Origin of the sequence: Pseudomonas syringae pv. cilantro (assembly GCF_001293775.1) — a bacterium.
GTDB classification, from domain to species: Bacteria; Pseudomonadota; Gammaproteobacteria; order Pseudomonadales; family Pseudomonadaceae; genus Aquipseudomonas; species Aquipseudomonas syringae_P.
In genome coordinates, this window is the sequence record NZ_LGLN01000064.1 from 56,184 (window position 1) to 170,034 (window position 113,851).

106 protein-coding genes, 2 tRNA genes, 6 pseudogenes and 1 riboswitch (2 of these 115 only partly in view) are annotated in these 113,851 nt (G+C 57.3%); of the genes and pseudogenes, 41 read left to right on the forward strand and 73 right to left on the reverse strand.

The features are described from left to right. A protein-coding gene (locus tag ABJ99_RS14850; protein ID WP_054086439.1) for a putative toxin-antitoxin system toxin component, PIN family crosses the window boundary here: on the reverse strand, positions 1-250 show its 5' portion. It extends 161 nt beyond the left edge of the window; the window shows 250 of its 411 coding nt (coding positions 1-250); the start codon lies at positions 248-250; its stop codon lies off the left edge, out of view. Further along, positions 250-489 (reverse strand): ribbon-helix-helix domain-containing protein, encoded by a 240-nt coding sequence (locus tag ABJ99_RS14855; RefSeq protein WP_054086440.1) that lies wholly within the window; start codon positions 487-489, stop codon positions 250-252. The genes ABJ99_RS14850 and ABJ99_RS14855 overlap by 1 nt, the downstream gene beginning before the upstream one ends. Positions 490-907: 418 nt before the next feature. On the opposite strand from ABJ99_RS14855, the gene ABJ99_RS14860 reads away from it, so the two are divergent. Beyond that, positions 908-1,432, forward strand: coding sequence for a hypothetical protein (locus tag ABJ99_RS14860; RefSeq protein ID WP_230081036.1), 525 nt, complete (start codon positions 908-910; stop codon positions 1,430-1,432). A gap of 68 nt (positions 1,433-1,500) precedes the next feature. Here the strand turns inward: ABJ99_RS14860 and ABJ99_RS29885 are convergent, their stop codons facing one another. Beyond that, positions 1,501-2,364, reverse strand: coding sequence for a methyl-accepting chemotaxis protein (locus ABJ99_RS29885; RefSeq protein ID WP_412032784.1), 864 nt, complete (start codon positions 2,362-2,364; stop codon positions 1,501-1,503). Positions 2,365-2,403: 39 nt separating this feature from the next. After that, a pseudogene (locus ABJ99_RS29890) lies at positions 2,404-3,444 on the reverse strand (methyl-accepting chemotaxis protein); the annotation flags it as partial. Between the two features lie 347 nt (positions 3,445-3,791). Between ABJ99_RS29890 and ABJ99_RS29895 the strand changes: the two are divergent. Beyond that, positions 3,792-4,766, forward strand: a pseudogene (locus tag ABJ99_RS29895) (cache domain-containing protein); the annotation flags it as partial. A gap of 117 nt (positions 4,767-4,883) precedes the next feature. After that, positions 4,884-5,672, forward strand: a complete 789-nt coding sequence (locus ABJ99_RS29900; RefSeq protein WP_412032785.1) for a methyl-accepting chemotaxis protein — start codon at positions 4,884-4,886, stop codon at positions 5,670-5,672. A gap of 255 nt (positions 5,673-5,927) precedes the next feature. Here the strand turns inward: ABJ99_RS29900 and ABJ99_RS14875 are convergent. Both ABJ99_RS14875 and ABJ99_RS14880 read right to left on the reverse strand, forming a co-directional pair. Next, positions 5,928-6,004 (reverse strand) — tRNA-Met (locus ABJ99_RS14875). A gap of 115 nt (positions 6,005-6,119) precedes the next feature. Next, complete coding sequence (locus ABJ99_RS14880) at positions 6,120-7,241, reverse strand: J domain-containing protein (protein ID WP_054086443.1); 1,122 nt, start codon at positions 7,239-7,241, stop codon at positions 6,120-6,122. 1,672 nt (positions 7,242-8,913) lie between these two features. Here ABJ99_RS14880 and ABJ99_RS30050 point away from each other — a divergent pair. Further along, a complete protein-coding gene (locus ABJ99_RS30050; protein WP_459426206.1) occupies positions 8,914-9,633 on the forward strand; it encodes a methyl-accepting chemotaxis protein in 720 nt (239 codons plus the stop codon). A gap of 289 nt (positions 9,634-9,922) precedes the next feature. Beyond that, entirely contained in the window at positions 9,923-10,822 is a 900-nt protein-coding gene (locus ABJ99_RS14890) for a glycosyltransferase family 2 protein (RefSeq protein WP_054086549.1), read from the forward strand. Between the two features lie 184 nt (positions 10,823-11,006). Here the strand turns inward: ABJ99_RS14890 and ABJ99_RS27215 are convergent. The 4 genes and pseudogenes from ABJ99_RS27215 to ABJ99_RS28310 form a co-directional block, all read right to left on the reverse strand. Beyond that, positions 11,007-11,333 (reverse strand): annotated as a pseudogene (locus tag ABJ99_RS27215) (transposase domain-containing protein); the annotation flags it as partial. 130 nt (positions 11,334-11,463) lie between these two features. Further along, positions 11,464-11,625 carry a transposase gene (locus tag ABJ99_RS29220; RefSeq protein WP_054086550.1) on the reverse strand — a complete coding sequence of 54 codons (162 nt, stop codon included), beginning with the start codon at positions 11,623-11,625 and terminating at the stop codon, positions 11,464-11,466. Between the two features lie 70 nt (positions 11,626-11,695). After that, on the reverse strand, positions 11,696-13,552 hold the full coding sequence (locus ABJ99_RS14900) for a hypothetical protein (protein ID WP_054086444.1): 1,857 nt from the start codon (positions 13,550-13,552) through the stop codon (positions 11,696-11,698). After that, entirely contained in the window at positions 13,518-13,748 is a 231-nt protein-coding gene (locus ABJ99_RS28310; RefSeq protein WP_147461930.1) for a hypothetical protein, read from the reverse strand. The genes ABJ99_RS14900 and ABJ99_RS28310 overlap by 35 nt, the downstream gene beginning before the upstream one ends. 622 nt (positions 13,749-14,370) lie before the next feature. Between ABJ99_RS28310 and ABJ99_RS14905 the strand changes: the two genes are divergently transcribed. Continuing rightward, positions 14,371-16,458, forward strand: a complete 2,088-nt coding sequence (locus tag ABJ99_RS14905; protein WP_054086551.1) for a glycosyltransferase — start codon at positions 14,371-14,373, stop codon at positions 16,456-16,458. Between the two features lie 95 nt (positions 16,459-16,553). On the opposite strand, the gene ABJ99_RS14910 is transcribed toward ABJ99_RS14905, so the two are convergent. The 21 genes from ABJ99_RS14910 to ABJ99_RS15010 all read right to left on the reverse strand — a co-directional run bounded on the left by ABJ99_RS14910 (position 16,554) and on the right by ABJ99_RS15010 (position 41,119). Beyond that, a complete protein-coding gene (locus ABJ99_RS14910) occupies positions 16,554-16,964 on the reverse strand; it encodes a GtrA family protein (protein WP_054086445.1) in 411 nt (136 codons plus the stop codon). Positions 16,965-16,971: 7 nt separating this feature from the next. Further along, positions 16,972-17,922 (reverse strand): WxcM-like domain-containing protein, encoded by a 951-nt coding sequence (locus ABJ99_RS29625; RefSeq protein WP_054086446.1) that lies wholly within the window; start codon positions 17,920-17,922, stop codon positions 16,972-16,974. Then, on the reverse strand, positions 17,909-18,859 hold the full coding sequence (locus tag ABJ99_RS14920; RefSeq protein WP_054086447.1) for a glycosyltransferase family 2 protein: 951 nt from the start codon (positions 18,857-18,859) through the stop codon (positions 17,909-17,911). Before ABJ99_RS14920 ends, ABJ99_RS29625 begins: the two co-directional genes overlap by 14 nt. Next, positions 18,856-19,965 (reverse strand): DegT/DnrJ/EryC1/StrS family aminotransferase, encoded by a 1,110-nt coding sequence (locus ABJ99_RS14925; protein WP_054086448.1) that lies wholly within the window; start codon positions 19,963-19,965, stop codon positions 18,856-18,858. The genes ABJ99_RS14920 and ABJ99_RS14925 overlap by 4 nt, the downstream gene beginning before the upstream one ends. A 16-nt stretch (positions 19,966-19,981) precedes the next feature. After that, complete coding sequence (locus ABJ99_RS14930) at positions 19,982-21,844, reverse strand: hypothetical protein (RefSeq protein ID WP_054086449.1); 1,863 nt, start codon at positions 21,842-21,844, stop codon at positions 19,982-19,984. Positions 21,845-21,900: 56 nt separating this feature from the next. Then, positions 21,901-26,670 carry a glycosyltransferase gene (locus ABJ99_RS14935; RefSeq protein WP_054086450.1) on the reverse strand — a complete coding sequence of 1,590 codons (4,770 nt, stop codon included), beginning with the start codon at positions 26,668-26,670 and terminating at the stop codon, positions 21,901-21,903. Next, entirely contained in the window at positions 26,663-28,030 is a 1,368-nt protein-coding gene (locus ABJ99_RS14940) for an ABC transporter ATP-binding protein (RefSeq protein ID WP_054086451.1), read from the reverse strand. Before ABJ99_RS14940 ends, ABJ99_RS14935 begins: the two co-directional genes overlap by 8 nt. Continuing rightward, positions 28,020-28,847 (reverse strand): ABC transporter permease, encoded by an 828-nt coding sequence (locus ABJ99_RS14945; protein ID WP_054086452.1) that lies wholly within the window; start codon positions 28,845-28,847, stop codon positions 28,020-28,022. The genes ABJ99_RS14940 and ABJ99_RS14945 overlap by 11 nt, the downstream gene beginning before the upstream one ends. Continuing rightward, on the reverse strand, positions 28,847-29,392 hold the full coding sequence (gene rfbC, locus ABJ99_RS14950) for a dTDP-4-dehydrorhamnose 3,5-epimerase (RefSeq protein ID WP_054086453.1): 546 nt from the start codon (positions 29,390-29,392) through the stop codon (positions 28,847-28,849). Before rfbC ends, ABJ99_RS14945 begins: the two co-directional genes overlap by 1 nt. 660 nt (positions 29,393-30,052) lie before the next feature. Continuing rightward, positions 30,053-30,982 carry a glycosyltransferase family 2 protein gene (locus ABJ99_RS14955; RefSeq protein WP_054086454.1) on the reverse strand — a complete coding sequence of 310 codons (930 nt, stop codon included), beginning with the start codon at positions 30,980-30,982 and terminating at the stop codon, positions 30,053-30,055. Between the two features lie 42 nt (positions 30,983-31,024). After that, positions 31,025-31,915, reverse strand: a complete 891-nt coding sequence (gene rfbA / locus ABJ99_RS14960) for a glucose-1-phosphate thymidylyltransferase RfbA (protein WP_054086455.1) — start codon at positions 31,913-31,915, stop codon at positions 31,025-31,027. After that, entirely contained in the window at positions 31,912-32,817 is a 906-nt protein-coding gene (gene rfbD / locus ABJ99_RS14965; protein WP_054086456.1) for a dTDP-4-dehydrorhamnose reductase, read from the reverse strand. The genes rfbA and rfbD overlap by 4 nt, the downstream gene beginning before the upstream one ends. Then, complete coding sequence (gene rfbB / locus ABJ99_RS14970) at positions 32,817-33,890, reverse strand: dTDP-glucose 4,6-dehydratase (protein WP_054086457.1); 1,074 nt, start codon at positions 33,888-33,890, stop codon at positions 32,817-32,819. The genes rfbD and rfbB overlap by 1 nt, the downstream gene beginning before the upstream one ends. Positions 33,891-34,198: 308 nt before the next feature. Next, positions 34,199-35,299, reverse strand: a complete 1,101-nt coding sequence (ychF, locus tag ABJ99_RS14975) for a redox-regulated ATPase YchF (RefSeq protein WP_007252561.1) — start codon at positions 35,297-35,299, stop codon at positions 34,199-34,201. A gap of 21 nt (positions 35,300-35,320) precedes the next feature. Continuing rightward, positions 35,321-35,905, reverse strand: coding sequence for an aminoacyl-tRNA hydrolase (pth, locus tag ABJ99_RS14980; RefSeq protein ID WP_007252562.1), 585 nt, complete (start codon positions 35,903-35,905; stop codon positions 35,321-35,323). A 163-nt stretch (positions 35,906-36,068) separates the two neighbouring features. After that, a complete protein-coding gene (locus ABJ99_RS14985) occupies positions 36,069-36,680 on the reverse strand; it encodes a 50S ribosomal protein L25/general stress protein Ctc (protein ID WP_054086458.1) in 612 nt (203 codons plus the stop codon). Between the two features lie 138 nt (positions 36,681-36,818). Then, the gene (locus ABJ99_RS14990) at positions 36,819-37,760 is read right to left on the reverse strand and encodes a ribose-phosphate pyrophosphokinase (RefSeq protein ID WP_003317125.1); all 942 of its coding nucleotides are present in this window, start codon (positions 37,758-37,760) and stop codon (positions 36,819-36,821) included. A gap of 45 nt (positions 37,761-37,805) precedes the next feature. Beyond that, positions 37,806-37,880: transfer RNA gene (locus ABJ99_RS14995), tRNA-Gln, on the reverse strand. Positions 37,881-37,918: 38 nt separating this feature from the next. Then, a complete protein-coding gene (ispE, locus tag ABJ99_RS15000; protein ID WP_054086459.1) occupies positions 37,919-38,767 on the reverse strand; it encodes a 4-(cytidine 5'-diphospho)-2-C-methyl-D-erythritol kinase in 849 nt (282 codons plus the stop codon). 2 nt (positions 38,768-38,769) lie between these two features. Continuing rightward, positions 38,770-39,387: a lipoprotein insertase outer membrane protein LolB gene (gene lolB, locus ABJ99_RS15005; protein ID WP_054086460.1), complete on the reverse strand. Its 618-nt coding sequence runs from the start codon at positions 39,385-39,387 to the stop codon at positions 38,770-38,772. 4 nt (positions 39,388-39,391) lie between these two features. Beyond that, positions 39,392-41,119, reverse strand: a complete 1,728-nt coding sequence (locus tag ABJ99_RS15010; RefSeq protein WP_080378169.1) for a tetratricopeptide repeat protein — start codon at positions 41,117-41,119, stop codon at positions 39,392-39,394. Between the two features lie 226 nt (positions 41,120-41,345). Between ABJ99_RS15010 and hemA the strand changes: the two genes are divergently transcribed. From hemA to ABJ99_RS15040, 6 genes are all read left to right on the forward strand, one after another. After that, entirely contained in the window at positions 41,346-42,623 is a 1,278-nt protein-coding gene (gene hemA / locus ABJ99_RS15015) for a glutamyl-tRNA reductase (RefSeq protein WP_054079617.1), read from the forward strand. Further along, a complete protein-coding gene (gene prfA, locus ABJ99_RS15020; RefSeq protein WP_054086461.1) occupies positions 42,620-43,702 on the forward strand; it encodes a peptide chain release factor 1 in 1,083 nt (360 codons plus the stop codon). Before hemA ends, prfA begins: the two co-directional genes overlap by 4 nt. Continuing rightward, positions 43,703-44,536 carry a peptide chain release factor N(5)-glutamine methyltransferase gene (gene prmC / locus ABJ99_RS15025; RefSeq protein WP_054086462.1) on the forward strand — a complete coding sequence of 278 codons (834 nt, stop codon included), beginning with the start codon at positions 43,703-43,705 and terminating at the stop codon, positions 44,534-44,536. Then, positions 44,530-45,300, forward strand: coding sequence for a molybdopterin-synthase adenylyltransferase MoeB (locus ABJ99_RS15030; RefSeq protein ID WP_162491541.1), 771 nt, complete (start codon positions 44,530-44,532; stop codon positions 45,298-45,300). Before prmC ends, ABJ99_RS15030 begins: the two co-directional genes overlap by 7 nt. Then, a complete protein-coding gene (gene murI, locus ABJ99_RS15035; RefSeq protein WP_054086464.1) occupies positions 45,293-46,108 on the forward strand; it encodes a glutamate racemase in 816 nt (271 codons plus the stop codon). Before ABJ99_RS15030 ends, murI begins: the two co-directional genes overlap by 8 nt. A 117-nt stretch (positions 46,109-46,225) precedes the next feature. Then, complete coding sequence (locus ABJ99_RS15040) at positions 46,226-46,744, forward strand: acyloxyacyl hydrolase (protein WP_054086465.1); 519 nt, start codon at positions 46,226-46,228, stop codon at positions 46,742-46,744. Between the two features lie 276 nt (positions 46,745-47,020). Here ABJ99_RS15040 and ABJ99_RS15045 read toward each other — a convergent pair whose 3' ends face one another. The 12 genes from ABJ99_RS15045 to ABJ99_RS15100 form a co-directional block, all read right to left on the reverse strand. Further along, positions 47,021-47,335 (reverse strand): YkgJ family cysteine cluster protein, encoded by a 315-nt coding sequence (locus tag ABJ99_RS15045; RefSeq protein WP_054086553.1) that lies wholly within the window; start codon positions 47,333-47,335, stop codon positions 47,021-47,023. 16 nt (positions 47,336-47,351) lie between these two features. Next, a complete protein-coding gene (locus ABJ99_RS15050; protein ID WP_054086466.1) occupies positions 47,352-47,852 on the reverse strand; it encodes a DUF2878 domain-containing protein in 501 nt (166 codons plus the stop codon). Further along, a complete protein-coding gene (locus ABJ99_RS15055; protein ID WP_054086467.1) occupies positions 47,845-49,113 on the reverse strand; it encodes an SAM-dependent methyltransferase in 1,269 nt (422 codons plus the stop codon). Before ABJ99_RS15055 ends, ABJ99_RS15050 begins: the two co-directional genes overlap by 8 nt. Further along, complete coding sequence (locus ABJ99_RS15060) at positions 49,100-49,900, reverse strand: DUF1365 domain-containing protein (protein WP_054086468.1); 801 nt, start codon at positions 49,898-49,900, stop codon at positions 49,100-49,102. The genes ABJ99_RS15055 and ABJ99_RS15060 overlap by 14 nt, the downstream gene beginning before the upstream one ends. Further along, positions 49,897-51,144, reverse strand: a complete 1,248-nt coding sequence (locus ABJ99_RS15065) for an NAD(P)/FAD-dependent oxidoreductase (protein ID WP_054086469.1) — start codon at positions 51,142-51,144, stop codon at positions 49,897-49,899. The genes ABJ99_RS15060 and ABJ99_RS15065 overlap by 4 nt, the downstream gene beginning before the upstream one ends. Then, on the reverse strand, positions 51,141-51,929 hold the full coding sequence (locus ABJ99_RS15070) for an SDR family NAD(P)-dependent oxidoreductase (protein WP_054086470.1): 789 nt from the start codon (positions 51,927-51,929) through the stop codon (positions 51,141-51,143). The genes ABJ99_RS15065 and ABJ99_RS15070 overlap by 4 nt, the downstream gene beginning before the upstream one ends. Then, entirely contained in the window at positions 51,926-52,348 is a 423-nt protein-coding gene (locus ABJ99_RS15075; RefSeq protein ID WP_054086471.1) for a nuclear transport factor 2 family protein, read from the reverse strand. The genes ABJ99_RS15070 and ABJ99_RS15075 overlap by 4 nt, the downstream gene beginning before the upstream one ends. Continuing rightward, on the reverse strand, positions 52,341-53,789 hold the full coding sequence (gene phrB, locus ABJ99_RS15080) for a deoxyribodipyrimidine photo-lyase (RefSeq protein WP_054086472.1): 1,449 nt from the start codon (positions 53,787-53,789) through the stop codon (positions 52,341-52,343). Before phrB ends, ABJ99_RS15075 begins: the two co-directional genes overlap by 8 nt. Before the next feature lie 9 nt (positions 53,790-53,798). Continuing rightward, positions 53,799-54,713: a MerR family transcriptional regulator gene (locus ABJ99_RS15085; RefSeq protein WP_054086473.1), complete on the reverse strand. Its 915-nt coding sequence runs from the start codon at positions 54,711-54,713 to the stop codon at positions 53,799-53,801. A 5-nt stretch (positions 54,714-54,718) separates the two neighbouring features. Continuing rightward, a complete protein-coding gene (locus tag ABJ99_RS15090) occupies positions 54,719-55,675 on the reverse strand; it encodes a YbgA family protein (protein ID WP_054086474.1) in 957 nt (318 codons plus the stop codon). Positions 55,676-56,027: 352 nt separating this feature from the next. Continuing rightward, positions 56,028-56,243, reverse strand: coding sequence for a TIGR02450 family Trp-rich protein (locus ABJ99_RS15095; RefSeq protein WP_054086475.1), 216 nt, complete (start codon positions 56,241-56,243; stop codon positions 56,028-56,030). Next, positions 56,240-57,226 (reverse strand): NAD(P)/FAD-dependent oxidoreductase, encoded by a 987-nt coding sequence (locus tag ABJ99_RS15100; protein WP_054086476.1) that lies wholly within the window; start codon positions 57,224-57,226, stop codon positions 56,240-56,242. The genes ABJ99_RS15095 and ABJ99_RS15100 overlap by 4 nt, the downstream gene beginning before the upstream one ends. 277 nt (positions 57,227-57,503) lie before the next feature. Between ABJ99_RS15100 and ABJ99_RS15105 the strand changes: the two genes are divergently transcribed. Then, positions 57,504-58,406, forward strand: coding sequence for a TIGR01777 family oxidoreductase (locus ABJ99_RS15105; RefSeq protein ID WP_054086477.1), 903 nt, complete (start codon positions 57,504-57,506; stop codon positions 58,404-58,406). A gap of 23 nt (positions 58,407-58,429) precedes the next feature. Further along, positions 58,430-59,452 carry a ferrochelatase gene (hemH, locus tag ABJ99_RS15110; RefSeq protein ID WP_054086478.1) on the forward strand — a complete coding sequence of 341 codons (1,023 nt, stop codon included), beginning with the start codon at positions 58,430-58,432 and terminating at the stop codon, positions 59,450-59,452. A 271-nt stretch (positions 59,453-59,723) separates the two neighbouring features. Here hemH and ABJ99_RS15115 read toward each other — a convergent pair whose 3' ends face one another. Both ABJ99_RS15115 and upp read right to left on the reverse strand, forming a co-directional pair. Beyond that, the gene (locus ABJ99_RS15115) at positions 59,724-61,001 is read right to left on the reverse strand and encodes a uracil-xanthine permease family protein (protein ID WP_054086479.1); all 1,278 of its coding nucleotides are present in this window, start codon (positions 60,999-61,001) and stop codon (positions 59,724-59,726) included. A gap of 4 nt (positions 61,002-61,005) precedes the next feature. Further along, positions 61,006-61,644, reverse strand: coding sequence for a uracil phosphoribosyltransferase (gene upp, locus ABJ99_RS15120; RefSeq protein WP_024682690.1), 639 nt, complete (start codon positions 61,642-61,644; stop codon positions 61,006-61,008). Positions 61,645-61,851: 207 nt separating this feature from the next. On the opposite strand from upp, the gene ABJ99_RS15125 reads away from it, so the two are divergent. The 3 genes from ABJ99_RS15125 (at position 61,852) to ABJ99_RS15135 (ending at position 63,333) form a co-directional block, all read left to right on the forward strand. Further along, complete coding sequence (locus ABJ99_RS15125; protein ID WP_054079620.1) at positions 61,852-62,409, forward strand: hypoxanthine-guanine phosphoribosyltransferase; 558 nt, start codon at positions 61,852-61,854, stop codon at positions 62,407-62,409. 66 nt (positions 62,410-62,475) lie between these two features. Next, a complete protein-coding gene (locus ABJ99_RS15130; protein WP_054086480.1) occupies positions 62,476-62,979 on the forward strand; it encodes a hypothetical protein in 504 nt (167 codons plus the stop codon). A gap of 66 nt (positions 62,980-63,045) precedes the next feature. Further along, positions 63,046-63,333: a PA4642 family protein gene (locus tag ABJ99_RS15135; RefSeq protein WP_004419120.1), complete on the forward strand. Its 288-nt coding sequence runs from the start codon at positions 63,046-63,048 to the stop codon at positions 63,331-63,333. Positions 63,334-63,559: 226 nt separating this feature from the next. Here ABJ99_RS15135 and ABJ99_RS15140 read toward each other — a convergent pair whose 3' ends face one another. After that, positions 63,560-64,393 (reverse strand): amino acid ABC transporter permease, encoded by an 834-nt coding sequence (locus ABJ99_RS15140; RefSeq protein WP_054086481.1) that lies wholly within the window; start codon positions 64,391-64,393, stop codon positions 63,560-63,562. Next, positions 64,390-65,211, reverse strand: coding sequence for an ABC transporter substrate-binding protein (locus tag ABJ99_RS15145; protein WP_054086482.1), 822 nt, complete (start codon positions 65,209-65,211; stop codon positions 64,390-64,392). The genes ABJ99_RS15140 and ABJ99_RS15145 overlap by 4 nt, the downstream gene beginning before the upstream one ends. 110 nt (positions 65,212-65,321) lie before the next feature. Between ABJ99_RS15145 and ABJ99_RS15150 the strand changes: the two genes are divergently transcribed. After that, positions 65,322-66,218 carry a homocysteine S-methyltransferase family protein gene (locus ABJ99_RS15150; protein WP_054086483.1) on the forward strand — a complete coding sequence of 299 codons (897 nt, stop codon included), beginning with the start codon at positions 65,322-65,324 and terminating at the stop codon, positions 66,216-66,218. An 83-nt stretch (positions 66,219-66,301) separates the two neighbouring features. Here the strand turns inward: ABJ99_RS15150 and mqo are convergent, their stop codons facing one another. Further along, complete coding sequence (gene mqo / locus ABJ99_RS15155) at positions 66,302-67,810, reverse strand: malate dehydrogenase (quinone) (RefSeq protein WP_054086484.1); 1,509 nt, start codon at positions 67,808-67,810, stop codon at positions 66,302-66,304. Between the two features lie 719 nt (positions 67,811-68,529). Next, a complete protein-coding gene (locus tag ABJ99_RS15160; RefSeq protein WP_054086485.1) occupies positions 68,530-68,763 on the reverse strand; it encodes a hypothetical protein in 234 nt (77 codons plus the stop codon). A gap of 205 nt (positions 68,764-68,968) precedes the next feature. On the opposite strand from ABJ99_RS15160, the gene ABJ99_RS15165 reads away from it, so the two are divergent. The 3 genes from ABJ99_RS15165 to ABJ99_RS15175 all read left to right on the forward strand — a co-directional run bounded on the left by ABJ99_RS15165 (position 68,969) and on the right by ABJ99_RS15175 (position 71,884). After that, positions 68,969-69,550 (forward strand): YajG family lipoprotein, encoded by a 582-nt coding sequence (locus ABJ99_RS15165; protein ID WP_054086486.1) that lies wholly within the window; start codon positions 68,969-68,971, stop codon positions 69,548-69,550. Positions 69,551-69,809: 259 nt separating this feature from the next. Next, complete coding sequence (locus tag ABJ99_RS15170) at positions 69,810-71,165, forward strand: AAA family ATPase (protein WP_054086487.1); 1,356 nt, start codon at positions 69,810-69,812, stop codon at positions 71,163-71,165. 35 nt (positions 71,166-71,200) lie between these two features. Beyond that, positions 71,201-71,884, forward strand: coding sequence for a retron system putative HNH endonuclease (locus ABJ99_RS15175; protein WP_259469607.1), 684 nt, complete (start codon positions 71,201-71,203; stop codon positions 71,882-71,884). Positions 71,885-71,994: 110 nt separating this feature from the next. Here the strand turns inward: ABJ99_RS15175 and ABJ99_RS15180 are convergent, their stop codons facing one another. Further along, complete coding sequence (locus ABJ99_RS15180) at positions 71,995-72,201, reverse strand: hypothetical protein (RefSeq protein WP_007247878.1); 207 nt, start codon at positions 72,199-72,201, stop codon at positions 71,995-71,997. Positions 72,202-72,395: 194 nt separating this feature from the next. Next, positions 72,396-73,559 (reverse strand): 1-acyl-sn-glycerol-3-phosphate acyltransferase, encoded by a 1,164-nt coding sequence (locus ABJ99_RS15185; protein ID WP_054086488.1) that lies wholly within the window; start codon positions 73,557-73,559, stop codon positions 72,396-72,398. 106 nt (positions 73,560-73,665) lie between these two features. Here ABJ99_RS15185 and ABJ99_RS15190 point away from each other — a divergent pair, with 106 nt between their 5' ends. The 4 genes from ABJ99_RS15190 (at position 73,666) to ABJ99_RS15205 (ending at position 75,778) form a co-directional block, all read left to right on the forward strand. Further along, positions 73,666-73,848 (forward strand): CPXCG motif-containing cysteine-rich protein, encoded by a 183-nt coding sequence (locus ABJ99_RS15190; protein WP_054086489.1) that lies wholly within the window; start codon positions 73,666-73,668, stop codon positions 73,846-73,848. Then, positions 73,848-74,108 carry a putative signal transducing protein gene (locus tag ABJ99_RS15195; RefSeq protein ID WP_007252602.1) on the forward strand — a complete coding sequence of 87 codons (261 nt, stop codon included), beginning with the start codon at positions 73,848-73,850 and terminating at the stop codon, positions 74,106-74,108. Before ABJ99_RS15190 ends, ABJ99_RS15195 begins: the two co-directional genes overlap by 1 nt. Before the next feature lie 34 nt (positions 74,109-74,142). Continuing rightward, the gene (locus ABJ99_RS15200) at positions 74,143-74,772 is read left to right on the forward strand and encodes an SOS response-associated peptidase (protein ID WP_054086490.1); all 630 of its coding nucleotides are present in this window, start codon (positions 74,143-74,145) and stop codon (positions 74,770-74,772) included. 187 nt (positions 74,773-74,959) lie between these two features. Further along, positions 74,960-75,778: a M48 family metallopeptidase gene (locus tag ABJ99_RS15205; RefSeq protein WP_054086491.1), complete on the forward strand. Its 819-nt coding sequence runs from the start codon at positions 74,960-74,962 to the stop codon at positions 75,776-75,778. Between the two features lie 55 nt (positions 75,779-75,833). Here ABJ99_RS15205 and ABJ99_RS15210 read toward each other — a convergent pair whose 3' ends face one another. Then, a complete protein-coding gene (locus ABJ99_RS15210) occupies positions 75,834-76,418 on the reverse strand; it encodes a TMEM165/GDT1 family protein (RefSeq protein ID WP_007252605.1) in 585 nt (194 codons plus the stop codon). 69 nt (positions 76,419-76,487) lie between these two features. After that, a riboswitch (yybP-ykoY riboswitch) is annotated at positions 76,488-76,626 on the reverse strand. A gap of 39 nt (positions 76,627-76,665) precedes the next feature. Further along, entirely contained in the window at positions 76,666-77,664 is a 999-nt protein-coding gene (locus ABJ99_RS15215) for a class I SAM-dependent methyltransferase (protein WP_054086492.1), read from the reverse strand. A gap of 296 nt (positions 77,665-77,960) precedes the next feature. On the opposite strand from ABJ99_RS15215, the gene ABJ99_RS15220 reads away from it, so the two are divergent. From ABJ99_RS15220 to ABJ99_RS15240, 5 genes and pseudogenes are all read left to right on the forward strand, one after another. Continuing rightward, positions 77,961-78,593 (forward strand): LysE family translocator, encoded by a 633-nt coding sequence (locus tag ABJ99_RS15220; RefSeq protein WP_054086493.1) that lies wholly within the window; start codon positions 77,961-77,963, stop codon positions 78,591-78,593. Between the two features lie 158 nt (positions 78,594-78,751). After that, the gene (locus tag ABJ99_RS15225) at positions 78,752-80,434 is read left to right on the forward strand and encodes a fatty acid--CoA ligase (protein ID WP_054086494.1); all 1,683 of its coding nucleotides are present in this window, start codon (positions 78,752-78,754) and stop codon (positions 80,432-80,434) included. Positions 80,435-80,744: 310 nt separating this feature from the next. Further along, a complete protein-coding gene (locus tag ABJ99_RS15230; protein ID WP_054086495.1) occupies positions 80,745-82,682 on the forward strand; it encodes a DUF1302 domain-containing protein in 1,938 nt (645 codons plus the stop codon). 28 nt (positions 82,683-82,710) lie between these two features. After that, on the forward strand, positions 82,711-84,075 hold the full coding sequence (locus ABJ99_RS15235; RefSeq protein ID WP_054086555.1) for a DUF1329 domain-containing protein: 1,365 nt from the start codon (positions 82,711-82,713) through the stop codon (positions 84,073-84,075). A gap of 228 nt (positions 84,076-84,303) precedes the next feature. Then, positions 84,304-87,004: pseudogene (locus tag ABJ99_RS15240) on the forward strand (LuxR C-terminal-related transcriptional regulator). Positions 87,005-87,018: 14 nt separating this feature from the next. Here ABJ99_RS15240 and ABJ99_RS15245 read toward each other — a convergent pair. From ABJ99_RS15245 to rutA, 6 genes are all read right to left on the reverse strand, one after another. Then, positions 87,019-88,206 (reverse strand): HD-GYP domain-containing protein, encoded by a 1,188-nt coding sequence (locus ABJ99_RS15245; RefSeq protein WP_007252614.1) that lies wholly within the window; start codon positions 88,204-88,206, stop codon positions 87,019-87,021. Between the two features lie 290 nt (positions 88,207-88,496). Continuing rightward, positions 88,497-89,051 carry an NADH-dependent FMN reductase RutF gene (gene rutF / locus ABJ99_RS15250; protein WP_054086496.1) on the reverse strand — a complete coding sequence of 185 codons (555 nt, stop codon included), beginning with the start codon at positions 89,049-89,051 and terminating at the stop codon, positions 88,497-88,499. Positions 89,052-89,078: 27 nt separating this feature from the next. After that, positions 89,079-89,858: a pyrimidine utilization protein D gene (gene rutD / locus ABJ99_RS15255; RefSeq protein ID WP_054086497.1), complete on the reverse strand. Its 780-nt coding sequence runs from the start codon at positions 89,856-89,858 to the stop codon at positions 89,079-89,081. A 32-nt stretch (positions 89,859-89,890) separates the two neighbouring features. Beyond that, on the reverse strand, positions 89,891-90,274 hold the full coding sequence (gene rutC, locus ABJ99_RS15260; RefSeq protein WP_005615273.1) for a pyrimidine utilization protein C: 384 nt from the start codon (positions 90,272-90,274) through the stop codon (positions 89,891-89,893). Positions 90,275-90,284: 10 nt separating this feature from the next. After that, positions 90,285-91,025, reverse strand: a complete 741-nt coding sequence (rutB, locus tag ABJ99_RS15265; protein ID WP_054086498.1) for a pyrimidine utilization protein B — start codon at positions 91,023-91,025, stop codon at positions 90,285-90,287. Further along, positions 91,025-92,107, reverse strand: coding sequence for a pyrimidine utilization protein A (gene rutA, locus ABJ99_RS15270; RefSeq protein ID WP_054086499.1), 1,083 nt, complete (start codon positions 92,105-92,107; stop codon positions 91,025-91,027). Before rutA ends, rutB begins: the two co-directional genes overlap by 1 nt. A 283-nt stretch (positions 92,108-92,390) precedes the next feature. On the opposite strand from rutA, the gene rutR reads away from it, so the two are divergent. From rutR to ABJ99_RS15300, 6 genes are all read left to right on the forward strand, one after another. Further along, positions 92,391-93,119 (forward strand): pyrimidine utilization regulatory protein R, encoded by a 729-nt coding sequence (rutR, locus tag ABJ99_RS15275; RefSeq protein ID WP_054086500.1) that lies wholly within the window; start codon positions 92,391-92,393, stop codon positions 93,117-93,119. A 223-nt stretch (positions 93,120-93,342) separates the two neighbouring features. After that, complete coding sequence (locus ABJ99_RS15280) at positions 93,343-94,434, forward strand: BMP family ABC transporter substrate-binding protein (protein ID WP_054086501.1); 1,092 nt, start codon at positions 93,343-93,345, stop codon at positions 94,432-94,434. Next, complete coding sequence (locus tag ABJ99_RS15285; RefSeq protein WP_054086502.1) at positions 94,431-95,945, forward strand: ABC transporter ATP-binding protein; 1,515 nt, start codon at positions 94,431-94,433, stop codon at positions 95,943-95,945. The genes ABJ99_RS15280 and ABJ99_RS15285 overlap by 4 nt, the downstream gene beginning before the upstream one ends. Beyond that, positions 95,938-97,047, forward strand: a complete 1,110-nt coding sequence (locus ABJ99_RS15290; protein ID WP_054086503.1) for an ABC transporter permease — start codon at positions 95,938-95,940, stop codon at positions 97,045-97,047. Before ABJ99_RS15285 ends, ABJ99_RS15290 begins: the two co-directional genes overlap by 8 nt. Continuing rightward, on the forward strand, positions 97,047-97,973 hold the full coding sequence (locus tag ABJ99_RS15295; RefSeq protein WP_054086504.1) for an ABC transporter permease: 927 nt from the start codon (positions 97,047-97,049) through the stop codon (positions 97,971-97,973). Before ABJ99_RS15290 ends, ABJ99_RS15295 begins: the two co-directional genes overlap by 1 nt. A 122-nt stretch (positions 97,974-98,095) precedes the next feature. Next, on the forward strand, positions 98,096-98,785 hold the full coding sequence (locus tag ABJ99_RS15300) for an OmpA family protein (RefSeq protein WP_007252625.1): 690 nt from the start codon (positions 98,096-98,098) through the stop codon (positions 98,783-98,785). 266 nt (positions 98,786-99,051) lie between these two features. On the opposite strand, the pseudogene ABJ99_RS15305 reads toward ABJ99_RS15300, so the two are convergent. The 3 genes and pseudogenes from ABJ99_RS15305 to ABJ99_RS15315 all read right to left on the reverse strand — a co-directional run bounded on the left by ABJ99_RS15305 (position 99,052) and on the right by ABJ99_RS15315 (position 102,491). Further along, positions 99,052-99,938: pseudogene (locus ABJ99_RS15305) on the reverse strand (acyltransferase). A 79-nt stretch (positions 99,939-100,017) separates the two neighbouring features. Further along, on the reverse strand, positions 100,018-102,108 hold the full coding sequence (gene pta / locus ABJ99_RS15310) for a phosphate acetyltransferase (RefSeq protein WP_054086505.1): 2,091 nt from the start codon (positions 102,106-102,108) through the stop codon (positions 100,018-100,020). A 77-nt stretch (positions 102,109-102,185) separates the two neighbouring features. Further along, positions 102,186-102,491, reverse strand: a pseudogene (locus tag ABJ99_RS15315) (DUF3565 domain-containing protein). A 13-nt stretch (positions 102,492-102,504) separates the two neighbouring features. Here ABJ99_RS15315 and ABJ99_RS15320 point away from each other — a divergent pair. The 3 genes from ABJ99_RS15320 to ABJ99_RS15330 all read left to right on the forward strand — a co-directional run bounded on the left by ABJ99_RS15320 (position 102,505) and on the right by ABJ99_RS15330 (position 104,876). After that, positions 102,505-102,990 carry an FKBP-type peptidyl-prolyl cis-trans isomerase gene (locus tag ABJ99_RS15320; RefSeq protein ID WP_054086506.1) on the forward strand — a complete coding sequence of 162 codons (486 nt, stop codon included), beginning with the start codon at positions 102,505-102,507 and terminating at the stop codon, positions 102,988-102,990. Positions 102,991-103,121: 131 nt separating this feature from the next. Continuing rightward, a complete protein-coding gene (locus ABJ99_RS15325; protein WP_054086507.1) occupies positions 103,122-103,610 on the forward strand; it encodes a glutathione peroxidase in 489 nt (162 codons plus the stop codon). A gap of 162 nt (positions 103,611-103,772) precedes the next feature. Further along, positions 103,773-104,876 carry an NADH:flavin oxidoreductase gene (locus ABJ99_RS15330; protein WP_054086508.1) on the forward strand — a complete coding sequence of 368 codons (1,104 nt, stop codon included), beginning with the start codon at positions 103,773-103,775 and terminating at the stop codon, positions 104,874-104,876. On the opposite strand, the gene ABJ99_RS15335 is transcribed toward ABJ99_RS15330, so the two are convergent. Further along, positions 104,845-106,056 carry a glycosyltransferase family 4 protein gene (locus ABJ99_RS15335; RefSeq protein WP_054086509.1) on the reverse strand — a complete coding sequence of 404 codons (1,212 nt, stop codon included), beginning with the start codon at positions 106,054-106,056 and terminating at the stop codon, positions 104,845-104,847. The two genes, ABJ99_RS15330 and ABJ99_RS15335, sit on opposite strands and share 32 nt — an antisense overlap. A 309-nt stretch (positions 106,057-106,365) precedes the next feature. Between ABJ99_RS15335 and ABJ99_RS15340 the strand changes: the two genes are divergently transcribed. Continuing rightward, complete coding sequence (locus tag ABJ99_RS15340; protein WP_230081037.1) at positions 106,366-106,824, forward strand: flagellar protein FlhE; 459 nt, start codon at positions 106,366-106,368, stop codon at positions 106,822-106,824. Positions 106,825-106,865: 41 nt separating this feature from the next. Here the strand turns inward: ABJ99_RS15340 and ABJ99_RS28785 are convergent, their stop codons facing one another. The 4 genes from ABJ99_RS28785 to cysZ form a co-directional block, all read right to left on the reverse strand. Continuing rightward, positions 106,866-107,363 carry a hypothetical protein gene (locus tag ABJ99_RS28785; RefSeq protein WP_080378173.1) on the reverse strand — a complete coding sequence of 166 codons (498 nt, stop codon included), beginning with the start codon at positions 107,361-107,363 and terminating at the stop codon, positions 106,866-106,868. Continuing rightward, positions 107,360-107,650: a hypothetical protein gene (locus ABJ99_RS15345; protein ID WP_054086510.1), complete on the reverse strand. Its 291-nt coding sequence runs from the start codon at positions 107,648-107,650 to the stop codon at positions 107,360-107,362. The genes ABJ99_RS28785 and ABJ99_RS15345 overlap by 4 nt, the downstream gene beginning before the upstream one ends. Positions 107,651-107,984: 334 nt before the next feature. Beyond that, a complete protein-coding gene (locus tag ABJ99_RS15350) occupies positions 107,985-108,335 on the reverse strand; it encodes a hypothetical protein (RefSeq protein ID WP_054086511.1) in 351 nt (116 codons plus the stop codon). 196 nt (positions 108,336-108,531) lie between these two features. Continuing rightward, positions 108,532-109,293 carry a sulfate transporter CysZ gene (cysZ, locus tag ABJ99_RS15355; RefSeq protein WP_007252638.1) on the reverse strand — a complete coding sequence of 254 codons (762 nt, stop codon included), beginning with the start codon at positions 109,291-109,293 and terminating at the stop codon, positions 108,532-108,534. A gap of 380 nt (positions 109,294-109,673) precedes the next feature. Here cysZ and trxB point away from each other — a divergent pair, with 380 nt between their 5' ends. Then, complete coding sequence (trxB, locus tag ABJ99_RS15360; RefSeq protein WP_007252640.1) at positions 109,674-110,636, forward strand: thioredoxin-disulfide reductase; 963 nt, start codon at positions 109,674-109,676, stop codon at positions 110,634-110,636. A gap of 267 nt (positions 110,637-110,903) precedes the next feature. Here the strand turns inward: trxB and ABJ99_RS15365 are convergent, their stop codons facing one another. From ABJ99_RS15365 to ABJ99_RS15390, 6 genes are all read right to left on the reverse strand, one after another. Next, positions 110,904-111,245, reverse strand: a complete 342-nt coding sequence (locus tag ABJ99_RS15365; protein ID WP_054086512.1) for a HopJ type III effector protein — start codon at positions 111,243-111,245, stop codon at positions 110,904-110,906. Then, positions 111,238-111,534 carry a DUF1244 domain-containing protein gene (locus ABJ99_RS15370; RefSeq protein ID WP_007252642.1) on the reverse strand — a complete coding sequence of 99 codons (297 nt, stop codon included), beginning with the start codon at positions 111,532-111,534 and terminating at the stop codon, positions 111,238-111,240. Before ABJ99_RS15370 ends, ABJ99_RS15365 begins: the two co-directional genes overlap by 8 nt. A 43-nt stretch (positions 111,535-111,577) precedes the next feature. Next, entirely contained in the window at positions 111,578-111,949 is a 372-nt protein-coding gene (folX, locus tag ABJ99_RS15375; RefSeq protein WP_054086513.1) for a dihydroneopterin triphosphate 2'-epimerase, read from the reverse strand. After that, positions 111,949-112,512, reverse strand: a complete 564-nt coding sequence (gene folE, locus ABJ99_RS15380; RefSeq protein WP_054086514.1) for a GTP cyclohydrolase I FolE — start codon at positions 112,510-112,512, stop codon at positions 111,949-111,951. Before folE ends, folX begins: the two co-directional genes overlap by 1 nt. 21 nt (positions 112,513-112,533) lie before the next feature. Next, entirely contained in the window at positions 112,534-113,244 is a 711-nt protein-coding gene (folM, locus tag ABJ99_RS15385; RefSeq protein ID WP_054086515.1) for a dihydromonapterin reductase, read from the reverse strand. Positions 113,245-113,486: 242 nt separating this feature from the next. Continuing rightward, positions 113,487-113,851, reverse strand: partial view of an antibiotic biosynthesis monooxygenase gene (locus ABJ99_RS15390; protein WP_054086516.1) — the 3' portion only. The gene runs 205 nt beyond the window's last position; 365 of the gene's 570 nt are visible here — the last part of the coding sequence; the start codon falls outside the window, past its right edge — the gene reads right to left on this strand; it ends in the stop codon at positions 113,487-113,489.

A 113,851-nucleotide genomic window follows, 5' to 3' on the forward strand; every position in this document is an offset into this window, starting at 1 on the left:
CGTCCTCAATGGTCAGGCGCTCTAATACCAAAGCGCGCTGCGGGTTGTTGATCATGGCACCCACTTTGGCGGGTTTGAGGATTGCCTGTAGCTTGGGGTAGCGGCTCGCACGTCGAATTTCCTCAAGTTGCATTCGCGACGTTACGACTTCGAAGCGAGCGCTGCGCCAGGCACGGTAGATGGTATCGGGTGCACCGTGTGGGGAGATCAGTGCGCTGAACAAGATATTGGTATCCAACACGACCCGCATCAGCGCTTGTTTGTCCAGTCGAGCGCTTCATCAATCGCTCCAGCAATTTCCGCTTCACTTAGATTGGCGTTGGCGGTTTTCGCCTGTTCAGCACTGAGTTCCAGGATGTGGGCTCGCACTGCTTCTTCTATGAAGCGCGAAAGGTCACCTTTGCGGCCACCCCCCTGACTGGCCAGAAACATGCGGAGTGATTGGTCCGTGTCTGTGGAGACCGCGATATTCCATCGAGTGGTGTTCATTATCTTTGCCTGCGGATAGGTGTATGTGTGTTTATACACCTGTTTTTATCGCGTGGTAAATGCCCTGCGGAGACGGTGTGATGCTTGGCTACAGCTTCTGAAACTCACGCCCTCGTGTATCTGAGGACTTCAACCACCTGTCGCTCCGACCGGCCCGATCACTCACCTGCTGCCACACTGTCCTCCTATGGACCCGGCATCAGGCCTGATTCAAGTGCATCACCCTTCACGACAACGCAGATAAAGCCGTTGGCAGCCGTATTGCCTTGTTGCGTTAAGCCCTTAACGTTTCAGCATCGAACAGCCCCATGAACCCATCGTCTGAAATCGATATTTCAGGCCTGAGGTGTTACGACAAAGTCGTCGATGATGTCACCTACAGTGTTCCGCGCGGTATTACCCGTGAGGCCCGGGGCGCGTGTGGATTGTGCGTGTCCGCAAGGAAGAGAGCTGGAAGGTCAATGCGCGCTTCACGGATCTGCGTTTTGGCGGTACGCGGCGTGCACTGGATGCCGCCATCATTCATCTGCTTTACAGCGGCCATGCATGGCGACGTGAAGATGTTCTGCAACTGGGCAACAACACCGTTGTGCACTGGCGCAAGCGTAGCGGGGTGGGGTTGTGTGCGGTGGCGTATGTGTCCCGCAATGAGCCGGGGCGTGGTGAGACGTTCTTTCTGGCAACCTACAAGCGGATAGCCAGCGGACGAGGGCTTGAGAAACTCCATGGCCGACTGGTTCAGGTGCTGGAAAGCGCCCATGAGATTCAGCACGGCAAGGCAGGCATCTCTGATTCCGCACAGAACAGGATTCGCGAGGATATCCATCAGGTGCTCGGCAGTGAGGTGTTCCGGGCATTTCTACTGGCGGGCAAGCGCAAGGCTGATGAGATTGCCGTGGCTGATTATATCGAGCGGCTTCGCACACCCAGCGATCAACACTAAGCCTGTGGTGTGACCCTCTGAAACAATCAAGCCCGGTAAAAACCGGGCTTGAAAGTATTGGCCGCCGATCAGATTTTGAAGCGACTGACCAGTGTCTGCAAATGACCACCCAGGCGCGCCAGCTCAACGCTGGACGCAGCGGTTTCTTCGCTGGCCGACGCGGTTTGCTCGGACACATCGCGCACATTGACGATGCTGCGACTGATTTCCTCGGCCACTGCACTCTGCTGCTCGGCAGCAGCAGCGATCTGCTGGTTCATGGCCTGAATGCTGGAGACCGTCTGGGTGATGCTGCCCAGCGATGTACCGGCCTTGCGGCTGAGTTGTACGCTGCTGACCGTCAGCTCGCGGCTGTTGAGCATGATGCTGGACACCTGACGGGTCCCGCTTTGCAGAGCCGCAACCAGTGTTTCGATCTCGACCGTCGACTGTTGGGTACGCTGCGCCAGACCGCGCACTTCATCGGCAACCACGGCAAAACCACGTCCGGCTTCCCCGGCCCGTGCAGCTTCGATCGCGGCGTTGAGGGCCAGAAGATTGGTCTGCTCGGCCACGGCCTTGATCACGTCCATGACCTTGACGATCTTGTCGCTTTCCTGCTCCAGCTGATTCATCGCGTCGGCAGAACGACCCACTTCAGTCGCCAGACGCTCGATCTGGGCGATGGCCTCACCGACCACCTTGTCGCCGTCACGTGCTTCGCGGTCAGCGTTGGAAGCGGCATGCGACGCTTGTTCGGCGTTGCGCGCCACTTCGGCTACAGTCGCCGACATTTCATGCATGGCAGTGGCCACCTGATCGGTTTCCACTTTCTGGCTGTTGACGCCTGCGCTGGTCTGTTCGGTAACAGCTGACAGCTCTTCGGCGGCGCTGGCGATTTGCACGACGCTGTCGCGAATCCCGCCGATCAAGTCGCGCAACGTGCTGCCCATGCGCTGAATGCCCTGCTGCAGCACACCCAGTTCGTCGCGACGGGTGATTGCCAGGGTCTGGGTCAGGTCGCCGGATGCAATGCGGTCGACCACGGCCATGGTTTCTTTCAACGGGCGGGTGATCTGCCGAGTGATGATCACGGCGGCGATAACGCCGAGGATCATGGCCAGCAGCGTACAGATGATCTGTGTGGTACGGGCCTGTGCGCTTTCCTGGTCGCGACGATCCAGTTGCAGTTGATACATGGCCTCACTGATCTTGACGATGTCCTGGCCTTGCGTGGTCATTTCCTTGCGGGCCTGGGCGATCGTTGCATTGGCAACCTTGAAGTTCTGCAGGGTCGCGCGGTAGGCCTGCAACGAGGTGTCCAGCTGTTTCAACTGCTCGGCCTGAGGACCACTGAAGGTCGCTTTGAGCGTGTCCAGATCCTTGATGGCCGCATCCAGTTTCGCGACTGCCATCTGTTCTGTTTCGGGCGTGACATTGGTGGTGTAGCCACGCACTTCATAGCGCGCGAGCCGCAGGTCGTCTTTGGCCCGGGTGACGATCTCGAACTGCTCGAATCGATTGGCATCGGCCGGGTCCATGTTCTGCACGTCAGCCTGAAGCTGGTCGAACACCGCGAGGCTTTTCACCGCATGCGTGGTCAGCTCGTCGCGTGCCAGGTTGCTGGCCTTGTATCCACTGCGCATGTTGTTCAGCGATTGCTGATAATCAGCGATCACAGCAGACAGCTGCTCGAGCATTTTCACGTTCTCGGGGCTCTTGAACGAGCTCAGCAGCTTTTGCTGGTAAGCCTTGAAGCCATCCAGCGAAACCTGAACGGTTTCTGCGACTTTCTCGTCGCCGTCCGCCACCATGTATTGCAGGCGGGTGACCCGCAGTTTGGTCAACTGTGCATTGAGCGAGGTAATGTCGCTCATCCAGTTACTGCGTTTGATCAAACCACCCATGCTGGTCCAGCCAGTGAGCGCAAGAATGGCAGTAAATACAAGTACCAGACCGAACCCGACGGCCAGCTTCATATTGACGCTGATGTTTGCAAACCAGCTATTCATAAAATTCTCCGGGACAGCCATTTAAAAAGTAAAGCGTTGACAGGCATGGCGTTAAAACCATTGTCAGGGCAGGGGATACAGACGCTATCGGCTGGCACCCACGAAGCTGAAATGAAAAAGCAGATAAATTTTTAAAACGGCTGAAACGGTTGTGCGGACCTATCATTCATTGCAGGTCACCGCTATAAAGAGCTGCCGGATGCATTTGAACAGGCCATCGTTTCATGTGTATGAATCCCGATTGCCGGTTGTGCGATGCAGTAAAAGCCTTACTTCAGAATGAGGTCATTGCCGATAGAGAATGGCGTGCTTGTTTCGTAAGTTGCTTTGGCGTGTGATCTCCTCCATTCCTATTGAGATGTTCCGTAATGACCTTGAAGTTTCGGCATAAAATTCTTCTGGCTGCGTCCGGTGTCGTGGTATTGGCGTTTACGCTGTTCACGCTCTACAACGACTATCTGCAACGCACGACCATTACCCAGAATCTCGAGTCCTCCGTGGCACAAGCGGGCCAGTTGACGGCGAGCAGTGTGCAGAACTGGCTGAGCGGGCGCATTCTGGTGCTGGAAAACCTGGCTCAGGACGTGGCTTATCAGGGTGTCAGCTCCGACCTCGGCGGTCTGGTGTCGCAATCCTCGCTGGTTTCCACGTTCCAGTTCACCTACGTCGGTGACAACAAAGGCGCGTTCACACAACGCCCCGACGTGGCGATGCCGGCGGGCTACGACCCACGTCAGCGGCCCTGGTACAAGTCGACGGTCGAGGCTGGCAAGACCATTTTGAGCGCACCTTATCTGGCGTCCGTCGGGGGGCTGGTGGTGACCATTGCCAGCCCGGTCAAGACCGATGGCCAAGTGTCCGGTGTGGCAGGTGGCGACCTGAGTCTCGACACGCTGGTCAAAATCATCAACTCCGTCGAATTCGGCGGCCTTGGCTATGCGTTTCTGGTCAGTGGTGACGGGCAGATCATCGTCAGCCCTGACAAGGACCAGGTCATGAAAAACCTCAAGGACATCTACCCCGGCCAGATCATCCGCCTGGACGCGCGTTTGCGAGAGGTCACGCTGAACGGTCAGCAACGACTGCTATCGTTTACCCCGATCACGGGCTTGCCATCGGCCGACTGGTACATCGGTCTGTCGATCGACAAAGACAAGGCGTATGCGCCGTTGAGCCAGTTCCGCAGCTCGGCGATCGTGGCTGTGCTGATCGCGGTGGCGGTCATCGCCTTGCTGTTGAGCGTGCTGATTCGCGCGTTGATGCGGCCGCTGACCGACATGGGCCGGGCAATGCGCGACATCGCCCAAGGTGAAGGTGATTTGACCCGTCGCCTGAGCATTCAGGGCAAGGACGAATTCGCTGAGCTGGGTGGCTCATTCAACCAGTTTGTAGAGCGCGTGCATGCGTCCATCGCTGAGGTGTCGTCTGCCACCTTGCAAGTGCATGACCTGTCGCAGCGCGTGGTTAATTCCTCCAATTCCTCGATCGTCGGATTTGACGAGCAGAGCGCGCGCACCAACAGCGTTGCTGCAGCCATCAACGAACTGGGTGCAGCAACGCAGGAGATCGCCCGCAACGCGTCCGACGCTTCGATCCAGGCCAGCGAAGCCCGGACTCAGGCGGAAGATGGCCAGGTTGTGGTCGAGAAAACCATCCGCGCCATGAGCGAGCTTTCAGCCAAGATCAGCGACTCTTGCACGCAAGTCGAACAGCTCAATGCCAGTACCGATAACATCGGGCACATTCTCGACGTCATCAAAAGTATTTCCCAACAAACCAACCTGCTGGCGCTTAACGCAGCAATCGAAGCCGCACGTGCCGGTGAAGCAGGGCGCGGTTTTGCCGTAGTGGCCGATGAAGTACGCAACCTCGCGCACCGTACTCAAGTGTCGGCCGACGAGATTTACCAGATGATCGGCGGTCTGCAAACCGGCTCTCAACATGCTGTGTTGAACATGAACGAAAGTCAGGCGTCTAGCCAGGAAAGTGTCGAAGTTGCCAATCAGGCCGGCAGCCGCTTGCGTGATGTGACGCGCCGGATTGGTGAAATAGATGGCATGAACCAGTCAGTAGCGGCTGCCACCGAAGAGCAAACGGCTGTTGTTGAAACACTCAACATCGATATCAACCAGATCAACACGCTCAACCAGCAGGGCGTGGCCAACCTGAATGAAACACTCAAGGACTGCGCCGCACTCTCACGACAGGCAGGACGTTTGAAACAGCTGGTGGACAGCTTCAAGATCTGACCGTACATCCAGTGACAGAGCCGGATCACGTGCGCTGTGATCCGGTGTTTGCTTCGAGGATGTCAGCCACCAAGGGCGAAGCTATTGCGCTTACAGCACTGTACTTTTGAATGCGTCGGCGGAAGACAAGGCGTTGGCTCGACTCTTTGGAAGCAAGCGCAGTGCGAAAACAGGAAGGCCAGAAACAAGAAAGCCCGCACGAGGCGGGCTTCTTGTTTGATTCAAAACCTTCGTGGAAGGCTCTGAACCGGTACTTGGTGGCTACACAGGGACTTGAACCCCGGACCCCAGCATTATGAATGCTATGCTCTAACCAACTGAGCTATGTAGCCAAGTGGCGCGCATTATTCGCGCTAAGCGGATATGTGTCAAGCGTTGCTGTGAAAAATAATTGCGTGGGATCAACCGGTTAGGCGGAGGCTTTCCTGAAGTCGTCTTTTTCGGGCTTTATCGGAACAGGGCGTTCAGCAGCTCCTCGTCATCGAAGTCGTCTACCATGTCCAGCATATGGTCCATCTCTCGCTGATCTCTGAGCCAGGCTTTCAGGCTTTTCGGGTGGGTGAGCGCCTGCAGTTCATCCTGTGTTTCATGAAGGTGTTCTCGGATGACCTTAAGCTGCCTGGCACATTTTGCGTTGACTGTTTTGGGCCTGATGTCTTCGTAGGGATCCATCAGAAAGCGTTCCCGGATCATCATTTTTCGATCATGGATCTCGTCTTCCAGTTCTCTGAGTTGCTCGCTCAGGATCCGGTTGAAGTGCTTGAGGCGTTTGTCGGAAATGGTGTCGATGTGCGTCTGGTCGATTTGCTCGATCTCCATTTGCATCTGTAGCAGCGCCAGCAGGTTGTCATTTTCATAAGCTTCGTTAACACGTTGCATGAGCTCGGTTTTGCGGTCGCGCTCATCGGCATCCTGCTCTCGGTCGGGGTGCAGTGCACTGACCAGCTTGCGGTAGATTTCACGTAATGACTGGCTGCCCTCTGCCTGTTCCTGCTCGCGACGCAGTTCGCTGGCAGACGGTTTTTTTGGCTTCTGGTTGCTCGTTGCTTGCTCGGTCTGTTCCCTCAACTTCTCTTCAATGTGCGTCGTAATGTCGTCAAGGGAGTCCAGATCGATGTCGTCTCCCAGCTCCACGCCCAGCGTTTCTTCCAGTGACGCTTTAAACAGCTCGTCTTCCCGGCGGCGATCCTCGTCGTAATCGTTGCCGGAATGCTTGAGATAAAGGCGCTTCAGCTCTTCGTCGTGTTCCTCGCCCATCAGCGATATCGTCAGTTCACAGATAATGTCCCGCAGTGTGGCGCGGTCCTTCTTGCCCAGCCGGAACTGATCGCTGGCCTGGTCAAGCAGACGCAGCCTGGTTATCTCGTTCTGAGCCTGCTCTTTGAGCATCGGGACCCATTCTTCAACCCATAACTGTTCGCAGTTAGTTGACGCCTCCAGCCACTGCTGAAGAAGCTTGCGTCGTGTTTCGAGCTTCTCCATCAATGTGTTGAATTTTTTCTGGCCAGTGCTGAGATGAGGCTTGGAGGGTTGCGCAACGATACGTGGCGACGCGGGCGGGGTAGTCATGACTAGACCTCCTGTAAAGGGCGAGATCGCTATGAAGTAATCGGCAAATTTTCTGAAGTTTACTTTTCTCCGGGCTCTTTAAGGGTGAACAATTTGCCGTCTTGAAAAAAGTGCTGGGTGCTTGAGTGGCGGTCCGGTTCTTGCTTGGATGTTTCCAGGGCGTCAAAGGCTGCGCTATTGACCAGGAAACGAGTGGGTTACCGCGCTTTTCGACCCAATCTGAGGCGACACGTATCGCCATTGAAACAAGAACATGGCATTTTGCTGTCAGTGTTTTTCCAAAAAAAAGGCATCGCCTCTGTTTGTTCAGATCCGGCCGGTGTTCACGGGGAGTTGCAGGACATGAACAGTTTTTTGTCGCCGGGCATGCGCCTGATGGGGCGCGTTGGTTTTGCTCGCAAGTTTCAGGTCTTGTTCCTGCTGTTTATTCTGCCGTTGGCGGGTAGTGCCTGGTTTATCACCAAAGACTACCGCAATAAGCTCGAAGTGATCTCGGGCGAGCAGTCAGGTGTGCGGCAACTGCTGGCGCTCGATGACCTGAACGTCGAGCTGTCTGCCCAGCGCGACCATGCAGCCCGCTGGAAGGCTGCCGATATTCTTCGCGAGCCGACACCCGCTGCCAGGGAAGCAATGGCGGCTGTCGATGCTGGCATCCCGCGTATCACCAAGGCATTGCAAGGGGTCAACACGGTACTGATCCAGGAGAGTGCCCCGGCTGACACGATGACCCGCTACAAAGCTTTGCAGGCAGCGGTTACCGGTCTGGATACCGCGTCGTTGCGCACTGTGGGTTGGTGGCCGGACGGCTACGACCGATTCACGACAGTGCTGAATCTGGTGCAGGCGCTGCGTGAGCAGATCGCAATGGACAGCGGTTTGATCCTCGATCCGTGGCTTGAAACCTACATGTTGATGCAGCTCTCCACGCAGCAAGTGCCGGACTTGATCGAGCGCATCGGCCGCTTGTCCAGCGTGGGTCAGACATCCGTCGCTTCGGGTCAGTTCAGCCTGCAAAGCCGTCTGCAGATGCGCGATCTGCGCGGCCGTATCGACGACTCCAAGGAACAGATGAATAAAGCGGCCAGCCTGCTGTTATCCAAACTGCCCGAGCAGCTTCAGCCTTGGGCTGACACGTATGCGGGCGTGAAACAGGTGCTGGAAACCGAGCTGAAAGTCATCGATGACGGTGTGTTCGGCGGCAGTATCAAACTCAAGCCGGAAGAGTTCGAGAAAAGCATCGATACCTTGACCAGCAGCACGTCGGGCCTGCGCAAGCACTCACTCGAATCGCTCAATGGGCGCCTCGATTATTACCATGAGTCCTCGAACATGGAGTTCATCCCGCTGGCCGCGGTGTTTTGCGTGCTGGTAGCAATGGCGATGTACCTGTTTGCCTGCCTGCAATCCTCCATTCGTAACAGCGCACGGGGGATTACCACCCTGGCCGAGTCGCTACGTGACGGCAATCTGTGCGTGGAAGTTGCGGTGCAGGGGCGTGACGAGCTTGCTGCCATCAGCAGGGCGCTGAACGTCGCAGTCGTGCAATTGCGTACCAGCCTGCTGGGCGTCAATCAGGAAACTCTGCGAGTAGGCGATGCAGTGCTGACACTGACGGCGCAATCCAGCGGAACGCTCAACGAGGTCGAAGACCAGCAACAACAGATCAGCCAGATTGCCACGGCAGCAACGGAGCTGGCCGCCACCTCTCAAGGCGTGGCCAGAGCAGGCCTCGGAGAGCGCTCGTCACCCCCGCCATATTGCCGAGCAGAGCAGTCAGGACAGTCAGCGCACCACCGACAGCATTCAGCAACTCAACCAGCGCTTGACCGAAACAGCCGCAGCATTGGGGCGAGTCAGCGAGCAGGGGCAGCAAATTCAGTCGGTGGTGGATGCCATTCGCGGCATCGCCGAACAGACCAACCTGCTGGCCCTCAATGCTGCCATCGAAGCTGCCCGCGCGGGTGAGCAGGGACGCGGATTCGCCGTGGTGGCCGATGAAGTGCGCAGCCTGTCACAACGCACCCAGGCGTCAACCGCGCAGATCGCCGGCACAGTCGACAGCTTGCGCTCGACCGTGACCCAGGCCGTTAACCTGATGGAAGCGGCTTGCGGCCAGGCGGTCAACGATGCGCAATCGGTAACCGGGCTCGGCGTTCGTCTGGGCGAGATCGCCACCGCCGTGCAGGGTGTCGCAGATACATTGGCGCAGATATCGACGGCCGTCGAAGAGCAGGCCTCGACCGCCGATGAAGTCAGCAGCAATATCCAGCAGGTCGATCAGGCTGCCGGGCGCTTGCTGGAAGGTGCGCGGGCGGTCAATCAGGCGGCTAATACGCTGAGCCAGGGCAGCCGGGCGCTGAATGACAATACGGCGCGGTTTCGGTTGGGATGAGGAGGCAATGGCCCTGTGAGACTCAAAAAATGGCGTTATTGAGTCCCACAGGTTGTTCGGTTCTGCACTCGTGACGTGAGGAAGTTGGATAGATGGAAGCGCTTTCAATCATTTGATGACTGACGGGAGTCGAGACAAAGCGTAAAATGCTCCGCTTTTGCAGGCGAAAGGTTTCTTGAGAACACAGCGTACCGAAAAACACAGGGCGGGCGATGCCAGCTCGCTGCGAGGCTGTGGGCCATCGGAGGCTGACGATCTTCCCTCAGGTCGCCCGCACGTTGCCATTTTGATGTGCACCTACAACGGGGCGGCTTACCTTCGTGAGCAGCTTGAATCGTTTGCCGCCCAGACCTTTTCCGACTGGGTTCTCTATGTTTCCGACGATGCGTCTACTGATGACACGCTACGGATCTTGTCTGATTATCAGGTTCTTTGGGGTAACCAGCGACTGGTCATTTTCAATGGCCCCTGCAAAGGTTTCGCGGAAAACTTCATTTCTCTGGTTCAGCGTCCTGAAATAGAAGCCGATTATTTTGCTTTCAGCGATCAGGATGACGTGTGGTTCAGCGACAAGCTGGAGCGCAGCGTCAATCGCCTGGAGCACCTGGACAGCAGCAAGCCTGCGCTTTATTGCTCCAGAACCCGACTGGTCGATGCAGACTTGAAGGTGATTGGGGTATCGCCACTGTTCAGCAAACCGCCGTCCTTCAAGAACGCGTTGGTTCAAAGTCTGGCGGGCGCCAATACCATGTTGATCAATCAGACGGCTCGTGGATTATTGGTCCGGTTGCCTGAGCACTCTCCGCTGATCGCCCATGACTGGTTGACTTATCTGTTGGTGACCGGGTGTGGTGGTGAGGTGTGCTATGACGCCGAGCCCTGTCTCGATTACCGTCAGCACAGCGGCAACCTGATTGGTGCAAACGCCAGCACTCGCGACAGACTGGTGCGGTTTCGCAAAATGCTTTCAGGCCGATTCATCGAGTGGAATGACGCGAACGTGGCGATTCTGAATGAGATGGAGTGTGTGCTTACTGAAGAAAGCAGGAGTGTACTGGCGTATTTTGAAACCGGTCGAAGAGAGGTTTTTTTGAAGCGCGTGTTGACTCTCCGAAAAGCCGGGATCTACCGCCAGACGGTGCAGGGCAATCTAAGTTTGATGTTGGCAGTGTGTTTGGGGCGAGTGTAGCGGGCGACCAAATTTGCGTCGTTTACGCAATGCGTTTGATAATGAATCAGAAGAAAGTATTCGTCAAAGTACCTCCAATGGACGTTTTACGATGCGAGGAGCAGCGTGTGATTAGCCGCAATAATTCATTCGATTTGATGTGAGCGCTCCATAAGCCCCATCTAGCCAAAGATGGGCAGAGCTTTTAGGAGTGCAACTGAGGGGGGCAGTTCCACGGGAGCAGGGCTTCGTAATCTTCAAGCGAAGCCGCCATTGGTAGGCGCTCAAGTGCTTAGCGCAGCTACGCATAGGGCTCTTGGCCGTTCGCTTTAGCTGTCTCGACCAAACTGTAAAATTGAGCACTGGCCACTGCACCTCTGGGCGTATTTCTAAACAACCAGTTCTTCTTCGGAGCAGTGACTGAGGTTGTCTTTTCGATCCAGTTTTTCAGCTGAGCAAGTACGCGGAGGCTTTGCTCGCGACGACCAGTTTTACTGTAGTTGTTGTTGAAACACTTCAGATCACGCTCTAGCCGTGGTAATTGTTTTGTCCACGCTGTCTTGGGGCGGTATTGAGTTATGTTTTCGGTAAGTCTCGTAGACGCTTGAGTGATACATCAGCGTAGTAAGGCAACTGGGTAAATTCTGCAAAAGTCTGGATGTTTATTCATTGAGCACGTCGGCAGCCGTCACCGAGTCGAGCAATTTACCGAAGCTTGCTTCGTCGATCGCTGCCCATGCGGCCAGCCCGTGGATGGATTTTCTAAAGTCGACAGGCTTTGGGTTGAGGTAAAATTTTTCGACTTTGGCGTCGGGTCGCCTCATGAGGTGCTGGCTCCGGATAATAATCGGGAGCACAGCAACATGCTTCAAAGGCTGGTTTGGAATGTGGGGATCATGAGGCGCTCACGGCACAGCGGACCTCGAGCTGCTTTAGTGTGATAGGGATAGAGTTCACGGCCGGGTCAAATCGTAAAAAGCTGTTGAACCCGTTTTTGCTGTGGATTTCGAACGAGAATTCACCACCTCCAGCGGAAAGCTGGCGACCTTCAGAATATGTCTGAGAAAAAGATACCACCCCGGCAGGTAGATAAAAAAGCTGGGCAAGGTCCTGACTTTTCACATCATAAGAACCGTTGACCTGCAACACGTTGCAATTCTTTAGCGCATCATGATTGCCAACATTAATTTCAATCATAGAGTCGACGGCTGTATTCAGGAATACACCCTTGGCACCATTATCAACGATCGTCGTATTGTGGTACGAGGCCTGTCCCTTGTTCTCAGTCAGCCTATACAGAGGCGGTGGGTCATTTGACCAAAGCGGAGTTGGGGGCTTCAAAATCAACTGTGCATAAGATGCGCCAAGGTCCAAGCTTTTGTAATAAACATTTAGCATATTGATTCCAGGATGTAAATCTGGGCACTCAAAAGGTACTCCGCGCGAAACGCCAGAGGTTAGGCATTTTAGGATTACTACCCTCACCTGCTGAGTTGTGCGATAATATTCTGAATGACTCATTACTTTTGAGTTAAATATGAGTATAAACAAGAATAATAGTACGAGTATTGGTATCTCTGGGCGGCCTGCCTCTTTAGGTTTTCTATAAATGATTCGCTCCATTAGAAAAGCAATAAGCCAAGGCCAAAGTAGACATACCCAAAAGAAATGGAATCTAGCGTACCCATAAATAAATATGTCAGTAGCTTTTACAACACTGTCAGGCCTCAAATTTGCCCGGCCGGCAGAAATAATAAATAAATACAATAACACCACACCAAAGATGCACAAATATGCAACTGATGAATTCCAAAGCTTAGAGTAGGCTTGGCTTCTCCTGGCTTCAACTATCGCGCATATTGCCATAACTGCAGATAATATAAAAACAGTGGCGCTTACCGATATTGATAAATCCGGTGTCTGCATTGGAAGTAAAAGTGAGCGCCCTATCTTTCCCAAAAGAAAATACCAGAAATCAGATTCCCAAGGGTAAGCCATTGGTGCGTCAGGTCGATGGGTGCCATGCTGCACCCATATCAAAACCCATAACTGCGCTGTCACCGATAATACGGTTGGCAGCAACATAGCCATGGCGCCAACCCTAAACTTAAATGAGTTTTCTTTTTTTAGTGAAAGTATGAAAATACAAAGCCCGACAAGAATAGAAAGATTTGCGAAAGCGCCACTCGTATAGGTGAATCCAGAAATAATAGATATCACAAAAATAGATAGCGCAGAAAGCCTATAGTCTTGATCAGACAGAACTAAATAAATAATCCATAAACTGCATAGGGCCGGAATTGCTTGGTGAAAGGCCATGTTCTGCCAGCCCCAATAGGAATCAGGCTGAAGCATGAAAACTGTTACTGCGAAGCTCATAGCTCTTACGATTTTACTGCTTGTGCAGATAGACAATAATCGCCATTGAAAGAATAGTATTCCCCCGAGTACCGCTACCATGGATATAGTTTGGTAGGCAACGCTATTGCCGTCTAAGAGCCGGAAAGCCAAAGCATCGAAAATTAATCCTATTGGGTAAAGCGTGTCGTTGGCAGGAGACATAATGTAGTCCCAGTCCATGCGACCCGCACCATCTGAAGCATATTGCCTCATATCGTCCAGAAAAGGAATATCAATTCCGAATCGAAGCCAGGAAATCAGATTCATTAAAAAGCTTATAACGGGCAGAAGGACCAGAAAAAACGCTAGCCCTCGATTAATGGCGGCCGCCGCACTGCTTTGCTGGATCATTTTCTTCCTTTTTGTTGAGTTTTCGGCCGGCAAACTTAACCCATTGCCGCCAGTTTTTCCATCTTATCCACGTCAGATGTTCAGTAAACGACTGAGATACGCCACTGAATACGCGATCTGTTGCAACTGCCGAACCAAATTGATAAGTCTCTTCAGTTCGCGTGCAAAGAAGGCGGTAGCTTAATGAAATGGTCACCCCCAACATCCTGCGAGGGCTACCCTTTCGCAACGTGTTTTGTTTTCGGACGCCATCATCATGACCTTGCCCGTGAACCGCTCTTTGAATGCCCCCCCCCCCCCAGTGTACCTGCGCCGAAGGCTATAAGCGCCGCAAAGCAGATGCCTGTTAGAAACCACCTTCTTTCGATAATGAAGCCTGCAGTACCAAAACCAACCGTCCAAGGCCAAGGTATGGGGTAGAACTGAAATTCAGGTGAGTACCATGTCATGGCTCTGAGTGGTCAGGTAGATGAGTCCGTCGGACTGCCGTCCTAGGTCTTTTTTTGCACCTGCATAAACGTGGCCTGTCTATGCTTGGTCTTGGGCAATATTTGGGGTTGGCGATGGTGAATCTGCCTGTAATACGAGGTGGATGCCTGGAAATCCACAGTGCTCATCTCTCCGAGGTCAGCGTATGTCGGCTTCAATGAGTATGCCTGTGAATATTTAATATAGTGTTGAAGTGATGTCAGAAGCCAAACCGTCACAGACAAGTCGTGTAATATACGAAATGTTGAAAGGAGTGCGAGTGACCGTCTTGCCCTAGGCGCAACGTGGTGTATTCGGAAGAATTTAAAAAATTACGAGGTCAACGAGTCATGCTTAAGCGTCTCCGCCAAGAGAACTCGCTTCAGAGAAAGCAGTCTTCTGCTGTCATAGAAAGGCTGCAGCGAGAGCTGGCCCTGAAGCAACAAGAGCTGGTCAGAAAGGAGGCTGTGTTCGGGGCTGCTTTGATTGAGCGAGATACACACATCCATAATCTGAATCTTACCATTATGGAGCTGCAAGGCTCGACGAGCTGGAAGATAACATCCCCGCTTAGAAAAATAGTGGCTGCCATTCGACGCGCGAGCAGCGGTGAGCAAGCAGCGGTGCAATTGCCCGCTCGTGGCGCGTTGTCGCATACCGCTGAGCCAGAAACGACAGACGTCGTTCACTCAGAACACGTACCGGAGCACGTCGATACCTACACACAATGGGTTGAAGAATTCGACACTATTGACGACATTGATCGTCTTTGCATGTACGAGGAAATGGGGGGCTGGAAAATCAAGCCGCTGCTTTCCATCATCATGCCGGTTTATAATCCGCCTATCGATATGCTGAGAGAAGCCATCGAAAGCATAAAAACCCAAGTCTATTTCAACTGGGAATTGTGTATCGCTGACGACGCATCGACTGATCACCGTGTACGGTTGTTTCTTGAGCAGAGCGCCAAGTCAGATCATCGGATAAAAGTCACCTACCGTGAGCAGAACGGGCATATCTCAAAGGCAAGCAACTCGGCGCTTGATATCGCATCCGGTGAATTTATTGTTCTTATGGACAATGATGACACGCTTCCTGAGCACGCACTGTTTTGGGTCGCCAAGACACTCAATAATCATCCAGATGCAGCGGTTATCTATTCGGATGAGGACAAGATAAACGAACAAGGCGTCAGGTCGGCACCGTACTTCAAAACTGACTGGAATCCGTACCTGTTTCGATCGCATAACATGATCAGCCACTTGGGCGTTTATCGTAAAGAACTTGTCGACCGGGTCGGCCGGTTCCGCGTCGGCATGGAAGGCTCCCAGGATTATGATCTGGCTCTTCGCTGTGTTGAGCAAATTGACGCTACTCAGATTATCCACATCCCTCGTGTACTTTATCATTGGCGCATGCATGCCGGCAGTACTGCAATGTCCACCGATGAAAAGCCTTATGCACAGAATGCCGGGCAAAAGGCACTTGAAGAGCATTTGAAGCGTTCTGGCATAGCCGGGCGTGCAGAGTTGCTTGACTTCGGTATGTACCGCGTACATTACGATCTGCCCACAGAAAAGCCTCTGGTGAGTTTGATTATCCCTACGCGTAATGCTTATGCGTTGGTGAAACAATGCATTGAAAGCATTCGCCACAAGACGCTGTATCCTAATTACGAGATCATTCTGGTTGATAACGGCTCTGATGATCTTCAATCACTTCAGTATTTTGAGATGCTTTCGCGGCTCTCGGGCGTGACGGTCATTCGTGATGATGGTGATTTCAACTACTCGGCACTTAATAACAACGCCGTAGAGCATGCCAAGGGCGAGCTCATCGGGTTGATCAATAACGATATTGAAGTTATCAGCCCAGAGTGGCTGGATGAAATGGTATCGCTGGCACTACAGCCGAACGCCGGTGCAATTGGTGCAAGGTTGTGGTATCCCGATGAGCGGCTACAACATGGCGGCGTCATAATGGGCCCACTGACCCTTGCCGGGCATGCTCATAAAATGCTTCCTAGAGGGCATCATGGTTACTTTGGAAGAGCGTCGTTGATACAGGGAATGTCCGCGGTTACCGCTGCGTGCCTCGTTGTCAAAAAGTCGGTTTTCCAGGAAGTCGGAGGGCTCAATGCCAAAGACTTGAAAATTGCATTCAATGACGTGGATCTGTGCCTGAAAATAATGCAGGCCGGGTATCAGAATATCTGGACTCCTAACGCAGATCTTTATCATCATGAATCTGCTACACGTGGCTATGAAGATACGCCGGAAAAAATAAAGCGTTTCATTAGCGAGGTGGAGTATATGCAGAATAAGTGGAGGGCGATTATCAAGCATGATCCTTACTACAACCCTAACCTCACTTTTTCAGCAGAAGACTTCTCGATGGCTTTTCCTCCGCGAGTAACTGATCTGGCAGGTGGTATGTAGGCTGTAAGGTACGCACTGCTAACGTACACCTGCCGGTATCTGATCGGCAGGTGTGCTGTAGTGATGTCAACTATTTTAGTTGATGGGTTTTAGCTTTATGGGCGCTGGGGTGCTTTGTCTTTCGTGGCGAAGGCAAGCTTTGAGAGAATAAACGTAACAGGAAGTGTTAGGGCGATAGCTGCTAATGGCGCGAGTCTTTCGTCGAGCTGCAGCTTTTCAACCCAACACCAGAGTATGACAAGGCTGAGACAGTATTGAATTGCGTAGATTAATGGAAGCAGCACAACCGAGCGTAAGCCTTGGTGGCTCTTGAATACAAAGAACCGATTCAGAACATAGGCCAATAAGATTCCGGTCGCATAAGATATCGTGTAGCTTACTTTATAAGACAGGAACATCAATAGAACCAAGTAGATGCCATAGGTCAAGGCGGTATTGAAACCGCCTGACATCAGGAATCTGGCAAAGTCTTGCTTCAAGAATTTTGAGACAGCCTGATTCATCATTGAGCCGTTATTCAGCGTTCGCGATCAGGGATTTAAACTCTTCGTAGTTACGAATGTAGTCCCCGGCATCATAGTAGTGCGAAGCGAATACCAGCAGCACGGCATCCTGAGAGTACCGATACTGAATGCCCCAAGTCATTGGAGGCAAATGTATGCCTTGATTCGGTTTGTCGAGAATAAACTCTTCACGATTAACGCCGTCGTCCGCTACAACGTGAACCGAGCCTTTTACTGCAACAAGGAACTGGTGACAGATGCGGTGCGCGTGTTCGCCTCGGGTCTCGGCAGTTGGAACGTCGTAGACGAGAAAGTACCGTTCGGACTTGAAAGGCACGGAGCGTTCAAATTCGCCCGCCGACAAACTGCCGCGAATGTCGGCGACTTCATTCATGGTGTGCAGCGTAACGTTCTTGACGGAGGTAGCGGTTACGCCAGGCGCTTTCTGTTCTGCTCGCGTTTCACTGTTGGCGTTGACAGGTTTGGCGTCCACATAACCAATGATCTTGGCTGGGTTGCCGACAACTATCGCGTTAGGCGGCACTGAGCGTGTCACCACAGCCCCTGCGCCAACCATTGCGTTGATACCGATGGTGATGCCCGGCAGGATGGTGCAGTTCGCGCCCAGAGATGAACCTTTTCTGATGACGGTTCGGGCAAAGGTCTGCGGATAGACTTTGCTACGCGGGAACAGGTCATTGGTAAAGGTGGCATTAGGGCCGATGAATACATCGTCCTCAATGGTAATGCCGTCCCAGACCTGTACGCCGCACTTCAACGTTACCCGATCACCAATGACCACGTCATTTTCGATGAATACGTTGTCACAGACGTTGCATTCGCTACCCAGACGGGCGCCAGGCAAGATATGAGCGAACGCCCATACTCGCGAATCCTTACCGATATTCTCGGACTCGCACAGCGCATGGCTGTGAACAAAGAAATCCTTACCGCTGCTCATGTGTTTCTCCAAATCCCTCGATCCGCATAGGGATGGCCAAGGGTCTATTCTTTGTGTTTTCGTAAGTGCGCCACGCATAGGAACCAACGATGCCTAATCCCAGCAAGTTCAAACAGCCAAGAAACGTGATGGCCAGCATAATCATCGCGTAGCCAGGCACTTCGATTCTACCTTCGAGCTTGGCAATTATTGTAAATACACCAAACAGTGCAGCGAATGTCGAGCCGAACGCGCCGACTCTGGTCAATATCCGAATGGGCATGTCCGTGAAAGAGAACACACTGTCCATCAGGTAATTGACTTTTTTACGCAGCGTCCACGCGGATGTGCCGTGAACTCGCTCCTGTCGGGTATAGGTGACTACTTCGCGGCGGTAGCCCATCCAGAATATCTGTGCGATGAGAGAGCTGTGACGCTCTTCAAGGGTCAGCAAAGTATCCCGAAAAGCTTTGTTGCAGGCGAACATGTCGACGCCGCCTGGCGGTATTTCAGGAATGACATAGCGACGATAAAAGCCCCAGAAAATTTTTGAAGCAGTCCGCGTCGCCCATGGATCCTGGCGGCCTTCACGCACACCGACCACAACATCGATATCGCCGCGCATCAGGACCGTGTTCATTTCCAGAACCAGTTCTGGTGGTTCCTGAAGATCCGCTGCCATTACCGCGAAACGCTCGCCGGTTCCATGCTGGAGACCCGTGCGGATAGCCATGAAGGACCCGAAGTTTCTGGACAGCAGGATCAGCTTGGACTTGAACGATTGCGACGGCAGTTGTTCCCTGAGTATTTCGTAACAGCGATCCGGACTGCCGTCCACAACGAATACGACTTCAAGCTCGTGTCCGAGTTGCTTATCCAGCGCCGTTACGGCAACGAGCAGATCCGGAAGGTTGCTCTCATTGCGATAAACGGGAATGACCAACGTCAGCAAAATCATATCTCCTTGGAAAAATGCGTGGTCACGGCCTCGATGACGCGATCAACTTCTTCGTCGCTCAAACCAGGGAAGCAGGGCAGAGAGATGACGGTATCGCATGTACGCTCGGTAACGTCCAGAGCTACAGACGGCGCGGCTGCATAGGCTGGCTGCTTGTGGTCGGCAATCGGGTAGTGAATATCCGTACTGACCGACTTTTCTTTGAGCGCAGCAGCCAGAGCTGCCCGATCTTTAACGCGAATCACATACAGGTGTGCAACGTAGTCGTCCGACACCGAGGAAGGCAGTTGGATATCCAGCCCGGCAAACGCTTCATTGTAGCGTTTGGCGATCGAGCGACGCTGCTCGTTCCAAGTGTCCAGATGCGGCAACTTGATGCGCAGGATTGCGGCTTGCATCTCGTCGAGCCGGCTGTTGCGGCCGCCTGGTATGGCAACGCGATATTTCTGGTCCCAGCCGTACTGGCGAAGCTGCCGGATACGTGCCGCCAGAGCGTCATCACCGGTAACTACTGCGCCGCCGTCACCGAGAGCGCCCAGGTTTTTAGTCGGGTAGAAGCTGAAGCAGGCGATGGTGCCAAAGCTGCCTGCTTGCTTGCCATTGCGTCGAGCGCCATGGGATTGCGCGCAATCTTCAAGAACCGGAATGCCTGCGGCGGAAGCGATCTGAACGATTTCTTCGATGTTCGCCAGTTGACCGTACAAGTGCGTAACGATGATGGCCGCTGGCTTTTCCTTGGCAATTACTGCTTCCAGAGAGTTTTTGCACAGAGTCAACGTTGCTGGATCGACATCCGCGTACACAGGAGTCGCGCCAACTGCGTGAATAGCGGTGCTGCCGTAGAAGCCGGCGTTGGCCACGGCGACAACACGATCACCCCCCACAACGCCCAGCCCCTTGAGGGCAAGTTCCAGTGCGTCGGAACCGTTCGCCACGCTGATGCAATGTTGTACGCCTACATACGCAGCGAACTCTTCCTCAAACAGCTTTACTTCGTTACCCAAAACGTACCAGTGACTGTCCAGCACGGCCTTCAGCGGGGTGGCGAAGTCAAGTCCAGCGTTAGCTGCTGTTGCTGAGAAAAGAGGAATAATGGACGAGAGCATAATAGCGACCTATAAATTATTGGGTAACATCAAAGTGCGAGCGGCAACGGACTTCAAGATCGTTTATCGTAAGATTTTGACTCTCCGCTACTGGATCGAACCGCATGTCTTTTTCAAAGCCTGTGGGGCTGTTAATAAAGAAATTCACTTGTTGAGGCTCTTTTGAGCCCGCTACCATAGCGGTGGTAGAGTGTAGCTCGTTAAAGCCAGCATCGCCAGGTATCAGATAGAAAAGCTGAGCAATGCCGCCGTCCGTGGATATTAAGGATGCCGAAATATCTAACATGCTGCAGCTCGAGAGGTCGCTATTGACCTTGAAATTTAAGTTAATATCGTTGGCTGCTGATAAGGCAAGCGGCGTAATTTTACCGAGAACTGGATGTGCATTAGTTATTATCAGTGTTTCCAGGTTTTCTGACAATCTGTAGTCTGGTCTTGGCGAATTTGTGCCAAGCGGCAGTGGCATGATATGCATTGATCTTGCAAAAGACGCATTTTTATTGCGGCCATTCTTTATGCCTTCTGCGATATCTTCAAGATCGATTCCAACGCATCTTACAGGGCCTGGCTGTTGAATCTTTTCTATGATGCAATTAAGTCCACTTACACGCTGCGCCATGGTTGACTTGTAAAAACTAGCATTGGCAATGATTGGGGTGTAAACGCATGCTGCCGCCCATAAAATTGTTGTTGAAAACAGCGCTATTTTTGTAATGCGCTTTGCTTTCATCTTATGCTGCAACCAATTGAATATGATGTAAGCAAGCCAAGGCCAAAGCAGTGTGATCCAAAAGAAGTGAAATCTGTAAAAGCCATAAGTAAAAATTTCTAACGGTGCAGTCACTGTTTCCGGTCGAAGATTAGTTCGTCCGGCAGATATAAGAAGGAGGTAGGAGAATACTACTGCGCTGAGGCTAATGAGTATGTATAAAGGCTCCGAAGGTGTAGAAGCTTTTTCTCTCGCAACGATCAGTATGCTTTTGAAAAGTACAATTGCCAGACAGGACAGTGCAAGCAGTGTAACGGCTATCGACCATATAGGATGCTCTAGCGGGAGCATCAAGGAGCGTGCAACTTTCCCAAGCATAAATAGCCAGAAATCAGCTTCCCAAGGAAACGCCATTGGTGCATCAGCACGGTGCGTGCCGTGCTGTACTTCAATGATGACCCACAATTGCGCTGCAGTAGTAATAACTGCAGGCGCTATTAGAGCTAATCCAATATTCAAAACGCGTTTACGCTGCGCTGTATTGGATATAAGCCCGTAAATTACGGATACTGCACACAGTGCCAGGATTGAAAAAGCGCCGCTTATGTAGGAGAGCCCGGCAACGAAGCCCATGCTGGCCGCGGCAAGTATTGCCACCTTTGAATTGAGTGTTGTGCTTGTCGCAAGCATCAGAATCCCAAGTACACATACAAGGGGCAGAGCTTGATGGTAAGCCAGATTTTGCCAGCCCCAATAGGTATCCGGTTGTAGCATCAAAAGCGTAAAGGAAAACGCTACGGCTAGACAGTTTTTATCGGCACAATATCTTTTAAGAAGCTTCCACTGCAAAAGAAGAAGACCTCCTAAGACTGACGTTAGACTCAAGAGCTGATAAGCGACAGTGTTTCCGTCAAGGAATCGGAAAGCAAGAGAATCCAATAGCAGTCCGAACGAATATAGAGTGTCGTTGTGCGGAGTAAAAAGATAAGCTAAATCCAGACGTCCCATTTCATTAGCTTTATACTGACGCCAGTCATCATAAACGGGAATGTCAACCCCATATCTAAGCCACGACCAAATACTGATAAACAGGCTAATGAACGGTAAGATAATGAGCACCCACCTTAGCGCGGTCATTAACTTGTCGGGGTGCCTCTGTACTGCATTCATTGCATACCCTTGCTGTCGATTCTTGATGTAATAGTTTTTTAATTTTTTATTCGCTGCTATGCCGTTATTCTAGGTGGCCACGCCATACTAAAATCTTCGTAATCCAACGTCAGGTTCGGGCTATAGGCATAGTCAGCTTGAATATCAGGCCATCGTGATTTGATGTATTCGATTTCTTTCGTAAACCGCGCCTGTTTTTGCGGTGTGTCTTCCAGGCCACGAGTCGCCGACTCATGGTGGTACAGCTCCGCAAAGGGCGTCCAGACGTTGACATAGCCCGCTTCTCTGACCTTGAGGCAGAAGTCCACATCGTTGAAAGCAATTTTCAAATGCTCCTCTTCTAGCCCACCGACCTGCTCAAACGTTGATTTTTTGATAATCAGACAGGCTGCTGTGACTGCTGACAATTCCTGAATCAACTCTGCTCTGCAGAAATAGCCAGGTGCGCCTTTTGGCAGGTTTTTATGGGAGTGGCCAGCAACGCCGCCCAAGCCGGTAATAACACCACCGTGCTGGAGTCTATCATCGGGATACCAGAGACGCGCACCTACTGCTCCAACCCCGGGTTGCAGGGCGATCGACACCATTTCGCTCAACCATTCAGGCGAGATGACCTCAATATCGTTATTGATAAGCCCGATCAGTTCACCATTCGCAATGCGCACTGCCGCATTGTTGAGCGCCGAGTAATTGAATGGACCTTCATCGCGCATGACGCGAATATTCTCTTCCTGATAAAGCTGAGCAAAATACTCGAGCGATTCCGGCTCGTCAGAGCAGTTGTCTATCAGAATGATCTCGTAATGAGTGTACGTCGTGAGACGTTTTATACTGTCTATGCACTGTTTGACGAGGGCATGGGCATTCCGGGTTGGAATTATCAGGCTCACCAGCGGCGGCGACGCAGGCAGTGCGTAGTGAACACGATACATACCCAGAGAAGACAGCTCGGCGATTCCGACTCCGCCTTTGCGTTCCAGGTGCTCATCCAGCGCCTTCACACCAGCCAATGCCGCGTAGGGTTTTTCATCGCCAGCCATCGCGGTGCTGCCGGCGTGTATGCGCCAGTGATAGAGCACACGAGGGATGTGAATTATCTGATTTCGCTGTAGCTTTTCTACACAACGTAGCGCCAGGTCATAATCCTGAGCACCTTCAAAGCCGACACGGAATTGCCCGACTTCGTTGATCAGATCTCTCCGGTAGGCACCGAGGTGGCAGACCATATTCTGGGAGCGAAACAAAAACTCATTCCAGTCTGATTTGAAGTGAGGCGAGCTGCGCGTGCCATCAGTACTGATTTTGTCTTCATCAGAATAAATGAGCCCTGCATCCGGATTTTCACGAATCGTTCGGGCCACCCAATAAAGTGCGTGTCGGGGCAGCAGATCATCGTTATCCATCAGCGCGACAAATTCGCCTGTAGCCACGTCGAGGGCTGAGTTGCTGGCCGCTGAGATATGCCCATTGTGTTCCCGAAAGACGATCTTGATCCGCTCATCCAGTGCGCTCAACGACTTCAGATAATCAATAACTTCCTGATCAGTTGATGCATCGTCGGCCAGGCAAAGCTCCCACTGCGGATACAGCTGCTCGCGAACGCTCTCGACGGCTTCACGCAGCAACTCCAGCGGTGGGTTATAGACAGGCATAATAATTGAAATAACCGGGCTATCGTCCCAGCGGGCTATGTCATCGTTGATCAGACTGATTTTTTCATCGTTCAGGGTGTCGTATTTCTTCACCCAGAGAGCATAGTCATGCCTGTTACCATACGCGCCTGTCGCTGCTGCACCTTTGGCCCACCGAGCCTGAGCAATAACGCCAGCAATGCCTCTCGCTCGCCATACGCGATACGCTTTTTTCGTTGTGCTGAACAACCCTCCGCCGCGTCGTATGATCAACGGTAGCGAAGTCAGATTGCTCTTGAGTCTCAAGAGTGCTTTTGCCACCTTTCGCAAGGGCGCCGTTATCATCCAGCTATAAGAGGACTGCATCGAAATGATATTCAAATTCAGGTTATGAATATGCGTGTCTTTGGCTTCCAGCTCCAGCCGGTGTTTTTCCATCAACGTGACATTTTTGCTTTCAAGCCCTGTAACTTCACGGCGCTGATTCTGTTGCAGCGTCAACGTTTCGGCTTCGAGGCGTGTCAACTCAAGGTGATGGCTTTCTTTCAGCGCCAGATGCCTGGCTTCGAGCTCCGTCAGCGTCAGGTGATGATTTTCCTGCAACGTCAGATTGTCGGTCTTGAGCCCCATGACCTCAGTACGGTGTGCTTCCAGCGCCGCCAGGTGTTCGCTTTCAGCCTCCATCAGCTTGAGCCGATAACTTTCCTGATTAGCGAGATTTTGCGCCTCGAGTGCCTCCCGCTCTTGCTGATGGGCCTCTTGCATTGCCCGCTTTTCAGCCTCAAGTTCCGCCAGCGCACGACTGTGGCTTTCCTGGAGCGTCTCACTGGCCGTTTCCAGTTCTGTCAGTGCCAGGCTGTGGCTTTCCTGAAGGGTCGCATTTGCTGTTTCCAGCTCCATCAGCGCCAGGCGATGACGTTCCTGAGCGGACAGGTTTTCAAGTTCGATATTCGCCAGCGCGAGACGATGATTCTCTTGCTCCGCCAGATTGGCCGCTTCGATTGCTTCGAGGGCCGAGTGTTCTTTCAGGTTCTGATCCGAGGTCGTTTCGAGCGCCTGTTTGAGTTCTTCTTCCTGTTGAACAAGTCTGGCGGCGACCTCACTTTCCGTGAGCAGCGTAAAGGAAATCTGTACTTTGAACGATTTACCTTTAACCAGCTTGCGGAGATCGACCGGCAACATTACGTGCGGGTCATCATTCAGCGCCATGAACAGGGTGCCGTTGGCATCACTTGAAAATGCTGTAACGCCTGCGGCTGTCAGTGGCGACTCGGCGCTGTCAAACCATGTCCAGCGTTCTGCATTCGTGCTGTAGATTTTAACGGCGCTGATCGAGAAAGATTGTCGAATGTTTATCGGATCGAAACGTAACGACGCACACCTTGCCGATGCCGGGACCTCGAAAATGACGGTCTGAAAGCCATCGTGTACCCGCTGCTTCTTTGTTCGGTCCTCAGTGAAGCCGCCTTCGGCATCGCCCAGATAGAGCGTTGCGACTTTAGGTATTTCGTTTATCTGAGAACCGGTTTTCTGGATCGTTGCGTCGGGTGCCCAGTTCAGGAAGCTTGCGGCCTCACGACCGGTCACTTTTTCTTGAAACAGGGCTTCAAGCGCGGCATATCGGTCGAGATCTTCATCCGTGACCGTGAGGTCAACACTGTCCAGCAACTGGATAATGAAGTCGCGCCTGCTGATCATGGTCGCAGTCGAGTGGAAAGGGACTGCATTGGCGATCAGCAGTAACAGCCCGCGCATCAACAAATGACCGAGTTCGACACCCTCGACCATTTCCCATTCGATATCGATCAGGTGCGGCCGACCCTCGCTATCCAGAATGATGTTTTGTGCCACGGCATCTATATAGTGACCCGGCAGGCGCGCTTGCACATGATCAAGTGCAATCGCATGGCCTTCCGCTGCGAGAAGCTTTTCCAGGCTTTCCACATACAAGGACAGAAACGGCGTAAACGTCGCGACGTTCCAGTGATGTGTTGTGGCGGCCTCAAAGAACTTCAGACTGAGCAGCAAGCCTTTGGCATAACCGTGTGCCTCGGGAAGAATGAACCGGTGTGCATCCTCTGGGCTTTCTGGAACCGCACCGCTGCTGAGTCGATGGTAGCGAACTTCGATGCCGTCGGGTGTCTCGACGAAAACGGTTGCTTTGCAATACTCGGCATTACGTCCCGTGCTGTAGTGATACGCAAGGACGTCCTCCGGCACAACGTGCTCCGCCAAGCATGACGCAACTACGAGGAACGAGTTGGCGAGCTCCATACCCAGGTGGTTATCGATGACGACAGGCCAGGCTCTTTCCAGATTGAATGTGGTGTTGACCGGTAATTGCGGGTCTTTTCGAGTGTTCTGGCAAGCCAGCGCAGCCGCATCGAAGTCTTCGGATCTGAAGCCTCTTTCAGTAATGATCGAGTTCGGAATCTTGTAATCGGGGTAGGGGGATAGAAAGTCCGACGCCTTGAACCCTGCACGGGCAACAAGCGCCTGAAGCTCTTTTCGACCAAACGTTTTCGGTTGCCGATCTACATAGCGTCCTTCAATGCCATACATCGCGACACCTACGTGATCTTCCGGCGCGCCTGCAAAGTATTTCAGGCCCAGCTGATTCTCGATGGCGATGAACAGATGGCCGTCAGGTTTGAGCAATTTTCGCACGCGGCTCAGCATGCCGAAAGCCGGGTCAGCGTCGGCGCTGAACATGCTGGCGTATTCAAGCACCCCGATGAGGGTGACGACATCGAACTGTTGCTCGACTTTCAAGTCGTCAAACCGTTCGGCGAGCACTGTGATGTTGTCCAGGTCGCGAGTTCTGCTCGCGGCGATAGCGGCGCGGCGCGGGCTGCCTTCCAGGCACAGGACCGTGGCTCCGGCTTCGCCAAGATAACGGCTGATTGCGCCGCAACCTGCTCCTATTTCAAGAACTGACTTACCTTTCAAAAGGTGTTCGAACGGGCGGAAGATATTCCCCCGGCTCGACGTCAGGTGATACAGCTTGGGCCAGTCAGTGCAATAGAGCGGAAGCTCACTGGACAGGACTGAGACATCTTCTGCTTCACGCACGATCCTGGCCAATTCGTTTTCGGAATTGTCTCCATCGCTGTAAGCAATGCCCTGATAATCGGAGCGTACCCAGACCCCTGTGCCGGCATCAAGGGAATAGCCGTATCTATCAAGTTCAAACATCGACAATTACCGGTTCAATTTCCATGACGGCACCCAGGTCTATCAGGCCCAGAAGCTTAGGAGTGGGTTCTACAACGAAATGTATGGAGTCATAGCGCCTGTCGTGGGGCACGATGTCTTCGCCTTGCCGGGAGGCAATACCGATGGATATGAAATAATCCCCCGTCGCCAGTGCGTTTCTGAATTTCACGCGGGCCTTTGCCTGGTTGCCGGCACTGCCGATGAGGCCTGTGCCCTCACAATCCTGCATGTACGTGTTAGTGCCGTAGACGGTCACACCCTCTTTGGTCTTGATCGTAAAACCGATAATCGGGTTGACGACGGTGCGGTTGAACTCCAGTGCCAGATCAAGCACGATTTCCATACCTGACTCGACACTATTAGGGAATTCCTGTCCCGCTGCGCTCATATGGAAGTCGAGAAGCGTTGCCGCGCCATCTCCCCAGCGGTATTCATGAGGGTTATAGCCAGGCCGGCTGGCGTACACATCCTCATCGAACCGAAGCGCAATCTTGTCGGCTTCGGTTGGCGCAACTTCCACGCGCTCTGCTTCGGCAAGGTCCAGGCTCTTGTCAGTGATAGGGCTCTTGTCGCGTCCGAACAGAATATCGGTATAACGATTAATGACCGGGCGCGACTCGCCAATCATTTCGATCCGGCTCTTTTCCAGCAAAATGCCACGATTACAGTGGGTGACAACCTGTTCGCTGGAGTGAGTGACCAACAGAATGCTCGTGCCGTTTTCTTTCAATTGCCTCAAACGCTCGAAGCATTTGGCCTGAAACCGGGCATCGCCAACGGAGAGCGCTTCATCCACAACGAGAATTTCAGGATCAACTTGCGCCTGAACGGCAAACGCCAGGCGCACGGCCATGCCGCTCGAGTAAGACTTGACGGGTTGATCAAGGAACTCGCCGATGTCGGCAAACCCTGCGATCGCGTCAAAGCGTTCGTCCACTTCGTCGTGTGTCAGGCCCAGCACTGCCGCGTTGAGGTAGACGTTTTCACGGCCGGTGAACTCGGGATTGAAGCCCGAGCCCAGTTCCAGCAACGCAGCGACCCGGCCACGGGTATGAATCTCACCGATAGTGGGGCTCAATGTGCCGCAAATGATCTGCAGCAGGGTGGATTTGCCAGAGCCGTTGCGACCGACGATACCGACCGTTTCGCCTTTGGCGACATCAAAGCTGATATCGCGCAACGCCCAGAATTCCTTGCCATACGTAGTGATCGACTCTTGGCCCGACCAGCGTTGGAATCTTGGCACCAGTGCCTGTTTCAGGCGGTCGTGGGGCTTGTCGTAGGTGTAAAAACACTTCGAGACGTTTTGTACGCTGATAACCGGTTGATCAGATGACATCAGCGAATCCTTTACGTGTTTTTTGGAAGAACCAGAACCCCATGGCAGCAATCGCTGCGCCAACGACAATGGCGATACCCAGGCTATCCCAATGGGGGAGGTTACCGAACAGCAGCACGCTGCGGCTTTCTTCGATAATGTAGGTGAGCGGGTTCATTTGCAGCCATGGACGATACACTTCAGGAAGCGCGGCCACCGGGTAAAGAACCGGCGAGAGGAATAGCAGAACGGTTGTCAGAACCGTAATGACATGGCCGACATCGCGCAAGTACACGCCCAGGGATGCGAGAAACCAGCTGATACCCAGTGTGCCCAGAATGAGCGGCACCAGAATCAGCGGGAACAGTAGCGCGGTCCAGAAGAGTGTGTGCGAGATCAGCAACTGTGCGATCACCAGCACGACCAGACTGATGCAACTGTGGAAAAGCGCCGAGCCCAAGGTGATGACCGGGAGGATCTCCAGCGGGAAAACCACTTTCTTGACGTAGTTGCTGTTGCTCATCACCAGAGAAGGCGCCCTGTTGGCACACTCCGCAAACAAGCCATGCACAATCATGCCGACAAACAGAAGAATGGCGAAGCCGCCTTTGCCGGTGTCTACACCGACCCAGCGCGCGCTGAAAATTTCGGAAAAAACGAAGGTGTAGACCGCGAGCATCAACACCGGATTGAAGAATGACCAGGCCAGGCCCATCACCGAGCCGCGATAACGGCCAATAACTTCGCGCCTGGTCATTTGCGAGATCAATGACCGGTTTGTCCACAAACTGGCGACCAGGCGTACAGGGCCGGCCGAAGGGGTTTTATGAGGGTTCATTAAGCGAACACCTCAGCATCTTCGAATGTGACGGCTTTCTGGTCTTTGACGGACAGGGAGGGCGCATCGCTGAGCGGCCACTCGATGTTCACAGTCGGATCGTTCCAGGCGAGGCTGCGCTCATGTTCCGGAGCCCAGTAGTCAGTGGTTTTATAAAGAAACTCGGCACTTTCGGAGAAAACGACGAAACCGTGAGCAAAGCCTTCCGGAATCCACAGCTGTTTTTTGTTTTCGGCGGTGAGATGCAGGCCCACCCATTTGCCGAATGTCGGTGAGCTTTTACGCAGATCGACGGCAACATCGAATACTTCGCCCGCGGTCACTCTGACAAGCTTGCCCTGCGGTTGCTGAATTTGATAATGCAAACCGCGAAGAACGCCTTTCACAGAGCGAGAGTGATTGTCCTGAACAAATTTGACCGATCGGCCAACGACCTCTTCGAATGCCTTCTGATTAAAGCTTTCAAAGAAAAAACCGCGATCATCGCCGAAGGTTTTAGGTTCGAATACGATGACGTCTGGAATGGCGAGGCGTGTTGCATTCATATGTAACGTATCTCCGAAATGCTCATCAGGGCCTGCTCATGCGGCCCTGGCTGGTGCAGGCGTCTATTGGAAGACGCCTGGGCCATGGAATTGGGTAGCGCCAGGGAAAGGCGTTCTGCGATATCCGGGCTCACTGGCATCGCGGTGGACCATAGACTGGCCACCTGGGCGGAAAGTGACTGCGCTGGATAAGGAGGTAGGCCTTTATTACTGCGGGGCGTGGGGCAGGCATCGTCTATTTGTAATTTTTCCGAAGTAGGTTCCAACGATGAGTCACGCGAGACGTTCATTGCAGGACTGTTTCACGAAATAAAGTGCACCCGGTATTCGACTTCATGATCACGCAGGCTATGCAAGTCATTTTCATCCTTGGCCGGGCGGTACAAGTGACCCTGCCTTTCGGCTCTGGTTCCGTTTACCCGGCTAGCCGACAGGTTGAGCTTCTGATACAGAAAACAAAGGCCTGCACATTAACATATGCCGCTGCTGTAGAACATTCAGCACCCATGAAATTAAGCGATGGCTGCGCACCGACCGCACTTCATTAATGCGTGAGTATAGTCATGCAGAGCAATTTAAAGTCTTTATTTTCAACGTGTTGCGATAGCTGACGTGGGGGCGTATCGAGGGCGGTTCGCTTTGACCGAGGCGGAGGTGGAGCTAGTGATTGTTTCGCCGTTCAGGTTTATTCAGCATGGCTGCAAGACAGGCAATAACGAATAAAATCTTGTCCCGAGGCCTTCTGCGGCATTGCCCTGCCTTGAAGGCGAGCTTGAGAAACAGCGACCGTGTGCCCGTTTCCCCCCCCCTAAAAAGCAGCTCGCCGCCTCCAGTCAGATGGCCAATCAGCAAAACTTGCCCTGCCCACCATCCGTCAGCGATTTTTCTCAGGCGCGAGACGAGCGGGGCGAGTCCGGTATTGGCGCCGACCTGATTATCAGCGTGTTGGCGATAGTCCAGACCGGGTGCCGGATCAATGAACCATCGAAAGTCATGACTGCGTGCAAATGCGTAGCAGTACCAGTCATGCAGGCTGACGGCCTGAGCTGCGTCCCAGTGTGAAACGAGCGATAACTTGAAAGCATCCGCGAGTGAGCGGTTCAGCACGTATGTGCAACCAGGCCCGGCCGCTTCGAACATGTGGTCCCATCGAACCTGAGGCTGAGCCTTGTCCAGCAATACTCGCTGTCCATCGGGCCAGAAGGCGATGACGTTACTTGAGTAGGCGTCATGCTCGCCGGACGCCAAGGTTGATACCGCACGCCCGAGCTTGTCGTGATGCCAGATATCATCCTGATCGGAGAAGGCGACATAATCAAAAGAAGAGAAGTCGACATCCCTAATCAAGCGAAAGAAATTGCGTGACGCTCCGCCAAATCGTCCGGCGGGCGGCAACAGGGTAACGCTTGGATGGTGCTGCGCATAATCGGCACACCATGCCTCAGTGCCGTCGCTGGAAGTGTCGACACTGATGAACACGCTGACGCAGACATTCGTCTGCTTCAGGAGGGAATCAAGTTGCGCCTCTATCCACGCCATACCGTTATAGGCGGCCAGTAGCACGGCTACCTTTGGAAAAACAGATGACATACTGTTCGCAGCCTTGCGGTACGTGAATAGAGGTTTAGAGCGTTAGAACGAGCCCAGATCGAGCAGCTTCTGCAGATACTGCCCGTAGCCGGTTTTCTTCAGTTTCTGCGCTTGCTCACCCAACTGAGCGGCGGTGATCCAGCCGTTGGTGTAGGCGATCTCTTCCAGGCAGGCCACTTTCCAGCCCTGACGCTGCTCGATGGTATGAACGAAATGGCTCGCTTCCAGCAGCGACTCGTGAGTGCCGGTGTCGAGCCACGCAAAGCCACGACCCAGAATCTCTACAGTCAGGCTCTTCTGTTCCAGGTAAGCACGGTTCACATCGGTGATTTCCAGTTCGCCGCGCTCGGAAGGTTTGATGTTCTTCGCGATTTCGACAACCTGATTGTCGTAGAAGTACAGGCCTGTTACCGCGTAGCTCGACTTCGGTGCCGCAGGTTTCTCTTCGATGCTCAGTGCGCGTCCGGTTTCGTCGAACTCGACAACACCGAAGCGCTCCGGGTCAGAAACGTGATAACCGAAGACAGTGGCACCGGTGGTCTGCTGGCTGGCGGAGCGCAGGTTGTCGGAGAAGTGCTGACCATAGAAGATGTTGTCGCCCAGAATCAGGCAGCAAGGATCCTTGCCGATGAACTCTTCTCCGATGATGAATGCTTGTGCCAGGCCATCCGGTGTAGGTTGCTCGGCGTAAGTCAGCTCAATGCCATATTGGCTGCCGTCGCCCAGCAATTTACGGAAGCTAGGCAGATCTTCTGGCGTGGAGATGATCAAGACTTCACGCATACCCGCCAGCATCAGCACCGACAGCGGGTAGAAAATCATTGGTTTGTCGTAGATGGGCAGCATCTGCTTGGATACGCCAAGGGTAAGCGGGTGCAGACGAGTGCCCGAGCCGCCGGCCAGGATGATGCCTTTACGATTGATGGTGGTCATTTATTCAGAGTTTCCATGAGCATTCGGGCTACACCACTTTGCCAGTCAGGCAGGTGCAGCGAAAAATTGCGGCGCAGCTTTTCTGTGTTCAGACGCGAATTCAGAGGGCGTCGCGCGGGTGTCGGGTATTCGGTCGTGCCGATGGGGTTGATCGTTTCCACCGCCAAGGGTTCCCCGTTGGCGCGGGCGAAATCAATAACGTACTGCGCATAGGCATGCCATGACACCTCACCGGCGGGTGCCAGATGATAAATGCCACAAAGCTCCGGCCTTGCCAGTGTTTGCTGCAGCGCCGCCGTCGCTATGTCGGCCAGCAGCTCCGCACCTGTAGGTGCGCCAATCTGATCGGCGATCACACTGAGCGTCGGGCGGTCTTTTGCAAGCCGCAGCATGGTTTTGGCAAAGTTGTTGCCGCGTGCCGCGTACACCCAACTGGTACGGAAAATCAGATGTTTGCAGCCTGACGCGGCAATCAGGTGCTCACCTTCTAGCTTGGTTGCACCGTAATAGTTGACCGGAGACACCGCGTCGCTTTCTTTCCAGGCAACGCTTCCCGTACCGTCGAACACGTAGTCGGTCGAGTAATGAACCAGCAGCGCGTCCAGCGTGAGGGCCTCTTCTGCCAAGACCTGACTTGCCAGCGCATTGACCGTGTGCGCGAGCGCTTGCTCGGTTTCGGCCTTGTCGACGGCGGTATAGGCTGCAGCATTAACGATAACCTGGGGCTGAACGCTGCGAATGGTTTTGCGCAAGCCGTCCAGGTCAGACAGATCGCCGGTCAGATCGCCGTAGGTCGTCGAAACCGTATGACGATCAAGCGCAATCACTTCGCCCACTACCGCGAGCGAACGTTGCAGCTCCCAGCCGACCTGGCCGTTTTTACCCAGCAGAAGAATCCTCATCATTTATCGGCGCGTGCTGTGTAGTTCTTGTCGATCCACTGCTGGTAGCTTCCGCTTTTGACGTGAGCTACCCATTCAGGGTTATCGAGATACCACTGCACAGTCTTGCGAATCCCTGATTCGAAGCTTTCTTCCGGCACCCAGCCCAGCTCGCGCTGGATTTTGCTGGCGTCGATCGCGTAGCGTAGATCGTGGCCCGGGCGATCCTGAACATAGGTGATCAGGCTTGCATGCGGAAGATGAGCGGAATCCGGACGCAGTTGATCGAGAAGGGCGCAGACAGCGTGTACTACTTCGAGGTTCTGCTTCTCGTTGTGACCACCGATGTTGTAAGTCTCGCCGATCTTGCCTTCGGTCACGACTTTGTAAAGCGCGCGGGCATGGTCTTCGACGTACAGCCAGTCACGTACCTGATCGCCTTTCCCGTAAATGGGCAGCGGCTTGCCTTCCAGCGCATTGAGGATGATCAGCGGGATCAGCTTCTCGGGGAAATGGCACGGGCCGTAGTTGTTCGAGCAGTTGGTTACCAGTGCAGGCAAGCCATAGGTGCGGCTCCAGGCACGTACCAGATGGTCTGAACTGGCTTTGCTGGCCGAGTAGGGCGAGCTTGGCTGGTAAGGGGTTGTTTCAGTGAAGAGATCTTCCGGACCTTCCAGATCGCCATACACTTCATCGGTCGAAATGTGATGGAAGCGGAAAGCGGCCTTGCGCGCCTCGTCGAGCTGATTCCAGTAGCCACGTGCGGCTTCCAGCAGCGTATAAGTGCCGATGATGTTGGTCTGGATGAATTCCGAAGGGCCTGTGATCGAGCGATCGACATGGGACTCGGCTGCCAGGTGCATGATGGCATCGGGCTGATGCTCTTTGAAAACCCGATCCAGATCTTCACGGTTGCAGATATCGACGTGTTCGAAAGCATAACGCTCGCTTTGATCGGCCGACTGAAGTGATTCAAGGTTACCCGCATAGGTAAGCTTGTCGACGTTGACGACGGAATCGGTTGTATTGGCAATGATGTGCCGAATGACCGCCGAACCGATGAAGCCAGCACCGCCTGTTACTAAGATCTTCAAAAGAGTATCTACCTTGGGTTATGACAAGGCTTTGCCCGGTCCGTGGAAACAATCGCTATCAGTCGCCGTCTTCGAGACATCTGCTTGCGTTAAACATGAATGTTTAGAGTGGCGTGGATGAGCAATGATTAAAAACGATATTTTACATAGAAAGGTAGACATCCCCATCAAAAAATTTGAGGACGCCTGCAATCGTGTCGCAGGTTTCATCATGGCCCTGCATGAAAAAGCAAAAAGCCCCTGATAAAGGGGCTTTTGCAAGAGAGGTGGCCGCTGTCGTCGAGAGACCTCAGGATGCTGCCTGTGGCTTAGACGTTAAACCTGAAATGCATCACATCGCCGTCTTTGACGATGTATTCCTTGCCTTCCAGACGCCATTTACCGGCTTCCTTGGCACCGGCCTCGCCCTTGAACTGGATGAAGTCGTCATAGGCCACGACTTCGGCACGGATGAAGCCTTTTTCGAAGTCAGTATGGATCACGCCGGCGGCCTGAGGGGCGGTAGCACCAACGCGAACGGTCCAGGCGCGGACCTCTTCAACGCCGGCGGTGAAGTAGGTCTGCAAGTGGAGCATTTCGTAGCCGGCGCGGATCACGCGGTTCAGGCCGGGTTCTTCCAGGCCCAGGGCTTCGAGGAACATGTCTTTCTCTTCGCCGTCATCGAGCTCGGCGATTTCTGCTTCGATCTTGTTGCAGACCGGTACCAGCATCGCGCCTTCTTCTTCGGCGATGGCGCGTACGACGTCCAGCAGCGGGTTGTTCTCGAAGCCGTCTTCGGCGACGTTGGCAATGTACATGACCGGCTTGGTGGTCAGCAGGTGAAAGCCACGAATGACGACTTTCTCATCGTTGCTCATGCTCTTCATCAGGCTGCGCGCAGGCTTGCCTTCGCTGAAGTGGGCAATCAGTTGCTCAAGCAGGCCTTTCTGGACCACTGCGTCCTTGTCGCCACCCTTGGCGTTGCGTGCGACCTTTTGCAGCTGCTTTTCACAGCTGTCGAGGTCGGCGAAGATCAGCTCGAGGTCGATGATCTCGATGTCGCGCTTGGGGTCGACGCTATTGGAGACGTGAATCACGTTTTCATCTTCGAAGCAGCGCACGACGTGGGCGATGGCATCGGTCTCGCGGATGTTGGCGAGAAACTTGTTGCCCAGGCCTTCGCCTTTCGAGGCGCCTGCCACGAGGCCGGCGATGTCGACGAACTCCATGGTGGTTGGCAGGATGCGTTTCGGGTTGACGATGGCTGCCAGGGCCGCGAGGCGTGGATCAGGCATCGGCACGATGCCGCTGTTCGGCTCGATGGTGCAGAAGGGGAAGTTCTCGGCCGCAATACCGGATTTGGTCAGGGCGTTGAACAGGGTGGACTTGCCGACGTTAGGCAGGCCGACGATGCCGCAATTGAATCCCATGGTGTTTCCCCTCGAGTGATGTCAGGCCTTCTGGCTGTGCAGGTTTTTCATCGCCCGGTTCCATTCACCGGCGAAGATATCCGGCAGCACGCCGAGGGCAAAGTCGATACTGGCGTCCAGTTTTTCCTGTTCGGCGCGTGGCGCTCGACCCAGAACAAAACCGGATACCTTGCTGGCATCGCCCGGATGGCCTATGCCAAGCCGCAAGCGATGAAATGTGTTCTGATTGCCGAGCTGCGCAATGATGTCGCGCAGCCCGTTATGACCGCCGTGGCCGCCGCCCGTTTTGAGTTTGGCAACGCCCGGAGGCAGATCGAGTTCGTCATGTGCCACCAGAATCGACTCCACCGGAATCCGGTAGAAACCGGCGAGTGCCGCGACGGCCTGGCCGCTGCGGTTCATGTAGGTGGTGGGAATCAGCAGACGAACATCCTGACCCTGATGCGCGAAGCGTCCGGTCAGGCCAAAGAATTTGCGCTCGGGAACGAGATTGACTCGTTGCGCCGCAGCAATACGCTCAACGAAAAGAGCCCCTGCGTTATGCCGGGTCTGTTCGTATTCAGCACCTGGATTTCCCAGGCCCACGATCAGTTGTATGGCGGTCACGACAGGGGCTCTTCCTTTGGAGTTGGGGTTAGACCGCTGGCGACAGCGGCAATGGAGACGAAAATTGCTCATTTACCATGATGTAAACTCCGCGATTCCGCCCGCTTTGCCTGCTATCGCTCGCGGTGTTTCCTGAGCAACTCCGACGTTGCCAAGTAAATGATTACTCGGCAGCGCCTTCTTCACCTTCTTCGGTTTCATCAGCAACGATACGCGGTGCGTGGACGTTGGCGATTGCCAGATCGTTGCCGTGTGCCAGTGCAACGAACTCTACGCCTTTAGGTGCTTTCAGATCGGACAGGTGAACGTTGTCACCAACTTCCAGCGCGCCCAGGTCAACTTCGATGAACTCAGGCAGGTCTTTCGGCAGGCAGGTCACTTCCAGTTCAGTGGTAGTGTGCGAAATCTCGCCGCCTTTCTTGACTGGAGCTTCTTCGTTCACGAAGTGGATCGGTACGATTGCGGTCAGTTTCTGACCGGCAATAACGCGCACGAAGTCAGCGTGCATCACGTGACCTTTGGCTGGGTGGCGTTGCAGTGCCTTGATGATGACGTTCTGCTTCTGGCCGCCAACGTTCAGCTCGATGATGTGGCTGTAAGCCGCGTCGTTTTCGAGCAGTTTGGCAACTTCTTTGGCCAGCATGCTGATGGACTCAGGGGCTTTGTCGCCACCGTAGACTACAGCTGGAACCAGGCTAGCGAGACGACGCAGGCGGCGGCTCGCACCTTTCCCCAGGTCGGAACGCTGTTCTGCATTCAGGGTAAATTCGTTCATGTTGTATCTCCAAATTAACCACATCCGCCGTTGCGTTTGCGACCAGCGCTAGGACGGTATGGGCAAAAAAGCCCCGCCCTGACCGAATGTCAGGGCGGGGCGCTTTTCGTCAGCGGAATGCAGGTTAGGGGCGGACCCTTAACGGAACATTGCGCTGATCGATTCTTCGTTGCTGATGCGGCGAACCGCTTCGGCGACTACCGGGGCAATATCCAGTTGGCGGATACGACCACAGGCTTGAGCTGCGGCGGACAACGGGATGGTGTTGGTCACCACCAGTTCGTCCAGCACGGAATTTTCAATGTTTTCGATCGCCCGACCCGACAGCACAGGGTGTGTGCAGTAGGCAAAGACCTTGGCAGCGCCATGCTCTTTCAGGGCCTTCGCCGCGTGGCACAGAGTGCCTGCGGTATCGACCATGTCGTCAACCAGAATGCAGGTACGCCCTTCGACATCACCGATGATATGCATCACTTCGGAGTGATTGGCTTTTTCGCGGCGCTTGTCGATGATCCCGAGGTCGACGCCCAGGGACTTGGCAACGGCACGTGCACGCACGACGCCACCGATATCCGGGGAAACGATCATCAGGTTTTCAAAGCGCTGGTCTTCGATGTCGTCCACCAGAACGGGGGAGCCGTAGATGTTATCTACCGGGATATCGAAGAAACCCTGAATCTGGTCAGCATGAAGATCAACCGTGAGCACACGGTCGATTCCCACCACGGTCAGCATATCGGCAACGACTTTCGCGCTGATAGCAACACGTGCGGAGCGCGGACGGCGATCCTGGCGGGCATAACCAAAGTAAGGAATCACAGCAGTGATTCGGGACGCTGAGGAGCGGCGGAAGGCATCAGCCATCACGACGAGTTCCATCAGGTTATCGTTCGTCGGAGCGCAGGTCGGCTGAATGATGAAGACGTCTTTACCGCGGACGTTTTCATTAATCTCAGTGCTGATTTCGCCGTCGGAGAATTTTCCAACAGAAACATCACCCAGTGGGATATGCAGCTGACGTACTACACGCCGAGCGAGATCGGGGTTGGCATTTCCCGTAAAGACCATCATCTTGGACACGCGCAGTACCTAGAGGCTGAGGGTAACCTGGATGAGTATAGAAAATGGCAGGGGCGGCTGGATTCGAACCAACGCATGGCAGGATCAAAACCTGCTGCCTTACCGCTTGGCGACGCCCCTGTAATTGAATCAATCGAGTGTTTCGCACTCAATTCCTGCTACAGAATTTGCAGCTTGCGATGCAACATCGAAATGTTACTTCCTTTGGCTACGAACCCCGTAAGGGTCTCTGCAAGAAGGGCCGAGACTTTATCAGCTTCAGCTTTGTTTGGGAAGGCCCCAAACACACAACTTCCAGTTCCGGTTAATTTTGCTTCGGTAAAATTACCTAGCAAATTCAAAGCGTTACGTACTTCTGGATAACGCCTCTCTACAACCGCTTTACAGTCATTTCGACTGTTTCCCTTGGGAACGGGGCGCACTTTAATGGGCGGCGTGTCGCGTGTCAACAACGGATCTGAAAAAATTTCTGCTGTACTTACAGCGACTTGCGGAACGAGCACTAAATACCACGGTTCTTCGGGGTTTTCCGGTGTGAGTATTTCACCGATACCCTCGGCAAACGCTGCCCGGCCGCGCACGAATACCGGTACATCGGCACCCAGTGTCAGGCCCAGCGCGGCAAGCCGGTCTTCATCCCAGCCCAGTTGCCATAAATGATTCAGGCCAAGCAGGGTAGTGGCCGCATCCGAACTTCCGCCACCGATGCCGCCGCCCATGGGCAGGCGTTTTTCCAGCCAGATGTCCATGCCCAGTGTGCAGCCGGACTGTTGTTGCAGCGCGCGCGCCGCCTTGACGATCAGATTGCTGTCGTGTGGTACGCCGGGGACCTCGGTCTGCAAACGAATGTCGCCGTCCTCGCGAACGGCGAAACCCAGCTCATCGCCATGGTCGAGGAACTGAAACAGGGTTTGCAGTTCATGATAGCCGTCAGGGCGACGACCCAGAATGTGCAGCATCAGGTTCAACTTTGCCGGAGCGGGCAAGACCAGTTGTGGCGTGCGCATGCTCATTGCCCCAGTTTGCGAGGCTGCCAGTCCTTGATGACCAGCGTGACGTCGAGGTCCTGGCCGTGCAGCTTGACGCGCTCAGGCAGCCAGTAGCCATTCTGTTCGACATAGCTGAGGTATTCCACCTGCCAGCCGTCCTGCTCCAGGCTCGCCAGGCGGCTGTCGCCATCCAGCGTCACGCTGCTTTTGCTGTCCGGGGCGGGCAGGCCGCGAACCCACCACACCAGATGCGAGACGGGCAGTTTCCAGCCCAGTTGCTCCTGCAGCAGCGCTTCCGGTGTCGTGGCTTCGTAACGCCCCTGATTGGCCACTTCCAGTGCTACGGCACCCGGCCGGCCGGTCAGGCGTGCCGCGCCGCGACCCAGTGGCCCGGACAGGCGAATATCGTAATAGTCCTGACGTTGCAGCCAGAACAAGGTGCCGCTGCCGGAATCCTTCGGCGCACGAATGCCGACCTTACCGTTGATCTGCCAGCCATCGAGGCTGCTCAACTGCTGTTTGTGTTCGCGCCATTGCGCGGGGTCACCTTTGCCCTGAACAGCTTCGCGGGAGGTAAGCCCGGCGCAGCCGGTGAGCAGGGCGATAAGGCTGAATACAATTACATGGCGCAAAAACATAACGTCAAAGGTTCTCTGATCCGGTCAAGCGCTGCAGGGTGCTGCGCAGAATAGGGCTGTCGGGTTGCTGTTCCAGGGCCTTGGCCCAGACTTTACGGGCTTCGCGCTGCTCGCCTTTGGCCCAGAGTACTTCGCCCAGATGAGCGGCGACTTCATGATCGGGAAAGCGCTCGAGGGCCTGACGCAGATAACGCTCGGCTGCATCCAGATTGCCCATGCGATAGTTCACCCAGCCCAGGCTGTCGAGAACCGCCGGGTCATCGGGGTTGATCTTGTGCGCTTTCTCGATCAGTTCCCGGGCTTCGGCGTAGCGGGTGGTGCGATCCGAAAGGGTGTAGCCCAGCGCATTCAGCGCCATGGCGTTTTCCGGTTCGCGCTTGATGATGGTCCGCAGGTCTTTTTCCATCTGGGTCAGATCGTTGCGCTTTTCCGCCAGCATCGCCCGCGTATAAAGCAGATTGACGTCATCCGGGTATTGCTTGAGCGCCTGGCTCAGGACCTGCCAGCCACGATCCAGCTGATCATTACTGGTCAGCGTTTCGGCTTCGATCAGGTACAGCTGGATCGCGTAATCCGGTTCTTCTGCGCGCGCTTCGGCCAGCCGTTTGGCGGCTTCTGCGCCGTTGCCATTGCTGACCAGAATATCGGCCTGACGTAACTGGGCGGCGAGAAAGTCAGGGCCGGGGCCGACCTGAGCGTACTCGTTGAGCGCGCTTTGCGGGTCTTCGCGCTCTTCGTGAATACGGCCCAGATTCAAATGCGCCGAATCCACATGCGCGCCTCGGGCAATCAGCTCTTCCAGATAACCCGCCGCTTCATCCCAGGCCTTGGCTTCAAGGCAGACCAGTGCCAGCGAGAAGCGCAGCTCGTCGTCATCCGGATACTGTTGCAGAAGGGCCGCGAACTGCACTTTGGCGTCTTCCATGCGGTTCTGTTCGACCAGCATGCGCGCATATGTCAGGCGCAAGCGCTTGTCGTCCGGGTATTTCTTGATGCTTTTTTCCAGCAGCGGCACCGCTTCCTTGCCGCGATTCATGCTTTGCAGCAAGCGTGCGTGCAGCAGGATAGGTGCAACTTCGCCTTCTTTCGGCGGGTTGTCCTCAAGCAGTTTGAGCGACTGCTCGGCGTCGCCGTTCTGTTGCAGCAGCAGCGCCTTGCCGAAAATCAGCTGGCCGTTGTTGGGGTATTTGCCCAGCAACCGGTCGAAACTTTTAAGCAAACCATTGCGGGTGTCCGGGTCGGTTTCCGCTGCGGACAGGGCCAGGAAATCAAAATGGGTGTCGCCCTGACCTTGCAGAACTCGCTCCATGTACACCAGCGAGTCGTCATAACGCCCGGCACGCGCCAGCTGGATGGCGGCGGCGCGCTGCGCTTCCAGATTCTTCGGATCGTTTTTTGCCCAGATCAACGCCGTTTGCAGTGCGGACTGATCCGCGCCCATGTACTCGGCGATCCGGTAGGCTCGCTCGGAGACCCCGGGGTCCTGAGTCTTGATCGCCTGGGTCACGTAGTTGTCCAGGGCGATGTCGAAACGGTTGCGCTGGCCGGCCAGTTCCGCGCTCAGCAGGCTGACCAGCGCCTCCTGAGTGAACGAGCCATAGACCTGAGGCTTGGCTTCAGGTGCGGGAGGTGCATCTTTCTGGGCTGTCGCGGGTTGCGACGTGGCGGGGGCCATGGACTGGCAGCCGCCTAGAAAGGCAAGAGCAAGGAACAACGCGGAGGATCTATTCATATATAAGAAGGGCGGCTTACCTGCGGTGAGAGCATCATGACACAAGGCTGTCGGCAAAACCCACAGCCGTCGGAAAAACTGATGCAATGCTGATGTTTGCTGCGTTGCCGGCTTCGAAACGCTGCCGATAACGCGCGATTGTAGTGGGACAATAATATGCGGTGGTTGTTCTGAACCTATCGAAGTAGGACAATTACCGGCTTCACGTCACCACCTGCGACCCTGAATGGCCTTCCTTGCACTCGGTATCAACCATAAGACCGCCTCGGTCGACGTTCGCGAGCGTGTGGCATTTACCCCGGAACAGCTGGTCGAGGCGCTGCAACAGCTCTGTCATCTGACTGAAAGTCGCGAAGCTGCGATTCTTTCGACGTGCAACCGCAGCGAACTGTACATCGAACACGACCACCTTGCTGCCGACAGCATTCTGGCCTGGCTTGCCGATTACCATCACCTCAGCCTGGAAGAATTGCGCGCCAGTGCCTATGTCCATGAGGATGATGCGGCCGTGCGTCACATGATGCGCGTAGCCTCGGGGCTCGACTCGCTGGTATTGGGCGAGCCGCAGATTCTCGGGCAGATGAAGTCCGCGTATGCCGTTGCCCGCGAGGCCGGAACGGTCGGGCCGTTGCTGGGGCGCCTTTTTCAGGCCACTTTCAGTGCCGCAAAACAGGTGCGCACCGACACCGCCATCGGCGAGAACCCGGTTTCCGTGGCGTTTGCCGCAGTCAGTCTGGCGAAACAGATTTTCAGCGACCTGCAGCGCAGTCAGGCCTTGTTGATCGGTGCGGGCGAGACCATTACGCTGGTCGCCCGGCATCTGCACGACCTTGGCGTGAAACGCATTGTGGTGGCCAATCGAACGCTGGAGCGCGCCAGCATGCTCGCCGCCGAATTTGGTGCGCATGCGGTGCTGCTCTCGGATATTCCGGCCGAACTGGTCAACAGCGACATCGTGATCAGTTCCACCGCCAGTCAGCTGCCGATTCTGGGCAAGGGCGCAGTGGAAAGTGCGCTGAAACTGCGCAAACACAAACCGATTTTCATGGTCGACATCGCTGTACCGCGCGACATTGAGCCGGAAGTCGGCGAACTGGATGACGTTTACCTGTACAGCGTCGATGATCTGCATGAAGTGGTGGCAGAAAATCTCAAGAGCCGTCAGGGTGCGGCACTGGCCGCCGAACAATTGGTCAGCGTCGGTGCCGAAGATTTCATGTCGCGCCTGCGCGAGCTGGCGGCGGTCGACGTATTGCGCGCTTACCGTCAGCAAAGCGAGCGGTTGCGCGACGAAGAACTGAGCAAGGCGCAGCGCATGCTGGCCAATGGCAGCAACGCCGAAGACGTGCTGGTTCAACTGGCGCGGGGCCTGACCAACAAATTGCTGCACGCGCCCAGTGTGCAACTCAAGAAGCTGTCTGCCGAAGGTCGCGTCGACGCGCTGGCCATGGCTCAGGAACTTTTTGCCCTCGGTGAGGGCTCGACGGATAAACCCCCGCAATGAAAGCTTCACTGCTCAATAAGCTGGATGTACTCAGCGACCGTTTCGAGGAACTGACCGCGTTGCTAGGCGACGCGGAAGTCATCAGCGATCAGACACGCTTTCGTGCTTATTCCCGTGAGTACGCCGAGGTGGAGCCGGTTGTCGCGCTCTATAAACAGCTGCTCAAGGTGCAGGCCGATCTGGAGGGCGCACAGGCACTGTTGAAGGACAGCGACCCGGACATGCGCGAGATGGCGGTCGAGGAAGTCCGCGAAACCAAAGAGCAGCTGGTCGATCTGGAAGCTCAACTGCAACGCATGCTGCTGCCCAAGGACCCGAATGACGGCCGCAACGTGTTTCTGGAAATCCGCGCCGGCACTGGCGGTGATGAAGCGGCAATCTTCTCCGGCGACCTGTTCCGCATGTATTCGCGGTATGCCGAGCGACGTGGCTGGCGGGTGGAAATACTCTCCGAAAACGAAGGCGAGCATGGCGGTTACAAGGAAGTCATCGCGCGGGTCGAAGGTGACAGTGTTTACGGCAAGCTGAAATTCGAGTCCGGCGCGCACCGTGTGCAGCGTGTGCCCGAGACCGAATCCCAAGGGCGCATTCACACCTCCGCCTGTACGGTGGCGGTGCTGCCCGAGCCTGACGAGCAGCAAGCGATCGAGATCAACCCGGCCGACCTGCGCGTCGACACCTATCGTTCGTCGGGCGCCGGTGGTCAGCACGTCAACAAGACCGACTCGGCCATTCGCATTACCCACTTGCCATCGGGTATCGTTGTCGAGTGCCAGGAAGAGCGTTCGCAACACAAGAACAGAGCCCGGGCAATGTCCTGGTTATCTGCAAAACTGAATGATCAACAGACCAGCGCGGCGGCCAGTGCCATCGCCAGCGAGCGCAAATTGCTTGTCGGGTCCGGTGATCGTTCGGAGCGTATCCGCACGTACAACTTTCCTCAGGGGCGAGTGACGGATCACCGCGTCAACCTGACCCTGTACTCGCTGGATGAAGTTCTGGCGGGCGGAGTCGACGCAGTGATAGAGCCGCTACTCGCTGAATATCAGGCTGATCAACTTGCGGCACTGGGTGATTAAATGACCATCATCGCAAGTGTATTAAGAAGCGCCGAGCTTCCCGATTCACCGACCGCGCGGCTCGATGTCGAGCTGCTGCTTGCCGCAGCGCTGGGCAAACCGCGCAGTTTTCTGCACACCTGGCCCGAACGGATCGTCAGCACAGAAGCCGCCGTGGCCTTTGCGGGCTATCTGGAGCGACGACGCAAGGGCGAGCCAGTGGCTTACATTCTCGGCCAGCAAGGCTTCTGGAAGCTGGACCTGGAAGTCGCGCCGCACACTTTGATCCCGCGTCCCGAGACTGAAATGCTGGTCGAGGCGGCGCTGGAACTGGTGCCCGCATTTGCTTCGGCTCAGGTCCTGGATCTGGGCACCGGAACCGGGGCCATCGGCCTGGCTTTGGCCAACGAGCGCAAGCAGTGGAACGTGACTGCGGTCGACCGCGTGCCGGAGGCCGTTGCGCTGGCCGAGCGCAACCGACAGCGCCTGCACCTGAACAACGCCAAAATCTTCGAAAGCCACTGGTTCAGTGGTCTGCAAGGTCGTCAGTTCGATCTGATCATCAGCAACCCGCCCTACATCTCGGACAACGATCCGCATCTGTCGGCCGGTGACGTGCGTTTCGAGCCGAGCAGTGCACTGATTGCCGGTTCCGACGGGTTGGACGACTTGCGGGCAATCATCGAACAGGCACCGGTATATCTGAATGCCGGAGGCTGGCTGCTGTTGGAGCATGGCTACGATCAAGGCGCCGCAGTACGCGAACTGTTGATTCGCCAGGGCTTTGAGCGCATTCAGACCCGCCGCGATCTGGGCGAGCACGAGCGCATCACGTTCGGCTGCAAGCCGTGCTGAGTGATGAGGAGCTGCTGCGTTACAGTCGGCAGATTCTGTTGCAACACGTCGATATCGACGGTCAGCTGCGACTCAAGCAGAGCCGGGCGCTGGTGGTGGGCGTCGGCGGGCTTGGATCGCCAGTGGCGCTGTATCTGGCCGCTGCCGGGGTGGGCGAGCTGCATCTGGCGGACTTTGACCATGTCGACCTGACCAACCTGCAGCGTCAAATCATCCACGACACGCATAGCATCGGGCTCTCCAAGGTCGATTCGGCCTTGGCTCGGCTCAGTGCGATCAATCCCGAAATAGCTCTGATTGCCCACCGTACGGCGCTGGATGCCGATTCGCTGAACGCCGCCGTCAGCGCGGTGGATCTGGTGCTCGATTGCTCCGACAACTTTGCCACGCGTGAGGCGGTCAACGCCGCCTGTGTCGCGTCGGGCAAACCTTTGGTCAGCGGCGCAGCGATCCGGCTTGAAGGGCAACTGTCTGTCTTCGATCCGCGTCGTGACGACAGCCCTTGCTATCACTGTCTGTACGGCCATGGCAGCGAAGCCGAACTGACCTGCAGTGAAGCCGGCGTGATCGGGCCGCTGGTGGGGCTGGTCGGCAGTCTGCAAGCGCTGGAAGCCTTGAAAATGTTGGCCGGTTTTGGTGAACCGATGGTCGGCCGCCTGCTATTGATCGATGCACTCACCTCCCGTTTCCGCGAGTTGAAGGTCAAACGCGATCCTGCATGCAGCGTGTGTGGGGCGGCAAGCGGGCAGGCCGGGCATGCCTGACGTCCAGATGAGTCATAGCAGCGATGCGCCGGTCGGGATTTTTGATTCCGGCGTCGGCGGGCTTTCGGTGCTGAATGAAATTCGCCAGTTACTGCCCAACGAGTCGCTGCTGTATCTGGCGGACTGCGGGCATATTCCCTATGGCGAGAAAACGCCCGAATTCATCATCGAGCGCTGCCTGACGATTGCCGGATTTTTTCGCGAGCGAGGTGCCAAAGCACTGGTCGTTGCCTGCAATACCGCCACGGCTGCGGGCGTGGCGCATATTCGTCAGCGCTATCCGGACTGGCCGATCGTGGGCATGGAGCCTGCAGTAAAACCTGCCGCCGAGGCCACGCGCAGTGGCGTGGTCGGCGTGCTGGCGACTACCGGGACTTTACAGAGCGCAAGATTCGCTGCACTGCTGGATCGTTTTGCCAGCGACGTGCGCGTGGTCACTCAGCCATGTCCGGGGTTGGTCGAGCTGATCGAAAGCGGCGATCTGGACAGCCCGCAGATTCGTGCGCTGTTGTCGCGCTATGTCGAACCTTTGCTGGCGGCGCGCTGCGACACTGTCATTCTGGGGTGCACCCACTATCCGTTTCTCAAACCGCTGCTGCGAGAAATGCTTCCCGAGTCGGTCACCCTGATTGACACCGGAGCCGCGGTAGCGCGTCAGTTGCAGCGTCTTTTGTCCCGCTCCGGGCTGCTTGCAAGCGGTCCGCCGCGTGAGACTTTGTACTGGTCCAGTGACATGCCGGACAATTTCAGAAAAATCCTACCTTTTCTATCGCAAAGTGCTGGCAATGTGAGAAGCTTCCGTTTGTAAAAAAAATGTGAAAAAAAGGCGTTTCGGGGCTGAACTTACCTTGTATCGCTGGCTTCTATAGTTTCAGTGATTGAATTACAAATTTCATACAAACTCATACAATTTAGGACGTTTCTCATGAAGAGACTCTTTTGCCTGGCCGTGCTCTCGGCCCTCATGGCAGGCCAGGCTTCACTGGCGCAGGCCGACGGCGTTGAATTTTCTGTCGGTCAGACCGGCGAGTCCACCATGACGTATCGTCTGGGTGTGCAGTTCGACTGGGATAAAACCTGGCTGCAAAGCGACATCGGCCGTCTGACCGGTTACTGGGACGGCGCTTACACGTACTGGGATGGTAAGGACTACAAGGACAACCACAGCCTGTCGTTCTCCCCGGTTCTGGTGTACGAATTCGGTAACAGCAGCGTGAAGCCTTACGTTGAAGCCGGTATTGGTGTTTCCGTGTTCTCCAACACTCAGGTTGAAGACCGCAAGTTCGGCTCGTCTTTCAACTTCGAAGACCGCATCGGTTTCGGCCTGCGCTTCGCTGGTGGACATGAAGTCGGCATTCGCGCCACTCACTACTCCAACGCCGGCATCAAGCAACCGAATGACGGTATCGAAAGCTACGCCCTGCATTACAAGATGCCGTTCTGATTCAATTGACTTTCGTGCCAAAGCTCCGTGTTAAACACAAGTTCGCTTTTGATTCTGGCCGAAGGCCGTGGGAGCGAACTTGTTCGCGAAAGGGCCTATATGATCGCCTAAAATGCATCGTCTGAAGCAATGTCTTCGCGAACAAGCGAAGCGTCGCCCGGCTCGCTCCCACGCCCTACGGGCAGAAGCCTGAAAGCCCGGCCTTCGGACTCCTGAGGAGTTGTGTATAACGATGCGCGCGGGAACGAGAGTCATAAGTCAAGTCAGCAGCATTTATCAAAGATAAGCCGTCGCAATTCCTTTGCGCTCATTCAGGCAATCTTCCGCACCAGCCTCGAACTCGCGACAGATCAAGGGCCGTTTCTCGTAGATCTTGCACATCATGGTGTTACGATCCAGCGCCGCGCACCAGCCGTCATCCAGCCGCAGCATCACCTCGCCGCCCCACTCGTCGTTATCGATATAGCGCTCAGGCACGCCCGTGTCGGTGATGAGCATCACTTCCAGTTGGCAGCAGCAGGCCGCGCAGGTCGAGCAGGTGACTTCCGTTTCGCTGTGAATCTCGGCGAGCGGAATAAGTGTGGCGTCCAGAGTGGGTCTCCAAGTATCAGGCTGAGGGGCGCGTTGTGCGGCCGGCCAGCCATTGCAACAGGGGAAAAACACCTGCCCAGACCAGCCCCAGCAGCAACATGCTCGGCCACATTCCAAGTGGAAGGTGAACCTGCGCCAGTTGCGAGCCGGCATAGTACGACATCGGGCCGCCGATAGCGCCAAGAACGGCTGCACGCCATAGCGGTCTGGCGGTCCAGGACAGGCAATGATTGAGTGTGGTCGCCATCACCGCCCACAACAACGCCAGCCATAGCGGCAGCACGTAACCGCTGATGCCAAAGTCGAAAACGCCCAGCGTCATCAGCACGCTGTCGAGCAAGACGCCGAACAGCGTGACGGTGATCACCAGTCTGCCTTCAGCGGCCCACGAACTGATCCAAAAAATGTGTATGACCAGCACGGCCACGGCGATCAACAGCCAATAGCTGTTGCCGCCCAGTACGCAAGCGAACCAGCCGACCTGAAACAGCAGCGCGTTGGCGACGGATTTAAGCATTGAAGCGCCCGAGCAGTGGTTCGCGCAGAGCGTCCGGCTTGGCCAGCAGCAGTTGCGCGGTGCCGATGGTGCGCTCCAGGAAGCCACCTTCGCAGTAGCACAGGTAAAACTCCCAGAGCCGCAAGAAATACTCGTCGTAACCCAGTTCAGTCAGTTTGCCGTGGGCGTTCCTGAAATTGTCGTGCCACAGGCGCAGTGTGCGGGCGTAATGCAGGCCGAAGTCTTCCATGTGCAGCAGATTCATATCCGTGTCATTGCCGACGATATCGAGCATCTTCGCCACCGAGGGCAGGGCGCCGCCGGGGAAAATATAGCGCTGGATGAAATCCACATTGCGCTTGGCCTGGATATAGCGCTGCTCGCGAATGGTGATCGCCTGCAACAGCATCATGCCGTTGCTCTTCAGCAAATGAGCACATTGCTTGAAATACGTCGGCAGAAAACGATGGCCCACCGCCTCGATCATTTCGATGGACACCAGCTTGTCGTATTCGCCGGTGAGGTCCCGGTAGTCCGTCAGCAGCAAGGTCACGCGGTCCTGCAGACCCAGGTCGATGAGCCGTTGCTTGGTGTAAGCGAATTGCTCTTTGGACAAGGTGGTCGTGGTCACCCGGCAGCCATAATGCTGCGCCGCATAAATGGCCATACTGCCCCAGCCGGTGCCGATTTCCAGCAGATGATCCTCTGGCTTCAAGGCCAGCTTCTGGCAGATCCGTTCCAGCTTGTTCAGTTGCGCCTGTTCCAGCGTGTCGTTTTCATCGAGAAACTGGGCAGCCGAGTACATCATGGTCGGGTCGAGAAACTGTTCGAACAGCGTATTGCCCAGGTCATAGTGGGCCGCAATGTTTTTCTGCGAGCCCTTGCGGGTGTTGCGGTTGAGCCAGTGCAGGCCATGAATCAACGGCCGGGTCAGGCGCGCCACGCCGCCTTCCATGGCGTCGAGCACATCCAGATTGCTGACAAACACCCGCACCACCGCCGTCAGGTCAGGCGTGGTCCAGTAACCATGGATGAACGCCTCACCTGCGCCAATCGAACCGCTGCTGGCGATCATGCCCCAGGCCGCCGAATCCAGAATGTGCACCTCCGCCTGAATCAGCGCGCCGCTCTTGCCGAACACATGGCGTTCGCCTCTTTCGACGACCACCAACTGGCCATTGCGCAGACCTGCCAACTGCCGCAAAACGCCGCGGCGCAGGATGTTTGCAGTCAGACCATTGGTCCCCAGATTGGCAGAAAAACTACTGCTACTGCTTTTCATGGTGTGAATCCTTGCGTTGCACGGCGGCGGCACGGTATTCGCCGTCGGCGGCCTGATGGGAAAAAATCGGGATACGTTTGACCAGCAGGCGCACGGCCTGCCAGTAGATAGCCAGGCAGGTCTTCGCCGTCATCCACGGGAACGCCAGAAGATGACGGTGCAGCGTTTTGCGGTTCAGGTCTTGCCGTTTCAGGTTGAGCGTGGCATCGAACATTTTCAGATCGCCTTGCCAGTCGGCCATGTGCACACCGATCCGCTCGGCGGGCTGGCTGAAACTCATGCGGTACTCGAGATCGCGCGGCAGGAACGGTGAAACGTGAAAGGCTTTGGCGACGGCTACGTGTTGATGGCCTTCGCCCGTGGCCGGCAGTACATAACTGTAACGCTCGCCCCACGGGGTGTTGGTGACTTCGCAAAGGATGGCTGCCAGCGTGCCGTCTGCCTCATGGCAGTAGAAAAAGCTGACCGGGTTGAATGACAGCCCCCAACTGCGCGCCTGGGTCAGCAGGCAGACGCGGCCCAGCGGCATGTGCCCCAGCGCTTTGCCGACCCGCTCGCGTGCCGCTTCGATCAGCGGCACACCGCGTCCGGTCAGTTCCGGCAGATAATCATGCTCGCGGAACGAAAACGCTGCAAACCGTTGGCTTCCTGCCAGCGGCGAAAGCCCAAAAACGCTCTCTTGCTCATCCAGGTCCAGATAGAGCATACCGATGCGATAGGTAAACTCATGCGACCGTGGCGAGAATCGACGGTGGCTGATCCAGCCACTGTAGAGCGCGCTGTTCACAGTGTTTCACCAAACGCCTGAGCCACGCGCAACCCGCTGACGACGCCGTCTTCGTGGAAGCCGTTGGCCCAGTAGGCGCCGCAATACCACGTGTTGTCGACGCCATTGATTTCCTGCCAGCGCGCTTGTGCGGCGATCGCGTCGAGGCTGTATTGCGGATGCGAATAGCGATAGCGACCCAGAATTTTCGCGGGGTCGATGGCCGCAGTCTGGTTCAGGCTGACGCAGAACGTTGTGTGGCTGTCGATGCCCTGCAGGATGTTCATGTCATAAGTGACGGCCGCCAGCTGCCCGGCATCGCCGCCAAGGCGATAATTCCAGCTGGCCCAGGCCAGACGGCGGTCGGGCAGCAGACGCGTATCGGTGTGCAACACCACATCATTTTCGGCATAGCGCAGCGCGCCGAGAATCGAGCGTTCGGCGCTCGACGGCTCGGCCAGCAATGCCAGGGCCTGGTCGCTGTGGCAGGCAAACACCACCTTGTCGAAACGCTCGCTGCCCTCGGCGCTATGGACGGTCACGCCTTCGCTGTCACGTTCGACGCGGGTGACCGGGCAGGACAGGCGAATCCGCTCACGGAACGATGCCGTCAGGGGCTCGATGTAGCTTCTCGAGCCGCCTTCGATCACACACCATTGCGGGCGGTTGGTCACCGACAGCAGGCCGTGGTTCTTGAAGAAGCGCACGAAGAATTGCAGCGGGAAGCCGAGCATTTCCGCCAGTGACATCGACCAGATCGCTGCGCCCATCGGCACGATGTAGTGATCGATGAAGCGCTGCCCGTAAGCGCCTTGTTTCAGGTACTCGCCAAGTGTGGTATCTGCCGCGATGCGCTGGTTTTCCAGATCTTCGACGGACTGTCGGTTGAAGCGCAGAATATCGCGCAGCATGCCCCAGAACTTCGGCGACAGCAGGTTGCTGCGCTGGGCAAACAGGCTGTTGAGGTTGTTGCCGTTGTATTCGACGCCGCTGCGCGGGTCGTGCACCGAAAAGCTCATTTCGGCAGGTTTGAAACCCACGCCCAACTGGCCAAGCAAGCGGATGAAGTTCGGGTAGGTCCAGTCGTTGAAGACGATGAAGCCGGTGTCGATAGCGTAGGCGCGACCCTCGACCTGCACATCGACGGTGTGCGTGTGCCCGCCGATCCAGTCAGATGACTCGAAGACGGTGATTTCATGTGCGCGGTTGAGCAGCCAGGCGCTGGTGAGCCCGGCGATACCGCTACCGATGACGGCGATTTTCATTGAGCGTCCTTAGCACTCGTCTCGTTTCGCGCCATGCGTTTGCCGATGGCGAATCGGATACGCACCGGCAGCAGTGCCAGCAAGCGCATGCCGAAAATGAACGCCGCCGGGAAGGCGATTTCCAATGGGCGTCTGCTGCGGTTGAGGTTTTCCGCGATGTGCTGCGCCGCTTTTTTCACAGGCCAGCGCATCGGCATCGAGAAATCGTTCTTTTCCGTCAATGGCGTGTCGACAAAACCGGGGCTGACCACCGTCACATCAATGTTTTCGCTGGCCAGGTCCAGGCGCAACGCTTCGAACAGGTAGCGCAGCCCGGCTTTCGAAGCGCCGTAGGCTTCGGCACGTGGCAGCGCCAGGAAGGTAACTGCGCTGGCGACGCCGACCAGATGCGGCTGTTTTCCCTGACGCAACAACGGCAGCGCCTCCTGAATGCAGTAACTGCTGGCGAGCAGGTTGGTACGCACCACGCGTTCGACCATCGCCGCTTCGAAGTTGCGAGCGTCAATGTATTCGCAGGTCCCGGCATTGAGAATCGCGGTATCCAGGGCGCCCCATTCCTGGGCGATGCGGTCGCCCATGGCCTTCACTTGCAGGCCGTCGGTGATATCGCCGGTGACCAGCAATACCTGTTCCGGGTAGAGGGTCGCCAGATTCTGCAACGGTTGCAGGGTTCGGGCGGTCAATGCCAGCCGATGCCCGGCGTCGAGTAATTCTTTTGCCAAAGCGAGACCGATGCCACTGCTGGCGCCGGTCAACCAGATACGTCGTACGCCAGGAGTGCTCATTCCAACCTCTTCTTCAGCCAATTGATGACTCGGCCCATGATGGGCAGATGTTCATAGAGCAGCGCACCGGCATCGAAATAGTCGCGGTGCCGGTAAACCTTTTCGTGCCATTTGAGGTGCGAACAGCCCTCGACCCTGATGGTCCGGCCACCGGCCAGGCGCGGGTGCGAGTAACTCATGGTCCAGACCAGATAGCCTTCGCCGGGACGAACCTCGTCGAAGGCGTGGAAATCGAAATGCAGATCCCGAACGTTGGCGTACAGCTCGGCAAAATAGCGTTGCATGGCGGGCAGGCCATGAATGTCGTGCATCGGGTCGCTGAATGACACGTCTTCGCTGTACAGCTCGGCGACCTGATCAAGGTTGTCCTTGTTCAGTGCGGCAAAGCGCTGGGCGAAACGATGCAGGAAATCAGCCATTTTCGACCCCGGCGGCGGGTACGCGGGTCGGCAGCGCCTTGAACGCTGCCAGCGCGCGGGCGCGGCTCTTGCTCAGATCGACGATAGGCTTGGGGTAGTCGGCTACGCCAAACAGCCCGCCCATGGAAGAAGGATCGTGAATTTGCTTTTTGTTCAGGTTCGCCAGCTCCGGCAGCCAGTGCTTGATGAACACGCCCTCGGGGTCGAATCGCTCCGATTGCGATAACGGGTTGAAAATCCGGAAATACGGGGCCGAGTCGGTGCCTGTGGACGAACTCCACTGCCAGCCGCCATTGTTGGATGCCAGGTCGCCGTCGATCAGGTGGCGCATGAAAAAGCGCTCGCCTTCCCGCCAGTCGATCAGCAGGTTTTTAGTGAGAAACATCGCAACGACCATCCTTAGCCGATTATGCATCCATCCGGTTTCCAGCAATTGCCGCATGGCTGCGTCGATGATCGGCAGGCCGGTGCGCGCTTCTTGCCACGCCAGCAACTCGTCAGGGGCGTCGCGCCATTTCAGTGCTTCGGTTTCTGGCCTGAAGGCTCGATGACGCGATACACGAGGGTAGCCCACCAGCGTGTGTTTGTAGAACTCTCGCCACAACAGTTCGTTGATCCAGGTCACAGTGCCGACGTCGCCGGTCTCGAATTCCCCATGATTACTGCTCAGGGCGGCATGCAGGCACTGGCGCGGCGAAATGACCCCGGCGGCGAGATAGGCCGAAAGCTGACTGGTGCCGGGTTTGGCCGGGAAGTCCCGTTCGTCCTTGTAATAGCTGATCTGCTCGTCTGCGAAGGCGTCCATGCGGCGCTTGGCCTCGCCTTCGCCAGCGGGCCACAGGGCGCGCAATGTTTGCGACGGCGTGGCAAAACCTTTTATCTGGTCCGGGACCGGATCGCTTGTTATCGAAAGCGCTTGCTGGGCCGCAGGCATGCGCTCGGGATGCGGCATGGCTTCGTGCAGTCGGGTGTAGCACACCTTTTTGAACTGGGTGAAGACCTGAAAATAGTTGCCGGTCCTGGTCAGGATGCTGCCGGGCTTGAACAGCAACTGGTCCAGATAGCTGTTGACCTGCACGCCGGCTTCTTCAAGCACTTTCTGCACGGCCAGGTCACGCCTGGTTTCGTTGATGCCGTATTCCTCATTGAGGTACAGACCTTCGACCTTGAACTGTTGGCACAGCGTCAACAGCACTTCAGGTGCCTTGTCCCACGTATCGGCCTCGCGAATCAGCAGCGGCACGTTGAGCTTGCCAAGCGCCACTTCCAGCTCCACCAGATTGCGCAGCCAGAAATCGACTTTGCAGTCGGCGTCGTCGTGACTGCGCCATTGCGCAGGGCTGAGCAGATACACCGCCAGCGTCGGGCCGCGCTCCATGGCGGCGGTCAGGGCCGTGTTGTCGTGAACGCGCAGGTCGCTACGCAGCCAGATCAGTTGCATGAGAAATCCTTAGATAAGTCCGAGCCTGCCGAGCTCGATCTGCGCGCTGAGCGCGTCGTTGGCGAGGGTCAAGCCAGCTATCTCGCCTGCCTGTACGAGCAAATCGGCTTTATGGATCTGTACCGTTGGTCCTCCGAGCACAACCGGGCAGGTAATGTTGGCCAGCAGGCGCGGTAAATGGGCGACGTTCAGCGCTTTGCTGGAGTACAGCAGGATGCCGCGCGGCTTAAGGTATTCGGCGGCCAGCGCCAGCTCACCGACCGGCAGCGGCCAGTCGAACACTTCCACCGGACAATCGGCGCTGCTGACCAGCCACGCCGCGAGCCACAGATGCGGTTCGAGCGGCAGATCGGACTGATTGACCAGCAGCAACGGGCTGCCACTGAGCTGACGATTGTTGTGATAGATCCGCGCGCCGAACTTGCTGCGCAGCCAGGAATAGAAAAACGTGCGCTCCAGCTGCGCGCCGAACTTGCCTTGCCAGCGTTGTTCCAGCTCGGCCAGCAGGGGCAGCAGCAGTTGTTCACACAGGGTGCGCGGCGGGTAAAGCGCCATGGCCTGATTGAATACGTCATCTACACGACGTTCGGCCAGTTCGCCAATGGCCACCAGCAAGGTCTGACGCAGGGCGTCCCAGTCATTGGTCGGGGGCAGGGCGTCTGCACGGTTGTCGTCAATCAGGGTTTTGACCTGGCTGACGGACACGCCACGGTTGAGCCAGGTGAGGATCTTCATGACCCGCTGGACGTGTTCGTCCGAGTACAGCCGGTGCCCCTTGGCTGTGCGGTGCGGGACGATCAGGCCATAACGGCGCTCCCAGGCGCGCAGGGTGACGGCGTTGACGCCGGTCTGCCGTGCCACTTCCCGGATCGGCAGCCAGTCGCCCGGCAGCTCTGGATCGGTGTCTGTTTCTGCTTCATTCATGAGTATCAAATCGCATTTCGCAGGCTGAGATTTTCCGGATGGGGTTGCATGTACACCTGAAGCGCCACATACGGGTCCGGATGTTGGCGAAAATGATGCTTGAGCAAGGTCAGCGGCACGATCAACGGCACGATGCCTTGATGGTACTGGCTGATCACTTGCTGGATTTCCTGTTTGTCTTCACTGCTGATGGTCTGTTTGAGGTAACCGCACAGGTGCTGCAAGACATTGGTGTGGGTGCTGCGTGTGGCGCATTTTTTCAGCGCCGCCATGAGCTCGCTGAAATACTGCGGGGCGATCTCGTTCGGATCGCTGCGCCCCATGCTGCCGAGCATTTTGCCCAGTGCCTTGTACTGCACCGGATCGTTGGCCATCAGCTGGTATTTGTAACGCGAGTGGAATTCGGTCAGGGCGCGGCGTGTGACGCCGTCTTTCAACAGTTGTTGCCAAGCGGCGTAAGCGAACACGCGGGTCACGAAGTTTTCGCGCAGCACAGCGTCGTTGAGACGCCCGTCCTCCTCGACAGGCAGGTTCGGATGGCGCTCGCAAAACGCCTGCGCATAGATACCACGCCCGCCGCCATCGACTGGCGCACCGTTTTCACGGTAGACCTTGACCCGCTCAAGACCGCACGATGGGGATTTCTGCATGAAGATATAGCCGCAGATATCACCCAGCTCATCGGCCATCTGCACGCCGTATTCAGCCAGGGCCGCGGTCACATCCAGGTCGCGATTGACCGTGCCCAGCGCTTTGGGGTTCTCGGCATCACCGACCAGCCTGATTGGCTCACGCGGGATGCCCATGCCGATGGCGACTTCCGGGCACGCCTGGACGAAATCGAAATACTTGCTCAACGCCTGCGTACACAAATGAGATTCCTTGTGTCCGCCATTGAAACGAACTTCGGCACCCATCAGACAGGCGCTGATACCGAGTTTGGGTTTTTCGCTTGCAGGCATTGGCATCCGTTACCTCTACAGAAGACTTGTACAGATTAACTGTGCTGTACAACTTATCCTCATCATAGGGGGATAGGTGTACAAGTCAAATTCTTTGTAGAGGGTTTTGAAGGCTGCTCCCAACGATTCTCATGTCAATGCCAATGGTTGGCATTATTTGGAATGGGTTGGGTAAGGTTCCGCATCACATCTGTGCTGCAACACAACGTCATGCCTTGTCCGCAGTGACTGAACATAAAAGAAAGCGCTTTTTTATNCTGGCATCGCAGAACCGCTGTGTGACGCAGAGCTTCACGAACTGCATGCCGACGCGGAGCGTCGCACGATAATCATCTGAATCCCCGCAAACCAGCTACTTCCAGCCCATCCGCCACGTATCCGCCTGCTGCAGCACCTGCCACGGCAGCCGCTCGCTGCGTTGAGTCAGCACGGCCTGCAATTCGATTTCCAGCACAGTGCCTTCTTCGTCCTTGAACAGCTCGGTCACCATGAAGTGTTTTTCGCGATTGACCGGGACGGCTGCTGTCCACTTCGACAGCAGCAATTTACGTGGATTGATCTGATTCATTGCAGGTGTTCCAGCAACCGGCGCGCTGCTTCCTGGCCACTCAGCCATGCGCCTTCAACCCGGCCTGACAAGCACCAGTCACCGCAGACGTAAATGCCCAGGTCGGCGTCTGATAACGCGCCCCATTCGTGTGAGCCCGCAGGCCGCGCGTACAGCCAGCGATGCGCCAGGCTGAACACCGGAGCGGGCATGCTGCAGTCGATCAATTCAGCGAAAGCACCGTGCAAATGCTCGATGACCTGCTCTCTGGATGCGTCGAGATTCTGTCGGCTCCACTGGCTGGTGGCATGCAGCACCCAAGTGTCGAGGGCGTCGGCGCGTTCGGGCTTGCTGCGATTGCGTGCCAGCCAGTCGAGCGGGCTGTCCTGTACGAAACAACCCTGCATGAGCGTTTGCAGCGGCGTCTCGAAGGCCAGCGCGACCGCCCAGGTGGGTTCCATCTTGACGCCTGCGACCACACTGGCCAGTTTCGGAGCGGCAGCCAGTAACGCCGTCGCCTGAGGGGCAGGGGTTGCGATGATCACATGGCTGAACGGGCCGTGGCTCTCGCCTTCGGCATCCAGCAGGTTCCAGTGTTCTTCGCCGCGAAACACTTCGGTGATACGGCACGAGAACGACACGGGCAGATCGCCGCGCATTGCTCGGGTGATGGCGCTCATGCCCGGTTTGCCGACCCAGCGCACTTGTTCGTCAGGAGAGGGGCTGAGCCTGCCGCCGTGAAAGTTATAGAGCGAGGGCGTCCACTCGGCGACATGCCCCTGGGCCTGCCATTGCTTGACGGCAGTGGCGAAGCGTCGATCTCGAGCGGTGAAATACTGTGCACCCATGTCCAGCGAACCGGCGTCGCTGCGTTTGCTCGACATCCGACCGCCGCTGCCGCGGCTTTTGTCGAACAGGTGCACGTGATGCCCGGCGTCTGTGAGCGCCCGGGCTGCTGAAAGTCCGGCGATACCGGTACCGATGATTGCGATTGGGACAGTCATAGGGGCCTCGTTACCTTGTTTGTACAGACTACGCCGTAGTTAAAACCTGTACAATCTTCTTGTTTGGTATAAGTTGCAGAGGGTTTAGCGTCTGCACAGTGAGTCACATTGCTACCTGCAGGGTCGAACCGATCAGTCATTCGGTCGGCGCCGCCAAAAGCGGCGACCTGTTCAGGTCTGGCCTATGGTTCTGCGAACAGTTTCTTTTTCCTGACTGGCAAACTGTTTAAAAATAAGACTACCCAATTGTCATGCACGCCACGCGAGGTTACCTGCCATGCACATATTGCTGACCGGTGGTACTGGTTTGATCGGAAGAGCCCTTTGTCGTCTGTGGTCGGCCCAGGGTCATGAACTGACCGTGTGGAGTCGTCAGCCCGCCGATGTGGCCGAATTGTGCGGCCCCACCGTGCGCGGCATTGCCCGTCTCGACGAGCTGGGCGAGCAGCCGGTGGATGCCATTATCAACCTGGCCGGTGCGCCGATCGCGGACCGTCCATGGACGCGCAAGCGCCGACTGTTGTTGTGGGAAAGCCGTATCGGTCTGACCGAGCAAGTATTAGCCTGGTTAAGTGGTCGTGCGCAAAAGCCCGCGCTGATGATTTCCGGCTCTGCGGTCGGTTGGTACGGCGACAGCAGCGAGCGCGAGATCGACGAGACTTCGCCGCCCGCCAAGGAAGATTTCGCCAGCCAGCTGTGCAACGCCTGGGAAGAAACCGCGCAGCGGGCCGAAGCCCAGGGCGTGCGTGTCGTGTTGCTGCGCACCGGTCTGGTGTTGTCGGACCGTGGCGGTTTTCTGCAACGCCTGCTGCCGCCTTTCAAGTTTGGTATGGGCGGCCCGATTGGCAGCGGTCGGCAGTGGATGCCGTGGATACACATTCAGGATCAAATTGCCGCGATTGATTTTCTGTTGAATCTGAATGAAGCAAACGGGCCTTATAATGTGTGTGCGCCGTCGCCCGTGCGCAATCGCCAGTTTGCCAAGACACTGGCAGGCATTCTGCGCCGGCCTTCCTTCATGCCCATGCCTGCGCTGGCATTGAAAGCGCTGCTGGGCGAATTGTCGGTCTTGCTGTTGGGCGGCCAGCGCGCCCGGCCGGCACGTTTGCAGCAGGCCGGTTTTACCTTTAAATACACCGAACTCGATACCGCCCTGCAGGATTTGCTGGGTCGCCACTGAAAGCCATTGAAATAGGATGTTGCATGACCGATCACGCTTTGTTGCTGGTCAATCTGGGTTCGCCTGCTTCTACTCAAGTGGCAGATGTGCGCAGTTACCTGAACCAGTTCCTGATGGACCCGTATGTGATCGACCTGCCATGGCCTGTGCGCAGGCTGCTGGTGTCGTTGATTCTGATCAAACGGCCCGAACAGTCTGCCCATGCCTATGCGTCTATCTGGTGGGACGAAGGTTCGCCGCTGGTGGTGCTGAGCAAGCGTCTTCAGGCTGCGGTGAAAAAGGAGTGGTTGCTCGGGCCGGTGGAGCTGGCGATGCGTTATGGCGAGCCGTCTATTGAAACCGTACTGACGCGTCTGGCGGAGCAGGGCTTCAAGAAAGTCACCCTGGCCCCTTTGTATCCGCAGTTTGCCGACAGCACGGTGACCACCGTTATCGAGGAAGCCAAGCGCGTCGTGCGTGCCAAATCGCTGAAGATGCAGTTCTCGGTTCTACAGCCCTTCTACGATCAGCCTGAGTACCTGAGTGCTCTGGTCGAAAGCGTGCGCCCGCATCTGGAACAACCTTACGATCACCTGCTGCTGAGTTTTCACGGCTTGCCCGAGCGGCACTTGCACAAGCTCGACCCGACCGGCAAGCACTGCCTCAAGGACGACTGCTGCATGACCGCGCCGGCCGAAGTGCTCGCCACCTGCTACCGCGCGCAGTGCATACAGTCGGCTGCGGCGTTCGCCAAGCGCATGGGCATTCCCGATGGCAAATGGTCGGTGTCGTTCCAGTCGCGTCTGGGACGCGCCAAGTGGATTGAACCGTATACCGAAGCGCACCTGGACGAACTGGCAGCGCAGGGCGTGAAAAAGCTGCTGGTCATGTGCCCGGCGTTTGTGGCGGACTGCATCGAAACGCTGGAAGAAATCGGCGACCGTGGTGCCGAGCAGTTCAAGGAAGCGGGCGGCGAGGAACTGATCCTGATCCCTTGCCTGAACGACGACCCGAACTGGGCAAAAGAACTGAGCCGACTGTGCGAGCGAGCGCCGTTGATGCTGTAACACGCTGCACAGCGTTATACACAAGTGCGCTTTTGATTCTCGCCTGAGGCCGTGGGAGCGACCGGGGTGGCGATCCGCATTGTTCGCGAAAGGGCCGGTATAATCGCTGAAAATGTGTCGTCTGAAATATTGTTTTCGCGAGCGAAGCGTCGCCCGATCCGCTGCCACACAACGCGTTTCTGCCCGGAGGGCGTGGGAGCGGACTTGTNGTCCGCTCCCACAAAGGCATGTGTATGACGATGAGCACGGGGCGCTATTACTGCGCGACGCATCAAGGCAACTGATCATCCGGCTTGTTGTTCTTCCAGCTGTCGTGCCCCGGCAAAATCAGGTTCAGGACGATGGCGGTCACAGCGCACAGGGCGATGCCTTTCAGGCCGAAATCGTTCGGGCCGTTGCCGGTGCCGATCAGCACGCCGCCAATGCCGAACACCAGCGTTACCGAGACGATCACCAGATTGCGTGCTTCGGCCAGATCGATCTTGTGGCGGATCAGCGTGTTCATGCCCACTGCTGCAATCGAGCCGAACAACAGGCACAGAATCCCGCCCATCACCGGCACCGGAATGCTTTGCAGCAGCGCGCCGAATTTGCCGATGAATGCCAGGGTGATCGCAAAAAACGACGCCCAGATCATGATTTGCGGGTTGTAGTTCTTGGTCAGCATCACCGCGCCAGTGACTTCGGCGTAGGTGGTGTTCGGTGGGCCACCAAACAGGCCGGCGGCCGTGGTGGCGATGCCATCGCCAAACAGCGTGCGGTGCAGGCCCGGTTTTTTCAGGTAGTCGCGTCCGGTCACGCTGCCGACCGCGATCACGCCGCCGATGTGCTCGATGGCCGGTGCCAGTGCCACCGGGACGATGAACAGAATCGCCTGCCAGTTGAATTCCGGGGCGGTGAAATGCGGAATTGCCAGCCAGGCCGCGTCGGCGATCTTCTGGGTATCAACCACGCCGAAGTAGAACGACAGGGCAAACCCCACCAGCACACCCGAGATGATCGGCACCAGACGGAAAATGCCTTTACCGAACACCGCCACGATCAACGTCGTCAGCAATGCAGGCATCGAGATCAGCATGGCGGTCTGATAAGGAATCAGCTGCGCGCCATCCCCGGTTTTGCCCATCGCCATGTTGGCCGCAATCGGCGCCATGGCCAGACCGATCGAGATGATCACCGGCCCGATCACCACCGGCGGCAGCAAACGGTCGATGAATCCTGTGCCTTTGATCTTCACTGCCAGGCCAAGAAAGGTGTAAACGAAGCCCGCTGCCATCACGCCGCCCATGGTCGCGGCGAGGCCGAACTGGCCCTTTGCGAGAATGATCGGGGTAATGAACGCGAAGCTCGAAGCCAGAAACACTGGCACCTGACGGCCCGTGACAATCTGAAACAACAGCGTGCCGAGGCCTGCGGTAAACAGCGCGACGTTAGGGTCCAGCCCGGTAATCAATGGCATCAGCACCAGCGCGCCGAACGCCACGAAGAGCATCTGCGCACCGGAAAGGATCGTGCGCCACAGTGGATCGTTGAACTCCTGCTGCGTCATCGGGTTACGCGTCCTTCTGCTTGGTGCCGAAAATCTTGTCACCGGCATCGCCCAGACCCGGAATGATGTAGCCGTGCTCGTTGAGGCGCTCATCGATGGAGGCGGTATAGATCATCACATCCGGGTGGGCCTTTTCCACCGCAGCGATACCCTCGGGCGCCGCGACCAGCACCATGGCGCGGATTTCCTTGCAGCCGGCTTTCTTGAGCAGGTCGATGGTCGCAACCATGGAACTGCCGGTGGCCAGCATCGGGTCGATGATCATGGCCAGACGCTCGTCGATCTCCGGAACCAGCTTCTCCAGGTAAGTGTGCGCCTGCAGGGTTTCTTCGTTGCGGGCCACGCCCACGGCACTGACCTTGGCGCCTGGAATCAGGCTGAGCACGCCGTCTAGCATGCCGATACCGGCGCGCAGGATAGGCACAACGGTAATTTTCTTGCCGGCGATTTTCTCGACCGACACGGTACCGGCCCAACCCTGAATATCGTAGCTCTCCAGAGTAAGGTCAGCCGTCGCTTCATAAGTCAGCAGCGCGCCAACTTCCTGAGCCAGCTCACGGAAATTCTTGGTGCTGATGTCGGCGCGGCGCATCAGGCCGAGCTTGTGGCGGATCAGCGGGTGACGGATTTCACGAATGGGCATGGGGGAAAGCTCCAGCGGGGCAAAAAATCGGCCTAGGTTAATCTATTCAGCTGTTACTGTCTTAAAGCGCGTGCAGCATCGTCCTGAAGTGTCGACGTTCGCAGCTTTTAGAAGACACTCGCAACGTTAGTCCAGAATCGCTTGCTCTGGCTGGAACGGATGCGTACCTTTGCCCGCTTTTCTTGAACTGCCTTACTGGAGAGCGTCATGTCCGCTGATCTCGAGCATATCCGTCAAATCATGCGCGAAGCTGACTGCCTGTACACCGAGGCGGAAGTCGATGCAGCCATCGCCCGCGTTGGTGCGCAGATCAATGCCGAACTCGCCGATCGCAACCCGGTCGTGTTCTGCGTGATGAACGGCGGCCTGATTTTTTCGGGCAAACTGCTGACTCATCTGAACTTCCCGCTGGAAGCGTCGTACCTGCACGCAACACGCTATCGCAATGAAACCACTGGCGGCGATCTGTTCTGGAAAGCCAAGCCTGAGGTCTCGTTCATCGACCGCGACGTGCTGATCATCGACGACATCCTTGATGAAGGCCACACCCTCGGCGCGATCATCGACTTCTGCAAACACGCCGGTGCCCGCGCTGTGCACACCGCCGTGCTGATCGATAAAGACCACGACCGCAAGGCCCGCCCGGACCTGAAAGCCAACTACGTAGGCCTGCCGTGCATCGACCGTTACATCTTCGGTTTCGGCATGGACTACAAAGGCTACTGGCGCAATGCTGCTGGCATCTATGCGGTCAAAGGGATGTAAGGCATTCTGACGGCCGCCTCCTGGAAAAGAGCGCGGCCGTCGACTCGCCATTATCTGGAAACCTCAATGAAATTATCGATTCCCGGCGCTCTGGCGTTGGTGCTGTTGTCTGGTCAGGCATTTGCGGCACTGACCGCGCCGGTGTCGGTCAGCCCGATGCACGATCAATACCTGCCGCCCGACGACCTGAGCCTGCGTGAAGGTGCGCCGGAGCAGCAACAACTGATGCTGGTCACCGAATACACCATCGTTGCCGGTAATCAGCGGCAGTCCAGCCAGCAGCCGATCCCGGTCACATCGCCGTTGTCGCTGCGACTCAAGGGCAAGTCGTTGAACAAAGGCGCGTCGATCTCGCAGGTGCTGGTGCATTTTGATGGTGGCGAAAGCAAAAGCCTGAAAAAGCCGACCTACGACGAGGCATCACGCACCCTGACGCTTTATTACCCGTTGTCTCAATACCGTGTGCTGGTGGATTTGCTGCGCAATGAAAAGGTCTATTGCCAGTTCCTCAGCTACGCCAACGGCCACATCTGGGCCGATCTGCATGCCACCTCTGCACATGCGCGTTGAGCCCTGCGCTCGCTGAGGGGTAAACTGCCCGCCCGTGAAAGTGTCTGCGACAAGCTGGAGCCCGTAATGCGTAAAGACAAGAAGCAGTTGATTGGGGATGAGATCGGCGATGAGCAGATCAAGTTGTTCCTGAACTTCGAACCGTATGATGCTACCTCGCCGTCGCTGCACAAACTGATCAAGGCCTACCGCGGCCTGCGCATCAACGATTTCGAGCGCTTTCTGGTGTTCTTCAAGGAAGCGGGTCACGACTTCGATGGCAAAGACGAGCACGGCAACGACTTCATCGCCCTGATCAAGGATCAGCGCAATGCCGATGAATACATCGAACTGATTGAAAAAGCGCGCGGCTGACTGTCGTGTCAACACTCCGCGTTATAAGCAAGCCTTGGGGAGCCCGGAATACGTGCCTTTCAGGCTTTTGCCCGTAGGCCGTGGGAGCGAACTTGTTCGCGAATACGTTGGTCCAAACGCCCTGTTTCTTGGGGGCTGTACCGGCCTCTTCGCGAGCAAGCGAAGCGTCGCCCGGCTCGCTCCCACAGTAATATGTATTATCAGTTAATCAACCAGCGTTTCAGCCCTATTTCCGCGCCTGATACGCCTTGCCGTAATGCCGTTCCAGCCTGGACTGCAACAACTCCAGCCCGATCGACATGATCCAGTACAGCACCGCCGCAGTGGTCAGCATTTCGATGTAGCGATAGCTGGACCGGCCATACGACTGCGCCAGAAACATCACTTCCCAGACGCCCATCACCGAAATCAGTGACGAGTCCTTGAGCATGGAGATGAACTGGTTGGTGGTCGGTGGAATGATGGTGCGCATCGCCTGGGGCAGGGTGACGCGCCAGAAGATCTGCGCCGGGCGCAGCGCCAGGGCCAGCGCGGCTTCCCGTTGTCCGGCCGCAACACCGATGATCCCGGCACGGAAGATCTCGCTCAGGTAAGCCCCATAGTTGAGCGACAGGGCAATAACCCCCGCCATGATCGCGCCCGGCACGATTCCCACCTGCGGCAAGCCCAGATAGATCAGCAGAATCTGGATCAGCAACGGCGTACCGCGAAAGAACGACGCATAAAAGCTGGCAATGCCAAACGCCACAGCGCTACTGGACAGCCTCGCCAGCGCAGTCACAAAGCCCAGCACCACCGAAACCACTATCGAGCATACCGACACGAACAGCGTCAGCGCCGCGCCTTGCAGGAAACCGTTGGGTGCCAGGTGCAGGCCGATCAGATTGGGCAGTTTGTCGAGAATGATCGACAGCTTCAGGTCGAAACTCAGGAAGAATCCGGCGAACAGCACAAACATGACCAGCCAGGTCAGGTAAAGCCGCGTGTGGAAGCCGAAGACTCGCTTGAGCAGGCCTTGATCAGCCTGCTCGGGTGGGCGTTGGGGCTCGAAGGAAGTCATTTGCTGATGTCAGCACCGATCCACTTTTCAGACAGCTTGCTCAAGGTGCCGTCTTTCTTTAGTTCAGCGAAGACTTCGCGGACCTTGGCGTCCCATTCCGGATCGTCTTTCTCGATGGCCACCGAGTTGGGTTCTTCGTACAGCGTCTCACCGGCCAGTTTGAAGCGCTTGTCCTGATCCAGACGCGGTTTTGCCGTCACCAGATTGGTGAGGATAGCGTCCAGCCGCTTGCCAGCGCCGAGGCCGAGGTCCTGAAAGGCCACGTTATCGTTGTCGTACGGGGCGATCTGCACGTCTTCGAACGGGTACTGCAACGCCTTGTCTTCCGCGCCGTCAATGACCAGATTCTTGTTCAGGTAACTTTCGTAACTGGAGGCGCTGGTCAGGCCGACTTTCTTGCCGCTCAGGTCCTTGGCCGAATGGATACGGTCGTCCGCTGCGTTGACCACAATCACCGCAGGCGACGCGTAATACTCGACCGGGAAGTTGAAGACTTCGGCGCGGGCCTTGCTCGGGGTCATCGAGCAGACGCAGATGTCATAACGGCCGCTCCAGTGGCCTGCGGCGATCACGTCCCAGGAGGGCGTTTCGAGGCGCAATTTGACGCCCAGCTTCTGCGCCACGGCCTTGGCCACGTCCACATCGAAGCCATCCAGTTCGTTTTTGTCGTTCAGGAAAGAGAAGGGCGGGTAACTTTCCATCAGGACGTTGACCAACTCGTTGTTTTTCTGCACGCGATCCAGCGTGGCGCCGGCCAGAGCTTGAGTGGAGGCAGCCAGAGTGACCAGGCCAATGCCCAGCAGAGCGCGATAATTCACAGATATCCCCTGAAAAAGTGTTTGTAGTTTGATTAAAGGGACGTATTAAATACGTTATACAAGACTGACTCATAATGAGTTTTTTTCATATACATATAAGCAGATCACATATGACCCAAGGCACAACTGTAATTCTCGATGGCGGCATGGGCCGCGAACTACAGCGTCGCGGCGCACCGTTTCGTCAGCCCGAATGGTCGGCGCTGGCGTTGAGTGAAGCGCCTGAGGCGGTCAGTGCGGTACATACCGCTTACATCGAAAGTGGCGCTCAGGTCATTACCAGCAACAGTTATGCGGTTGTCCCTTTTCATATCGGCGAAGAGCGTTTTGCCCGCGAGGGCCAGGCGCTTGCGGCACTGGCCGGGCGGCTGGCTCGCGAGTCTGCCGATGCTTCGGGCGGTCGCGCGCGCGTCGCCGGTTCGATCCCGCCGCTGTTCGGCTCCTACCGTCCTGACCTGTACAAGCCGGAGCTGGCCGCCGATGTGCTGAAGCCGCTGGTTGCCGGTCTGTCGCCTTATGTCGACCTGTGGCTGGCCGAGACGCAGAGCTGCATCCTCGAAGCACAAACCATCCGCGCCGGCCTGCCTGCTGACGGCAAGCCGTTCTGGCTGTCGTTCACCTTGCAGGATGAAGACACTGATGAGGTTCCGCGCCTGCGTTCCGGCGAACCGGTGGCCGACGCGGCGAAGGCTGCAGCCGACATGGGCGTTGCGACCCTGCTGTTCAATTGCAGCCAGCCCGAGGTGATCGGCGGTGCAATCGATGCGGCGCGTGAAGTGTTCGAATCGTTGGGCGTCGCTATCGCCATCGGTGCCTACGCCAACGCCTTCCCGCCGCAGCCCAAGGATGCCAAGGCCAACGACGGTCTGGACGAATTGCGCGAAGATCTCGACCCGCAGGGTTACCAGCAGTGGGCGGCGGACTGGGTCAAGCGTGGCGCCACGCACATTGGCGGCTGCTGCGGGATTGGTCCGGAGCACATTGCGGTGCTGTCGCAAACGCTCTGATAGCCGCAACCAAAAAGCCCCGTGGCTCGGAAGAGCTCACGGGACTTTTTGTTTACAATCGCTTTCATGCGGCAAGAGGCAAGTCAGGCGAAGCTATGTTCCTGACTGTTTTTCTCGACCAGCTCCAGAGCCTCGTCGTTCTGCGCGCTGATGCGTTGGTACAGCTGCGCGTCGGTCTCCAGAATCTTTTCGCGAGCAGGGAAAATCTCGTTGAGTTTGCCCGCCCATTCAGTGCGGGTTTTTTCCGGGAAGCAGCGCTCGAGCAATTCCAGCATGATCGACACCGTCACTGAAGCACCGGGCGAAGCACCGAGCAGTGCGGCCAGCGAGCCATCCTGAGCAGACACCAACTCGGTGCCGAATTGCAGAACGCCGCCTTTTTTCGGGTCTTTCTTGATGATCTGCACCCGCTGACCGGCAATTTCCAGACGCCAGTCTTCGGCCCTGGCCTGCGGATAGAAGCGACGCAACGATTCCAGGCGTTGCTCCATCGACTGCATCACTTCGCTGACCAGGTACTTGGTCAGGTCCTTGTTGTCGCGGGCCACGGCCAGCATTGGCTTGATGTTGGCCAGACGCACCGAGAGCGGCAGGTCGAGAAACGACCCATGCTTGAGGAACTTGGTGGTAAAACCGGCATAAGGCCCGAACAGCAGGGATTTCTTGCCGTCGACCACGCGGGTGTCGAGGTGCGGCACCGACATTGGTGGCGAACCCACCGCTGCCTGGCTGTAGACCTTGGCCTGGTGGTGCTTGACCACGTCGGGGTTGTCGCAACGCAGCCACTGACCACTGACCGGGAAGCCACCAAAGCCTTTGCTTTCTTCGATGCCCGACATCTGCAGCAGCGGCAATGCCGCGCCACCTGCGCCGAGGAACACGAATTTAGCGTCGATCTCACGCGTGCCGCCGCCGTTCACGTCCTTGACCGTCACCGTCCAGCCAGCGCCGTTACGGGTCAGGCCGGTCACGCGGCTGCGGTACTTGATCTGTGCGTCCGGAGAGCGGGAGAGGTGATCGAGCAATTGATTGGTCAGCGCGCCGAAGTTGACGTCCGTACCGTTCAGCATGCGCGTGGCCGCGATTTTTTCGTCGGCCGGACGGCCGGGCATCATTAGTGGCATCCACTCGGCCAGCCTGGCCTTGTCTTCGGTGTATTCCATCGAAGAAAATGCGTGATGCTTGCTCATCGCCTCGAAACGGTTCTTGAGGAACGAGATGCCGTTTTCGCCCTGCACGAAACTCAGGTGCGGGACCGGATTGATAAACGACTTTGCCGAGCCGAACGTGCCCTTGCGCGCCAGGTGAGCCCAGAATTGCTTCGAGACTTCGAACTGGGTGTTGATGTGCACGGCTTTCTTGATGTCGATGGAGCCATCGGCGGCGGGCGGTGTGTAGTTCAGCTCGCACAGACCGGCATGACCGGTGCCGGCGTTGTTCCACGGGTTGGAACTCTCCGCAGCGCCGGAATCCATCAGCTCAACGACTTCCAGCCTGAGGCCGGGGTCGAGCTCTTTGAGCAGTACTGCCAGCGTGGCACTCATGATGCCCGCTCCGACCAGTACTACATCGACTGCTTCGTTATGCGCCATTAACGCGTCTCCAAAATCTGCAGCACCAATTGACGGCATACGATCCTGAGGCTGATTGCCGGGAGTGCGGGGCGTGGATCAAGGTTGTGCCCTCATTTCCCGGCCAGGATCGCCTGTCCGATTCTTCGCAATTCTTCGCTTCCAACGCGCAGGTCCCGGTCAGGCTCATTCATGGTTCATCAGGCCAGCATAAACGCATTTTCAAGCCCGCACGGCCATTCGACCATCGTCAGGGAACCTTGTGAGTCACAGGCTCCTTTCGATGGCGTCAGGCTTCGGTGCTGGAGGCGCAGTCGCGATCAGTCCAGTGCAAAAGGGCCGGTTCAGACGCTGATGGTGCATTTACAAACGCGTACCTATTCATTTGCTCGCCACACTCTTGTGAAGTAGTGAAACCCGTTTTTCACGTCCTTTTGGGAACGTGAACCAAACCTCGAAATGGCTGCGATGACAGCGCTGGCAGGTCAGGTGCATAAAGAGTGAGGCGCTGTCAGGCGAGAAAGGTTCGATACGATTCGAGCATTCTGCACCGTTCATCGAGCACACCCGTGCGCAAATGACCTGTGTGGGCGGCTCTCTGTGGGCAGTACGAAGGAGCTAATCCGGGGATTAGCGATGCTGCGAGGCCCGATCAGGAGACGTCCTTATAATCGGGGGGAGATTATAGCGATGAAATGACAGGAATTGATCGGTTTAAATGACTTTTATTCGCCATCGGGTCAGGCAGTGAGCAACGGGCCGCGAGTTGAACGCACGCTATGCTGCGTAACCCGTGCGCTGAAGGGCAGAGGCTGGTTCAGCCAGACCAGTCGTTGCTCGCTCACTTCAACCCATTCGGGGCCGCCCGGACGTTGCGCGCAGTGCTTGAACGCGTGGCAGATGCCTGCCTGATCAACACGCGCGTAATGGCGAAATTGGCGGCGAGCAGAGAACAAGGACCGGAACAGATTCATGGCGCAGCTCCTGTGACGTGGATGAGCGTCTGGGCAATGTGGGTGAGTCTGCCGTGCCGATGTTACGTCCTGATTACATGGCACTACTCGAACTATAGGCGGCTTTCGGCAATCCCGCGCTTACCGGTCAGCGGCTACTGGTGGGCGGGTAACGCGCGCCGCTATACTGCTGCACATTCAGTGTCTGGCCCATGGAGAAATGAGCATGCTGCGTCGCATTTTGTTCGGTTTGCTTGCTGTAAGCAGTTTGACGTTGGTGGGCTGCGCCCACAGCCCGCAACAATTGAGCCCCACCCCGAAAATCAATGCTCAGCTCGCGCCGATAGGTCGTGGGCAGCCGGTCGTTGTGCGCGTGGTTGACGGCCGTCCTGGCCCGACGCTGGGCACCCGTGGCGGTATGTACCCGGAAACCAGCGCCATCAGCGTCAACGGTGCCGACATCGTTCCGAAATTGCAGGCTCAGGCCGAAGCGGCAGTGCGTCTGCTGGGCTTCACGCCGACCCAGGGCGGCAGCGCTCCACAGTTGACGGTGACTCTGGCGGACTTGAAGTATCAGTCGCCGAAAGAAGGCCTGTATGTGACCGAAGCGACCATCAGCTCGACGTTCCGCGCTGACGTGCGCAACAACGGTCGCACCTACAGCGGTCGTTACGCTGCCTCGCTGGACCAGCGTTTCGGCATGGCCCCGAATCAGGAAACCAACACCAAGCTGGTGAGTGACGTGTTGAGCGACGCACTGACTCGCGTCTTCCAGGATGCGACCATCGGTTCGACCCTGTCGCAGTAAGCTTCATCGCCACATGAAAAAGCCCGGCCCTTGTTGAGGGGGCCGGGCTTTTTTATTTTTCCGGTGTTACGCCCCGGCAAGCGCAGGCTGGATGGAATTGGGGGGGGCGCCAGGTACGAAACTCATGGCTACGCTCTTTGTGTCGCCTTTTTATGGTTTGCATTTAGTATGCTGTCCCAACCGCAACGGAAGGTGTTTTCCATATGCTTGGCCAGATGACGAAACCGGAGAAAATACTGTGAGGCTCGACACACTGCGAATGCAGAACTATCGCTGCTTCGGTGAACTCGAGATCGATTTCGATCCGCATCTGACCGTACTTATTGCGTCCAACGGAGGCGGAAAAACCACCATTCTTGACGCCGCCCGAGTGGCGCTGTGGCCTTTCGTCAAGGGTTTTGATCTTGGTGGCCAGACAGGAAAATCCGCCACTATCCAGATTGAAGATGTGCGACTGACCCAGTTCGGCAGTGGCAATATGGAGTCGCAGGTACCCAGTGTTATCGAGGCAAAAGGAGTCTGGTGGGAAAACGCCGGTGACAGTAGCTGGCTGCAGCAGCGCGTCAGCTTGAAAAAGTCCACTAACACCATTGGCGATGCGGGATCGAAAGCGCTGACTTTGTATGGTAAGTCGCTTCAGGACAGTGTGCGAAGCGATGCACGTGTCACTCTGCCAATGGTGACCTACCTGGGTACTTCCAGGCTATGGTTCGAGGGACGCTTCAGTTCGGCAGCGGCTCAGACAACACTCGATAAAAGCGAGTACTCCAGAACGTCCGCATACCTCAATTGCCTGTCTTATTCATCTAGCTTCAAGACCTTCACTGCATGGTACATCTGGATGTACCGTAGCTACCGTGAAGCTCAGTTGATCGCTCTGGAGCGCGGCGAAGAAATGTCCGATGCCGGGCAGCGCTTTGAGAAAATCATCTCAGCTGTCAAAGAAGCCATCGACAGGTTGATCAAGGCTCCTACGGGCTGGCACAGACTGGAATACAGTGCCAGTCATCAACAACAACTGGTCATGCACCATCCGGATCAGGGGATTTTACCTGTCGAAATGCTTAGCGATGGGCTGCGTAACACGATCGCCATGGTTGCGGACCTCGCTTTTCGTGCCTGCAGACTCAACCCGCACCTCGGCGAGCTGGCACCCTTGCAAACGCCAGGTATCGCCTTGATTGATGAAGTGGATATGTTCCTGCATCCCTTCTGGCAACAGACGATAGTAGGTTCATTACGTGCGGCTTTTCCCGCCATGCAGTTTATTGTCACCACACACAGTCCGCAGGTGTTGAGCACGGTCCGACGTGAAAACATTCGTGTAATCGGCAAAGATGCCCAAGGGCGTTTGATTGCGTCCCGGCCCCTTGCCATGACCTACGGTGAGCCGAGCAACAGCGTGCTGCGAAGCGTGATGCAGGTCGATCCGCAGCCTCCGGTGGATGAAAAGCCAGGCCTGCTACAACTCACAGAATGGGTGGACAAAGGTCGCTACAACGAACCACAGGCGATCTTGCTGATGCAGCAGATAACGGAGGCTCTAACTGAGCAACACCCTCAGCTGCAGCGCCTGCAGCGCAGTATAAAGCGGCAGAAGGCATTGAAGGGATGAGGTCAGTACACAAGCGGGGAAGCGGACCTTATCAGTTGGCCCGTTCACATTGCAGCCCGCCTACTACCAGCGACACCTCTACAAGCCGGTGGAGTAGTTTTGGCTACAAGGCTCAGGTACTGGGCTGTCTTTTGGAGGAGCAGTACGGATTGTGTTGCTACAGCGAAATTCGACCTGACCGGCTTGGCCTGAGTTTCCATATAGAACACGTCGAAAACAAGAGCCAACACCCTCAGCGGACTTTTGACTATAACAACCTCGCTGCCTGCGCGCTGGACAGTCAGAGCGATCTGGAGGTGTTGAAGATACAAGGCGCCGAAGTATTTGGTGGGCACGCGTCAGGTAAGTCGAAAGGGGTCGACATGGCTCGCTTCGTCTCGTGTCACATGCCCGACTGCTCGCGCTTCTTCGCCTATTTGTCTGACGGCCGTGTGGTGCCTGCTGACGGGTTGACACTGGATGAAGTTGACCGAGCTGGGTACACCATCGACCTGCTAAACCTTAACAGCCCTTATCTCCAGGACTTGCGGCAATCCTGGTGGGATGAGTTGGAAACACTTTTTGAAGACCATGTTGATCAAGATATGAGTCTGCATTGTCTGGCGGGGATTGATCTCATTCCTGTGGGTGCGAGTTTAAGTCAGTTTTTCAGTATTACCCGGAATTTTTTCGGGGGTATTGCTGAAGAGGTCCTTGCTCAAGAGGCCGGTCGCTGCTAACAACTCGATCCAATCATTCTGTAATAGCGGCAAAGTGATAAAGAAGCCCGGCCCTTGTTGAGGGGCCGGGCTTTTTGCTTTCTGATGGCTGGCTGACGGCCGCTGCGGGCTCAAGCCGCCTGCTGATAAAAATCCAGAAAGCTGAAGCCGGTGTCCTGATCCAGATCTGGCAGATCATGGTGAACATGCCCGCCCAGTGCGCAATAGACCAGCCAGTGGCGGTCCTGAACGTTGAAGGCCAGGCCATCGATCAACTCTTGCTGCTCATCGCTTTGGGCCATGAGATAGAGGCGATCCTGATTTTTTGCATGCAGCATGACAAGCTCCAAAAAGAGTGAAGTCCGTTTTCTTGAGGAGCCACACAATGCAGGCGCTGCGTTACGCTTGGGTGACAGCGGCAGGGTATTTTTGTGCAGGATGTTTCCGGTACACCGCCAAGGCTGGACGCGGAGCGTCCAGAACTGCATGCGCACGCTGGAGCATGGGCACGACAGGCGTGCGAATAGACACTTTAAAGCACTAATCCGGCCCTGACGCGGTACTGGTTGCGCACCGGCGTTGCGTATTGCTGGATCAGGAACGCGCGATGCTCGACCGGAACGCCTGCCAGGCGGCTTTCCCATTCGTCTTTGGCGCGCTCCAGTTCATCGGCCGGGAATAGCGCCTCGGCCTTTGGCACCTCTATCTCAGGATCGGCATCGTTCCATTGCGCGTACGCCAGGTAATGCACCGGAAACAGGCGATAGCCACCGAGAATCTGCCGGTCCATTTCGGTTGCCAGTTGCTTGGTGTCTTCGAAATACTCGGTAATCGGCGGCGCGAAGTTCACGTGTACGCGGCCCTTGTAGCCGGTGATGCCCAGCGCAATGCTGACGTCATCTTCGCCCGGCGTCTTGGTGTACGAACCTGTGGTGGCGCGAATATACAGCTCACGGGCCTTGGCGCTGTCGCACGGGTCGTATTCGTAGCTGATCGACACCGGAATCAGGTTCAGCGAGCGAATCACGTCACCAAACGGTTCGTCCTTGCGGCTCATATGGAACATTTTGAGGATCGCCGACTCGGTACGGTCATCGCCGTCTTTGGCGCGACCCTCGGCCTGGGCGATCCAGATCGACTGGCAGTCCTTGGTGATCGAGTGATTGATGTACGCCGACAGCAGCTGATAAGCCGCCATCTTCTCGCGTCGCCCGATGATCGAGCGATGCACGATGAAGCTCTTGTTCAGGCGCATCAGGTCGCTGACAAACGGCTTTTGCAGCAGGTTGTCGCCAATCGCGATGCGCGGTGTAGGCAGGCCGGCGTGGTACACGGCATAGTTGACGAACGCCGGGTCCATCACGATATCGCGATGGTTGGCCAGAAACAGGTAGGCGCAACCGGACTTCAACTGTTCGACACCGGTGTAGGTCACTCCGTCCGTGGCGCGCTCGATGGTGTGGTCGACGTAATATTCGACCTTGTCCTGCAAGCTCGCGACCGAGTCGATCCCGGCGAACTCGCGGCGCAGCTTGCGCGCCAGGGTAGGCTGCAAAATCCAGCCGAAAGCGCTCGCCAGGCGCGGAAAGCGGAATTTGGTCAGAATGGCGAGAAAGGCTTTGTCGCTCAGCAGACGTGCCAGAACGGCCGGGACTTCTGCATCGTTGTAAGGTCGGATGGCATCGAATTCGCCCATCATGCTCTCTTGTCGGAAACGGATAGGGTAAAAAGAAGACGGATTTGTTAAAACAGCCTTCTGAAGAATGCGGCAATTATACGCATAACTGATCCCGGAGACCGTGATGCAGGAATTAGAGAGTTACGACTGCCCTTATTGCGGCGAACCCGTCGAAGCGGTACTGGACCTTTCCGGAGGCGATCAACAGTACATTGAAGACTGTCCGGTCTGCTGTCGCCCGATTGTTTTCGAGCTGAAGACCGATGGCGAAGAGTGGCACCTGGACGTTCGCAGCGAGAATGAGTGATGCAGAAAGTCTACGAGCCGGAAAACCTGCTGGAGGCCGAGCTGCTGCAAGCGATGCTCGCCAGTGAAGGTATCGAGGCGCATCTGGCCGGTCGTGACCTGCTCGGGGCCATGGGCGAGCTGCCGGGGTTGGGGTTGCTGGCGCTCAAGGTAAACGATGCGCAGGTGGTGCGGGCGCGAGAACTGATCACTGCGTACAATAGCGCCTCACCCGTGTCCGGTGATGAGCCGGATGATTTTCCCGATGTACTTGTGTGCTGAATCAGCACCTTTCGAAAGAGTCTGATTAACCCCCATGTGTGGACGCTACGCCCTGTTTCGCTGGACTCCTGCCTTTGCAGCCTTGCCCGGTTTTCCGGCGGATCAACAGGCGCAATGGAACATCTCGCCAGCCGACTGGGTGTTGATCATGCGCGCCGCTGAAAACGATCAAGGTATCGAACTGGTGCGCGCCCGCTGGGGATTGACGCCCGCCTGGCTCACCGACCTGTCGAAAACCCCCGCTCATGCGCGTGCCGAAACCGTGGTCGAACAGCCGATGTTCCGTGATGCGTTCGCCCATCGGCGCTGCCTGCTTCCCGCCAATGGTTTTTATGAGTGGCGCGGCACGGTGCGCAAACGCCCGTTCTGGCTGACGCCGGGCGAGGGCGCGGCCCTGTTTTTTGCCGCCATCTGGGAAGCTTATCCGGTGCAGGGCCATACCTACCTGAGCGTGGCGGTGGTCACCCAGGCCGCTGCGACCCAGCGCCGACCGTTGATTCTGGACGCCCAGGGCCAGAAAAACTGGCTGGCAGCCGACACACCACTGTCCACGCTGCAAGCCTTGCTCGCTGCCCCGCAAAGCACGTTGAGAGAGCGTCCGCTGGCCAATCTGGTCAACGACCCGAAACTTAATGCGCCAGAGTGCCTGACGCCATTGAGTTAAACGGTCAGACCGGATAAAAATGCCGCCCTGAGCAAATCCGATATCCGGTCTGAAGTACTTCTGATACAAACTGAACATACCTTCGGCAGCCCGTTGCCTCTTGCCCGCTCGCGATAACGATCGGCGGGAAGGCTGGCGCAGAAGTCTGCCCCGACAAAGACCGTCTTTACCCACAAGGAGATCCACCATGCGTCAGTCATTTGCCCTCTGTGCCTTGAGCGCTGCATTACTGCTCGGCGGGTGTCAGGCCGTCAACACCACGAGCGGCGATTCAGTGGGCGTCGAGCGCAAGCAGTACATGTTCAGCATGCTCTCTACGGATGAAGTCAACAAAATGTATGCCCAGTCCTACCAGCAGACAGTGGGAGAAGCGACCAGCAAAGGTATGCTCGACACCACCAGCGCGAATGCCAAGCGTGTCCACGCAATCGCCGACCGACTGATTGCTCAGGCACCGAAACTGCGGCCTGACTCGGCCCAATGGCAGTGGGAAGTCAACCTGATCAAGAGCGATGAGCTGAACGCCAACTGTGGTCCCGGTGGCAAGATCTTCGTGTTTTCCGGTTTGATCGACACCCTCAAACTGACCGACGATGAACTCGCTGCGGTCATGGGCCACGAGATCGCCCATGCCTTGCGTGAGCATGGCCGTGAAGCGATGTCCAAGGCGTACGGTGTGTCCATGGCCAAGCAGGGCGCTGGCGCCTTGTTGGGTCTTGGGCAGGACAGCCTGGCGCTGGCCGATACCGTCGTGAATTACAGTCTGACGCTGCCTAACAGCCGCAGCAACGAAAACGAAGCGGATTTGTTGGGGCTGGAATTGGCCGCTCGCGCCGGTTACAACCCTAATGCAGCCATTACTCTATGGCAGAAAATGACCCGGAATTCCGGTGGTTCGCAGCCCGAATTCATGAGCACTCACCCCGCTTCGGAAAGCCGCATCTCCTCGTTGCAGGCTGCGATTCCCAAAGTCATGCCCCTGTATCAGAAAGCCGCCAAATCCTGATCGGCTGAAAGCCACTGTAGCGCTGCGGCATTGACCGCATCGCTACAGGGCATCATCACACCCAGCCGCTGACTTGCATTGCCTTGTAAACCGCCACCAGCGCCAGCACAAAAAACGCGCAGGCCGCCAGGCGACGGATCAGCGTCAGCGGCAACTTGTCCGCCGCGAAATTACCCGCCAGCACCACCGGCACATTGGCCAGTAACATGCCCAGTGTGGTGCCGATAATGACCAGCCAAAGATGGGAATACTGCGCTGCCAGCATCACGGTGGCGATCTGCGTCTTGTCGCCGATCTCGGCAATGAAAAACGTGATCAGGGTGGTCATGAACGGGCCGAACTTACGCGTGGTGCTGGCCTCGTCGTCGTCCATCTTGTCAGGCACCAGCGTCCACAGCGCCGTGGCCGTGAAGCTGGCGGCGAGAATCCAGTGCAGAACGGCATCGGACAGGAAGGTGCTGAACCACGCACCGACCGCGCCAGCCGCAGCATGGTTGGCCAGGGTTGCGGCGACAATGCCGGCGATGATCGGCCAGGGCTTGCGAAAACGGGCGGCGAGAATGAGCGCGAGCAACTGCGTCTTGTCACCGATTTCGGCGAGCGCAACGACGGCGGTAGGGACGAGGAATGATTCCAGCATCAGGGTTCCTGAGGGGCGGGTCGACACGGCTATGACACGTACAGCCTTCCCGCCCCGGGTAAGGTGTTCGTGTCATAGGTCTTGTCAAACCACCGATCCGTCTGAGCGGATTCCGGGTCGCACGTACCATGGTCTGAGGACCAAGTATGTTGATACGTGCCGGACGAGCATGGCGCTCGTGGGAGACTACTCCCCTAGGACGGAGCGGATTCTGCCTCCGCAAAAACGTTTCGGCAAGCGCTTATTTTCAAGAGCGTTTGGCACTGTAGATCTTGAAACCGTCGCCCTGAGCCTTGACGTGGCAGTAGCCCACGTGCTCTTCGATGAGTGGCTGATAACGCAGAAAGTTGTTCGCCACAAGACGCAGTTCGCCGCCTGATTTCAGATGTTGGCGTGCTTTTTTCAGCAAGTTCTCTGTTGCCATGTAGTCGGTGTGGACCCCGACATGGAAGGGTGGATTACTCAGAATCGTGTTCAGCCCCATGGGCGCAGCGTCGATGCCGTCGCCGGTCATGACCTGAGCGTCCAGGCCATTGGCTGCCAGGGTCAGGCGTGAGCTGGCGCTGGCGAAAGCATCCACGTCCAGCAAGATGACCTCGTTGTGCGGGTAGCGACGTTTGACCGCCGCGCCGAGCACACCGGCACCGCAACCGAAGTCGAGCAGATTGCCGCTTGGCAGCTTGTCGAGGTTTTCCAGCAGCAGCGCCGAACCGCGATCAAGACGACCGTGGCTGAATACCCCCGGCAAGCTGACCACCGTGAGCGGGCCGTCCTGCAATTCGATCCGGTACGGTTTGGCGAGGCTTTCCAGCGTGACGGCCTGCGGGGCGTTTTCGACGGTGACCTGCCATAACTGGCAATGCCGGGCGCTGTCGAGTTTGCGGGCGCGGCCAAACGGGCTCAGCTGTTTGGCTGCGGCTTCAATGCCGCCGCGTTTCTCGCCGACCAGAAACAGCTCGCGCCCGGCCAGCCGAGAGGCCAGCGCATTGAGCAGGTAATCGGTCAGGTCGCGGGCCTTGGGCAGGAACAGCACGGCCGCGTCAAAGGCAGTCTGTGGAGCCTCGACGCCGAAATCCACGCGCCCCTCAAAGCGCGCATCCAGCGCCGCCTGATCGCCCGCGTGCCAGCACCAGCCGCGCGCATTCGGCAGTTTTCCGAGCAGGTCATCGGCAGGCAGCCCGACCAACAACAGCGAGCCTTGAAACAACTCGGGCTGACGGAGTAACACTTCACTGCGCGGGTCCATGGATGAGCTCCTGAAAAAGCGCGGAGTCTAACATGGCCTCCTTGGGAGCGAGCTTGCTCGCGAAGGGGTCAGCACAGCTCTGGAATAAGGAGCGTCTGGACCAACGTCTTCGTGAGCAAGCTCACACACAGTGATCTATGCACGCCATGACTGCGGTTTAAGCCCCTTTTCCCAGGCTCATCGGAGCGTATGTATGACGCTGAGCGCTCCAGCGTCGCAAAATGCCGGCATCTTTTGCGAAGGCATCAGACAGCGTAATCTGCCAGGTCTGACGTCACCCCTCCAGGAGGCCCCACATGTACTGGGCAGAATTTCTCACCGTTGCGCTGATCCACCTGCTGGCCGTCGCCAGTCCCGGGCCGGACTTTGCGGTGGTGGTGCGCGAAAGCGTCACCCATGGGCGCAAGGCGGGTACCTGGGCGGCGCTGGGCGTTGGCTCTGCCATTTTCCTGCATGTGGGCTATTCGCTGCTGGGGATCGGGATCATCGTTTCCCAGTCGATCGTGCTGTTCAATGCGCTGAAATGGGCGGCGGCCGCGTACTTGCTGTACATCGGCATCAAGGCCTTGCGCGCCAGACCGGCTGCGACGAGCGACGAAGCGGCGACCACGAAGATGGCTGGCGAGCGCACCGCAAAGGGCGCTTACATCAGTGGCTTCGTCACCAACGGCCTGAACCCCAAAGCGACGCTGTTTTTCCTCTCGCTGTTCACCGTGGTGATCAACCCGCATACGCCATTGCCGGTGCAGGCCGGGTATGGCGTGTATCTGGCGCTGGCTACGGCGGCCTGGTTTTGTCTGGTGGCGCGCTTGTTCAGCCAGGCGCGGGTTCGTGCCGGCTTTGCGCGCATGGGCCACTGGTTCGATCGGGCCATGGGCGGCGTGTTGGTCGCATTAGGTATCAAACTCGCATTAACCGAAGTTCGCTGAAATTAGTGGGCAGAACGAGGCTTTTACCTACCTGTTTGTCGGGCGAGCGCATGGCGAGGCGTCAATCTTAACGCCGATTTCACGGTATTTGATTGGCAGAGCAGGGCGCTAGCGTCCATATTTCCAGCCTCGCCTGTGGACTTTGAAAAGGGACCCCTATGTTACAGACTCGCGTTCTGCCGCCTGCCGATGGCGCTTACCGGTATCCTCTGCTGATCAAAAGCCTGCTGTTATCCGGCCGTCGTTATGAAAGGACGCGCGAAATCGTCTACCGGGATGCTGTCCGTTTCACCTATGCGACGCTCAACGAACGCATCTGTCGCCTGGCCAACGCACTGACCGCCGCCGGCGTGAAAGCCGGGGATACCGTGGCGGTGATGGACTGGGACAGCCACCGCTACCTGGAATGCATGTTTGCGATCCCGATGATTGGTGCGGTGATCCACACCGTCAATGTCCGGCTGTCTCCGGAGCAGATCGCCTTCACCATCAATCACGCGGATGATCGTCTTGTATTGGTGAACAGCGAGTTCGTCGGCTTGTATCAGGCCATGTCCGGACACCTGACCACGGTCGAAAAGACCCTGTTGCTGACCGATCAGCCGGAAAAAACTGCCGAGTTGCCCAATCTGGTCGGCGAATACGAAGAATTGCTGGCGGCTGCCAGCCCCGATTACACGTTCGAAGACTTCGACGAGAATTCGGTCGCGACCACGTTTTACACCACGGGCACCACCGGCAACCCCAAGGGTGTCTATTTCACCCATCGGCAACTGGTTCTGCACACCCTGGGCCTGGCGACCATCATGGGTTCCATCGACAGCACCCGGCTGCTGGGCACCGACGACGTCTACATGCCCATCACGCCGATGTTTCACGTGCACGCCTGGGGCATTCCGTATGCTGCGACCATGCTCGGGCTCAAACAGGTCTATCCCGGCCGCTACGAACCCGAATTGCTGGTCGAATTGTGGCGCAGAGAAAAAGTGACGTTTTCGCACTGCGTGCCGACCATCCTGCAAATGCTGCTCAACGCCAAAGGCGCGCAGGGTACCGATTTCGGCGGCTGGAAGATCATCATTGGTGGCAGCGCCCTGACCCGCAGCCTCTATCAGGCGGCCAAGGCCAAGGGCATCCAGCTCACCGCCGCCTACGGCATGTCGGAAACCGGACCGCTGATTTCTGTGGCGCACATCAACGAAGAACTGAAAGCCGGCAGCGAAGACGAGCGCATTACCTACCGAATCAAGGCCGGTGTTCCCGGCATGCTGGTCGAGGCGGCGATCATCGACCAGCAGGGCAACTTCCTGCCGGCCGACGGTGAAACCCAGGGCGAACTGGTGCTGCGCGCGCCGTGGCTGACCGAAAGCTATGTTGGCGAGCCTGAGAAAGGTGCCGAACTGTGGGCTGGTGGCTGGCTGCATACCGGTGATGTGGCCACGCTGGACAACATGGGCTTTATCGACATTCGTGACCGCATCAAGGACGTGATCAAGACCGGCGGCGAGTGGATTTCGTCACTGGAGCTCGAAGACCTCTGCAGCCGCCATCCGGCTGTGCGCGAAGTGGCCGTGGTCGGCATTGCCGATCCGCAATGGGGCGAGCGGCCGTTTGCCTTGCTGGTGATTCGTGACGGTCATCAGTTCGACGCGCAGCAATTGAAGGAACACCTCAAGCCTTTTGTCGAGCAAGGTCAGATCAACAAGTGGGCGATTCCCAGCCAGATCGCGCTTGTTACTGAAATTCCCAAAACCAGCGTCGGCAAGCTCGATAAAAAACGCATGCGGCTGGACATCGTCGAGTGGCAAAACAGCAACAGCGCGTTTCTTTCCACACTTTGAAGATCGACGCTTGCCGTGCCCGTCGGGTACGGCAAGCGTCTGCGCCGCAGGTCCTGCTCTGCGACTTGCCAAATTTCCAGTTTCAGCCATTCTCCACGCCTGAGCTTTTTCGCGCAGCAGCTCGAAAACGAGCGGGCCAGAGGCGTTGGTCCTGCAAATCACCCTTTAGAGGGATCAAGTGACGAAGTCTGCTGGCTATAGTCGCCACAGGGAATGAGGCACCGCGGACCTGGCGTGAGCGTTGATTCTATGACTGAAGGTTTTCTGGATTTTCCACTGCCATAACAATAAAACACACGGAGTAGCATCGATGACTACCACAACCCTGTTCTGGCGGCGGGCAAAGCTGCCTCTGGCCGTGAGTCTTGCTTCGTCACTGGCCGGACCGGCCTTCGGCGTGACCTTCAACGTCGGTGAAATCGAAGGCAGTTTCGATTCTTCGCTGTCGGTGGGCGCCAGTTGGTCGACGGCCAGCCCCAACAAAAACCTGATCGGGGCCAACAACGGCGGGCGTGGCCTGTCTCAGACGTCCGATGACGGTCACTTGAACTTCAAGCGCGGGGAGACGTTTTCGAAGATTTTCAAGGGCATTCATGACCTGGAGCTGAAGTACGGCGACACCGGTGTGTTTCTGCGTGGCAAATACTGGTACGACTTTGAACTCAAAGATGAAAACCGCGAGTTCAAGGACATTAGCGACTCGGGCCGCAAAGAGGGCGCCAAATCGTCCGGTTTCCAGTTGCTCGACGCGTTCGTTTATCACAACTACGCCATTGCTGATCAGCCCGGCGCCGTGCGCTTTGGCAAGCAGGTCATCAGTTGGGGCGAAAGTACCTTCATTCAGGGCGGTATCAACAGCGTCAACCCGGTCGATGTGTCGGCCTTCAGGCGTCCCGGCTCGGAAATCAAGGAAGGCCTGATTCCGGTCAACATGTTCTACGTATCGCAGAACCTGACCGACAACCTGTCTGCCGAAGGTTTCTACCAGTTGGAATGGGACCAGACCGTCGTCGACAACTGCGGCACCTTCTTTTCGCAGCCGGATGTGATCGCTGATGGCTGTAACAGCAACCTGGCGGTGCTGCGCAGTCGCAGCGGCCTGAACAGTTCGCTGGCCGCCGCCGGCCTGCCAGCAGGCGCACGCGGGGCGATTTTCAACTCGCTGTCGCAGCAGGGCGTCGTGTTCGGCAACCCGGACGAGGGCGCAGTGGTGCGGCGTGGCGGTGATCGCGATGCGCGCGACAGCGGTCAGTTCGGTTTCGCCATGCGCTACAACTACGAGCCGCTGGACACCGAGTTTGGCGCGTACATGATGAACTACCATAGCCGCGCGCCGATTTTCAGTGGACGCGGCGGTTCGGCTGCATCGTTCAGTCCGCAAGGGCTGGTCGGTTCGCTGGTGCGCAACGGGATTCCGGTCGCCACCGCGACACGACTGGCGCCGACGCTTTTGCCCGTCGTGGTGGCAGGCAACTCCAGTTATTACGTCGAATACCCCGAAGACATTCGTCTGTACGGTCTGAGCTTCTCGACCACATTGCCTACCGGCACTGCGTGGAGCGGCGAGATCAGCTACCGTCCCAACGCGCCGGTACAGGTCAACACCACCGACATCCTCTACTCGGGCATTTCGCCGCTCAACCCCAACGTGTCGTTGTTGAGCGGACGGCCGAACACCGACCAGCCGGGTTATCGCCGCAAGGAAATCACACAGCTGCAAACCACGTTCACCCAGTTTTTCGATCAGGTCATGGGCGCAGAGCGTCTGACCCTGGTGGGCGAGGTGGGCTGGACTCACGTCGGCGGTCTCGAAAGCACGTCGAAAATCCGCTACGGCCGCGACCCGGTGTATGGCCCGGGTCCATTGCCGGGCGGCCAGTGCGCAACCCTCAACGCTGGCACGCTGACCGGCGCAGAGCAGAACAACCTGACCCGCTACTGCGAAGACGACGGCTTCACCACGGCCAATTCGTGGGGTTATCGCGGTCGTGCCATCTGGGACTACAACAGCGTGTTCGCCGGCATCAACCTGCGTCCGAGCGTGGCCTGGTCGCATGACGTCAAAGGCTATTCACCTGGCCCAGGCGGCAACTTCGAAGAGGGTCGCAAGGCGGTCAGTCTGGGGGTCGATGCCGAATACCAGAACACCTACACCGCGAACCTTTCCTACACCAACTTCTTCGACGGCAAGTACACCACGGTGGACGACCGGGATTTCGTAGCGCTCAGCTTCGGCATGAACTTCTAAGAGCATGGTTTTCAGGATGACGATGAACATGAAAATAACAAAAGGTCTGTTGCAAGCCAGTGTACTGGGGATGTCGTTGCTGGCGACCGGGGTGATGGCGGCAGTTTCCGAATCCGAAGCGGCAAAGCTGGGCACCTCCCTGACTCCGATGGGGGCAGAAAAGGCCGGTAATGCGGCCAACACGATCTCTGCCTGGACCCCGATGCCGAAAAATGCCGGCGCGGTCGACAGCAAGGGTTTCCTTGCCAACCCGTACGCCAGTGAAAAGCCGCTATTCATTATCACGGCGGCCAATGTCGAGCAGTACAAAGACAAGCTGGCACCGGGCCAATACGCGATGTTCAAGCGTTATCCGGACAGCTACCGGATCCCGGTGTACCCGACCCATCGCGGTGCCACGGTGCCGGATGCAGTGTTTGCCGCGGTCAGGAAAAACGCGACCTCCACCAAGCTGGTCGGTGGCGGCAGCGGTCTGGAGAATTTCGACACGGCCATTCCGTTTCCGATTCCGGCCAGCGGCGTCGAAGTCATCTGGAACCACATCACCCGCTACCGCGGCGGCAGCGTGAAGCGGCTGGTCACTCAGGCGACGCCGCAGGCCAATGGCTCGTACAGCCTGGTGTATTTCTCCGATCAGTTCGTGTTCCGCGACAAGATGAGGGATTTCGATCCAAAGAATCCGGGCAACATATTGTTTTACTTCAAGCAGGAAGTGACCGCTCCGGCGCGGCTGGCCGGTGGCGTGCTGCTGGTGCATGAAACCCTGGACCAAGTGGCCGAACCGCGCTCGGCCTGGCTGTACAACGCCGGTCAGCGCCGCGTGCGCCGTGCGCCGCAGGTTTCCTACGACGGCCCCGGTACGGCCTCCGACGGTCTGCGGACGTCCGACAACCTCGATATGTACAACGGCGCTCCGGATCGCTATGACTGGAAACTGATCGGCAAGCAGGAAATGTACATCGCGTCCAACAGCCACAAGCTGGACGACCCGACGCTGAAATACGCCGACATCATCAAGGCCGGTCACATCAACCAGGACCTGACCCGTTATGAACTGCGCCGCGTCTGGCACGTGACCGCAACACTCAAGGAAGGCCAGCGGCATATCTACGCCAAGCGCGACTTCTTCATTGACGAAGACACCTGGCAGGCGGCGGTCATCGACCATTACGACGGGCGCGGCCAGCTGTGGCGGGTCGCCGAAGCGCACTCGGAAAACTACTACGACAAACAAGTGCCGTGGTACGCCGTGGAGACCCTCTACGACCTGCAATCCGGTCGCTACGTGGCCCTTGGCATGAAAAACGAAGAGAAGAGGGCCTACGAGTTCGGCTTCACGGCCGGCACCAGCGACTTCTCGCCTAACGCGTTGCGTCAGGAAGGCGTGCGTTGAAGCCTTGAATACACGAGTTTAGCGTCGGCTGATACATACCGCAGACCGATAGCTGTTGATTCGCATGAAAGCCCCTTGATTGGGGCTTTTTCACTCGTAGGAAATGGTCTTATAAGCTGTAGGAATTTTGTTACAGTCTTTTCCGTGATGAACTGTCAAAGGTGGAGATTTACCCGCTAGTCTCCGAGCATCGCGACGCTGAACCAATGATTTCCACACGAGCCGGCCATGACCGATCTGTCCCGTATGCAAGGGTTTGCAGACAGCGCAATTTCTGCGCTGGAAGGTCGATTCTTTCGTCCACCGCTGCCCGAGGGCTACGTTCTCCGCTCGCGCCTGTGTCAGCGCCTCGACGCAGGCTTGAGCGGTCGTTTGCTGCTGGTCTGCGCCCCGGCCGGGTTTGGCAAAAGCTCGTTGGCGGTGGAGTTCTGTCAGGGTTTGCCAGGTCAGTGGCAGAACGTCTGGCTGGGCCTGAGTGCTCGGGACGGTGATCCGGGCCGCTTCCTTGAGCGATTGCTTGCCGGCCTTCAGCAGTTCTTTCCGCAATTGGGCGCCCAGGCCATGGGGCTGCTGAAGATGCGTCAGCGTCATCAGCCGTTTGCGCTCGAAGAATGGCTCGAAGGTTTGCTCGACGAATTGGCCATGCATCTGATGCTGAGCAAGCCGCTGTTGCTGGTGCTCGATGACTATCATCTGGCGCAGGGGCCGGTGCTTGATCGCTGTCTGCAGTTTTTCCTCAACCATCTGCCGGTCGGGCTGGTGGTCATGGTGACCAGCCGGCAGCGGCCGGATTGGCATCTGGCGCGTCTGCGTCTGTCGCGTCAGGTGCTGGAAATCGGCGAACAGGACCTGCGCCTGACGCCTGCCGAATCCATCGCAGTATTGGACCAGCCAGGTCGCTCGCTCGACAGCGAGGCCTTGCAAAGCCTGATCGTGCGCAGCGAAGGCTGGGTGGCGGGGCTGCGCTTCTGGCTGCTGGCGGCCGCCGAAGCGGGCGATGGCAATGCCTTGCCGCAGGCGTTGCGAGGCAGCGAAGCGCTGATTCGCGAGTACCTGCTCGAAGAAGTGATCGACTGTCTGCCCGCCGATGTTCAGGCATTTCTTTATGACACCGCCTGCCTGGAGCGCTTTTGCGTCGAGCTGTGCGACGCCACCCGTGACAGTCACGACAGCGAAGACATGTTGCGTTACCTGAAAGCGCATCAGGTGTTTCTGGTGCCGCTGGACGAGCAGGGCCACTGGTTTCGTTATCACCACCTGTTTTCCGATCTGTTGCGTGCGCGTCAGGCGTCAGGTCCGCAGCCCACCCGTCTGCACCTTAATGCCTGCCGCTGGTTCAGTGCCAAGGGCCTGCTGGACGAGGCGGTCGAGCACGCCTTGCGCGCCGGGCATCTGGACGTGGCCGCCAATCTGGTGCAGAACCTCTCCGAGGAGCAATTGCTGGCCGAGCAGAATGTCGGCATGTTGCTGCGCTGGAAGATGGACCTGCCGGACGACCTGCTGACCAGCACTCCGCGCCTGATCGTGCTGTATGCATGGGCGCTGGGGCTGGCCTGTCAGCTGGACGCCGCTGAAGAGCTGGCCAGTCAGTTGAGCCGATTCCTGCCTGCGCCGTCTGCCACCGCACAGAAATCCATGCTCGCCCAATGGCTGGCGCTGAGCGGCATCATTGCCCGCGGGCGTGGCGACAGCGAAAAAACCGAGCGCTGTTGCCGTGAGGCGCTGCTCACGCTGCCGGAAAAACGCTATGGCCAGCGGCTGGTCTGCCTGTCGACGCTGGCCAACCTGGCGATTGCCAACGGGGATCTGTGGCGTGCCAAGGTACTGAACCGGGACGCGCTCGAACTGGCGCAGCGGGTTGCCAATCCGCTGTTCGAGGCGCTGGCGCATTACGACCGGGCCAGAGCGTTGCAAGCGCGTGGCGAAATCATTCGGGCGATGGAAGAAGTGCGTCAGGGGCAGCAGCGGCTCAAAGGCTTGTCAAGCGGCAGGCTGTACGCCGTTCGCGCGCGTCTGACGCTGTATGAAGGCTACCTGCTGACGTTGCGCCTGCAGGTCGACGAAGGTCGGGCACTGGTCCTCGCCGGTCTGGCCGAAGCACGCGCCTGCCGTGACATCAGTGTGCTGATCGGGCATTGCCTGATCGCCACGATGGAGGGCTGTGCCGGTCGCTTTGCCGAGGCGTTTGCGCAGCTTGCCGAAGCCGAGAGGTTGATGCACATCTGGGACGTGCCACCGATTTACTACCTGGGCATGCTTACCCTGGTGAAATGCGAGTTGTGGCTGGCGCAAGGGCGCATCGACCTGGCCGAAGCCTGGCTGCTGCGCTGCGGCCCCGGAGTGTCACCCGCAGCTGCCGCAACACGTTGAATTGCAGCGGGCCATGCTCGAGCGTTTGAAAGGCGAGGGTCAGGCCAGCGAACAGCGTTTGCAGGCACTGGAAAAGCGCGCGCAGGAGGTCGGTTCGCAATTGCTGCAACTGATCGCCATGACTCAACAGATCGGATTGTTATTGGGGCAGGCGCGGCAGGATGAGGCGCGGAACCTGTTGCTGCGTTGTTTGCCGGTCGCCGCCGGAGGCGCGCTGTTGCCCTTCAGGGTTTTGCTGGGCGAGCATGCCCGGTGGTTGCACGAACAATTGCTCCAGGCACCACCCGGCAAGGTGCGCGATGCCTTGCTGGAAAAACTTCCGCCCTGCACTGCGCCCGCCTTGCCGGAGCCTGCGCATGGCAACGATTGCCTGAGCGTGCGAGAGCTGGGTGTGCTGCAACTGATTGCCCAAGGCTGTTCGAATCAGGAGATCAGCGAGCAACTGTTTATCTCCCTGCACACCGTCAAGACCCACGCCAGTCACATCAACAGCAAGCTGGGCGTTGAGCGGCGGACTCAGGCGGTGGCGAGGGCGAAAATCCTCGGTTTGCTGGGCTGAGAGGGGGCGGGCGATCAGCCTGCTTTGCCTGCCCACAGCGTGTCGATATCGTTCAGACCCCAGTCGGCCGGTAATTCGATTTTCACGATGGCATCACGCTCTACAGAGCCTTCGAGGTCGATAATCTGCGCCGCAAAGGTTTTGCCGGTGTGTGCCGACATGAATACTTTCACTTTCGGCTTGAGCAGCGACTTCTCACTCTGCTCGATCACCACGCCCAGCCGTCCGCTTTCCAGCCGTACCAGTGAGCCAATAGGGTAGATGCCCACGGTTTTGACGAAGCTTTGAAACACGACCTCGTCGAAGTGGCCTTTCCACGAGGCCATTTCGCGAATCGAATGGGCGACGCCCCAGCCTTTTTTGTAGGGCCGGTCGGAGGTAATGGCGTCATACACATCGCACACCGCACCCATTCTGGCAAAGATGCTGATCTGATCGCCTTCCAGGCCGTGCGGGTAGCCCGAGCCATCGACCTTTTCGTGGTGATGCAGGCAAACGTCCATGACCGCCGGCGCCACCGGCTGGTTTTCCTTGAGGATTTTCAGACCCAGTTCCGGATGGGCTTTCATGACCACAAACTCTTCAGTGGTCAGCCGGCCCGGTTTGTTGAGCACTTCCGGGTCGATCATCATCTTGCCGACATCGTGCATCAACCCCGCCACACCCGCTTCGCGTATCTGTTCATCCGGCATGCCCATGCGTCGGGCGAGCGCGACCATCAGCGCACAGACCGCCACTGAATGCATGTAGGTGTATTCGTCCGAAGTCTTCAGGCGTGACAGGCTGATCAGCGCATGGGGGTGGCGCAGAATCGAGTTGGAGATTTCCTCGACCAGCAGCAGTACATCGTCGACGTCCATGGCCCGTCCCATGCGGGCTTCGGTGAACATGTTCATCACGGCTTCTCTGGCCCGGCCGCAAATGACCCGGGCGCGGAGGATTTCCTTGTCCAGATTTGCCGGAGCGACGTCATGCGATGCCGGCGCAGGCTCGAGTGCTGCAGGTGCTGTGACCGCGCGGTATTTGCTGGTCTCGATCCAGACTTCCCGGGTATCCGACTGCTGAATGCGTTTGAGCACATCAACGTCTTCAAGGACCACTTCGACCAGACCGATCCAGAACGGGTCATTGGTCCATGAGCGGCAGAATTTATGAATATGCATGCCGAGGGCGAGTTGGGCGACAGGGATCTTTTTCAACATGCTCAGTCACCCACGCATTGACATGAACGCACGCGGAGGAGAGCAACGGGCATGCGGCAGATTGCCGGCAGACACCAGCAGCGTGCAGGGTGTACCGATCGACATGATTTCACCTCACTGACTACAAGGATCATCCCGATCTCGTCATGCCAGTATACGGGCCTGCCAGTGGAAAAATCATGTCTATTTGTTGCGCGTCAACAACCCGGCAGCTGCCTCGTGACAGTGTCCACGGAACGAGGCTCTGAAGGTTTTCTGACACGGTCGTTACGCCTGAGCGCTTTGTGTTCTCAGACCACTGTCGGTGTGCCTGGCAGGCTGTGGTATCGGCGACCGAAATAAACCAGTGCGTCGGTTTCGCTCTGGTGCCGGATATCCACGACTTCGCAAAACAGAATGTCATGCGTGCCGACGCTCACGGAGCGGGTTACCTGACAGTCGAGGGCCAGTTTTGCGCCGTTCAGTATGGGCGAGCCGGTGACACCGGTAAGCCACTGGCCTGCAGCAAAACGCTCCTGCTGAGCGGTCTTGCCGCCGAACAGGTTGGACAGGGCCTGTTGGCTGTTATCCAGCGTGTTGACGCACAGCGTGCCATTGCCGATGAAGGTGTCGTAAACCGACGCCGAGCGGTTGATGCAGACCAGTAAGGTGGGGGGTTGATCCGTCACGCTGCACACGGCGGTGGCGGTAAACCCGGCCCGCCCGCCGGGGCCATCGGTGGTGATGACGTTGACCGCTGCCGCCAGGCTGGACATCGCATCGCGAAAGGCCAGTTGGCTGACCGCTGCGCTGTCGGCGGGCAAAATGGGGCTGTTCGGGTTTGAGGGTTGAGTCTGGGTGCGCATGGCAAGAGTCCTTTCAGGAATAGGCATTCAGGAGCGAGCGTTGAGAAAATCGAGCACCGCGCGTCGAAACGGCGGCGGGTCGCTGATGCTGGAGGCATGGCCGCCGTAGTCCAGCAATTCCAGCCTGGCATTCGGCAACGTTTCGGCCAGATGCAGCGATTGCTGCCAAGGCACCAGCATGTCGTCGCGGTTGGCAATCAACAGCGTCGGTGTGTCGATCTGGCTCAATTGCGCTTCGATGTCGAAGCTCTCCAGCGCATTGATACGCCGCAGGAGATTGTCGGTGTCCGGGAAATGCGCCAGCGCATGGGCTTCATCATCGGCCAGGCGGGCGCTGTTGGCGGCGATCCAGTCAGCGGGATAAAGAAACAGCGCCTGTGCTTGCACATAGGCCTGCGGCCCGCTGTTCAACAGCAGTTGCTTGCGAATGGAAAAACAGCGCGCGCTGTGCGGATTCGGGCTGCTCCAGGCGTTGATCAGGATCTGGCGTTGCAGCAAGTGAGGACGCAACAGCGCCAGTTCCAGGCCGACCAGCCCGCCCAGCGCATGGCCCATGAAATCACAACGCTGGATGCCCAGCGCGTCGAGCAGGGTCAGCAGTTCGACGGCCATGTGCCGGATCGAGTAATCCGGCGGCAGCACTGCAGGGCTGCGCCCGGTCCCTGCGTGATCGTAGACCAGTACGTCATGGTCGCGGGTCAGCACGGCCAGGTCATCGGCCCAGTAACGGCTGGACCCGCCCAACCCTGAACTGAGCACCAGCAGCGACGCATCGGCATGCTGACAGCGATGGATTTCATGGAACATGCGCGTTCTCCGGAGCGGTTTGAGATCAGTGCTCAGCCGATATGGGCGATGCTGGCGATTTCGATCAGGGCTTCGGGTTTCACCAGGCCGCACTGGATGCAATAACGGGCCGGTTTCTCGCCCGCGAAATACTCGGCGTACACCTCGTTGACCTTGGCGTAGTCGGCCCAGTCGCGAATCATGATCATGTTGAACGTTACATCGTCCAGCGTGCCGCCAGCGGTTTCGACCACGCTTTTGATGGTTTCCAGCACGTGACGGGTCTGTGCAGTCGCGTCACCGACGTGCACCACGTTGTTGTCCTTGTCGAACGGCAGGGTGCCGGAGACGTAGAGCACGCCGTCGGCCATGGAGCCCGGCACGAACGGGGCGATGGGCTTGGTGGTGCCGGCAGGAATGATCGCTTTCTTGGTCATGCTGATGTCCTCACGAAGTGTGCCCGACAGGGGCGAAAGTGGTGCAGAAGTCATCGACGCTGGAGACCCAGCCGAAGAAGGTTTCGATGTTGAACAGCGCGGCTTGCTGCGCGAATTCCGGGCCTGCCTGATGGGTGGCATCGGCCAGCACCACGCCGAAATATTCCAGGTGGAAGCCGTCGCGCAAGGTCGACTCGACGCAGACGTTGGTGGCGATGCCGGTGAACACCAGATTACGAATGCCACGGCTGCGCAGCACGCTGTCGAAGCTGGAATTGAAGAAACCGCTGTAGCGAGTTTTCGGCACCACGATGTCGCCGGGCTGTGGTGTCAGTTCGTCGACCAGTTGATAGTCCCAGCCGCCCTTGGCCAGCAGCTTTCCTTCGAGTTCCGGGCGCTTGCGCATGGTTTTCAGGGCGTTGGACTTGTGCCAGTTAGGCGAGCCGGGGCCACCGGCTTCGACATAGGCCGGGTCCCAGCCGTTCTGGAAAAAAATCACCGGAATACCTGCCGCGCGTGCCGCAGTACACGCCCGCTTGATGTTGGCGATGACCGGCCCGGTGCTGCTGACATCAAACCCGGCCAGGTCCAGATAGCCACCCGGCGATGCGTAGGCATTCTGCATATCGACCACCACCAGCGCCGTTTCGCCGAGCTTCATGCGCAGCGCTTCCGGACGCGCAGGCAACTCGCGTGCAGGTTGCTGATCGAGTGGCAGGTCGACGCCTGCAACGGTTGCCGGAGCATTCATCACACCACCTCCTTGAGCTGGGTGATGTGCGCGCGGCTGGTCATCAGCGGCTGGATTTTCTGGCCGAAATCTTCAACCCCTTTCACGAAATCATCGAAGGTCAGCATCACGCCTTGCGTGCCCGGCACGCTGGCGACTTCGTCGAGCATCTTCGCCACGTTGGCCCAGGAGCCCACCAGCGTGCCCATGTTGATGTTGACCGCCGAGGTCGGGTCGGCCATCTGCCGCAGGTTCGAGCCTGCGCTCTTGTCGGCCGCGCCTTTTTCGCTCAGCCAGGCGATGGCCTCCTCGTCGGCGCCTGCCTTGATGTGTTCCCAACGTGCCCGTGCGGCTTCATCGGTGTCGTCGGCAATGATCATGAACAGCACGCAGGAGGTGACGTTGCGCCCGGTCTTTTCGTTGGCTTCGATCAGTTTCTGTGCGGTCGGTGCGAAAGCGACGGGGGTGTTCACGCCCTTGCCGAAGCAGAAGTTGTAATCGGCATATTGCGCCGAAAACGCCATGCCGGCTTCGCTCTGACCGGCGCAGATCAGCTTCATGTCGGCTTGCGGGCGCGGGCTGACGCGGCAGTCCTGCATACTGAAATGCTCGCCCTTGAAGTCGCTGCTGCCAGTGGCCCACAGGTCGCGAAGTACCTGAGCGTATTCGGCCAGGTATTCGTAGCGCGTATGGAAAAACTCGTCGCCGGGCCACAGGCCCATCTGCTCGTATTCGGGCTTCTGCCAGCCGGTCACCAGATTGATCCCGAAGCGCCCGTTTGAGATCGAGTCGATAGTCGAGGCCATGCGCGCTGCGATGGCGGGCGGGATGGTCAGGGTCGCGACAGTGGCAAACAGCTGGATCTTGCTGGTGACTGCCGCCAGGCCCGCCATCAGCGTGAAGGATTCCAGGTTGTGCTCCCAGAATTCGGTTTTGCCGCCGAAGCCGCGCAGTTTGATCATCGATAACGCAAAGTCGAAGCCGTAGCCCTCGGCCTTCTGCACGATCTGCTTGTTCAGCTCGAAAGTCGGCATGTATTGCGGCGCGTTGCTGGAAATCAGCCAGCCGTTATTGCCGATGGGGATGAAGATACCGATGTCCATATAAGGCCTCTTTGCGTTAGTCGATGCGAGCCAATGCCGCTGGCGGCACGTGAATCCTTACCTGCATCGAGTGGTTTGCATTTAGCGGGCCATATTTTTTTGTCGTTTTTATTCAAGGGGTTAAGAATTTATGTCGTCTGTTTCAGACCAATTGGTCTGAATAAGAGCACTTGGTTTGTGCAGCGCGCACGCTGATAGGGCAGGGCGGGTACGGCGCTTGATCCGTATCGACAAAACAGCTGCGCCCGTTAAGATGCCCGCTCATTTCGGCATCACTGGATGGATGTGCGTGAACAAGAAACCTCCTGTGGCTGAGCCTGCGAGCAAGCGTGTACGCAAGGTCAAGCCGGAAACCGTGGTCAAAACCACCCGCGAGCCCAGCGCCGACTCGTTGAAGCGACGCATGCGTTTGATGGAAGGCAAGCGCACATTGATTCTCGATGCGGCGCTGGAGATATTTTCCCGCTACGGCGTGCATGGCAGCAGCCTGGACCAAGTGGCGAGCCTGGCGGACGTCTCCAAGACCAACCTGCTGTATTACTTCAGCAGCAAGGACGACCTTTACCTGAATGTGCTGCGTCAATTGCTTGAAGTCTGGCTCAGCCCGCTGGTGCATTTCACCGCCGACAAAGAGCCGGTGCAGGCCATCGGCGCGTACCTCAAGGCCAAGCTGGAAATGTCCCGCGACCATCCGGCCGAGTCGCGCCTGTTCTGTATGGAGGTCATGCAGGGCGCGCCGTTGATTCATGGCGAATTGCAGCATCCGTTGCGCGATACCGTGGAAGCCAAGGTGGCCGTGATCCAGCACTGGATCGACAGCGGCCAGTTGGCGCCGGTCAACCCGCACCATCTGATTTTCTCGCTGTGGGCGACCACCCAGCATTACGCGGACTTTCGCACCCAGGTCGAGGCCGTCACCGGCAAGACACTGGACGACCCGGCGTTTTTCGAAGAAGTGCTGGCCAGCCTGCGCAGCATGATTCTGGACGGCATCCTGCCGCGTAACGGCTGAACACCTTATGCCTCTTTTTGACTGGCGCACTCAGTAGGCGCAGCGGCGCAGAAGGATGCACAAACCAAGTGCTCTGATTCAGACCATTTGATCTGTTCTCGGCTGTGCTATCGAGTCAGGTCATTGTTCCATAGCGTTTTCCTGCTAGTGGCATGGATGCTGCTAAAGCCGTTGTGTCGGCCAAGTACTGTCCTCATCGGCCATTACCCTCAGGAAAACGTCTATGTACAAGAAACTGTTGCCCGGGACATTGTGTGCGGCCGTCGCGTTCGGGACCGTCGGCCTCGTTCAGGCCGAGGGATTGACCCTCAAGGGCCCCGCGAAAATCGCCATGGTGTACATAAGCCCGCGCAATGACGGCGGCTGGACTCAGGCGTTCGATGAGGCACGGTTGAAGCTGGAAAAGGATCTGGACACCAAAATCCAGTTTGTGGAAAGCGTTCCCGAAAACGCGGCGGCCATCACGCCAGTGGTCGACCGGCTCATCGCACGCGGCGCCAACGTTATTATCGGCACTGCTTTCGGCTACTCCGACACGTTCCTCACGCTGGCGAAAAAATACCCTGATGTCGCGTTCCTGAACGGTTCCGGCACCACCAATGCGGCCAACCTCGAATCGTTTTATGGCCGCACCTATGAAAGCCAGTACTTGTGCGGCATGGCGGCGGGTGCTGCCTCGAAGACCGGCAAACTGGGCTTCGTCGCGGCCAACCCGTTTGGCCAGGTCAACTGGACCATTAACGCCTACGAACTGGGCGCTCGGCAGATCAACCCGAAGGCCACGGTCAACGTGATCTACACCGGTGCATGGAACGATCCGGTCAAGGAACGCGCCGCAACCATGGCGCTGATCGACAACGGCGTGGATGTGGTCGGTCAGCACGTCGACAGCCCGACGCCACAAATCGTCGCCCAGGAGCGCGGCATTCACGGCACCGGCCACCACCGTGACCTGAGCGAGTTCGCACCAAAAGCGACCGTCTGTTCTTCGTTGTGGGTCTGGGACCGTTTCCTCGGGCCGGAGCTCAAGAAAATCATGGCAGGTAACTGGACGCCTCCGGCCAACGGCGCGTTGCTGTCGATGCAGCAGGGCGGCACCGATATCAAGCTGACCAGCGACCCGATCATCTCCGCCGAAGATCGCCAGAAAATCGAGGCTGAGCGGGCCGAATTACTGGCCGGCAAGAAAATCATCTACAGCGGCCCGCTGGCGGACCGCGATGGCAAGGAGCGTATCGCAGCGGGTCAGCAATTGTCCGACCCCGAACTGTGGAAAATGGACTGGTTCGTCGAAGGCGTGAAGACTCAGCAATGAGTCAGGTCAACGCGCTGCAACTTACGGGCATCAGCAAATCGTTCGATGGCTTCAAAGCGCTGATCGACGCCGACTTCACCGCGTATTGGGGTGAAGTGCATGCGCTTCTGGGCGAAAACGGCGCGGGCAAGTCTTCGCTGATGAACATCGCGGCGGGGCTTTATGCACCGGAAACCGGCACGTTGCTGGTCGATGACAACCCGGTGCAGCTCAGCGGCCCGAAGGACGCCAGCCGCTACCGGATCGGCATGGTTCATCAGCATTTCAAACTGGTGAAGCCGTTCACGGTGGCGCAGAACATTCTGTTGGCGCTGCCCGAGCAACCGGGCGAAGGCAGCTACCGCAAGCGCCTTCGTGCGCTGGAGCAGGAGATCGTCGGCAAAGCCGCTGAACTGGGTTTTGTGCTTGATCCTAGGCGGATCGTCGACAGTCTGTCGGTTGCCGAACAGCAGCGTGTCGAGATTCTCAAGGTGCTGCTGGCCGGTGCGCGGATTCTGATTCTCGACGAACCGACCGCCGTGCTTACCGATCAGGAGGCCGAGCGTCTGTTGCTCACGGTGCAAGCCTTTGCCCGGCAAGGCGCGGCGGTGATTCTGGTGACGCACAAGATGGCTGACGTCAAACGCTATGCCGACCGCGTGACCGTTATGCGCGGCGGGCGCACCGTGCAGACTCTTGACCCGACCAGCGTCAGCGTCGAACAACTGGTGCAGCTGACCGTCGGTGAGTCGGTGTCGGTCAGTAAGCATCAGCCCGCAACACCCGGTGAGGTGTGTTTGCAGGTGCGGGATTTACGTAGTGTGGCGGGCAGCGGCGCGCTCAGCGGGGTGAACATGACCTTGCGCGCCGGGCAGATCTACGGCATCGCCGGGGTCGGTGGCAACGGTCAGGCGGAACTGGCCAATGCGCTGATGGGCTTGCCGCAACCGACCGAGGGCGAGATTCATCTGACGCCGTTCGGTGATCTGCGCACTGCCTCGGCCGAGCAACGTCGCCAGTTGCGCATTGCTTCGATCCCCGCAGACCGCTATGGCGCAGCGCTGGCCGGCTCGCTGTCGGTGGCGGAAAACTTCGCCATCGGCAATATCCACAGCGGCCAGTACGGCTCGTTCTGGCGGCTCGGTTATCAACGTTTGAAGCAGGACGCGCAACGCGCGGTCGAGGCGTTTGATGTGCAGGGCGTGCGTTCTCTCGATCAGAAAGCCGCACTGTTGTCGGGCGGCAACGCACAAAAGCTGGTGATTGCCCGTGAATTCAGCCGCGACCCGCAACTGGTGCTGGTTCACAGCCCGAGCCGCGGCCTGGACGTGCGCGCTACACAAGCGGTGCACGGCCGTCTTCGCGCCGCGCGGGACGCAGGCGCTGCGGTGCTGGTGATCAGCGAAGACCTCGACGAAGTATTGGCCCTGGCTGACCGTATCGGCGTGATGAACGGCGGGCGTATCGTCGCCGAGTTCGATCATCCCGCCGACCGTCAGGCGATCGGCAGAGCGATGGTGAGCCATGACTGAATTACTGCAACATGCTGTTGCCGCGCGCCAGCCCTTGTTGACGCGGCGCTACACCCTGGAGCTTCGCCAGCAGACCGGCTGGCCTTTGCAGGCGATGATCATTGCGCTGGCATTGCTGGTTGGTCTGGCCATCTGCACGGCGATTCTGATTGCCGCAGGTGTGCCCGCGGGCGAGCTGCTCAACGAGTTCGTCCTGCAGACGGTCTTCGATGCGCAGAACTTCAAGGCTGTGCTGTTTCAGGCTTCGCCGATGATCATGGTCGGTCTGGCCGGTTGCATGGCGTTTCGTGCGCGTTTCTGGAATCTGGGGCTGGAGGGCCAGATGATCTGGGGTGCGATTGGCGCCACGGCCATTTCGCTGTTCCAGGTGGGGCCGGAGTTTCTGCGCCTGCCGCTGATGATGGCAGCAGCGATGGTCTGCGGGTTGTTGTGGAGCCTGGGGCCGGTGCTGTTGAAGCTCAAGTGGCAGGTCAACGAAATCATCTCGACCCTGATGCTCAACTACATCGCCGCCAACTTCCTGCTGCATCTGGTCTACGGAAGCTGGAAGGACCCGCGAGACAACTTCCCCTATTCGCCGGCGTTTCAGACCTTCGAGCGCCTGCCAGACCTGTTTGCCGGTTACAACGCGGCGATTCTGCTGGCACTGCTGGTCACGGCGCTGACCTTGTGGTTCATCGGAATTTCCCGCGCCGGGCTTTACCTGCGCTTCGTCGATGCCAACCCGCGGGTGGCCGAAGCCGTGGGCGTGCCGGTGCGCAAGATGATCATCGGCACCGTGCTGTTGTCAGGCGCGCTGGCCGGGCTGGCGGGTTTCGTCGTGACATCGGGGCAGGAGGGGCGGCTGACTCAGTCTTTCTATCAGGGCTACGGGTTCTCCGGAATTCTCATTGCCTTTCTGGCCCGCAATAACCCGGTCGCCGCGACTATCGTTGCTTTGTTGATTGCGATGCTGTTCGTGGCAGGGCGCAATTTGCAGGTCTTCTATCAGATTCCGTTTTCGATGGTGCAACTGATCCAGGCGATTCTGGTGATCTGTGTGGCGTCGTCCGACTTTTTCATCCGCCATCGCCTGCGACGCATTCAGGCAGGAGAACGTTGATGGAGCTGATTTCCCACTGGCTGGGCAGTGCGCCGGATTTCGCTGTGCCGTTCGCGCTGGCTGCGCTGGGCCTGATCCTGATCGAGCGCAGCGGTGTGCTGGCGTTGGGGGTGGAAGGGCTGATGCTGGTCGGTGCGCTGGCCGGCATCGGTATGCAGTTGAGCGTCGGGTCGGCGGGGTTGTCCCTGTTGGCGTCGATGGCAATGGCTGGCGTGGTGTCACTGTTGTTCGCGCTGATGGTGCTGGTGTTGCGCATCAATCAGGTGATTGCCGGGCTGGCGCTGGTGTTCTTTTGTCAGGGGCTGACCGGGCTGCTCGGCACGTTGCTGGGCTGGACCAATCGCCCGGTCAGCGGCCTGTCGGCGGTCGAGTTGTGGCCGTTGTCCGAGCTGCCAGTGGTCGGCAAGGTGTTCGTGCAGAATCCGCTGGTGTACCTGACGGTGGTGATCTTCATCGCGGTGGTCTGGCTGCTGGAGCGCACGCGCACCGGGTTGCGCCTGCGCGCGGTGGGCGAAAACCCGCAGGCCGCAGACGCCGCAGGTATTTCCGTGTTGGGTTATCGGCTGGCAGCGATTGTCGCGGGGTCGGCGTTGATGGGGCTGGCAGGCGGTTTCATTGCCGTGCTGAGCACCAAAATGTGGATTGCGGACATGACCGGCGGACGTGGCTGGATCGCGGTGTCTCTGGTGATCTTTGCGCGCTGGTCACCCTGGCGCGCATTGGCCGGTGCCTTGCTGTTCGGCGGCATCGAAGCGCTGATCCCGCAGCTGGCGGCGACCGGTGTGCGTCTGCCTCAGTACTTCGTGCTGATGACACCCTATGCCGTCACGCTGCTGGTGATGGTCTGGGTAGCCAGCGGCAAGCGCCAGTCCACGAGCCAGCCGGGTGCGCTGGGTGAGCCTTATATTCGCGAGGAACGACGCTGAGCGGATGCACGAACACCATAGAGACGCCGCACTATGGGCGGTTCAGCCGGGGTTAAGGAATTTTTGACACGGGCCGTGCTCTAATCCGCTTATTAGCGTTCGTCCAAGCCAGGAGCTCTTGAATGTTTACCTCGCGTCGTTTGATCCTTGTCGCCACTGCCGTAGCCATGCTGTCGGGCTGTGCGACTCCCAACCCCTATGACAATCAAGGCCAGGCGCAGAGCTCCGGTGGCATGAGCAAAACAGCCAAGTACGGCGGGCTCGGCGCATTGGCCGGCGCGGTTGCGGGTGCGGCCATCGACCACAATAACCGTGGCAAGGGCGCATTGATCGGCGCCGCTGTGGCGGGTGCTGCGTCGGCAGGCTACGGCTACTATGCGGACAAGCAGGAAGCCGCGCTGCGTGCGAGCATGGCCAACACCGGCGTCGAGGTGCAGCGTCAGGGTGACCAGATCAAACTGATCATGCCGGGCAATATCACCTTCGCCACCGACTCTTCGGCGATTGCCAGCAGCTTCTATTCGCCGCTGAACAACCTGGCGAACTCGCTCAAGCAGTTCAACCAGAACAACATTGAAATCGTCGGTTACACCGACAGTACCGGCAGCCGCCAGCACAACATGGACCTATCGCAACAGCGCGCCCAGAGCGTCGCGACCTACCTGACGTCTCAGGGTGTCGATCAGTCGCACCTGTCAGTCCGTGGCGCAGGTCCTGATCAGCCGATTGCCAGCAACGCCGACGTCAATGGCCGTGCCCAGAACCGTCGCGTAGAGGTCAACCTCAAGCCGATTCCGGGTCAGCAGTACTGATTAATACCGCTGTGTCGGCACGATAGTTGAGATTATCGTGCCTCACGCTCCTGTGGGAATGCAGTGTGCGACGCTCTGCGTCGCACGATAGTTGAAACAGGACCTTTTTTGTGGGAGCGGACTCGTCCGCGAAGACGGTGTTTCAGACGACGCATTTTCGGAGAATGTATCGGCCCTTTCGTGGACAACCGAGGCGTCGCCCGATCCGCTCCCACGGCTTACGGCCAGAATCAAAACCGGACTTGTGCGTCGCACAATAGTTGAGATTATCGTGCGTCACGCTTGCCTCGCCGCGGCGGATACTGCTCATGCATCGTGTCCAGCAGCTTGTCTTTCTCTTCCCATAGCCCATTGATCCACTGCTGGAATTCCAGGCGGTATTCGCCGTCCTGATCGTAGTTCTTGCCTAGGAACTGCGGCGGGATTCTGATCTCTTCAAAGTGGGCGACCACGTCCTTGACGTTGCCGCACAGCAGGTCCCAGTAACCGGGTTGGCCGCCCGGATAATGGATGGTCACGTTGATGATTGATTCCAGTTGTTCGCCCATCGCGTCGAGCACGAAGGCAATGCCGCCAGCCTTGGGTTTGAGCAAGTGACGGAAGGGTGACTGCTGTTGCGCGTGTTTGCCGGCAGTAAAGCGCGTGCCCTCGGCAAAGTTGAAAATTCCCACCGGGTTGTGGCGAAACTTCGCGCAGGTACGGCGGGNGCCAGATACGCCTTGGAGTAGCGCTTCATGAACGGAAAGCCCAGCGCCCACCACGCCAGACCGATTACCGGGACCCAGATCAGTTCCTGCTTGAGGAAAAACTTCAGCGGGCGAATGCGCCGGTTGAGCACGTACTGCAACACCATGATGTCGACCCAGCTCTGATGATTGCTGGTCACCAGGTACGAGTGTTTGTAGTCCAGCCCTTCAAGACCGCTCAGGTGCCAGCGGGTGTTGCAGAGCAGCCTTATCCAGGCATTGTTGTTACCGATCCAGGTCTCATGGATGTGGCTCATCAGCCAGTCGGTGAAGCGCTGCGCGGCGGAGAAGGGCAGGCAGATCTTGATGATCGTGACGGCGAACAGCACGGTGCAGCAGATGAGGGTATTCAGCGCCAACAGCAGTGAGGCAATGACGCCACGCAAAGGGGCAGGCAGAAAATCCATGAAGGAGATGGCTCCGGAAGTGGTCGGATGCCGCAGGCTGACCTGCGGCATGCTAGGTTTGCGTCAGGGCAAACGGGTATCAGGGCAATGTGTCGGCCTGAATGGCGGTGAGAGCGATCGTGTAGACGATGTCATCGACCTGAGCGCCACGCGGCAAGTCATTTACCGGCTTGCGCAGGCCTTGCAGCATCGGGCCCAGGCTTACACAGTCGGCACTGCGTTGCACCGCCTTGTACGTCGTATTGCCGGTGTTCAGGTCCGGGAACACGAATACGTTCGCGCGTCCGGCCACCGGGCTGTCCGGGGCCAGTTGCCGGGCTACCTGCTCGTTGGCGGCGGCATCATACTGCAGCGGCCCGTCGATCAATAGATCGCGCCGCGCTTCACGCGCCAGTTGCGTGGCTTCGCGGACTTTCTCGACCTCTTCGCCACTCGCCGAATTGCCACTGGAATAGCTGATCATCGCCACCCGAGGCGAGATACCGAACGCTGTTGCCGAATCGGCACTTTGCAGGGCGATTTCAGACAGCTCGCCAGCGCTCGGGTGCGGGTTCATGATGCAGTCGCCGTACATCAGCACCTGTTCGGGAAACAGCATGAAAAACACTGAGGAAACCAGCGTGCAGCCCGGCGCGGTCTTGATCAGTTGCAGGGCTGGGCGGATGGTATTGGCTGTGGAGTGAACAACACCCGAAACCAGCCCGTCGACCTCATCCAGTGCCAGCATCATTGTGCCGATCACCACCGGGTCTTCGAGCTGCTGCTCGGCCATCGGCGCATTCAGGCTCTTGTTTTTGCGCAGCTCGACCATTGGCGTGACATAACGCTCGCGAATCACTTCCGGGTCAAGAATCTCGAGCCCTGGCGGCAGCTCGATATCGTGCGCCTTGGCGACCGCCAGCACTTCCTCCGGCCGCGCCAGCAGAACGCAACGGGCGATGCCGCGCGCCTGACAAATCGCCGCGGCCTGAATGGTCAGCGGTTCATTGCCCTCAGGCAGAACGATGCGTTTATTGGCCGCCTGCGCGCGCTGGATCAACTGGTAACGGAATACCGCAGGCGACAGGCGCAGCTCGCGCGGGGTGCCGCAGCTTTGGTGCAGCCAGTTGGCATCCAGATGGCTGGCGACGAAGTCGGTAATGAGCTCCGCACGTTCGCGGTCATCGATGGGGATTTCCTTGTTCAACTGATTGAGGCGGTTGGCCGTATCGTAAGAACCGGTGCTGACCGACAGCACCGGCAAACCGGCCTGCAAGGCGCCTCGGCACAGTTCCATGATGCGTGGATCAGGCACGCTGTCGCTGGTCAGCAACAGACCGGCCAGGGGCACGCCGTTTATCGCCGCCAGGCTCACCGCGAGAATGATGTCGTCGCGGTCTCCCGGTGTGACCACCAATACGCCGGGTTTGAGCAAAGGCACAGTATTGAGAACGGTGCGCGCACAGATGATGATTCTGGACATGCGTCGCTGGTCGTAGTCGCCCGCATTCAGCACCTGTGCGCCCAGCAATTCGGCCACGTCACGGGTGCGTGGCGCATTGAGTTCGGCGCGATAGGGAATGCAGCCCAGCAGGCGGAAATCGCCATTGCGCAGCAGCGGCGAGTGCTCCTTAAGGCGCGCAGCGAAAACCTCCATGCTTTCGTCGGTACGCACCTTGTTGAGGATCACGCCCAGCACTTTCGGGTCTTTCGGTCCGCCAAACAGCTGCGCTTGCAACTCGACCCTGCCCGACAGCTCGGTCAGCACTTCGTTTTCCGGGGCCGAAACCAGAATGACCTCGGCATCCAGGCTTTTGGCCAAATGCAGATTGACCCGCGCGGCATAGCTCGCGCTGCGGGTCGGCACCATGCCTTCTACCACCAGCACATCTTTGCCGACGGCCGCCTGCTGATAGAGGTTGATGATTTCTTCGAGCAGTTCATCCAGCTGACCGTCGCCCAGCATCCGCTCGACATGCGCCAGGCCCAGCGGTTTGGGCGGTCTGAGGCCGTGGGTGCGGGCCATGAGCTCGGTCGAACGCTCCGGGCCGAGATCACCGGGATGCGGCTGGGCAATCGGCTTGAAAAAGCCCACTTTCAAGCCCGCGCGCTCCAGGGTGCGCACCAGGCCCAGGCTGATGGAGGTCAACCCCACGCCAAAATCCGTGGGGGCGATAAAAAACGTCTGCATACGGGCTTCTCGATTGGGCAGTGCAAGGGTCGCAGCGCATATGGAACAGCGCCTGACCAAAAAAGTCTGGAAATCGTCTAGCGCGAATTCTCTTCGGCAAGATTATCGTTATCTGCGCCATTCGCACACCAGCCGCAACAAAAGGGCTGGCCTGTCATCTGGCTGCGTTGCAGCGGGTCCAGTACCCAGGGGCGCGACTGCCACGGCGGATCATGACGCACGTGCTGAGTGTGGCCGCAGGACAGCAGCGCGAACCAGTGTCCTTGCTCATCCTGTCTCAAATCGATAACAGTTGAACCTTTCATTTAGGGCCATCCGTCAGAGTTGCGTTCGCTTTCGCGCGATGGCTTGGTTAGACTTGCTCGTTCTTCAATCTTAAGCAAAGGTCTTGTCCCCATGCCGATCGCCGCCAATAAGGCTGTCTCCATTGACTATACCCTGACCAACGACGCTGGTGAGGTCATCGACAGTTCTGCCGGTGGTGCGCCGCTGGTTTACCTGCAAGGTGCAGGCAACATCATTCCGGGCCTGGAAAAGGCTCTGGAAGGCAAAGACGTCGGTGACGCGCTGAAAGTTGCCGTCGAGCCGGAAGATGCCTACGGTGAATACTCCGCCGAGCTGGTCAGCACCCTGAGCAGCAGCATGTTCGAAGGTGTCGACAAACTCGAAGTCGGCATGCAGTTTCACGCTTCGGGTCCCGACGGCAGCATGCAGATCGTGACGATCCGCGATCTGGACGGCGATGACGTCACTGTTGACGGCAACCACCCGCTCGCGGGTCAGCGCCTGAACTTCGATGTAAAAGTCGTTGCAATCCGCAACGCCAGTGAAGAAGAATTGGCTCATGGTCATATTCACGGCGAAGGCGGTCATCAACACTGATCAGTGCTGACAGGCTCAGGTCACTGACAAAGGCGCCCTGACCGTTTCGCGATGACGACCTCGTTACGCGTTCGGCAAGGGTGCCTTTTCAGGTTCTGACTCAGGGCTATTTGCAACAAACTGGGGGTTTCATGAGTGCTTTTCATACCATCACACTGAAAGCGCTGGATGGTCAGGAGCTGCCACTGGCGGCTTACAAGGACAAAGTCGTTCTGGTGGTCAATGTCGCCTCCAAGTGCGGGCTGACGCCGCAATACGCTGCGCTCGAAAATCTTTATCAGCTGTACAAGGACAAAGGGCTGGTTGTGCTGGGGCTGCCTTGCAATCAGTTTGCCGGGCAAGAGCCGGGCAGCGAAAAAGAGATCGCCGAGTTTTGCGAGCTCAATTACGGCGTGACCTTCCCTCTGGGTGAAAAGCTCGATGTCAACGGCCCTAACCGGCATTCGTTATATCGCCTGCTGGCGGGCGAAGGGGCCGAGTATCCGGGTGACATTACCTGGAATTTCGAAAAGTTTCTGGTGGGCAAGAACGGCGGCGTAAGTGCCCGTTTCTCACCGCGCACCGCACCGGACGACCCTGCCGTCATCCTGGCGATTGAAAAGGCGTTGGCGCAAAGCTGACTGCCCTGCCGGGACAGCCATCGCTTGCCCGGCTGACCGCCGCATTCGCGGCTTTTGCACTTAGATCAGTCAAATCAATAGTACTGGGCCATCGCTGACGCCCGGCGATACTCTGCGCCCCTGATCTGGTGCCCTTGACCACTATCCCCCGGAGTTCCTCGCATGTCGGCAGAAGCCTTGTTCAAACCCTTTCATATGGGCAGTCTGGAATTGTCGTCGCGAGTGGTCATGGCGCCCATGACCCGGTCTTTCTCTCCGGGGCATGTGCCCGGCCCTAAGGTCGTCGAATACTACCGGCGCCGCGCTGCCGCAGGTGTCGGGCTGATCGTGACCGAAGGCACGACGGTCAACCACCAGGCTTCCAACGGCTACCCGAACGTTCCGCAGTTCTTCGGCGAAGCGCCGCTGGCTGGCTGGAAGAACGTGGTCGATGCAGTACATGCCGAGGGCGGCAAGATCGTGCCGCAACTGTGGCATGTGGGAGCGGTACGTCGCCTGGGTACCGAGCCGGACGGCAGCGTGCCGGCCTATGGGCCGATGGAGAAGTTCAAGGACGGTCAAGTGCTGGTGCATGGCATGAGCAAGCAAGACATCGACGACGTCGTACAGGCCTTCGCTCAGGCGGCAGCCGATGCCAAGGCGATTGGCATGGACGGTGTCGAAATCCACGGCGCGCACGGTTATCTGATCGATCAGTTTTTCTGGGAAGGCAGCAATCAGCGTGATGACGAGTATGGCGGCAGTCTCGCCAATCGCTCACGGTTCGCCATCGAGCTGATCAGTGCAGTGCGTGCTGCAGTGGGCGCGGACTACCCGATCATCTTCCGCTTCTCACAATGGAAGCAGCAGGATTACAGCGCACGTCTGGTGCAGACAGCGAGCGCGCTGGGCGAATTCCTGCAGCCGCTGTCTGAAGCGGGCGTGGATATTTTTCACTGCTCTACGCGGCGTTTCTGGGAGCCTGAGTTCGAAGGCTCCGACCTGAACCTGGCGGGCTGGACCCGCAAGCTGACCGGCAAGCCAACCATTACCGTCGGCAGCGTCGGGCTGGATGGCGAGTTCTTGCAATTCATGGTCAACACCGACAAGGTCGCGCAGCCCGCAAGCCTGGAGAATCTGCTGGAGCGTCTGGGCAACGACGAGTTCGACCTGGTTGCGGTAGGCCGCGCGTTGCTGGTCGACCCGGATTGGGCGTTGAAAGTGCGCGACGGCCGCGAGCAGGACATCCTGCCGTTCAGTCGAGAGGCACTGACGACACTGGTCTGATGTTCTTGTTGCGGGCTGGCCTGATCTCTTGAATATTGCCGCTGGGGCTGGCCTCCCGCAATTGTCGTTCAAACTGATCGATAATCGCCTCCCAGCCCTGGCGGCTGGCGTGCTGTCTGGCGTTCAAACGCACCCGACGCAACGTCTCGCTGTCTTCCAGCAACCAGCGGGCCGCGTCGATAAACGCTTCTTCATCCCCCGGCATCGCCAGCGCACCATTGTGGCCATGGCGGATATGCTGCCCGGCGGCTGCTTCGTCGTAGGCCACCACACCCAGGCCTGAAGCCAGCGCTTCCAGCACCACGTTACCGAAGGTTTCGGTCAGGCTCGGGAACAGAAACATATCGCCCGAGGCGTAGTGCGTTGCCAGGTCTTCGCCCCTTTGTGTCCCGCAGAAAATCGCATCCGGGATCTGTCGCTCCAGCTCGGCGCGTTGCGGTCCATCGCCGACCACGATCAGCTTCAGTGTGCGCTGGGGATAATTTTCCTTGAGGGCCTCGAAACTCGCCTTGAGCAACCCCAGGTTCTTTTCCGGTGCCAGCCTGCCGACATGAATAATGCCAATATCCGCCGCTTGCAGGCCCCAGCTCTCGCGCAGTGACTGTGACCGTCTGGACGGGCTGAACAATTGGCTGTCGACACCGCGCGACAACAGCTCGATCCGCTCGAAGCCGTGCCGCTCCAGCTCTACTTTCTGGCTGATACTCGGCACAAGCGTGAGACGCGAGCGGTTATGGAACCAGCGCAGATAATGCGTGAGCAGGCGCGTGATGAAACCCATCCCGTACTGTTGGGTGTATTGCGGAAAGTTAGTGTGAAAACCGCTGATCACGGCAATGCCCAGCCGCCTGGCTGCGCGCAACGCCGACAGCCCCAGCGGCCCCTCGGTGGCGATATACAGCACATCTGGCCGACGCCGCTGCCAACGGCGCAGCAGCTTGTGCATCGACGATTGCCCCCACTGCAGCCCCGGATAGCCCGGTATCGGCCAGCCCCGGCACAACAGCAGATCGTCGACCGCCCCTGAATGGGTTTCATCACTCTGCCGCGGCCGGACCAGCTCGACCCGATGCCCGCGTAACCGCAATCCGTCACAAAGCCGCCCCAAGGTATTGGCAACGCCGTTGATCTCGGGAGTGAATGTTTCAGTGATAAGGGTGACATGCAGGATCTGGCTCATGAGATCAGTGTCGGCCGGATAGATTTCGGTTATGTGGCGGTTGTGTGATGGATTAATGATAGATGTAGAAAATGCATGCGTAGGCAGGTCAAGGCTTTCGCGTAATAGTTAATAGTAGTGCATGTTAGTTGTAAAGTGTTCTTGTGAGTTATTTGTTTTTGGGTTTTTAACGTCCTACAGTTTTTTGGATATTTTCTTAAGGTTGTGTAGTTCGAGCTAAATAGGTTGAGGTTATTTTGTTTTTTAGTAAGGTCTGGTTATCGAGTGTAATGGTTCGTTAATTAAAGGCTGGCGAATATGGGGTGCCTCATGTTCTCGGCTCAAATCTATGCTAAGGAAAGTAATATGGAATTTGACTGCAAAAAGTTGAAGTGGATTCTTTCGGCCTCAAGAATTGCGCTGGTGTTATTGGCTGGTTTGGATGTTGCCATGGCCGGTAGTTATCAGTCATCGGCCGCTTTGCCAGTGATTCATTCAAAAGGCTATCTTCACACGATTGAACTACCCGTCAGCAGGCATGTGCCTCCTGCAGCGATGATAAAAAATACGAGTTGGAGCTGGAACGTTGCAGGCTGGCCGCAAGGGTTGGAGGTTTATTTATGCCAAGGCGCTAGTTTGTGTCTTGACATAACGCGTCAACGAACTGGCTCCACGACGTTTTTTGATAATCGGTTTGCAGATCGCAAATTTCATTACGCGATCAGGGTAGGTGCAGCGGGACGGGTGCCGGTAGCGGGTCAACAAGGGCGAGTGACCATCAACTGGTAATTCGGCCGGCGCCCTCCCTTGACGTGGGGAGGGCGCTTGCATTACCAGTTCGCTATGTCTCGGAATCTTTCAGGAAGAGCGTCATTGAAATTTAGTATTTTTTCAAGAATCTCGGCTGGAGGTGTACCTTTCAAATGTTCTAACTCATACAGTCTTACTCTTTCTGTTTTTACGTTGCCCCACGTTTTCTGGAAGTAAGCGCTTGACTCGGATGTTACGATCTCCCCAGTGGCGCAGTAACGTATGATGGGGTGGTCAGACAGGTCTACACCCTCACCGCTTAATGAATTGTAAGCATAGTTTTTTGCCAAGGCGGCTGCTTCTTCTGGGGCATTTTTAGCGTGTTCGATCAGCTTCGGTTTTAGCTCTCCTCCTCTAGGGCTTTTTTTCGCACACTGAGAACTAGCGTATTCGTGGGTAGCGTGTTTCAGCGCCCGAGCAAATGTTTCGGCGTGCGCGGTGGAGGCGGATGGTGCATTTTTTTGCCGAATCCCGAAGGGGGTAACGTTTACGAATGACGTAGGATCAAAAGATGTCACTTCGCAGCCCTCCTCATGCTTTCCATTGCCGCAGGCCTAGGGGAGAACTTTTTGTCCTCCACTGCTGATTTGCGCTGTTCAAGGCTCATGTTATCCATGAAAAATGTCGATCGCGGCGGGGGGGCGCTGTCCAGCATGGCGGAGTTGACCTGCGCAGGTTTGTCGGCCTTCTGCGTGATGACGTTACTGAGTATCTGCCCGAAACGAGCCGAGCGGGATTCCGGGGTTTTTTCGAGTGCGGCGGGCCGGTGGCGGGTGTCTGTTTCGATAAGCGCGGATTTTTCCATTGTGTGCAGCTCCTGTTGTTTAGTGACAACAGAGCAAGTGCAATGCCAATCGGCAAAATTAGTTGAGGTCCTACAAGAATACGCTGATAGACAGCGCGGTGGTTTTGTCAGTCTTACAGATACATCCTACAGAGCTGTTTTGAAACGGTAGGCAAGCTTTGTTCTTGAGCGGCAATAACTTGCCAGGTGCATTTTTCGATGTCTTTGGTGTTGTTTGTAAGTTTAAGGGTTTTCTATTGTAGGATTATTCTGTATTTGTCTTTTCAGTAGTGTTATTACGCCAAGTGCCGAACGGATACTCAGCATCCGCCCGGCACTCTTTCAGTTGAAGCGATTAGCCCAGGTCGCGAACCAGTTGGCCGATTACTTCACCCACCTTGGCCAGATCCGGCTCGGCCAGGCGATGCTCATCCGCGTACGAATACGCTACGGTGAACAGACCTGCTGTGCGGGTGGAGTAGGAAGGTGCATCTTTTTCGAAGACGCGGGTCGACGCTTCGGCAGTCAGCGATGCGGAGCTGATTACCACGCCTTCTGCAGGATCGTTAACGCCGTTGATGTAAACATTGTCCGGGTCGATGGACCATTCGGCCAGTTCGCTGACCAGGAAAGCGCGGATTTTTTCCTGAAGTGTTGCGGTATCGTTCTGGATGGCAAGTGCAGCCGGGTTTACTGGAGCATTCATGATTTAACTTCCTTGTTAAGTTCATGTGTCGTCATGTTTGATTGCAGTGGGCTTCACATGAACGGGTTGGTTGAGGCCCTAGTAAATACCTGCCGACGGGGCCAGGTGCGGTACATATATATATGGCGTGTAATTTTTCGCCCTTTGGGCATGTCGGGCGCATAGTACATGCGCCCGATATTTCAGCCTTCAGCCTTCAGCCACGCGCATGCGTGACAGGCAGTGCATCCGCGCCGCGTTCGCGAACCCAGAACAGTGTTGCGCCCGCAACGGCGGCAGGCATCATCAGCAGGTTGACCACCGGGATCAACAAGGCCGCATAGACGATGCCGCCGAAGCTCAGGCTTTGCCAGCGCTTGCTTTTCAGCCAGCCGAGCATCTCGTTCCAGCCCAGTTTATGGTTGTCGGCCGGGTAGTCGATGTACTGGATTGCCATCATCCAGACGCCAAACAGCAGCCACAGCGGCGCGGCAATGATGTTGGCCACCGGAATGAAAGACAGAACGAACAGCCCGAGCATGCGCGGCAGCATGTAGCCCAGCTTGCGTGCCTCGCGGGCCAGTGTGCGCGGCACCATGGCGATCAGCTCGGCCCAGCTGAAAGCCGGTGAATCGTCTACGCCACGAATCACCGCTTCGACTTTCTCGGAAAGAAACCCGTTGAACGGCGCCGCGATGATGTTGGCAACCACGGTGAAGGTGAAAAACACCATCAGCAGCACCAGCGCTACGAACAGCGGCCAGAGGATATAGCTGAGGAAGCTCAGCCAGTGGGGAAGCGTTGGCATGAACGTGTCGACCCACAGTTCGAATTGATGGATCGCCAGGTAGATGAGGCCGCAGAACAGGATCAGGTTGATGCTCAGGGGCAGCAGGACAAACAGGCGCAGGCCGGGGCTGAGGATCAGTTTGAGGCCTTCGCCGAGGTATTGCGGGCCTGTCAGGGCAGGAGCGGGCATGGCAGCCTCCGAGTGCTTGAAAGGCGTGACATTACCGGCTTTACGGTAGCCATGAAAGAGCAGGGCGACGACAGCTTTTGAGTGGCCGGACTTTCGGCGTATTCTTGAGCGCGGACGAAATCTCCAGGTCGCTTGTAACGAATGATGCTGCTTTCAGACGTCTGCTCTATAGAAGTGACCTATAGGGTGGATTGTGAAACGATATTTCCTTAACCTTTGCCACCCCGATAGGCTTGTCCGCAATTTGAAGACCTGTCCTTTGGGTCAGAATTTTCAGGATCTGCCGAACCAAACGACGCTTCCCCAAGCGTTTCGGCGGTCCTTTTTATCCAGCCGTCCCGACCGCGGCGTAAAAAACGGTCGGTCGATAGGAGTGTGTCATGTCAGACGTACGTCATTCCCGAGTGATCATTCTCGGTTCCGGCCCTGCCGGTTACAGCGCTGCGGTCTACGCCGCACGTGCCAACCTCAAGCCTCTGCTGATCACCGGCATGCAGGCTGGCGGGCAATTGACCACGACTACAGAAGTTGATAACTGGCCAGGCGACCCGCACGGTCTGACCGGCCCGGCACTGATGGAGCGCATGCGTGAGCACGCCGAGCGCTTCGAGACTGAAATCGTTTTCGATCACATCAACTCTGTCGATCTGGCTGGTAAGCCGTTCAGCCTGCAGGGCGACAGTGCGACCTACACCTGTGATGCGCTGATCATCGCCACTGGCGCCAGTGCCCGTTATCTGGGTCTGCCTTCGGAAGAAGCGTTCATGGGCAAGGGCGTTTCAGCCTGCGCGACCTGCGACGGTTTCTTCTATCGCAACCGCGAAGTCGCTGTCGTGGGCGGTGGCAACACGGCTGTGGAGGAGGCGCTTTATCTGGCCAACATCGCCAGCAAGGTGACGCTGGTTCACCGCCGCGAGACCTTCCGTGCCGAGAAGATCCTGATCGACAAACTGCATGCCCGCGTTGCTGAAGGCAAGATCGAGCTCAAGCTCAATGCCACGCTGGACGAGGTGCTGGGTGACAACATGGGTGTGACAGGTGCACGTTTGAAGAACAACGACGGCAGCAGCAGTGAGCTGAAAGTCGACGGTGTGTTCATCGCGATTGGCCACACTCCCAACACTTCGTTGTTCGAAGGTCAGCTGGCGCTGAAAGACGGCTACATGGTTGTACAAGGCGGCCGCGAAGGCAACGCGACAGCCACCAGTGTCGAAGGCGTATTCGCTGCCGGCGACGTGGCTGACCATGTTTACCGTCAGGCCATTACGTCGGCTGGCGCAGGCTGCATGGCGGCGCTGGATGTCGAGCGCTACCTGGACGGGCTGGCGAACGTTTCGTTCTGATTGGCGTTTAGGGGAGTGGAGCGCGTGAGGCTTCGCTCGCCCACGATCTGCCGGGTGTAGGAGCGGACTTGTCCGCGAACTGCCGGGAACCGGCAGCAAAGCCTGCAAATGCGGTCCAACAGGTACAGTCGGACTGACCTGTCTCAGGGCCGCTGCGCAGCCCATCGCAGCCGTCGTAACCTCCTGAATCTTCCACGGCCTCCGGCCAGAATCAAAAACAGACTTATGCGTGCTGAGCGTGAAGAACGATGCCGGTCCGGATTCCGGTCAGGCCCTGCGCTTGAGTGGCTCGCCTTCGAACTTCACGCCTGCCAGGCCATTTGCGATCAGCGCACGGATATTGCTGTGGTCGCTGCCTTCGGGGCTGGCCCGTACGGAGCGGTAATGTTCGCCGAATGCCAGTAATGCTTCTTCGTCGCTCAAGCCTTCCAGCAGCGCGAGGCCGAGTGTCTTGCATGAACCTTCGTTCTGCCCGGCGGCATTATCGACATCGCCATTCCTGAAGGCCTGAGGCTGGTAGTCGTAACCTTCGGCAATGAAGCTCAGCGTGTCAGCGAACACATGTTCACCGCTGCGTAGGCTGGTGCGCAGGGAATTCAGGTCAGTCATGCTTGGGTTCCTTGGCGAACGCGGCTTGTTGCTCGGCGCTGGCCTCTTTCTGGTACTGGGCTTTCCACTCGCTGTACGGCATGCCGTAGACCACTTCACGAGCATCATCGAGGCTTATGTCGATGTGCTTTTCGTCGGCGGCGGCTTTGTACCATTTGGACAGGCAGTTGCGGCAAAAGCCGGACAGGTTCATCAGGTCGATGTTCTGGACATCCTTGCGGCTGTCCAGGTGCGCAACCAGTCGGCGAAAGGCTGCGGCTTCGAGTTCGAGGCGTTCTTGCTCGGTCATGACGGGCTCTATTCAGTCAGAAAGTTGCGCCATGATAAGAGTTTCAACGCTGACCGGCGAGTGTGATCGACACCGATTCAGCGAAGCGCAGCGCATGTGGCTTGTCGACTTCCACCTCGGCATAGCTGACGGCCTGATGAGTCATCACCAGGTCCAGCACTTCCTGCGTCAGTCTTTCCAGCAGCGCAAAGCGGTTGCCTTCGACGTGCTGAATGATCGCCTTGGTAATCGTGCGGTAGTTGAGCGCGTGCTCGATATCGTTGTCACGCACAGCGTCCTGAGCAGCGTAGAGGATCGTCACGTTGATCAACACATCCTGCTTGTTGACGATTTCATCCTCGTTGATGCCGATATAAGTACGCAGGCGCAGGTCCTTGATGCGGATGCGCGCCGTGCCCGGTTCGAGTCTGGCCATTACTGGGTGCTCCGTCCGATCAGTTGCAGAAACTCCATGCGTGTGGTGCTCGATTCGCGGAAGGCCCCCAGCATCACCGAGGTGTTCATGGTCGAGTTCTGCTTTTCGACGCCGCGCATCATCATGCACATGTGTTTCGCTTCAATGACCACTGCCACGCCAGCAGCGCCGGTCACTTCCTGAATCGCATCGGCAATCTGTTTGGTGAGGTTTTCCTGAATCTGCAGACGGCGGGCAAACACGTCCACGATGCGCGCGATCTTCGACAGGCCCAGTACTTTGCCGGTCGGAATGTAGGCCACATGGGCCTTGCCAATGAACGGCAGCAGGTGGTGTTCGCACAGCGAGTACAGCTCGATGTTCTGCACGATGACCATTTCATCGTTGTCGGAGGCGAACAGGGCGCCGTTGACGATCTCTTCGACACTCTGGGTGTAGCCGTGACACAAATACTGCATCGCCTTGGCTGCGCGTTTTGGAGTGTCGAGAAGGCCTTCGCGGTCCGGGTTCTCACCAAGTCCGAGCAGAATGTCCCGGTAGTGCTGTGGCAGGGATGAACTCATCAGAAGGGTCCTCGGGGCGGCTTACTTGACGTGCCGTCCGCCGTTTACGGTCAGTGTTGTGCCGGTGACATAGGTGTTATCCAGAAGGTAACGCAGGCTCTGGTAAATCACCTCTGCACCAGGCTCTATGCCTATGGCCGACTTGGCCAGGGCTTTGGCGCGGTAGGCCGCATCGTCCTTGGGTTGGAACATCAACAGCGCCGGAGCAATGCCGTTGACTTTGATATGGGGTGCGAAGCGGGCGGCGAAGGACAGCGTCAGGCTTTCCAGGCCCGCCTTGGTGGCGCAATAGGCTATGTGCTTGCTACTGCCCTTGCGGGTCACGTCATCGCTGATGTGCACGATGTCGGCGACTTCACTGGCGTGCAGCAGCGGCTCGCAATGCAAGTTGATCAGGTACGGCGCCAACATGTGCACGCCGAACATCCGGGTGAAATTCCCGGCTTCGTCGCCCGGCGTTTCGGCCAGCCATTCGGAAGCGTTATGAACAATGGCGCGCAGGCAGTCGGTCTGCTTTTTCAGGCCCTCGATAAACGTCAGGATGCCGTCTTCGCTGGAAAAATCACCATGGATCGTCACGGCACCTGCATCGCGCAATTGCATCACGCTGGCGTGCTCGGTTCGATAACTGATGATGACCCGATACCCGTGTTCCAGCAGGCGCAAGGCGCAATGCAGACCCACGCGCTGACTGGCGCCGGTGATCAGAATGGGTGCAGAAGATAGAGTCATCGACAGCTCGCGAGTCAGTGTCCGGAATTCAGAGAAATCTTACGATCAATTGTCTCAACCGGTTTACAAGCGAAGTTATACCAGCGAATTTTTTTGTACAACCCTGGAGAGCATGAAACTCGTCTTTTCTGGTGTGAAAAGAGGCTGTCACGCCATTTTTCAGCGCGACGCAGGGTGAGCAGAAGGATGGCGGAGGATAAAGACCTGTACCGGCTCGTCGAGCGTGTACAGGTCTTGGAAAATTATCGCGGGGAAGACGTGTGCGTAGCGTGCGCAGTTGTCGTCTTTGGAGTGTTCAGCCAAGAGGCCAGCAGGCGTGTGGACAGCGGAATGAACAGGTAAACCATCAAAGGAGTCAGTATCGCCGTACTGATCAGAATGCGCGGCAGCAGATCCAGATGATTGAGCAGAGGGCCGAGCAAAAAGTTGAAGATCAATGACACGGGAAAAAACGCCAGCCAGATGGCGACGGCCTGCTTCCAGCGCGGTGGACGCTGATCGATTGCACCGAACCACCCATCAATGCCACTGACGCGGTGTTCGGAGGGCTGGGCGAAAAGACCGCTGCCGCGCACCAACCAGGAGCGTCGCGAGGCGGAATGCTCCC

Bases quoted from the DNA above. Each gene is read 5' to 3' on its own strand.
- ABJ99_RS14920 (WP_054086447.1), bottom strand. From the start codon at position 18,859: ATGATTTTGCTGACGTTGGTCATTCCCGTTTATCGCAATGAGAGCAAC.
- rutR (WP_054086500.1), top strand. From the start codon at position 92,391: ATGTGCGTGAACAAGAAACCTCCTGTGGCTGAGCCTGCGAGCAAGCGT.
- ABJ99_RS29885 (WP_412032784.1), bottom strand. From the start codon at position 2,364: ATGGGCAGCACGTTGCGCGACTTGATCGGCGGGATTCGCGACAGCGTC.
- ABJ99_RS15300 (WP_007252625.1), top strand. From the start codon at position 98,096: ATGTTTACCTCGCGTCGTTTGATCCTTGTCGCCACTGCCGTAGCCATG.
- ABJ99_RS14945 (WP_054086452.1), bottom strand. From the start codon at position 28,847: ATGAACCCTCATAAAACCCCTTCGGCCGGCCCTGTACGCCTGGTCGCC.
- hemA (WP_054079617.1), top strand. From the start codon at position 41,346: ATGGCCTTCCTTGCACTCGGTATCAACCATAAGACCGCCTCGGTCGAC.
- ABJ99_RS15285 (WP_054086502.1), top strand. From the start codon at position 94,431: ATGAGTCAGGTCAACGCGCTGCAACTTACGGGCATCAGCAAATCGTTC.
- ABJ99_RS15065 (WP_054086469.1), bottom strand. From the start codon at position 51,144: ATGAAAATCGCCGTCATCGGTAGCGGTATCGCCGGGCTCACCAGCGCC.
- prfA (WP_054086461.1), top strand. From the start codon at position 42,620: ATGAAAGCTTCACTGCTCAATAAGCTGGATGTACTCAGCGACCGTTTC.
- ABJ99_RS14905 (WP_054086551.1), top strand. From the start codon at position 14,371: ATGCTTAAGCGTCTCCGCCAAGAGAACTCGCTTCAGAGAAAGCAGTCT.
- ABJ99_RS15170 (WP_054086487.1), top strand. From the start codon at position 69,810: ATGCAGAACTATCGCTGCTTCGGTGAACTCGAGATCGATTTCGATCCG.
- cysZ (WP_007252638.1), bottom strand. From the start codon at position 109,293: ATGCCCGCTCCTGCCCTGACAGGCCCGCAATACCTCGGCGAAGGCCTC.
- lolB (WP_054086460.1), bottom strand. From the start codon at position 39,387: ATGTTTTTGCGCCATGTAATTGTATTCAGCCTTATCGCCCTGCTCACC.
- ABJ99_RS15205 (WP_054086491.1), top strand. From the start codon at position 74,960: ATGCGTCAGTCATTTGCCCTCTGTGCCTTGAGCGCTGCATTACTGCTC.
- ABJ99_RS14855 (WP_054086440.1), bottom strand. From the start codon at position 489: ATGAACACCACTCGATGGAATATCGCGGTCTCCACAGACACGGACCAA.
- ABJ99_RS15090 (WP_054086474.1), bottom strand. From the start codon at position 55,675: ATGCCTGCAAGCGAAAAACCCAAACTCGGTATCAGCGCCTGTCTGATG.
- ABJ99_RS14935 (WP_054086450.1), bottom strand. From the start codon at position 26,670: ATGTTTGAACTTGATAGATACGGCTATTCCCTTGATGCCGGCACAGGG.
- ABJ99_RS15345 (WP_054086510.1), bottom strand. From the start codon at position 107,650: ATGGAAAAATCCGCGCTTATCGAAACAGACACCCGCCACCGGCCCGCC.
- ABJ99_RS15115 (WP_054086479.1), bottom strand. From the start codon at position 61,001: ATGACGCAGCAGGAGTTCAACGATCCACTGTGGCGCACGATCCTTTCC.
- ABJ99_RS15150 (WP_054086483.1), top strand. From the start codon at position 65,322: ATGACCCAAGGCACAACTGTAATTCTCGATGGCGGCATGGGCCGCGAA.
- rutC (WP_005615273.1), bottom strand. From the start codon at position 90,274: ATGACCAAGAAAGCGATCATTCCTGCCGGCACCACCAAGCCCATCGCC.
- ABJ99_RS15085 (WP_054086473.1), bottom strand. From the start codon at position 54,713: ATGAATGAAGCAGAAACAGACACCGATCCAGAGCTGCCGGGCGACTGG.
- ABJ99_RS14985 (WP_054086458.1), bottom strand. From the start codon at position 36,680: ATGAACGAATTTACCCTGAATGCAGAACAGCGTTCCGACCTGGGGAAA.
- hemH (WP_054086478.1), top strand. From the start codon at position 58,430: ATGACCGATCACGCTTTGTTGCTGGTCAATCTGGGTTCGCCTGCTTCT.
- upp (WP_024682690.1), bottom strand. From the start codon at position 61,644: ATGCCCATTCGTGAAATCCGTCACCCGCTGATCCGCCACAAGCTCGGC.
- ABJ99_RS15365 (WP_054086512.1), bottom strand. From the start codon at position 111,245: ATGACTGACCTGAATTCCCTGCGCACCAGCCTACGCAGCGGTGAACAT.
- ABJ99_RS15105 (WP_054086477.1), top strand. From the start codon at position 57,504: ATGCACATATTGCTGACCGGTGGTACTGGTTTGATCGGAAGAGCCCTT.
- rutB (WP_054086498.1), bottom strand. From the start codon at position 91,025: ATGAATGCTCCGGCAACCGTTGCAGGCGTCGACCTGCCACTCGATCAG.
- ABJ99_RS15160 (WP_054086485.1), bottom strand. From the start codon at position 68,763: ATGAATCTGTTCCGGTCCTTGTTCTCTGCTCGCCGCCAATTTCGCCAT.
- rfbA (WP_054086455.1), bottom strand. From the start codon at position 31,915: ATGACCACCATCAATCGTAAAGGCATCATCCTGGCCGGCGGCTCGGGC.
- ABJ99_RS15135 (WP_004419120.1), top strand. From the start codon at position 63,046: ATGCGTAAAGACAAGAAGCAGTTGATTGGGGATGAGATCGGCGATGAG.
- ABJ99_RS15370 (WP_007252642.1), bottom strand. From the start codon at position 111,534: ATGACCGAGCAAGAACGCCTCGAACTCGAAGCCGCAGCCTTTCGCCGA.
- ABJ99_RS15350 (WP_054086511.1), bottom strand. From the start codon at position 108,335: ATGAATGCTCCAGTAAACCCGGCTGCACTTGCCATCCAGAACGATACC.
- pta (WP_054086505.1), bottom strand. From the start codon at position 102,108: ATGCAGACGTTTTTTATCGCCCCCACGGATTTTGGCGTGGGGTTGACC.
- ABJ99_RS15010 (WP_080378169.1), bottom strand. From the start codon at position 41,119: ATGAATAGATCCTCCGCGTTGTTCCTTGCTCTTGCCTTTCTAGGCGGC.
- ABJ99_RS15055 (WP_054086467.1), bottom strand. From the start codon at position 49,113: ATGAAAAGCAGTAGCAGTAGTTTTTCTGCCAATCTGGGGACCAATGGT.
- ABJ99_RS15335 (WP_054086509.1), bottom strand. From the start codon at position 106,056: ATGAGCCAGATCCTGCATGTCACCCTTATCACTGAAACATTCACTCCC.
- phrB (WP_054086472.1), bottom strand. From the start codon at position 53,789: ATGCAACTGATCTGGCTGCGTAGCGACCTGCGCGTTCACGACAACACG.
- ABJ99_RS15215 (WP_054086492.1), bottom strand. From the start codon at position 77,664: ATGGACCCGCGCAGTGAAGTGTTACTCCGTCAGCCCGAGTTGTTTCAA.
- ABJ99_RS15290 (WP_054086503.1), top strand. From the start codon at position 95,938: ATGACTGAATTACTGCAACATGCTGTTGCCGCGCGCCAGCCCTTGTTG.
- rutA (WP_054086499.1), bottom strand. From the start codon at position 92,107: ATGGACATCGGTATCTTCATCCCCATCGGCAATAACGGCTGGCTGATT.
- ispE (WP_054086459.1), bottom strand. From the start codon at position 38,767: ATGCGCACGCCACAACTGGTCTTGCCCGCTCCGGCAAAGTTGAACCTG.
- rutD (WP_054086497.1), bottom strand. From the start codon at position 89,858: ATGTTCCATGAAATCCATCGCTGTCAGCATGCCGATGCGTCGCTGCTG.
- ABJ99_RS14955 (WP_054086454.1), bottom strand. From the start codon at position 30,982: ATGTCATCTGTTTTTCCAAAGGTAGCCGTGCTACTGGCCGCCTATAAC.
- ABJ99_RS15200 (WP_054086490.1), top strand. From the start codon at position 74,143: ATGTGTGGACGCTACGCCCTGTTTCGCTGGACTCCTGCCTTTGCAGCC.
- ABJ99_RS15220 (WP_054086493.1), top strand. From the start codon at position 77,961: ATGTACTGGGCAGAATTTCTCACCGTTGCGCTGATCCACCTGCTGGCC.
- ABJ99_RS14890 (WP_054086549.1), top strand. From the start codon at position 9,923: ATGTGCACCTACAACGGGGCGGCTTACCTTCGTGAGCAGCTTGAATCG.
- ABJ99_RS15180 (WP_007247878.1), bottom strand. From the start codon at position 72,201: ATGCTGCATGCAAAAAATCAGGATCGCCTCTATCTCATGGCCCAAAGC.
- ABJ99_RS15165 (WP_054086486.1), top strand. From the start codon at position 68,969: ATGCTGCGTCGCATTTTGTTCGGTTTGCTTGCTGTAAGCAGTTTGACG.
- ABJ99_RS15190 (WP_054086489.1), top strand. From the start codon at position 73,666: ATGCAGGAATTAGAGAGTTACGACTGCCCTTATTGCGGCGAACCCGTC.
- ABJ99_RS15340 (WP_230081037.1), top strand. From the start codon at position 106,366: ATGTTCTCGGCTCAAATCTATGCTAAGGAAAGTAATATGGAATTTGAC.
- folE (WP_054086514.1), bottom strand. From the start codon at position 112,512: ATGAGTTCATCCCTGCCACAGCACTACCGGGACATTCTGCTCGGACTT.
- ABJ99_RS15225 (WP_054086494.1), top strand. From the start codon at position 78,752: ATGTTACAGACTCGCGTTCTGCCGCCTGCCGATGGCGCTTACCGGTAT.
- ABJ99_RS15210 (WP_007252605.1), bottom strand. From the start codon at position 76,418: ATGCTGGAATCATTCCTCGTCCCTACCGCCGTCGTTGCGCTCGCCGAA.
- ABJ99_RS15040 (WP_054086465.1), top strand. From the start codon at position 46,226: ATGAAGAGACTCTTTTGCCTGGCCGTGCTCTCGGCCCTCATGGCAGGC.
- mqo (WP_054086484.1), bottom strand. From the start codon at position 67,810: ATGGCGCATAACGAAGCAGTCGATGTAGTACTGGTCGGAGCGGGCATC.
- ABJ99_RS14940 (WP_054086451.1), bottom strand. From the start codon at position 28,030: ATGTCATCTGATCAACCGGTTATCAGCGTACAAAACGTCTCGAAGTGT.
- ABJ99_RS15095 (WP_054086475.1), bottom strand. From the start codon at position 56,243: ATGAATCAGATCAATCCACGTAAATTGCTGCTGTCGAAGTGGACAGCA.
- ABJ99_RS15050 (WP_054086466.1), bottom strand. From the start codon at position 47,852: ATGCTTAAATCCGTCGCCAACGCGCTGCTGTTTCAGGTCGGCTGGTTC.
- ychF (WP_007252561.1), bottom strand. From the start codon at position 35,299: ATGGGATTCAATTGCGGCATCGTCGGCCTGCCTAACGTCGGCAAGTCC.
- ABJ99_RS15325 (WP_054086507.1), top strand. From the start codon at position 103,122: ATGAGTGCTTTTCATACCATCACACTGAAAGCGCTGGATGGTCAGGAG.
- ABJ99_RS15070 (WP_054086470.1), bottom strand. From the start codon at position 51,929: ATGAGCACTCCTGGCGTACGACGTATCTGGTTGACCGGCGCCAGCAGT.
- ABJ99_RS14880 (WP_054086443.1), bottom strand. From the start codon at position 7,241: ATGACTACCCCGCCCGCGTCGCCACGTATCGTTGCGCAACCCTCCAAG.
- rfbC (WP_054086453.1), bottom strand. From the start codon at position 29,392: ATGAATGCAACACGCCTCGCCATTCCAGACGTCATCGTATTCGAACCT.
- rfbD (WP_054086456.1), bottom strand. From the start codon at position 32,817: ATGAGGATTCTTCTGCTGGGTAAAAACGGCCAGGTCGGCTGGGAGCTG.
- ABJ99_RS14900 (WP_054086444.1), bottom strand. From the start codon at position 13,552: ATGATCCAGCAAAGCAGTGCGGCGGCCGCCATTAATCGAGGGCTAGCG.
- ABJ99_RS29625 (WP_054086446.1), bottom strand. From the start codon at position 17,922: ATGAGCAGCGGTAAGGATTTCTTTGTTCACAGCCATGCGCTGTGCGAG.
- ABJ99_RS15140 (WP_054086481.1), bottom strand. From the start codon at position 64,393: ATGACTTCCTTCGAGCCCCAACGCCCACCCGAGCAGGCTGATCAAGGC.
- folX (WP_054086513.1), bottom strand. From the start codon at position 111,949: ATGGCCAGACTCGAACCGGGCACGGCGCGCATCCGCATCAAGGACCTG.
- ABJ99_RS15130 (WP_054086480.1), top strand. From the start codon at position 62,476: ATGAAATTATCGATTCCCGGCGCTCTGGCGTTGGTGCTGTTGTCTGGT.
- ABJ99_RS15125 (WP_054079620.1), top strand. From the start codon at position 61,852: ATGTCCGCTGATCTCGAGCATATCCGTCAAATCATGCGCGAAGCTGAC.
- ABJ99_RS15235 (WP_054086555.1), top strand. From the start codon at position 82,711: ATGAAAATAACAAAAGGTCTGTTGCAAGCCAGTGTACTGGGGATGTCG.
- ABJ99_RS14925 (WP_054086448.1), bottom strand. From the start codon at position 19,965: ATGCTCTCGTCCATTATTCCTCTTTTCTCAGCAACAGCAGCTAACGCT.
- ABJ99_RS15195 (WP_007252602.1), top strand. From the start codon at position 73,848: ATGCAGAAAGTCTACGAGCCGGAAAACCTGCTGGAGGCCGAGCTGCTG.
- ABJ99_RS14930 (WP_054086449.1), bottom strand. From the start codon at position 21,844: ATGAATGCAGTACAGAGGCACCCCGACAAGTTAATGACCGCGCTAAGG.
- ABJ99_RS15330 (WP_054086508.1), top strand. From the start codon at position 103,773: ATGTCGGCAGAAGCCTTGTTCAAACCCTTTCATATGGGCAGTCTGGAA.
- ABJ99_RS15320 (WP_054086506.1), top strand. From the start codon at position 102,505: ATGCCGATCGCCGCCAATAAGGCTGTCTCCATTGACTATACCCTGACC.
- prmC (WP_054086462.1), top strand. From the start codon at position 43,703: ATGACCATCATCGCAAGTGTATTAAGAAGCGCCGAGCTTCCCGATTCA.
- ABJ99_RS14910 (WP_054086445.1), bottom strand. From the start codon at position 16,964: ATGATGAATCAGGCTGTCTCAAAATTCTTGAAGCAAGACTTTGCCAGA.
- ABJ99_RS15245 (WP_007252614.1), bottom strand. From the start codon at position 88,206: ATGTTGAAAAAGATCCCTGTCGCCCAACTCGCCCTCGGCATGCATATT.
- ABJ99_RS15230 (WP_054086495.1), top strand. From the start codon at position 80,745: ATGACTACCACAACCCTGTTCTGGCGGCGGGCAAAGCTGCCTCTGGCC.
- ABJ99_RS15100 (WP_054086476.1), bottom strand. From the start codon at position 57,226: ATGACTGTCCCAATCGCAATCATCGGTACCGGTATCGCCGGACTTTCA.
- murI (WP_054086464.1), top strand. From the start codon at position 45,293: ATGCCTGACGTCCAGATGAGTCATAGCAGCGATGCGCCGGTCGGGATT.
- trxB (WP_007252640.1), top strand. From the start codon at position 109,674: ATGTCAGACGTACGTCATTCCCGAGTGATCATTCTCGGTTCCGGCCCT.
- rutF (WP_054086496.1), bottom strand. From the start codon at position 89,051: ATGCGCACCCAGACTCAACCCTCAAACCCGAACAGCCCCATTTTGCCC.
- ABJ99_RS29220 (WP_054086550.1), bottom strand. From the start codon at position 11,625: ATGAGGCGACCCGACGCCAAAGTCGAAAAATTTTACCTCAACCCAAAG.
- ABJ99_RS15075 (WP_054086471.1), bottom strand. From the start codon at position 52,348: ATGGCTGATTTCCTGCATCGTTTCGCCCAGCGCTTTGCCGCACTGAAC.
- folM (WP_054086515.1), bottom strand. From the start codon at position 113,244: ATGACTCTATCTTCTGCACCCATTCTGATCACCGGCGCCAGTCAGCGC.
- ABJ99_RS15185 (WP_054086488.1), bottom strand. From the start codon at position 73,559: ATGGGCGAATTCGATGCCATCCGACCTTACAACGATGCAGAAGTCCCG.
- ABJ99_RS15280 (WP_054086501.1), top strand. From the start codon at position 93,343: ATGTACAAGAAACTGTTGCCCGGGACATTGTGTGCGGCCGTCGCGTTC.
- ABJ99_RS15295 (WP_054086504.1), top strand. From the start codon at position 97,047: ATGGAGCTGATTTCCCACTGGCTGGGCAGTGCGCCGGATTTCGCTGTG.